The organism is Haloarcula marina, assembly GCF_024218775.1.
Lineage (GTDB): Archaea > Halobacteriota > Halobacteria > Halobacteriales > Haloarculaceae > Haloarcula > Haloarcula marina.
In genome coordinates this window covers 1,811,920-1,919,879 of sequence record NZ_CP100404.1, presented here as the reverse complement: position 1 = coordinate 1,919,879, position 107,960 = coordinate 1,811,920, and the positions used below count along the sequence as shown (strand labels likewise).

The 107,960-nt window shown below is 64.4% G+C and carries 124 protein-coding genes, 2 tRNA genes, 2 pseudogenes and 1 CRISPR repeat array (1 of these 129 running past the window's edge); of the genes and pseudogenes, 71 read left to right on the top strand and 57 right to left on the bottom strand.

Translation table 11 applies throughout. The features are described 5' to 3' along the window. The first annotated feature begins 44 nt into the window (after positions 1-44). Together NJQ44_RS10040 and NJQ44_RS10035 are read left to right on the top strand one after the other, a co-directional pair. Positions 45-713 carry a CDGSH iron-sulfur domain-containing protein gene (locus NJQ44_RS10040; RefSeq protein ID WP_254271212.1) on the top strand — a complete coding sequence of 223 codons (669 nt, stop codon included), beginning with the start codon at positions 45-47 and terminating at the stop codon, positions 711-713. Positions 714-793: 80 nt separating this feature from the next. Beyond that, positions 794-2,146: a RimK family alpha-L-glutamate ligase gene (locus NJQ44_RS10035; RefSeq protein ID WP_254271211.1), complete on the top strand. Its 1,353-nt coding sequence runs from the start codon at positions 794-796 to the stop codon at positions 2,144-2,146. Here the strand turns inward: NJQ44_RS10035 and NJQ44_RS10030 are convergent, their stop codons facing one another. From NJQ44_RS10030 to NJQ44_RS10020, 3 genes are all read right to left on the bottom strand, one after another. Beyond that, positions 2,147-2,755, bottom strand: a complete 609-nt coding sequence (locus tag NJQ44_RS10030; RefSeq protein WP_254271210.1) for a DNA-3-methyladenine glycosylase family protein — start codon at positions 2,753-2,755, stop codon at positions 2,147-2,149. Positions 2,756-2,800: 45 nt separating this feature from the next. Next, positions 2,801-3,364 (bottom strand): serine O-acetyltransferase EpsC, encoded by a 564-nt coding sequence (epsC, locus tag NJQ44_RS10025; RefSeq protein ID WP_254271209.1) that lies wholly within the window; start codon positions 3,362-3,364, stop codon positions 2,801-2,803. 214 nt (positions 3,365-3,578) lie between these two features. After that, the gene (locus tag NJQ44_RS10020; protein ID WP_254271208.1) at positions 3,579-4,019 is read right to left on the bottom strand and encodes an Hsp20/alpha crystallin family protein; all 441 of its coding nucleotides are present in this window, start codon (positions 4,017-4,019) and stop codon (positions 3,579-3,581) included. Between the two features lie 272 nt (positions 4,020-4,291). On the opposite strand from NJQ44_RS10020, the gene NJQ44_RS10015 reads away from it, so the two are divergent. Next, a complete protein-coding gene (locus NJQ44_RS10015; RefSeq protein ID WP_254271207.1) occupies positions 4,292-6,256 on the top strand; it encodes a 3-hydroxyacyl-CoA dehydrogenase/enoyl-CoA hydratase family protein in 1,965 nt (654 codons plus the stop codon). Between the two features lie 186 nt (positions 6,257-6,442). After that, positions 6,443-6,517, top strand: a tRNA-Glu gene (locus tag NJQ44_RS10010). A gap of 54 nt (positions 6,518-6,571) precedes the next feature. Here NJQ44_RS10010 and NJQ44_RS10005 read toward each other — a convergent pair. Beyond that, positions 6,572-7,210 (bottom strand): hypothetical protein, encoded by a 639-nt coding sequence (locus NJQ44_RS10005; protein WP_254271206.1) that lies wholly within the window; start codon positions 7,208-7,210, stop codon positions 6,572-6,574. Between the two features lie 303 nt (positions 7,211-7,513). Here NJQ44_RS10005 and glmU point away from each other — a divergent pair, with 303 nt between their 5' ends. Together glmU and NJQ44_RS09995 are read left to right on the top strand one after the other, a co-directional pair. Then, the gene (gene glmU / locus NJQ44_RS10000; protein WP_254271205.1) at positions 7,514-8,695 is read left to right on the top strand and encodes a bifunctional sugar-1-phosphate nucleotidylyltransferase/acetyltransferase; all 1,182 of its coding nucleotides are present in this window, start codon (positions 7,514-7,516) and stop codon (positions 8,693-8,695) included. A 66-nt stretch (positions 8,696-8,761) separates the two neighbouring features. Continuing rightward, positions 8,762-8,947 (top strand): DUF7576 family protein, encoded by a 186-nt coding sequence (locus NJQ44_RS09995; protein WP_254271204.1) that lies wholly within the window; start codon positions 8,762-8,764, stop codon positions 8,945-8,947. Positions 8,948-8,974: 27 nt separating this feature from the next. Here the strand turns inward: NJQ44_RS09995 and NJQ44_RS09990 are convergent, their stop codons facing one another. The 4 genes from NJQ44_RS09990 to NJQ44_RS09975 form a co-directional block, all read right to left on the bottom strand. Beyond that, positions 8,975-9,529, bottom strand: a complete 555-nt coding sequence (locus tag NJQ44_RS09990) for a DUF21 domain-containing protein (protein WP_254271203.1) — start codon at positions 9,527-9,529, stop codon at positions 8,975-8,977. A gap of 98 nt (positions 9,530-9,627) precedes the next feature. Beyond that, a tRNA-Glu gene (locus NJQ44_RS09985) sits at positions 9,628-9,702 on the bottom strand. Between the two features lie 67 nt (positions 9,703-9,769). Beyond that, entirely contained in the window at positions 9,770-10,948 is a 1,179-nt protein-coding gene (locus tag NJQ44_RS09980; RefSeq protein WP_254271202.1) for a helix-turn-helix transcriptional regulator, read from the bottom strand. Positions 10,949-10,998: 50 nt separating this feature from the next. After that, positions 10,999-14,106 carry an FAD-binding and (Fe-S)-binding domain-containing protein gene (locus NJQ44_RS09975; RefSeq protein ID WP_254271201.1) on the bottom strand — a complete coding sequence of 1,036 codons (3,108 nt, stop codon included), beginning with the start codon at positions 14,104-14,106 and terminating at the stop codon, positions 10,999-11,001. A 129-nt stretch (positions 14,107-14,235) separates the two neighbouring features. On the opposite strand from NJQ44_RS09975, the gene NJQ44_RS09970 reads away from it, so the two are divergent. Genes NJQ44_RS09970 through NJQ44_RS09955 form a run of 4 tightly spaced genes read left to right on the top strand, consistent with a single transcriptional unit; the run spans position 14,236 to position 18,227 of the window. Continuing rightward, positions 14,236-15,348 carry a branched-chain amino acid ABC transporter permease gene (locus NJQ44_RS09970; RefSeq protein ID WP_254271200.1) on the top strand — a complete coding sequence of 371 codons (1,113 nt, stop codon included), beginning with the start codon at positions 14,236-14,238 and terminating at the stop codon, positions 15,346-15,348. Then, a complete protein-coding gene (locus NJQ44_RS09965) occupies positions 15,345-16,628 on the top strand; it encodes a branched-chain amino acid ABC transporter permease (protein ID WP_254271199.1) in 1,284 nt (427 codons plus the stop codon). The genes NJQ44_RS09970 and NJQ44_RS09965 overlap by 4 nt, the downstream gene beginning before the upstream one ends. Next, positions 16,621-17,475: an ABC transporter ATP-binding protein gene (locus NJQ44_RS09960; RefSeq protein WP_254271198.1), complete on the top strand. Its 855-nt coding sequence runs from the start codon at positions 16,621-16,623 to the stop codon at positions 17,473-17,475. The genes NJQ44_RS09965 and NJQ44_RS09960 overlap by 8 nt, the downstream gene beginning before the upstream one ends. Next, positions 17,472-18,227, top strand: coding sequence for an ABC transporter ATP-binding protein (locus NJQ44_RS09955; RefSeq protein WP_254271197.1), 756 nt, complete (start codon positions 17,472-17,474; stop codon positions 18,225-18,227). Before NJQ44_RS09960 ends, NJQ44_RS09955 begins: the two co-directional genes overlap by 4 nt. Positions 18,228-18,254: 27 nt before the next feature. Here NJQ44_RS09955 and NJQ44_RS09950 read toward each other — a convergent pair whose 3' ends face one another. The 4 genes from NJQ44_RS09950 to NJQ44_RS09935 all read right to left on the bottom strand — a co-directional run bounded on the left by NJQ44_RS09950 (position 18,255) and on the right by NJQ44_RS09935 (position 21,773). Next, positions 18,255-19,598, bottom strand: coding sequence for an ABC transporter substrate-binding protein (locus NJQ44_RS09950; RefSeq protein ID WP_254271196.1), 1,344 nt, complete (start codon positions 19,596-19,598; stop codon positions 18,255-18,257). Between the two features lie 110 nt (positions 19,599-19,708). Beyond that, complete coding sequence (gene thyX / locus NJQ44_RS09945; RefSeq protein ID WP_254271195.1) at positions 19,709-20,452, bottom strand: FAD-dependent thymidylate synthase; 744 nt, start codon at positions 20,450-20,452, stop codon at positions 19,709-19,711. A 63-nt stretch (positions 20,453-20,515) separates the two neighbouring features. Beyond that, on the bottom strand, positions 20,516-21,175 hold the full coding sequence (locus NJQ44_RS09940) for an RAD55 family ATPase (protein ID WP_254271194.1): 660 nt from the start codon (positions 21,173-21,175) through the stop codon (positions 20,516-20,518). A gap of 13 nt (positions 21,176-21,188) precedes the next feature. Then, positions 21,189-21,773, bottom strand: coding sequence for a response regulator transcription factor (locus NJQ44_RS09935; RefSeq protein ID WP_254271193.1), 585 nt, complete (start codon positions 21,771-21,773; stop codon positions 21,189-21,191). Positions 21,774-21,893: 120 nt separating this feature from the next. On the opposite strand from NJQ44_RS09935, the gene NJQ44_RS09930 reads away from it, so the two are divergent. Together NJQ44_RS09930 and NJQ44_RS09925 are read left to right on the top strand one after the other, a co-directional pair. Then, a complete protein-coding gene (locus NJQ44_RS09930; protein ID WP_254271192.1) occupies positions 21,894-22,469 on the top strand; it encodes an MBL fold metallo-hydrolase in 576 nt (191 codons plus the stop codon). Between the two features lie 42 nt (positions 22,470-22,511). Continuing rightward, a complete protein-coding gene (locus NJQ44_RS09925; protein ID WP_254271191.1) occupies positions 22,512-22,952 on the top strand; it encodes a DUF302 domain-containing protein in 441 nt (146 codons plus the stop codon). Here the strand turns inward: NJQ44_RS09925 and NJQ44_RS09920 are convergent. Together NJQ44_RS09920 and NJQ44_RS09915 are read right to left on the bottom strand one after the other, a co-directional pair. Beyond that, positions 22,949-23,767, bottom strand: coding sequence for an ATPase (locus NJQ44_RS09920; RefSeq protein WP_254271190.1), 819 nt, complete (start codon positions 23,765-23,767; stop codon positions 22,949-22,951). The two genes, NJQ44_RS09925 and NJQ44_RS09920, sit on opposite strands and share 4 nt — an antisense overlap. After that, on the bottom strand, positions 23,764-24,033 hold the full coding sequence (locus tag NJQ44_RS09915) for a DUF5827 family protein (RefSeq protein ID WP_254271189.1): 270 nt from the start codon (positions 24,031-24,033) through the stop codon (positions 23,764-23,766). Before NJQ44_RS09915 ends, NJQ44_RS09920 begins: the two co-directional genes overlap by 4 nt. A gap of 81 nt (positions 24,034-24,114) precedes the next feature. On the opposite strand from NJQ44_RS09915, the gene NJQ44_RS09910 reads away from it, so the two are divergent. Continuing rightward, positions 24,115-25,779: a histidine kinase N-terminal 7TM domain-containing protein gene (locus tag NJQ44_RS09910; protein WP_254271188.1), complete on the top strand. Its 1,665-nt coding sequence runs from the start codon at positions 24,115-24,117 to the stop codon at positions 25,777-25,779. 61 nt (positions 25,780-25,840) lie between these two features. On the opposite strand, the gene sod is transcribed toward NJQ44_RS09910, so the two are convergent. The 3 genes from sod to NJQ44_RS09895 all read right to left on the bottom strand — a co-directional run bounded on the left by sod (position 25,841) and on the right by NJQ44_RS09895 (position 29,533). Then, on the bottom strand, positions 25,841-26,452 hold the full coding sequence (gene sod, locus NJQ44_RS09905; RefSeq protein ID WP_254271187.1) for a superoxide dismutase [Mn]: 612 nt from the start codon (positions 26,450-26,452) through the stop codon (positions 25,841-25,843). A 75-nt stretch (positions 26,453-26,527) separates the two neighbouring features. Next, on the bottom strand, positions 26,528-27,994 hold the full coding sequence (locus NJQ44_RS09900; protein WP_254271186.1) for a histidine kinase N-terminal 7TM domain-containing protein: 1,467 nt from the start codon (positions 27,992-27,994) through the stop codon (positions 26,528-26,530). Positions 27,995-28,129: 135 nt separating this feature from the next. Beyond that, complete coding sequence (locus NJQ44_RS09895) at positions 28,130-29,533, bottom strand: cryptochrome/photolyase family protein (RefSeq protein WP_254271185.1); 1,404 nt, start codon at positions 29,531-29,533, stop codon at positions 28,130-28,132. A gap of 95 nt (positions 29,534-29,628) precedes the next feature. On the opposite strand from NJQ44_RS09895, the gene NJQ44_RS09890 reads away from it, so the two are divergent. Genes NJQ44_RS09890 through NJQ44_RS09880 form a run of 3 tightly spaced genes read left to right on the top strand, consistent with a single transcriptional unit; the run spans position 29,629 to position 31,943 of the window. After that, positions 29,629-30,423 (top strand): enoyl-CoA hydratase/isomerase family protein, encoded by a 795-nt coding sequence (locus tag NJQ44_RS09890; protein WP_254271184.1) that lies wholly within the window; start codon positions 29,629-29,631, stop codon positions 30,421-30,423. A 58-nt stretch (positions 30,424-30,481) separates the two neighbouring features. Further along, a complete protein-coding gene (locus tag NJQ44_RS09885) occupies positions 30,482-31,381 on the top strand; it encodes a ferritin family protein (protein WP_254271183.1) in 900 nt (299 codons plus the stop codon). Positions 31,382-31,424: 43 nt separating this feature from the next. Continuing rightward, positions 31,425-31,943 (top strand): winged helix-turn-helix domain-containing protein, encoded by a 519-nt coding sequence (locus NJQ44_RS09880; protein ID WP_254271182.1) that lies wholly within the window; start codon positions 31,425-31,427, stop codon positions 31,941-31,943. 31 nt (positions 31,944-31,974) lie between these two features. Here NJQ44_RS09880 and NJQ44_RS09875 read toward each other — a convergent pair whose 3' ends face one another. Together NJQ44_RS09875 and NJQ44_RS09870 are read right to left on the bottom strand one after the other, a co-directional pair. Continuing rightward, a complete protein-coding gene (locus NJQ44_RS09875) occupies positions 31,975-32,256 on the bottom strand; it encodes a UPF0058 family protein (protein ID WP_254271181.1) in 282 nt (93 codons plus the stop codon). A gap of 73 nt (positions 32,257-32,329) precedes the next feature. Beyond that, entirely contained in the window at positions 32,330-32,545 is a 216-nt protein-coding gene (locus tag NJQ44_RS09870; RefSeq protein WP_254271180.1) for a ribbon-helix-helix domain-containing protein, read from the bottom strand. Between the two features lie 214 nt (positions 32,546-32,759). Here NJQ44_RS09870 and NJQ44_RS09865 point away from each other — a divergent pair, with 214 nt between their 5' ends. After that, a complete protein-coding gene (locus NJQ44_RS09865; protein ID WP_254271179.1) occupies positions 32,760-34,097 on the top strand; it encodes an isochorismate synthase in 1,338 nt (445 codons plus the stop codon). Next, positions 34,094-35,884 carry a 2-succinyl-5-enolpyruvyl-6-hydroxy-3-cyclohexene-1-carboxylic-acid synthase gene (gene menD, locus NJQ44_RS09860; protein WP_254271178.1) on the top strand — a complete coding sequence of 597 codons (1,791 nt, stop codon included), beginning with the start codon at positions 34,094-34,096 and terminating at the stop codon, positions 35,882-35,884. The genes NJQ44_RS09865 and menD overlap by 4 nt, the downstream gene beginning before the upstream one ends. Here menD and NJQ44_RS09855 read toward each other — a convergent pair whose 3' ends face one another. Together NJQ44_RS09855 and NJQ44_RS09850 are read right to left on the bottom strand one after the other, a co-directional pair. After that, a complete protein-coding gene (locus NJQ44_RS09855) occupies positions 35,885-36,805 on the bottom strand; it encodes a DnaJ domain-containing protein (protein WP_254271177.1) in 921 nt (306 codons plus the stop codon). Between the two features lie 56 nt (positions 36,806-36,861). Then, entirely contained in the window at positions 36,862-37,167 is a 306-nt protein-coding gene (locus NJQ44_RS09850) for a DUF8066 domain-containing protein (RefSeq protein ID WP_254271176.1), read from the bottom strand. A gap of 80 nt (positions 37,168-37,247) precedes the next feature. Here NJQ44_RS09850 and NJQ44_RS09845 point away from each other — a divergent pair, with 80 nt between their 5' ends. Next, the gene (locus tag NJQ44_RS09845) at positions 37,248-38,150 is read left to right on the top strand and encodes a 1,4-dihydroxy-2-naphthoyl-CoA synthase (protein ID WP_254271175.1); all 903 of its coding nucleotides are present in this window, start codon (positions 37,248-37,250) and stop codon (positions 38,148-38,150) included. Here the strand turns inward: NJQ44_RS09845 and NJQ44_RS09840 are convergent. Continuing rightward, positions 38,144-39,949, bottom strand: a complete 1,806-nt coding sequence (locus NJQ44_RS09840) for a PAS domain S-box protein (protein WP_254271174.1) — start codon at positions 39,947-39,949, stop codon at positions 38,144-38,146. The two genes, NJQ44_RS09845 and NJQ44_RS09840, sit on opposite strands and share 7 nt — an antisense overlap. Positions 39,950-40,316: 367 nt before the next feature. On the opposite strand from NJQ44_RS09840, the gene NJQ44_RS09835 reads away from it, so the two are divergent. From NJQ44_RS09835 to NJQ44_RS09815, 5 genes are read left to right on the top strand one after another with little or no spacing between them, the layout of a single operon-like run. Continuing rightward, positions 40,317-41,276: a 1,4-dihydroxy-2-naphthoate polyprenyltransferase gene (locus NJQ44_RS09835; RefSeq protein WP_254271173.1), complete on the top strand. Its 960-nt coding sequence runs from the start codon at positions 40,317-40,319 to the stop codon at positions 41,274-41,276. Beyond that, entirely contained in the window at positions 41,273-42,325 is a 1,053-nt protein-coding gene (locus NJQ44_RS09830; RefSeq protein ID WP_431357777.1) for a mandelate racemase/muconate lactonizing enzyme family protein, read from the top strand. Before NJQ44_RS09835 ends, NJQ44_RS09830 begins: the two co-directional genes overlap by 4 nt. After that, on the top strand, positions 42,318-43,823 hold the full coding sequence (locus tag NJQ44_RS09825) for a class I adenylate-forming enzyme family protein (protein ID WP_254271172.1): 1,506 nt from the start codon (positions 42,318-42,320) through the stop codon (positions 43,821-43,823). Before NJQ44_RS09830 ends, NJQ44_RS09825 begins: the two co-directional genes overlap by 8 nt. A gap of 45 nt (positions 43,824-43,868) precedes the next feature. After that, the gene (locus tag NJQ44_RS09820; protein WP_254271171.1) at positions 43,869-44,606 is read left to right on the top strand and encodes an NRDE family protein; all 738 of its coding nucleotides are present in this window, start codon (positions 43,869-43,871) and stop codon (positions 44,604-44,606) included. 27 nt (positions 44,607-44,633) lie between these two features. Further along, complete coding sequence (locus NJQ44_RS09815) at positions 44,634-44,984, top strand: helix-turn-helix transcriptional regulator (RefSeq protein ID WP_254271170.1); 351 nt, start codon at positions 44,634-44,636, stop codon at positions 44,982-44,984. A 79-nt stretch (positions 44,985-45,063) separates the two neighbouring features. Here the strand turns inward: NJQ44_RS09815 and NJQ44_RS09810 are convergent, their stop codons facing one another. From NJQ44_RS09810 to NJQ44_RS09795, 4 genes are all read right to left on the bottom strand, one after another. After that, positions 45,064-45,489 (bottom strand): hypothetical protein, encoded by a 426-nt coding sequence (locus NJQ44_RS09810; RefSeq protein WP_254271169.1) that lies wholly within the window; start codon positions 45,487-45,489, stop codon positions 45,064-45,066. A 40-nt stretch (positions 45,490-45,529) separates the two neighbouring features. Next, positions 45,530-45,868, bottom strand: coding sequence for a DUF8060 family membrane protein (locus NJQ44_RS09805; RefSeq protein ID WP_254271168.1), 339 nt, complete (start codon positions 45,866-45,868; stop codon positions 45,530-45,532). Further along, positions 45,865-46,878: a DUF7490 domain-containing protein gene (locus NJQ44_RS09800; RefSeq protein WP_254271167.1), complete on the bottom strand. Its 1,014-nt coding sequence runs from the start codon at positions 46,876-46,878 to the stop codon at positions 45,865-45,867. The genes NJQ44_RS09805 and NJQ44_RS09800 overlap by 4 nt, the downstream gene beginning before the upstream one ends. A 63-nt stretch (positions 46,879-46,941) precedes the next feature. Then, entirely contained in the window at positions 46,942-47,694 is a 753-nt protein-coding gene (locus tag NJQ44_RS09795) for a DUF2797 domain-containing protein (protein ID WP_254271166.1), read from the bottom strand. Between the two features lie 75 nt (positions 47,695-47,769). On the opposite strand from NJQ44_RS09795, the gene NJQ44_RS09790 reads away from it, so the two are divergent. Beyond that, positions 47,770-48,228, top strand: coding sequence for a YbhB/YbcL family Raf kinase inhibitor-like protein (locus NJQ44_RS09790; RefSeq protein ID WP_254271165.1), 459 nt, complete (start codon positions 47,770-47,772; stop codon positions 48,226-48,228). A 2-nt stretch (positions 48,229-48,230) separates the two neighbouring features. On the opposite strand, the gene NJQ44_RS09785 is transcribed toward NJQ44_RS09790, so the two are convergent. After that, the gene (locus tag NJQ44_RS09785; protein ID WP_254271164.1) at positions 48,231-49,157 is read right to left on the bottom strand and encodes an NAD-dependent epimerase/dehydratase family protein; all 927 of its coding nucleotides are present in this window, start codon (positions 49,155-49,157) and stop codon (positions 48,231-48,233) included. A gap of 144 nt (positions 49,158-49,301) precedes the next feature. On the opposite strand from NJQ44_RS09785, the gene NJQ44_RS09780 reads away from it, so the two are divergent. The 7 genes from NJQ44_RS09780 (at position 49,302) to NJQ44_RS09750 (ending at position 55,061) form a co-directional block, all read left to right on the top strand. Further along, positions 49,302-49,850 carry a tRNA (cytidine(56)-2'-O)-methyltransferase gene (locus NJQ44_RS09780; RefSeq protein ID WP_254271163.1) on the top strand — a complete coding sequence of 183 codons (549 nt, stop codon included), beginning with the start codon at positions 49,302-49,304 and terminating at the stop codon, positions 49,848-49,850. A 63-nt stretch (positions 49,851-49,913) separates the two neighbouring features. Next, positions 49,914-50,444, top strand: coding sequence for a transcription factor E (gene tfe / locus NJQ44_RS09775; protein WP_254271162.1), 531 nt, complete (start codon positions 49,914-49,916; stop codon positions 50,442-50,444). Further along, positions 50,444-51,115, top strand: coding sequence for a DUF2110 family protein (locus NJQ44_RS09770; RefSeq protein ID WP_254271161.1), 672 nt, complete (start codon positions 50,444-50,446; stop codon positions 51,113-51,115). The genes tfe and NJQ44_RS09770 overlap by 1 nt, the downstream gene beginning before the upstream one ends. Before the next feature lie 3 nt (positions 51,116-51,118). Then, positions 51,119-51,910 (top strand): DUF5803 family protein, encoded by a 792-nt coding sequence (locus NJQ44_RS09765; protein ID WP_254271160.1) that lies wholly within the window; start codon positions 51,119-51,121, stop codon positions 51,908-51,910. A 45-nt stretch (positions 51,911-51,955) separates the two neighbouring features. Beyond that, on the top strand, positions 51,956-52,651 hold the full coding sequence (locus NJQ44_RS09760) for a competence/damage-inducible protein A (protein WP_254271159.1): 696 nt from the start codon (positions 51,956-51,958) through the stop codon (positions 52,649-52,651). Between the two features lie 199 nt (positions 52,652-52,850). Further along, the gene (locus tag NJQ44_RS09755; protein ID WP_254271158.1) at positions 52,851-53,924 is read left to right on the top strand and encodes an ATP-NAD kinase family protein; all 1,074 of its coding nucleotides are present in this window, start codon (positions 52,851-52,853) and stop codon (positions 53,922-53,924) included. 102 nt (positions 53,925-54,026) lie between these two features. Next, positions 54,027-55,061 carry a phosphate signaling complex PhoU family protein gene (locus NJQ44_RS09750; RefSeq protein WP_254271157.1) on the top strand — a complete coding sequence of 345 codons (1,035 nt, stop codon included), beginning with the start codon at positions 54,027-54,029 and terminating at the stop codon, positions 55,059-55,061. 68 nt (positions 55,062-55,129) lie between these two features. On the opposite strand, the gene NJQ44_RS09745 is transcribed toward NJQ44_RS09750, so the two are convergent. Next, positions 55,130-56,386 (bottom strand): LEA/WHy family protein, encoded by a 1,257-nt coding sequence (locus NJQ44_RS09745; protein ID WP_254271156.1) that lies wholly within the window; start codon positions 56,384-56,386, stop codon positions 55,130-55,132. An 89-nt stretch (positions 56,387-56,475) separates the two neighbouring features. On the opposite strand from NJQ44_RS09745, the gene NJQ44_RS09740 reads away from it, so the two are divergent. The 5 genes from NJQ44_RS09740 to NJQ44_RS09720 all read left to right on the top strand — a co-directional run bounded on the left by NJQ44_RS09740 (position 56,476) and on the right by NJQ44_RS09720 (position 59,361). Then, the gene (locus NJQ44_RS09740) at positions 56,476-56,703 is read left to right on the top strand and encodes a DUF7525 family protein (protein ID WP_254271155.1); all 228 of its coding nucleotides are present in this window, start codon (positions 56,476-56,478) and stop codon (positions 56,701-56,703) included. A 61-nt stretch (positions 56,704-56,764) separates the two neighbouring features. Continuing rightward, complete coding sequence (locus NJQ44_RS09735) at positions 56,765-56,989, top strand: DUF7123 family protein (protein ID WP_254271154.1); 225 nt, start codon at positions 56,765-56,767, stop codon at positions 56,987-56,989. 38 nt (positions 56,990-57,027) lie between these two features. Beyond that, entirely contained in the window at positions 57,028-57,456 is a 429-nt protein-coding gene (locus NJQ44_RS09730) for an SRPBCC family protein (protein ID WP_254271153.1), read from the top strand. Further along, positions 57,453-58,271 carry a carbon-nitrogen family hydrolase gene (locus NJQ44_RS09725; protein WP_254271152.1) on the top strand — a complete coding sequence of 273 codons (819 nt, stop codon included), beginning with the start codon at positions 57,453-57,455 and terminating at the stop codon, positions 58,269-58,271. The genes NJQ44_RS09730 and NJQ44_RS09725 overlap by 4 nt, the downstream gene beginning before the upstream one ends. 79 nt (positions 58,272-58,350) lie before the next feature. Further along, positions 58,351-59,361, top strand: coding sequence for a DUF4349 domain-containing protein (locus tag NJQ44_RS09720; RefSeq protein WP_254271151.1), 1,011 nt, complete (start codon positions 58,351-58,353; stop codon positions 59,359-59,361). A 241-nt stretch (positions 59,362-59,602) separates the two neighbouring features. Here the strand turns inward: NJQ44_RS09720 and NJQ44_RS09715 are convergent, their stop codons facing one another. After that, positions 59,603-61,741, bottom strand: coding sequence for an AAA family ATPase (locus tag NJQ44_RS09715; protein WP_254271150.1), 2,139 nt, complete (start codon positions 61,739-61,741; stop codon positions 59,603-59,605). An 85-nt stretch (positions 61,742-61,826) separates the two neighbouring features. Here NJQ44_RS09715 and NJQ44_RS19470 point away from each other — a divergent pair, with 85 nt between their 5' ends. Beyond that, positions 61,827-61,961, top strand: a complete 135-nt coding sequence (locus NJQ44_RS19470; protein ID WP_256557153.1) for a DUF7128 family protein — start codon at positions 61,827-61,829, stop codon at positions 61,959-61,961. Positions 61,962-62,057: 96 nt separating this feature from the next. On the opposite strand, the gene NJQ44_RS09710 is transcribed toward NJQ44_RS19470, so the two are convergent. Beyond that, on the bottom strand, positions 62,058-62,489 hold the full coding sequence (locus tag NJQ44_RS09710) for a DUF5796 family protein (protein ID WP_254271149.1): 432 nt from the start codon (positions 62,487-62,489) through the stop codon (positions 62,058-62,060). A 93-nt stretch (positions 62,490-62,582) separates the two neighbouring features. Here NJQ44_RS09710 and NJQ44_RS09705 point away from each other — a divergent pair, with 93 nt between their 5' ends. Together NJQ44_RS09705 and NJQ44_RS09700 are read left to right on the top strand one after the other, a co-directional pair. Then, positions 62,583-63,458: a shikimate kinase gene (locus NJQ44_RS09705; protein WP_254274330.1), complete on the top strand. Its 876-nt coding sequence runs from the start codon at positions 62,583-62,585 to the stop codon at positions 63,456-63,458. Then, a complete protein-coding gene (locus NJQ44_RS09700; RefSeq protein WP_254271148.1) occupies positions 63,455-63,748 on the top strand; it encodes a chorismate mutase in 294 nt (97 codons plus the stop codon). Before NJQ44_RS09705 ends, NJQ44_RS09700 begins: the two co-directional genes overlap by 4 nt. 291 nt (positions 63,749-64,039) lie before the next feature. Here the strand turns inward: NJQ44_RS09700 and NJQ44_RS09695 are convergent, their stop codons facing one another. After that, positions 64,040-64,801, bottom strand: coding sequence for a hypothetical protein (locus tag NJQ44_RS09695; protein ID WP_254271147.1), 762 nt, complete (start codon positions 64,799-64,801; stop codon positions 64,040-64,042). Positions 64,802-66,009: 1,208 nt separating this feature from the next. Between NJQ44_RS09695 and NJQ44_RS09690 the strand changes: the two genes are divergently transcribed. After that, entirely contained in the window at positions 66,010-66,468 is a 459-nt protein-coding gene (locus tag NJQ44_RS09690) for an SRPBCC family protein (protein ID WP_254271146.1), read from the top strand. Between the two features lie 392 nt (positions 66,469-66,860). Here the strand turns inward: NJQ44_RS09690 and NJQ44_RS09685 are convergent, their stop codons facing one another. Both NJQ44_RS09685 and NJQ44_RS09680 read right to left on the bottom strand, forming a co-directional pair. Then, positions 66,861-67,055, bottom strand: coding sequence for a hypothetical protein (locus NJQ44_RS09685; RefSeq protein ID WP_254271145.1), 195 nt, complete (start codon positions 67,053-67,055; stop codon positions 66,861-66,863). A 48-nt stretch (positions 67,056-67,103) separates the two neighbouring features. Next, positions 67,104-67,784, bottom strand: coding sequence for a carbonic anhydrase (locus tag NJQ44_RS09680; RefSeq protein ID WP_254271144.1), 681 nt, complete (start codon positions 67,782-67,784; stop codon positions 67,104-67,106). 185 nt (positions 67,785-67,969) lie between these two features. Between NJQ44_RS09680 and NJQ44_RS09675 the strand changes: the two genes are divergently transcribed. After that, positions 67,970-68,857 (top strand): hypothetical protein, encoded by an 888-nt coding sequence (locus NJQ44_RS09675; protein WP_254271143.1) that lies wholly within the window; start codon positions 67,970-67,972, stop codon positions 68,855-68,857. Here the strand turns inward: NJQ44_RS09675 and NJQ44_RS09670 are convergent, their stop codons facing one another. From NJQ44_RS09670 to NJQ44_RS09645, 6 genes are read right to left on the bottom strand one after another with little or no spacing between them, the layout of a single operon-like run. After that, positions 68,858-69,043 (bottom strand): hypothetical protein, encoded by a 186-nt coding sequence (locus NJQ44_RS09670; RefSeq protein WP_254271142.1) that lies wholly within the window; start codon positions 69,041-69,043, stop codon positions 68,858-68,860. It abuts the gene before it with no gap. A gap of 39 nt (positions 69,044-69,082) precedes the next feature. Next, complete coding sequence (locus NJQ44_RS09665; RefSeq protein WP_254271141.1) at positions 69,083-70,021, bottom strand: DMT family transporter; 939 nt, start codon at positions 70,019-70,021, stop codon at positions 69,083-69,085. Between the two features lie 51 nt (positions 70,022-70,072). After that, positions 70,073-71,122 (bottom strand): flippase-like domain-containing protein, encoded by a 1,050-nt coding sequence (locus tag NJQ44_RS09660; protein ID WP_254271140.1) that lies wholly within the window; start codon positions 71,120-71,122, stop codon positions 70,073-70,075. Between the two features lie 32 nt (positions 71,123-71,154). Next, positions 71,155-71,958: a 5'/3'-nucleotidase SurE gene (gene surE, locus NJQ44_RS09655; protein ID WP_254271139.1), complete on the bottom strand. Its 804-nt coding sequence runs from the start codon at positions 71,956-71,958 to the stop codon at positions 71,155-71,157. Between the two features lie 51 nt (positions 71,959-72,009). Continuing rightward, positions 72,010-73,428 carry a small ribosomal subunit Rsm22 family protein gene (locus NJQ44_RS09650; protein WP_254271138.1) on the bottom strand — a complete coding sequence of 473 codons (1,419 nt, stop codon included), beginning with the start codon at positions 73,426-73,428 and terminating at the stop codon, positions 72,010-72,012. Continuing rightward, positions 73,425-74,159 (bottom strand): NAD(P)-binding domain-containing protein, encoded by a 735-nt coding sequence (locus tag NJQ44_RS09645; protein ID WP_254271137.1) that lies wholly within the window; start codon positions 74,157-74,159, stop codon positions 73,425-73,427. Before NJQ44_RS09645 ends, NJQ44_RS09650 begins: the two co-directional genes overlap by 4 nt. 162 nt (positions 74,160-74,321) lie before the next feature. Between NJQ44_RS09645 and NJQ44_RS09640 the strand changes: the two genes are divergently transcribed. Then, positions 74,322-75,095, top strand: a complete 774-nt coding sequence (locus NJQ44_RS09640; protein WP_254271136.1) for a fumarylacetoacetate hydrolase family protein — start codon at positions 74,322-74,324, stop codon at positions 75,093-75,095. Positions 75,096-75,161: 66 nt separating this feature from the next. Then, a complete protein-coding gene (locus NJQ44_RS09635) occupies positions 75,162-76,805 on the top strand; it encodes a GMC family oxidoreductase (protein ID WP_254271135.1) in 1,644 nt (547 codons plus the stop codon). Here the strand turns inward: NJQ44_RS09635 and NJQ44_RS09630 are convergent. Then, positions 76,802-77,257, bottom strand: coding sequence for a transporter (locus tag NJQ44_RS09630; RefSeq protein WP_254271134.1), 456 nt, complete (start codon positions 77,255-77,257; stop codon positions 76,802-76,804). The genes NJQ44_RS09635 and NJQ44_RS09630 overlap by 4 nt on opposite strands. Before the next feature lie 52 nt (positions 77,258-77,309). Further along, positions 77,310-78,008 carry a chemotaxis protein CheC gene (locus NJQ44_RS09625; protein WP_254271133.1) on the bottom strand — a complete coding sequence of 233 codons (699 nt, stop codon included), beginning with the start codon at positions 78,006-78,008 and terminating at the stop codon, positions 77,310-77,312. Between the two features lie 124 nt (positions 78,009-78,132). On the opposite strand from NJQ44_RS09625, the gene hisC reads away from it, so the two are divergent. The 3 genes from hisC to NJQ44_RS09610 are packed head-to-tail and all read left to right on the top strand — an operon-like array spanning position 78,133 to position 80,320. After that, entirely contained in the window at positions 78,133-79,215 is a 1,083-nt protein-coding gene (gene hisC, locus NJQ44_RS09620) for a histidinol-phosphate transaminase (protein ID WP_254271132.1), read from the top strand. After that, positions 79,212-79,718 (top strand): adenylate kinase family protein, encoded by a 507-nt coding sequence (locus NJQ44_RS09615; RefSeq protein WP_254271131.1) that lies wholly within the window; start codon positions 79,212-79,214, stop codon positions 79,716-79,718. The genes hisC and NJQ44_RS09615 overlap by 4 nt, the downstream gene beginning before the upstream one ends. Further along, positions 79,715-80,320 carry a CDP-alcohol phosphatidyltransferase family protein gene (locus NJQ44_RS09610; protein WP_254271130.1) on the top strand — a complete coding sequence of 202 codons (606 nt, stop codon included), beginning with the start codon at positions 79,715-79,717 and terminating at the stop codon, positions 80,318-80,320. Before NJQ44_RS09615 ends, NJQ44_RS09610 begins: the two co-directional genes overlap by 4 nt. Positions 80,321-80,369: 49 nt before the next feature. On the opposite strand, the pseudogene NJQ44_RS19625 reads toward NJQ44_RS09610, so the two are convergent. Further along, positions 80,370-80,429, bottom strand: a pseudogene (locus NJQ44_RS19625) (hypothetical protein); the annotation flags it as partial. Between NJQ44_RS19625 and NJQ44_RS09605 the strand changes: the two are divergent. Then, positions 80,413-80,901 (top strand): multiprotein bridging factor aMBF1, encoded by a 489-nt coding sequence (locus NJQ44_RS09605; RefSeq protein ID WP_489146190.1) that lies wholly within the window; start codon positions 80,413-80,415, stop codon positions 80,899-80,901. The pseudogene NJQ44_RS19625 and the gene NJQ44_RS09605 overlap by 17 nt on opposite strands. On the opposite strand, the gene NJQ44_RS09600 is transcribed toward NJQ44_RS09605, so the two are convergent. Both NJQ44_RS09600 and NJQ44_RS09595 read right to left on the bottom strand, forming a co-directional pair. Then, complete coding sequence (locus tag NJQ44_RS09600; protein ID WP_254271128.1) at positions 80,898-81,461, bottom strand: response regulator transcription factor; 564 nt, start codon at positions 81,459-81,461, stop codon at positions 80,898-80,900. The genes NJQ44_RS09605 and NJQ44_RS09600 overlap by 4 nt on opposite strands. Before the next feature lie 96 nt (positions 81,462-81,557). Further along, on the bottom strand, positions 81,558-82,340 hold the full coding sequence (locus NJQ44_RS09595) for a DUF6498-containing protein (protein ID WP_254271127.1): 783 nt from the start codon (positions 82,338-82,340) through the stop codon (positions 81,558-81,560). An 89-nt stretch (positions 82,341-82,429) separates the two neighbouring features. On the opposite strand from NJQ44_RS09595, the gene tpiA reads away from it, so the two are divergent. Continuing rightward, a complete protein-coding gene (gene tpiA / locus NJQ44_RS09590; RefSeq protein ID WP_254271126.1) occupies positions 82,430-83,077 on the top strand; it encodes a triose-phosphate isomerase in 648 nt (215 codons plus the stop codon). 21 nt (positions 83,078-83,098) lie between these two features. On the opposite strand, the gene NJQ44_RS09585 is transcribed toward tpiA, so the two are convergent. After that, the gene (locus NJQ44_RS09585) at positions 83,099-84,862 is read right to left on the bottom strand and encodes a helicase HerA domain-containing protein (RefSeq protein WP_254271125.1); all 1,764 of its coding nucleotides are present in this window, start codon (positions 84,860-84,862) and stop codon (positions 83,099-83,101) included. 141 nt (positions 84,863-85,003) lie between these two features. Between NJQ44_RS09585 and NJQ44_RS09580 the strand changes: the two genes are divergently transcribed. Next, positions 85,004-85,375 (top strand): hypothetical protein, encoded by a 372-nt coding sequence (locus tag NJQ44_RS09580; RefSeq protein ID WP_254271124.1) that lies wholly within the window; start codon positions 85,004-85,006, stop codon positions 85,373-85,375. Positions 85,376-85,377: 2 nt separating this feature from the next. Here NJQ44_RS09580 and dinB read toward each other — a convergent pair whose 3' ends face one another. The 9 genes from dinB to NJQ44_RS09535 form a co-directional block, all read right to left on the bottom strand. Then, positions 85,378-86,688: a DNA polymerase IV gene (dinB, locus tag NJQ44_RS09575; RefSeq protein WP_254271123.1), complete on the bottom strand. Its 1,311-nt coding sequence runs from the start codon at positions 86,686-86,688 to the stop codon at positions 85,378-85,380. A 40-nt stretch (positions 86,689-86,728) separates the two neighbouring features. Continuing rightward, complete coding sequence (locus NJQ44_RS09570) at positions 86,729-87,256, bottom strand: hypothetical protein (protein ID WP_254271122.1); 528 nt, start codon at positions 87,254-87,256, stop codon at positions 86,729-86,731. A 206-nt stretch (positions 87,257-87,462) separates the two neighbouring features. Further along, the gene (locus tag NJQ44_RS09565; protein ID WP_254271121.1) at positions 87,463-87,774 is read right to left on the bottom strand and encodes a DUF7964 domain-containing protein; all 312 of its coding nucleotides are present in this window, start codon (positions 87,772-87,774) and stop codon (positions 87,463-87,465) included. Positions 87,775-87,816: 42 nt separating this feature from the next. Then, positions 87,817-88,197, bottom strand: coding sequence for a hypothetical protein (locus tag NJQ44_RS09560; protein WP_254271120.1), 381 nt, complete (start codon positions 88,195-88,197; stop codon positions 87,817-87,819). 415 nt (positions 88,198-88,612) lie between these two features. After that, positions 88,613-89,665 (bottom strand): tyrosine-type recombinase/integrase, encoded by a 1,053-nt coding sequence (locus tag NJQ44_RS09555; protein ID WP_254271119.1) that lies wholly within the window; start codon positions 89,663-89,665, stop codon positions 88,613-88,615. Between the two features lie 186 nt (positions 89,666-89,851). Continuing rightward, entirely contained in the window at positions 89,852-90,163 is a 312-nt protein-coding gene (locus tag NJQ44_RS09550; RefSeq protein WP_254271118.1) for a hypothetical protein, read from the bottom strand. Beyond that, entirely contained in the window at positions 90,156-90,734 is a 579-nt protein-coding gene (locus NJQ44_RS09545) for a J domain-containing protein (protein WP_254271117.1), read from the bottom strand. Before NJQ44_RS09545 ends, NJQ44_RS09550 begins: the two co-directional genes overlap by 8 nt. Next, a complete protein-coding gene (locus tag NJQ44_RS09540) occupies positions 90,731-91,537 on the bottom strand; it encodes a hypothetical protein (RefSeq protein ID WP_254271116.1) in 807 nt (268 codons plus the stop codon). Before NJQ44_RS09540 ends, NJQ44_RS09545 begins: the two co-directional genes overlap by 4 nt. Continuing rightward, a complete protein-coding gene (locus NJQ44_RS09535) occupies positions 91,530-91,832 on the bottom strand; it encodes a hypothetical protein (protein ID WP_254271115.1) in 303 nt (100 codons plus the stop codon). The genes NJQ44_RS09540 and NJQ44_RS09535 overlap by 8 nt, the downstream gene beginning before the upstream one ends. A 458-nt stretch (positions 91,833-92,290) precedes the next feature. On the opposite strand from NJQ44_RS09535, the gene NJQ44_RS09530 reads away from it, so the two are divergent. The 3 genes from NJQ44_RS09530 (at position 92,291) to NJQ44_RS09520 (ending at position 93,294) form a co-directional block, all read left to right on the top strand. Next, positions 92,291-92,593, top strand: a complete 303-nt coding sequence (locus tag NJQ44_RS09530; RefSeq protein ID WP_254271114.1) for a hypothetical protein — start codon at positions 92,291-92,293, stop codon at positions 92,591-92,593. A gap of 150 nt (positions 92,594-92,743) precedes the next feature. Then, positions 92,744-93,049, top strand: a complete 306-nt coding sequence (locus tag NJQ44_RS09525) for a hypothetical protein (protein ID WP_254271113.1) — start codon at positions 92,744-92,746, stop codon at positions 93,047-93,049. Then, positions 93,046-93,294, top strand: coding sequence for a hypothetical protein (locus NJQ44_RS09520; protein WP_254271112.1), 249 nt, complete (start codon positions 93,046-93,048; stop codon positions 93,292-93,294). Before NJQ44_RS09525 ends, NJQ44_RS09520 begins: the two co-directional genes overlap by 4 nt. Positions 93,295-93,722: 428 nt before the next feature. Further along, positions 93,723-94,014: direct repeats of the CRISPR family, unit length 30 nt; unit sequence GTTACAGACGAACCCTTGTGGGGTTGAAGC. Positions 94,015-94,088: 74 nt separating this feature from the next. On the opposite strand, the gene NJQ44_RS09515 is transcribed toward NJQ44_RS09520, so the two are convergent. Beyond that, a complete protein-coding gene (locus tag NJQ44_RS09515) occupies positions 94,089-95,087 on the bottom strand; it encodes a Cdc6/Cdc18 family protein (protein WP_254271111.1) in 999 nt (332 codons plus the stop codon). A 125-nt stretch (positions 95,088-95,212) separates the two neighbouring features. Here NJQ44_RS09515 and NJQ44_RS09510 point away from each other — a divergent pair, with 125 nt between their 5' ends. The 7 genes and pseudogenes from NJQ44_RS09510 (at position 95,213) to NJQ44_RS09480 (ending at position 100,700) form a co-directional block, all read left to right on the top strand. After that, complete coding sequence (locus tag NJQ44_RS09510; RefSeq protein ID WP_254271110.1) at positions 95,213-96,010, top strand: hypothetical protein; 798 nt, start codon at positions 95,213-95,215, stop codon at positions 96,008-96,010. 300 nt (positions 96,011-96,310) lie between these two features. Then, positions 96,311-96,769, top strand: coding sequence for a hypothetical protein (locus NJQ44_RS09505; protein ID WP_254271109.1), 459 nt, complete (start codon positions 96,311-96,313; stop codon positions 96,767-96,769). 819 nt (positions 96,770-97,588) lie between these two features. Beyond that, positions 97,589-98,188, top strand: coding sequence for a site-specific integrase (locus NJQ44_RS09500; protein ID WP_254271108.1), 600 nt, complete (start codon positions 97,589-97,591; stop codon positions 98,186-98,188). 109 nt (positions 98,189-98,297) lie between these two features. Continuing rightward, entirely contained in the window at positions 98,298-98,621 is a 324-nt protein-coding gene (locus NJQ44_RS09495; protein WP_254271107.1) for a hypothetical protein, read from the top strand. Further along, positions 98,618-99,024, top strand: a pseudogene (locus tag NJQ44_RS09490) (HVO_A0114 family putative DNA-binding protein). Before NJQ44_RS09495 ends, NJQ44_RS09490 begins: the two are co-directional and overlap by 4 nt. 155 nt (positions 99,025-99,179) lie before the next feature. Beyond that, complete coding sequence (locus tag NJQ44_RS09485) at positions 99,180-99,563, top strand: hypothetical protein (RefSeq protein WP_254271105.1); 384 nt, start codon at positions 99,180-99,182, stop codon at positions 99,561-99,563. Positions 99,564-99,779: 216 nt separating this feature from the next. Then, positions 99,780-100,700: a hypothetical protein gene (locus tag NJQ44_RS09480; protein WP_254271104.1), complete on the top strand. Its 921-nt coding sequence runs from the start codon at positions 99,780-99,782 to the stop codon at positions 100,698-100,700. A 27-nt stretch (positions 100,701-100,727) separates the two neighbouring features. Here NJQ44_RS09480 and NJQ44_RS09475 read toward each other — a convergent pair whose 3' ends face one another. Beyond that, a complete protein-coding gene (locus NJQ44_RS09475; RefSeq protein WP_254271103.1) occupies positions 100,728-100,985 on the bottom strand; it encodes a hypothetical protein in 258 nt (85 codons plus the stop codon). A gap of 361 nt (positions 100,986-101,346) precedes the next feature. Here NJQ44_RS09475 and NJQ44_RS09470 point away from each other — a divergent pair, with 361 nt between their 5' ends. Next, positions 101,347-102,195: a PDDEXK family nuclease gene (locus tag NJQ44_RS09470; protein ID WP_254271102.1), complete on the top strand. Its 849-nt coding sequence runs from the start codon at positions 101,347-101,349 to the stop codon at positions 102,193-102,195. Positions 102,196-102,375: 180 nt separating this feature from the next. On the opposite strand, the gene NJQ44_RS09465 is transcribed toward NJQ44_RS09470, so the two are convergent. Further along, entirely contained in the window at positions 102,376-102,633 is a 258-nt protein-coding gene (locus NJQ44_RS09465; RefSeq protein WP_254271101.1) for a DUF8053 family protein, read from the bottom strand. Positions 102,634-102,787: 154 nt separating this feature from the next. Between NJQ44_RS09465 and NJQ44_RS09460 the strand changes: the two genes are divergently transcribed. From NJQ44_RS09460 to NJQ44_RS09415, 10 genes are all read left to right on the top strand, one after another. Beyond that, positions 102,788-102,994, top strand: coding sequence for a hypothetical protein (locus NJQ44_RS09460; RefSeq protein WP_254271100.1), 207 nt, complete (start codon positions 102,788-102,790; stop codon positions 102,992-102,994). 80 nt (positions 102,995-103,074) lie between these two features. Beyond that, positions 103,075-104,487, top strand: a complete 1,413-nt coding sequence (locus NJQ44_RS09455; RefSeq protein WP_254271099.1) for a hypothetical protein — start codon at positions 103,075-103,077, stop codon at positions 104,485-104,487. Between the two features lie 2 nt (positions 104,488-104,489). Further along, entirely contained in the window at positions 104,490-104,951 is a 462-nt protein-coding gene (locus NJQ44_RS09450) for a hypothetical protein (protein WP_254271098.1), read from the top strand. 1 nt (position 104,952) lies between these two features. Beyond that, on the top strand, positions 104,953-105,297 hold the full coding sequence (locus NJQ44_RS09445; RefSeq protein ID WP_254271097.1) for a hypothetical protein: 345 nt from the start codon (positions 104,953-104,955) through the stop codon (positions 105,295-105,297). Continuing rightward, a complete protein-coding gene (locus NJQ44_RS09440) occupies positions 105,287-105,727 on the top strand; it encodes a hypothetical protein (RefSeq protein ID WP_254271096.1) in 441 nt (146 codons plus the stop codon). Before NJQ44_RS09445 ends, NJQ44_RS09440 begins: the two co-directional genes overlap by 11 nt. Positions 105,728-105,729: 2 nt before the next feature. Beyond that, on the top strand, positions 105,730-106,017 hold the full coding sequence (locus NJQ44_RS09435; RefSeq protein WP_254271095.1) for a hypothetical protein: 288 nt from the start codon (positions 105,730-105,732) through the stop codon (positions 106,015-106,017). A gap of 82 nt (positions 106,018-106,099) precedes the next feature. Next, a complete protein-coding gene (locus NJQ44_RS09430; RefSeq protein WP_254271094.1) occupies positions 106,100-106,489 on the top strand; it encodes a hypothetical protein in 390 nt (129 codons plus the stop codon). Beyond that, positions 106,479-106,958: a hypothetical protein gene (locus NJQ44_RS09425; RefSeq protein ID WP_254271093.1), complete on the top strand. Its 480-nt coding sequence runs from the start codon at positions 106,479-106,481 to the stop codon at positions 106,956-106,958. Before NJQ44_RS09430 ends, NJQ44_RS09425 begins: the two co-directional genes overlap by 11 nt. Next, on the top strand, positions 106,951-107,175 hold the full coding sequence (locus NJQ44_RS09420; protein ID WP_254271092.1) for a hypothetical protein: 225 nt from the start codon (positions 106,951-106,953) through the stop codon (positions 107,173-107,175). The genes NJQ44_RS09425 and NJQ44_RS09420 overlap by 8 nt, the downstream gene beginning before the upstream one ends. After that, on the top strand, positions 107,172-107,960 hold the 5' portion of the coding sequence (locus NJQ44_RS09415; RefSeq protein ID WP_254271091.1) for a hypothetical protein. It continues 897 nt past the right edge of the window; the window shows 789 of its 1,686 coding nt (coding positions 1-789); its start codon is at positions 107,172-107,174; the stop codon falls past the right edge of the window. Before NJQ44_RS09420 ends, NJQ44_RS09415 begins: the two co-directional genes overlap by 4 nt.

Sequence of the window (107,960 nt, the reverse complement as noted above, 5' to 3'; positions counted from 1 at the left end):
GCGGCGGTACAAACACGTAAGTTGTTACCGCGTGACACCACCTCATGGAGGAGGACATCCACCACTACGACGGCGAGGACGTCGACGTGACGTTCGACTCGAACCGCTGTATCCACGTCAGGGAGTGCGTTGAGGGCCTGCCCGCCGTCTTCGACACCTCGAAACGTCCGTGGGTCGACCCCAACGAGGCGTCGCCCGACGCCGTGGCCGACGTGGTCGAGCGCTGTCCCACTGGGGCGCTCCACTACGAACGCGCGGACGGGACACCAGAGCCAGTTCCCGACCGGAACACCGTCACCGCGACGGCGCAGGGTCCCGTGTACGTCCGGGGCGACGCGACGGTGACCGACGAAGAGGGCGAGACGCTGCTCGAAGATACACGGCTTGCGCTGTGTCGGTGCGGCCACTCGATGAACAAACCGCTCTGTGACAACAGTCACGCCCGCGTCTTCGACGCCGTCGGGGTGGAGTGGCGGCCGGACGACGTGAGCGCCGATGACGACGCAGCGACGGCGGCCGCCGGGACCCAAGCCGACGAACTCACCATCACCGCGACGGAAGACGGCCCCTTCCGCTTGGACGGACCCTTCGACCTCGTCTCGGGGAGCGGCCGGGAGTCGAGAACCGAGGCATGGCTTTGTCGCTGTGGCGGTTCGGCGAACAAACCCTTCTGTGACGGCACGCACGCCGAAATCGGATTCGACTCCGAGTGAAGCGGGCCTATCACAGTCACTCTCTCACTCACGGACAATCGACCCATCAGGGTTTTCCTGTCGCCACGTGAATCCCAGGTATGAGCGACGAAGACATCACCGTCGGCGTGTTGAGCCTCCACTCCAGCAAGGAATCGAAGGCGATTCTGAACGCCGCGGAGGAACTTGGCTACGACACGGCGTGGCTCCGCGAGGAGAACACCGCCGTTATGACCGAGGACGGCAAAGTTACCCTCGACCCCGACGTCGACGTTATCGCGAACCGTCTGCTGCTCTCCAGCGACGAGGAACCGATGGAAGGCGCGGGCCTCGCGCTGACCCTCAACCGCGTCGCCCCGATGCTGAACGAACCGACCGCGGCGATGACCGCGCTGCATAAATTCGCCACGGCGGCGGCGCTGGCGAACGCTGGCGTACCGATTCCCGACGCCGTGCTGGCGCTGTCGAACCAGCGCCTCAACAAGGAGCGTGAACGCTTCGGCGAGCGAGCGGTCTACAAGACGGCTATCGGGACACACGGCGGCGGGACGTGGATGGTCGACCTGAACGACCCGGTGAACGCCCAGGTCGGCGAGCGTCACGCCTTCCTCCAAGAGTTCCTCGAACACGACGACCAGCGACACCACGACCTGCGGGTGTACGTCGTCGGCGACCAAGTCGTCGCGGCGATGAACCGCTACGCCCCCGAAGGCGAGTGGCGGACCAACGTCGCTCTCGGCGGGGAAGTCGAAGACATGACCGGCCGCCTGCCCGACCAGGTCCGACAGATGGCCCTCGATTCCGCTGACGCTGTCGGCCTCGACTACGCCGGCGTCGACATCGTGCAGGGCGAGGACGGCTACTACGTTCTCGAAGTCAACCCGACCGCCGGGTTCCGGGGCCTGTTCAAAGCCAGCGGTATCAGCCCCGCGCCCTACATCGTCCAACTGGCCGTCGAACGCGCGGGCGGGAGCGTCGACGACGCCGAAGTCGAACGCCTCTCGGACCGTCTCGACGACTCGCGACCCACCGCGACGCCGCGGAAATCGACGACCGTCCCGCCGGAGAACGTCACCATCGGCTACATCGAGGAAGTCGTCGTCTCGGGGACGCGCGGGCACAAGACGGTCCTGGGGAAGTCAGACACCGGGGCCACCCGAACCAGCATCGACGCGGAACTCGCGGCCGAAATCGGAACCGGCCCGATTCTGGACATCGTGAAGATAAAGTCAGGGAGCGTGAAATCGGGCCGCTCGCGCCCGGTCGTGGACCTCGTCGTCGGTATCGGTGGGACGCAACACACCGTCACCGCGAGCGTCGAAGACCGCTCGCACATGGACTACCCGCTCTTGCTCGGTCGGGACATCCTCAAACACTATCAGGTCGACGTGAACCGCCGCATCGACGACGAGTACGACACGGACGCAGAAGAGGAAGAGCAGGCCGAAGAATAGCTACTCGTCGGCGACTTCATCGACGCTCTCGGCGACGTCCTCCTCGACTCGCCAGAGGTAGAGGCTCGCGTAACTCCGATACGGTCGCCACCGTTCTGCGTATTCCACCATCTCCGCGCGGTTGTAGCCCTCGCCGATGAGGGTAGTGAATCCCTTGCGGATGCCGAGGTCACCGACCGGGAACACGTCCTCGCGGCCGAGCGAGAACATCAGTTGCATATCGGCGGTCCAGTCGCCGACGCCGGTGATGTCGGTCAGGTCGTTTCGCACGGCGTCGTCGTCCATCCCCTCGAAGTAGTCGATGCTGTACCCGTGCTCGTCGAAAGCCGTCGCCACCGCGTTGACGTAGCGGGTCTTCTGACGCGAGAGTCCGGCGTCCCTGAGCACCTCGTCGTCCGCCGCGAGGACGCCCGCGGGCGTCACTTCGACGGCGTCGAACAGGCGCTCGCGAGTCGCGGCGGCCGACGCCATCGACACCTGCTGACGGAGGATGGAGACCACCAACCGCTCGAACAAGTCCTCGGCGGGGTCCAGCGTGAGTTCGCCGTGCCGGTCGACCAGCGGCCCGATGTCCGGGTCCTCGCGAAGCGTCTCGAATGCGGAGTCCATCGTCGTGGTACCGTAGCGGTCCCGGGAGAAAGAGTCTGTCTGTCGTCAGTCCTCGACCGCCGGGGGGTCCTCGGTGGCGGCGGCCTCGTCGCTGGCCTCCTCACCGATGGGCCGGGCGGGGTTGCCGACGACAGTGCTCTCCGGCGGCACGTCGTCGACCACCACCGCACCGGCCCCGACCGTGGCGTTCTCGCCGACGGTTATCGGACCGACGAGCGTCGCGTTCGCGCCGACCGTCACCCCGTCTTCGAGCGTGGGGTGGCGTTTCTCGCGTCGCATCGATGCACCGCCGAGCGTCACGCCGTGGTACAGTAGCACGTCGTCGCCGATATCGGCCGTCTCGCCGATGACGGTTCCCATCCCGTGGTCGATGAACAGTCGCTCGCCCACGTCAGCACCGGGGTGAATCTCGACGCCGGTGAGCAGGCGCGCCAGATGCGAGAGCAGACGGGCGGTGAGGGTGTGGTCCCGCGCTAACAGCGCGCTGGCGAGGCGATACAGCCAGACGGCGTGGAGGCCGGGGTACGTGAGGGCCACTTCGAGGCCGCTGGTCGCGGCGGGGTCTTTGGCGAGTGCGGTACGAACGTCGTCGCTGAGTGTGTCGAACATCGTGCTATCTTGTCGGGGGGTCGGTTACCGATGCCTCTCGGCCGAAAAAGAGCGGCACACTCAACAACAGCGACCGGACGCGGCGACGAGTCGCTGTCCGGTCCGTGCGGCCCAGTAGTCACGAGTGCTCCTGTGGCGCATAGCAGAGACTCCCGGACGAACGGGCATAAAACAGGTGGTAGTTCGTAGGGCGCCGCCGATTCCCCGAACGGCCTCACTCGATGTCGATGCGGTGGCCGTCGGTCGTCGGTTCCGCCTTCGCGATGCGGACGGTAAGGACCCCCTTGTCCATCGACGCCGAAACGTCGTCCTCGTCGACCGGTTCCGGGAGGCGAAGCCGCCGCGATACCGAGCGTTGCGAGCGTTCCCTGTGGATGTAGTTCTCCGATTCTTCGTCTGTCTCGTGGCTGTGTTCGCCCTCGATTATGAGTGTCTGGTCCGTGATGAGCACTTCCAGTTCGTCCTTGTCGAAACCGGGCAGGTCGGCGGTGACGACGAACTCCGTCTCCGCGTCGACGAGGTCGACCTGCGGCAGTTGCCCGTCCGGTGCCCACGTCTCGAACCCGCCGCCCCACCGCTCGGCGGCCTCCTCGAACTGCCGACTCATCTGTTCGAGCCACGACTCCATGTTGTCTAACGGTGATTGTCTCGCCATCGTCGGAACCCACACTCGACCGGCGCTTAGTTAGGACGGCCGTACAGCGGGAAAGCCCGCAGTGTCTCGATTACCGAGCGACTTCGCCGCCGATAAGCCGAGCTTTGACCCGGTCGAAACCCCGTCTACGGGCGAGTTTCGCCCTCGCGTCGGTGGCCCCGTCGGGTCGCGTCGGTGTCCCGGCATTAATGTATATTATCGAATGTAAACTCTGTCGTGGTTTTGTGACGAGAGAAACGTTGAAACGTGGGCCGACAGTGGGGATATATGTCATGGATTTCGAGGACATCGAGACGGTTGCAGTGCTCGGCGCGGGCAACATGGGCCACGGTATCGCCGAAGTGGCCGCCCTCGCGGGCTACGAGGTTCGGATGCGCGACATCAAAGACGAGTTCGTCCAGAGCGGGTACGACAACATCGAGTGGTCGCTGAACAAACTGGCCGAGAAGGACCAACTCACGCAGGATGAGGCCGACGCCGCGCTCGACCGCGTGACCCCGCTCGTGGACGTGGCCGAAGCCGTCGGCGACGTCGACGTGGTCATCGAGGCGGTCCCCGAGAAGATGGAGATAAAGAAGGACGTCTACACCGACGTTGAGGAACACGCCCCGGACGAGGCCATCTTCGCGACGAACACCTCCAGCCTCTCCATCACGGAACTCTCCGAGGTGACAGAGCGGCCCGAGCAGTTCTGCGGCATGCACTTCTTCAACCCGCCGGTGCGGATGCAACTCGTCGAAGTCATCACGGGCGCGCACACGAGTGACGAGACGCTCGACACCATCGAGCAACTCGCCGAGGACTTCGGGAAATCGCCCGTCCGCGTCCGCAAAGACTCGCCGGGATTCATCGTCAACCGCATCCTCGTCCCCCTGATGAACGAGGCGTGCTGGATAGTCCACGACGACGTGGCCTCCATCGCCGAAGTCGACTCGACGACGAAGTTCGACATGGGCCTTCCGATGGGGTCGTTCGAACTCTCCGACCAGGTCGGGAACGACGTTGGCCTCCACGTCTTGGAGTACATGCACGAAGTCCTCGGCGAACCCTACGCCCCGTGTCCGCTCCTCGAACAGAAAGTCGAGGCCGAGGAACTCGGGAAGAAGACCGGCAAAGGCTTCTACGACTACGAGAACGGCGGCGCGGACATCCCGACCGACGCGGGCCGCGAGGACGTGGAACACCGCCTGCTCGCCGTGATGGCGAACGAAGTCGGCAAACTCGTCGAGAACGACGTGGCCCCCGTGGCCGACATCGACGAGGCCGTGATGCTCGGCGGCGGGTTCCCCGAAGGCCCCGCGAAACTGGCCGACAAGGCGGGCCTCGAAACGCTCGTCGAGACGCTCGAAGCAGTCCACGACGAGACCGGCGAGGAACGCTACGAAGTCGCCGACGGCCTCCGCGAGGCCGCCGAATCGGGCGGCTTCTACGGTAGCGACGACGAGGACGCCGCCGAGTTCGAGAACATCACCGTCTCGTACCCCGGCGAGATGGTCGGTCACATCGAACTCGACCGCCCCCACCGGATGAACACCGTCAGCCCGGACCTGCTCGCGGAACTGGGCGAGGCGATAGACCTGCTCAGCGAGGACGACGAGGTGCGCTCGATTCTCCTGACCGGGGCCGGTGACAAGGCGTTCTCGGCCGGGGCCGACGTGCAGTCGATGGCCTCGAACGCGACGCCACTGGAAGCCGTCGAACTCTCGAAGAACGGCCAAGAGACCTTCGGCAAACTCGAGGAGTGCCCGATGCCGGTCGTCGCCGGTATCGACGGCTACGCCCTCGGCGGCGGGATGGAACTGGCGACCTGTGCCGACCTCCGCGTCGCCTCCGAGCGCTCCGAACTCGGCCAACCGGAACATAACCTCGGCCTCCTGCCCGGATGGGGCGGGACCGTCCGCCTCGCCAACATCGTCGGCGAGGGCCGCGCGAAGGAGATAATCTTCACCGCCGAGCGCTACGACGCCGCGGAGATGGCCGACTTCGGCTTCGTCAACGAAGTCGTCGGCAACGACGAACTCGACGACCGCGCGTTCGAACTGGCCGCCGACCTCGCCGCCGGGCCGCCGGTCGCGCAGCGCTACACCAAGCGCGCGATGCACGCTGGCCGCGACGACACGGACGCCGGACTCGAAGTCGAATCCCAAGCGTTCGGCCACCTCATCGGAACGGAGGACGTGATGGAGGGCATCACGGCGTTCATGGGCGATGGGGAACCGAACTTCGAAGGGAAGTAAGCCGGGCGTTTCACCGCTACCGCGGCGGAATCAGTAGATTCTCGGCCGGTATTTTTTCCGATTGCGGCCCGCCGACAGTTCTGCTTGCTGTCGGTTTGTCGGCCGACTGATGGGCGCGTGCCACCGCGGCACAGAGAGGGGCTATTTCGATGGGATTAAATTGATGCACCCGAGACGATAGAATGCGCTCGGTTGGTGTAGTCCGGCCAATCATCTTGGCCTTTCGAGCCGAGGACATGGGTTCAAATCCCATACCGAGCACATTTCTGTCGCGAGCAAGTTCGTGAGCGACTGCTGTGCGGGGGTGTGTCGCAGTCAGTTATCGGGAGTCCTGTCGGTGTCTGGTGTCACAGTCCCGTTCGGCGTTCTGGTGTCGCTTGGCGTGTTGGTCCCGTTCGGCGTTCCGGTGCGGTCCGGGGCATCGTCGGGAGTGCCGTTGTCGTCCGGGGTGCCGTCGTCGGTCGGAGTCCAGTCGTCAGTCGGCGTCTCGGTCTCCCGACAGTCGGTGGTCGGCGCGAACCGGACCCTGAGCCTGTTTCGGTTCGTCCCGCAGGCTTCGGTCGTCGACTCGAACGCGTACCACGCCTCGCGGTCTATCGACGTGACGTAGCTCTCCGGAACGCAGCACGTCGCCCGCGTGCCGTCGCAGTAGCGGATGCTGAAACAGACCACGTCGATCGCCTGGTTCGGGTCGTCGCAGGTGAATCTGGGCGTGAGTCCGGTCGAGTAGCCGAACTGCCAGGGTTGAGACTTCGGCCCGCCGGGGTAGCGGTTCGTGTTGTAGTAGCCGACGGCGGCTTGCTCGTTCTGTGCAGGGGGGCGGTCGGTCTGTGCGGCGGCCCGTTCGCTCAATATCGGTCCAGCGACGGCAAGTGCGCCGCCGATGCCGACGCCACGAGCCAAGACGTCACGTCGCGTCAGTTCACGCTCGTCTCCGGCAGTCGAATCCGTCATCGGTATCACGCTCCTACAGCGGTGCTGTGAGGGCGTTCGTCGCTTCGACGGCGTGGGCCAAGAAGGACCGCGAACGTTCAACCGTTCACGGCGTCCCGTTACCGTCTGTCGGTGGGCTTACTCCGGTGGAGTCGGGCGCTTTCTCGGTTCACGAACCGGCCGAAATGTGGGCGTTCGAACCCACAAACCGGGTATCCTCACATTACTGGCCAGCGCTGTGTCGGCACTCGGACTGATTTCGTGCTGTGTGTTCTCACGTGTCTCGCCGTCAACTATTTTTCCGGGCCGCGAGACCGATACGCCATGCAAGCAGTCCTTCTGACGGCGGGCGAAGGCACCCGGATGCGACCGCTCACGGCGAACACGCCGAAACCGATGCTCCCGGTGGCCGACCGTCCGCTCGTCGCCCATACGGCCGATACAGCCATCTCCGCAGGGGCCGACGAACTGATTTTCGTCGTCGGGTACGAGGCCGACGCCGTCCGCGCGTACTTCGGCGAGGAGTATCGCGGCGTCCCCGTGTCGTTCGCGGTGCAGGAGGAGCAACTCGGGACGGCCGACGCCGTCGACGCGGCGCGCGAGCATCTCGACGGCCCCTTCGCGGTGCTGAACGGCGATAACCTCTACGACGCGTCGAGTCTCTCGGCGCTGTTTGACGCCGCGCCCTCCGTCGCCGCCTACCGCGTCCCCGACCCGTCGAACTACGGCGTCCTCTCGACGGACGGCGACATCGTGACGGAAATCGTCGAGAAACCCGCGGACCCGCCGACCGAACTCGCCAACGCTGGCGCGTACGTCTTCCCCGAGGAAGCGAGCGAGTGGCTGGAAGTCCCGTTGAGCGACCGCGGCGAGCGAGAGATTACCGACGTGGTCGCCCGGGTCATCGAGGAGCGAACCGTCACCGCCGTCGAGGTGGACCGGTGGTTGGACGTGGGCCGCCCGTGGGAACTGCTCGAAGCGAACGAGTGGAAACTCGCCGAGATGGACCGGCGCATCGACGGCGACGTGAGGGGCGACGCCGACCTTCGGGGAACCGTCGTCGTCGAGGACGGGGCGGTCGTGGAACCCGGCGTCGTCGTCGAAGGCCCGGCGCTCCTCCGGTCGGGCGCGCACGTCGGTCCGAACGCGTACGTCCGCGGCGCGACGATGCTCGGTGAGGATTCGCACGTCGGCCACGGCGTCGAAGTGAAGAACAGCGTCGTGATGGCCGACTCGAACGTTCCGCACGTCTCGTACCTCGGCGACAGCGTCCTGAGTACGGACGTGAACCTCGGCGCGGGCACGCAAGTCGCGAATCTCCGCCACGACGGCGCGCCGGTGAAGATGACCGTGAAGGGGGACCGCGTCTCGACGGGCCGACGGAAGTTCGGCATCGTCGCGGGCGACGGCGTCCGGACGGCCATCAACACGAGTCTCAACGCCGGTGTCGTCCTCTCGACGGGGGCGACGACGACGCCCGGCGAAAGTGTCACTCGGGACAGATAGATACACTGTCTCGGGCCAGCGGCGATTATGTGGGATTAAGTATGGTGACTCCGACGCTCAAACAAGATGGTCGACCCCACTTCAGATCACCACGAGGATATCGACGAGGAGGACGCACCGAACTGCGAGGTATGTGGCGCACCCATCGCCAACGAGGTTACACATCGGGTCATCACGTGGATAGCGGACGATAGCGTCCAGACGGCCCACTTCTGCGACGAGGACTGCCGCGCCGAGTGGGACGGGGAGTAACGCGCGCTCTCGCGGACTGTCTGCCGATTACTTGTTCTGCGGTCCGGTCCGCTCTGTCGCCCCGACCGGTGTTTCGTCGTTTTCGTACGGTTGTTCGAGTTGCTGGATGCCACCGATACGCGCGGAGACGGTCCGCGTGAGCGTGTCGAACACGGCGACGATGGGGTAGAGGAGGAGTTCGACGTACCGAAGCGGTTTGACCACGCGCAGCGAGTACGACTGGGCGTGCCCCAAGCCGTAGGACTTCGGAAGTATCTCCCCGCAGACGAGGACGACGGTGCTGGCGACGGCGGTGGTCACTACGACGGCGACGCTGGGGTCGAACCGATCGACGAGCAGTGTCGTCAGGAGGCTCGACATCGCGATGTTGACGACGTTGTTACCGACCAGCACCGTGACGAGTAACCGGTGCGGATTCGACAGCACGTCCGACAGGGCCGCCGCCCGCGGGTCTGTCGCTGCCGCCGTCGCGACCCACTCGCGAGAGACGGCAAAGACCGCCATCTCGCTACTGGAGAAGAACGCGCTACAACAGAGGAGTGCAACGATTGTCGCGAGCGTCGGGAGGACGTGCATCGACATACCGACGGCAAAGCGCGCGACGGTGAAAGTCCTCCGGTGAGCGAACGGGGACCACGGACCAGCGGGTCGTGCGTCGAACAGCGGAAGGAAAGTGGGAGTGCTCCGTCAGGGATTCGAACCCTGGTCATCACCGTGAGAGGGTGATATGATTGGCCGGACTACACCAACAGAGCGTACAGTTACGTCAAGACGAGAGATACGTATAATGATTGCGCTTCAGCCCCGCCCTGTGGGGGTTTCTCACTCCTCTTCGAACGGCGACCCGGCGGCGTCGGGTTCCTGTCCGGCGATGCTGATGATGTTCTCTCGGCCGACGCGGAGTTTGCTTATCTCGCCGTCGTCTTCCATCTCCGAGAGGAGCATGCTGACCTTCGACTTCGACCACCCGGTGGTGTCGACGATGTCGACCTGCTTCATCCGCCCGCCGTTCTCCTCCAAGAGTTGGATGACGCGGTCGTTGTCGCTCAGCAGTTCCTCGTCGGAGACCGCTGGGTCGGCCTCTCGGGCGACGCCTCCGTTGGGGTCGCTGTCCGGTTCTGGCGTCTGTGCCGCGCTACCGCCGCCGGTCGTTCCGCCGTGGATGGCCGTCGCGGCGACGCCGGATCGCCAGATAGCCGCGACGACGACGCCGAGAGCGAGGACGAGCGCGCCAACGAGTATCTGCCAGAGGACGCCGCTGGTATCGTCGTCGGGACCGGCCGCGACGTCGGTCTGTGTCGTCGCCTGCGCTGTCGGCGGCGCGCCCTCGGTGGGCGTGTCGGGGACGACGGCCGACCGGGGGCCGAGTTCGACGTAGGGCCGCCGGTCCGCGAACGACGTTTCGCCGACCCAACTGACGCTCTCGCTGCGGGCCAACGAGTCCGGGCGACTCCGCGAGTCCGGCGGTGGTTGGGCCTGAACGAACGCGAGCGTCGGTCCGCGCTCGACGACGAACGACTGGTCCGGGCCGATGTAGAAGCCGCCCTCGAACACGTCGCTGACGACGACGCGGTCGCCGCGCGTGGTGGCGAACCCCTCCCAGAGGAACGACATCCGGACGGTCCCCGTGTTCTGGACCGGATTCGTCGTCGCGGTGCGCTGGAAGTTCCGGGCCGACATCTCCCGGCCCGTCGTGTTAGTCCCGTACTGGGTCAGCAGACCCGCCTGTTCGACGAAGTTCGTGTAGAGGTCCGTCTCGTTCCGCTCGAACGAATCGGCGAAGGCCTGGAACTGCTGTTCTTCGGACTCGTTTCGGAGGGGCGTCTGGTGCTCGATGGCCCACGTCGCAGAGCCGTTCGCGTACACCGTGACGCGGAACGTCGTCTCTTCGAACCCATCGGGCGTCTGGAGGCTGGCCGTGTCGGTCACGGCCGCGGCCGGACTCACGGCGGGTGCGACCAGCAAGACGACGGCGAGGACGCCGACGACCGGGCGGAACATCTACGTCATATGACCCAAGGACAGCATAAAAGCGCTATGAATAGGGCGACTTACCGCGTCGCCGGGCCGACGGCGTCTGCGAGTTTTTCGATGGGATGTGGCGGTTCTTCGGCGCCTGGTCGGTCGCCCAACTGGGTTCGACAGGATGCACCGGGCGCGACCACGGTGTCGCCGTCGCTCTCGTCGACTTGGTCGTAGAGGATTCTCGCGATGGCCTTGCTCATCGAGTAGTGCTCGCGCTCGTAGCCGAAGCTTCCGGCCATCCCGCAACACCCGGAGTCCAGCGGGTCGACTTCGTAGCCAGCGCGGCGGAGGACGCCGACGGCGTGGTGGTCTTTCTTCGTCGCCTTTTGGTGGCAGTGGCCGTGGTAGGTCAGCGAGTCGGCGGCCCCGTTCCAGTCGACGCTCGCGTCCAGCGCGAACCGGTCGAGGTACTCGCAGACGCCGAATGTGTTAGCCGCGACGGTGGTCGCCGCGTCGTGGTCGTGGCCCAACACGTCGAGGTAATCCGACTGGAACATCACGGCGTCGGACGGTTCGACGACGACCACGTCCCAGCCGTCCCGGACAGACCGTTCGAGGGCTCCGACGTTTGTCGCCGCGCGCTCGCGGGCCGTCTCGATGAACCCCTTCGAGTGTGCTGCCCGGCCCGACGCGGTCACGTCGTCGGGAACGGCGACGTGCACCCCCGCCGCTTCGAGGACGGCGACGGCGGCTTTCAGCACCGCGGGGTGGCTGTAGTTGTTGTAGGTGTCGGGGAACAGCAGGGCGCGGCGCTCGGCCGCCGCTTCGGGGACCTGCGGTCCGCGGTCAGCCCACCAGTCGACGAAGGATTCCCGCCGGAACGTCGGGAGGTCCCGCTCGCGGGCGATGCCGAGCACCGTTTCGGTGACGTAGTCGCTCCCCGGGAGCTTCTGGGCCAAGTTCGAGACGGGCGCGAGAGCGCTTCCGACCCGACTCAGCGTCTCGACGTTGGCGAAAACCTTGTCGCGGAGGCTTGCCCCGTGTTCCTGATGGTGGGCGTGCTCGACTTCCGTCTTCAGTTTCGCCATGTCGACTTCGCTCGGGCAGTCCTTCGCACACCCCTTACAGCCGATACAGAGGTCCATCACCTCTGAGACGAACTCGTCGTCCGTCGGGTCCTCCGGCAGGTCACCGCTCATCGCCTGCCGGAGCATGTTCGCCCGGCCCCGCGTGGCGGTAATCTCCTCGTCGGCCGCTCGATAGGTCGGACACATCACGCCGCCGGTCGTCTCCTGCGGGCCGCGACATCCGCCACACCCGTGACAGAGTTCGACCATCCCCTGCATCCCGTTCTCGTTGTCCCACGAGAGTTCGGGTTCGAAGTCGTACTCGAAGTCGTACTCCGGCGAGAACCGCAGATTCTCGGTCATGTCGACGGTGCGCGCCCGCAGCGGGGCTTCACCGGCCGCTATGGTCGCCTCGTCGACGCCGACGACCTGCCCGGGGTTGAGGAGCCAATCGGGGTCGAACGCCGTCTTCAGGTCCTGAAAGACGCCCCAGACCTCGTCACCGTACAGTTTGTGATTCCACTGCGTGCGTGCGCGCCCGTCACCGTGTTCTCCCGAGACGCTCCCGCCGTACTTCGTGACGAGGTCCGTCGCGCCGTCGGCGATGGCCGCCATCTGCTCGACGCCGTCGACAGTCTTCGTGTTCACGAGCGGACGGATGTGGAGACACCCCGGCCCGGCGTGGGCGTAGAAGGAGGCGAAGGTCCCCGCGTCGTCCAGCACCTCCTGGAAGTCCTCGACGTACTCCGGGAGGTTCTCGGGCGGGACGGCGGCGTCCTCGATGAAACTGATGTGTTTCGCGTCGCTGGTCCGGCCGAGCAGAATCGGCAGGCCGGACTTCCGGAGCTTCCAGAAGCGCGCACGCTTGTCCTCGTCGTGGGCCTCCATGCCGTGGAAGGCACGCCGCGGAGCGTCGGTCAGTCCCTCCGCGTCCGCCTGTGGGACCCCCGTCGTCGTCACGTCGGCGACTCGGTCGGCCAGCAAGTCCGCCACCTTCTGTTTTCCCTGCGGGTCGTTCTCGGCGTAGAACTCCACGAGCAACACCGCGCCGGTCCCCTCGGGGACGATTTCGTCGACCAACTCGCCGAACTCCTCGGTGTCCCCCGCGAGGTCCAACAGCACGTCGTCCAACACCTCGACGGCAGCGGGGTCGTGTTCCAGAATCGGGGCCACGTCCTCCATCGCCGCGACGAGGTCGTCGTAGGTGAGGAGGGCCAGCGCCTTCGTCTCCGGTATCGGTTCGAGCGAGACGGTGGCCTCGGTGACGACGGCCAGCGTCCCCTCGCTGCCCGCGAGCAGTCGGGCGAGATTGACCGTCCCCGCCTCGCCGTACTCGCCGTCGGCCTCCGCGACGAGGCGGTCGAGGTTGTAGCCGGAGACGTTCCGTTTGAGGTCCGGGAACGCCGATTCGACGGCGTCGTGTTCGTCGTCGACGACCCGGGCGACGGCGTCGTAGATACGCGCTTCGAGGGTGCCGTCGGGGTCGCCTTCGTCGCGGAGTGTCTCGACCGATACCTCGCCGAACGTCGTCACCGTGCCGTCAGCGAGGACGACTTCGCACTCCTCGACGTAGTGGTCGGTCTTGCCGTACTGGAGGGAGTGCGCGCCGGTGGAGTTGTTGCCGATTGCGCCGCCGAGCGCGGATTTGTCGCCCCACGCGGGGTCCGGCGCGAACTTCAGGCCGTGCGGTGCGAGTTCGGCGTTCAAGTCGCCGAGCGTAGTGCCCACCTGCGCAGTCGCCAGTGCAGCGTCCGGGTCGACCGACAGGAGCGCGTCCATCCGCTTCGAGAAATCGAGTACGACGGCCTCGTTGACCGTCTGCCCAGCGAGACTCGTCCCGCCGCCGCGCGGCAGGACCGGAATCTCCCGCCGTGCACAGTAGTCGACCACGGCCGCAACGTCCGAAGTCGACTCCGGAAAGACGACGCCAATCGGCGTCACCTCGTAGGCACTGGCGTCGGTGGCGTACAACTGCCGGGAGTAGTCGTCGAACCGTACGTCGCCGTCGATGCTGTCGGCGATGTCCGCGACGAGTGCGGGACGGGCGACGGTTCCGGTCTGGTAGTCGTAATCCGCTCGCTCGTCACCGGCCGGGTCGTCGCTCGGTCCCTTCTCGAGTGCGCCCATACGTTCGACTTCACGCGCCCGACAGTTAACCTGTCGCACACGACGCCGGTCTCCGGCGTTCTTGCCAGCGATTCGACGCGAAAACCATCGGAGAGTTATTTACGTTCCAGCGTCGAAGCAACCCCAAGCATGGGTATCGCCGAAACAGTCTCCGACGGTCGACGGTTCGCGGTCGAACGGCCCGGAACCGGTGTCGTCGCCGTCGTTCTCGTGTATCTTGTAGCCGACCTCGCGACGAAACTGATAGGGACCACCGTGTACGCGTTTGGCTTCCGAATGATAGGCGGGTCACTGACCGTCGGGTCGCTGGCGTCGATGGTCTTAGACGGAATCCTCGTCGGCCTCGCCGTCGGCCTCGCGGGTATCGGTCTCTCGATGACGTACAGCATCCTCGACTTCGCCAACTTCGCACACGGTGACACCGTCACCGTCGGCGCGTTCCTCGGATGGGTGGCCGCCTACGTCGTCGCTGGTCTCGGCACCGCCCCCATCGCGGACCTGTTCCTGTTCAACGGCGGCCCGCAACTGAGCCTCGTCTCGACGTTCGGCCCCGTCCTCCTCGGACTTATCGTGGCGGGCGTCGGCACCGTCGGCGTCGTCTTCCTCGTCGACCGATTCACCTACCGCCCGATGCGGGACTCGGGCAACATCTCCTTGCTCATCGCCTCTATCGGCGTCGCGCTGGCGCTTCGCTATCTCGTCGCGTTCGTCTTCGGGACCCAAACCAGCGGCGTCGCCTCAAGCGGCGCGCGCCTGCAGTTGGCCGCGGGCGTCGCCATCACCGACAACGAACTGACGCTGCTGGTCGTCTCCGTCGTCCTCATGCTCGCCGTCCACGTCCTGCTCCAGCGGACGAAACTGGGCAAGGCGATGCGGGCGATGGCCGACAACGAAGACTTAGCGCGCGTCACGGGGATTCCCACCGAGCGCGTCATCCGCCTGACGTGGATTCTCGGGGGCGCGCTCGCAGGTGTCAGCGGCTATCTCCTCGTTCTCGAAAGCGGCACTATCTCGTTTAACTTCGGCTGGATTCTCCTCTTGCTCATCTTCGCCGCGGTTATCGTCGGCGGCATCGGCTCTATCTACGGCGCGATGGCGGGCGGCGTCCTCATCGGACTGGTCGACAGCCTCGCCCTCATCTGGTTGCCGTCGGGACTGACTCGCGCCGCGGTGTTCGTGGTGCTCATCGTCGTCCTGTTGCTCCGCCCGTCCGGCATCTTCGGGGGGGTGACGACGGCATGAGCGCGATGGACGACGTTCGGACGCGGGTGGACGAACTCCCCGACGCCGCGCTCGTCGGGTTGTTCATCCTCGGTATCTGGGTGCTTCTCGCCGCCTTCGCGTTCAGCGTCGGCGGTGAGCAGGGAGCGAACCTCGCCGCCGGATTCATCGGGAGCGTGACCGTCCTCGTCGGCGCGTACGCCATCCTGACGCTGGCGCTGAACCTCCAGTGGGGGTACACCGGTCTGTTCAACATCGGCGTCGCCGGGTTCATGGCTGTCGGCGCGTACACCACCGCGATTCTGACGGCACCCGCGGACCCCGGGTCCGCTGGCGTTCCGGGCTTCGGCCTCCCCCTGTGGCTCGGCGCACTCGGCGGCATGGTGATGGCCGCCATCGTCGGGGGCATCGCCGCCCTCCCTGCCCTCCGCCTTCGTGCGGACTACCTCGCAATCGTCACCGTCGCCCTCTCGGAGATTATCCGGCTGTTCGTCAACTGGAACGGCGTCGCCGAGGTTGAACTGTTCGGAAAGCGGTTCGGCACCGGCGGGGCGACGGGTATCGCGTTCCCAGCCCCCGACGACATCGTGGCGAACCTCGTCAACGGCCTCGGCGCACCGCTGGTCGCGGCCGCCGAGAGCGTCGGCATCTCCGGACCGAACGTCGTCAACATCGTCTACGGCCTCTGTCTGTTGGTCGTCGTCGCCGGAAGCTACTGGGTTCTCAGCCGACTCGTCAACTCGCCCTTCGGTCGCGTCTTGAAGGCCATCCGCGAGGACGAACAGGTCACGCAGTCGCTGGGCAAGGACACCCGCCTGTTCAAAATCAAGGCGTTCATGATTGGCTGTGCGCTGATGGGGTTGGCGGGCGTCTTGTTCCGCGGGAGCGCGGGCTACATCAGCCCCGCGCAGTTTCGCCCGGCGATAACGTTCTACGTGTTCGCCGCGCTCATCCTCGGTGGCTCCGGGTCCAACACGGGGAGCATCCTCGGCGCGGCCACGTTCGCGGCGCTGTTGTTCTACCTCCCGGCACGACTCGGGGAGTACTTCCCGACGTTCGGGACGAGTTCGCCCGGTAACATCGTCGAGGCCATCGCCGCGCTCGGGTCGCTGGACGTGACGCCCATCGTCGCGTACACGGTGAGCAACGTCAGCACGCTCCGGTTCGTCCTCATCGGCGTCGTGCTCATCTACATCATCCAGCGCCAACCGGACGGCCTGATGGGCCACCGGAACGAACCGGCCGCGAGCGTCGACTTGACGCGGCCGCGCGCCGCTGACGGGGGGTCGGACGATGAGTAACACCAGCGCCGAAGCCGAGGTTGCAGGGACGGAACAGACGCCCGAGTCCGACGTGCCGACGACGAGCGAGGCCGTCGAATCACCGCTACTCGAAGTCGAGGGCCTCCGGAAGGAGTTCGGTGGAGTTACCGCCATCGACGGGGCCTCGTTCAAGGTCCAGCAGGGGTCGTTCACGGGCCTCATCGGCCCGAACGGGGCGGGAAAGTCGACGACGTTCAACTGCATCACGGGTATCCACGAACCCACCGCCGGGACCGTCACCTTCGACGGGCAGGACGTGACCGGATTCGCGCCCTACACGCTGGCCGAACGCGGCCTCGTCCGCACGTTCCAAATCGCCCGCGAACTCTCGGAGATGACCGTCTTGGAGAACGTGATGCTCGCGCCGCCCGGCCAGATGGGAGAGTCGGCGATTCGCTCCGTCGTGCCGGGCCTGCGCGAACAGGTCCAGCAGGACGAGATGGGCGTCGTCGAGGACGCGTGGGAGACGCTGGAGTTCTTCGAAATCGACCACCTCGCCCACGAGAACGCCGGGACGCTCTCCGGAGGGCAGCGCAAACTGCTGGAGATGGCTCGCGTCCTGATGACAGACCCCGAGATGGTCCTGCTTGACGAACCGCTGGCCGGGGTCAACCCAACGTTAGAGGAGAAACTGCTGGACCGCATCGACGAACTGCGCCAGCAGGGGCTGACCTTCCTGCTGGTCGAACACGACATGGACGTCATCATGAACCACTGCGAACACATCATCGTGATGCATCAGGGGAGCGTCCTCGCGGAAGGGGACGCGGCAACGATTCAGTCGGACGAACGCGTTCTCGAGGCGTACCTCGGAGGTGACGTATGAGCCAGCAGGCCCAGCGGTCCGCCGACGTGACGTTGGGAGACCCGTCCGAGAGCCTGCTCGCGGTACGGGACTTAGACGCCGGGTACGGCGACCTGCAAGTGCTCGACGGCGTCGACATGGACGTTGGTGAGAGCGAGTACGTCGTCATCGTCGGCCCGAACGGCGCGGGCAAGTCGACGGTGATGAAGTCCGTCTTCGGTCTGACGACGTACATGGGCGGCGAGGTGGTCTTCGACGGCACGGACATCGCCCAGCGGCGGCCCGACCAAATCATCCACGAGGGCATCGGCTTCGTCCCCCAGAACGACAACGTGTTCGGGTCGCTGAGCGTCCGCGAGAACTTGGAGATGGGGGCGTACATCCTAGACGAAGTTCCCGAAGACCAGATTCGCGCCGTCTACGACCGGTTCCCGATTCTCGAAGAGCGCTCGACCCAGAAAGCGGGCACGCTCTCGGGCGGCCAACAGCAGATGCTGGCGATGGGCCGCGCGCTGATGCTCGACCCGGACCTCCTGTTGCTCGACGAACCGTCCGCGGGGTTGGCCCCGGACCTCGTCGAAGAGATGTTCGACCGCATCGACGGCATCAACGACGACGGGACGGCCGTCCTGATGGTCGAGCAGAACGCGAAGGAGGCGCTGCGGCGCTGTGACCGGGGCTACGTCCTCGTGCAGGGACAGAACCGGTATCAGGACACCGGCGACACCCTCCTCCACGACCAGCAGGTCAGACAGGACTTCCTCGGCGGATAGCGACGAGCGAAAAGCGGATTTCTCGGACTACTGGTTCAGCGCGCTGTTGAGTTGCGAGGTGTACGAGGACTGCTGTGACTCGAAGCCGACCTGTTGGACGATGCTCCCGCCCACATCTTCGAACGCGGTGACGAAGCTCTCCTGGAGGGCTTGGCCGTAGCTGTTGTTGAGGTACAGCGTCGACGCCGTCGACGCGCCGAGTTCTTCGGTCGCCACCTGTGCGAGCACCTGTCCCTGCAGCGCGTCGCTCGGCGGCGTCCGGAACAGGAAGTCGTCGTCGTCCACGTCGGTTATATCGGGCGAGGTGGCCGACGGCGAGCACCCGACGACCTGATTGTCGACGTAGACGTTCCGGGCGGTCTGAATCGTCGCTTCGGAGCCAGCGGGACCCGTAATCGAGGGGAACCCGGCGCTTACCAGCGAGTTCGCGGCGTTGACGGCCGCCTGCGCCGTCGACTGGGTGTCACCGACCTGCGTCTCGATGGTCTGGTCGATGCTGTCGCGGAGTTGAATCGCGGGCAGCAGTGCGCCGTCGCGAATCGCCACGCCGAGCGGACCGAGGTCACCGGTCTCCGGTTGCAGGATGCCGAGTCGGACCGTCCGGTCAGCGCCGCTGCCGCTCCCCTGTGGTTCTGGCTGTGGAATCTCTCCGGAACCACCGAAATCGACGGTATCTCTCGTCTCGACGCCGTCCTCGGAGAAGCCGAACACCTGATACTGCGCGGAGGTAATGTCGCCAGCCTCGTCGAAGTTGACGTTGCTGGAGGCCCCTTCGTACTGGATGTTCTCCCCGGCGGCGGCCGCTTCGGCCGCTTCGGGGAGTTCCGACGGTCCGTAGGCCGTCCCGCCGGGGTTGGCGACGACGCGCATGTGGTCGCGGATGGCCGTGCCGTCGTTCTCCCCGGCCATCAGGTTGGCGAGAATCTGGACCGCCGAAGCGTCGTAGGCTTGGGAAGTGAACACGCCCACTTCCTCGTAGTCGAACTCCTCCAGGAACAGGTCGCCGAAGAAATCGACGCCCGGACCGGCCGCGGACGGCGCTGTCCCCTGCACGTTGGACATGTCGTTGCCCACGTCGCCGGGGAGACTGCCGTCCTGCAACCCGTCCGTGACGAGGATGTCGACGGTGTCGTCGCCGTAATCCGAGTAGAAGTCCTTGAACAGTTGGACACCGCTCTGTGGGTACCCAACGATCATCAGCACGTCCGGCGTCTCGCCGCCACCGCCATCTCCGCCGTCGCCGCCACCGCCATCTCCGCCGTCGCCGCCGTCGCTCGGTTGTGTCGAACAGCCTGAGAGCCCGACGAGGCTGAGGCTGGTGAGCGCGCCGGTGCGCTTGAGGAACGTTCGCCGATTGGTATCAGGTCCCATACTGGTCCACGGTTGGACCCACTAGTAGAAATATGTTGCCCGTAAAGAGACGCTGTACGGCATCGGTGTGGCTGGCTATCGACAATATTGTCCGTCAGTGCGCCGACCTGTCAGGGAGCGAGTCGATTCTTCCGATTCTTCATTTCGGACTCGTAGTAGTCGAAAGTGAGCGGACACCACTCGGCCGCGATGTCGAGTAAGTCCTCGGTCAACTCCCGAATCTCCCACTGGGCGTCGGCCGCGGCGCGCATGTCCGCGACGTGCATCAACATCCGGGCGTTCATCGACATGACCATGTTCACTTCCGTCCCGATGGGGAGGACGAACCGGGCGTCTTCGGGCGGCATTCCGAGGTCCAAGAGGTCCTGATAGGACTGCACCGCGTTCTCGATAGTGTCTCGGAAAATCTCGGCGCGTTCCCCGACCGTCTCCTCGTCGACGGCGTCGGTCTTCTGGTTGCGGCCGACCCAGTCGGGGTCGGTGGCCGACGGCGGGACAACGACCATCTCGCCCTCGCGAACGTCGGCGGGGTCCACGTCGTCGAACGAGACGTATCGCATCGATTGCACGTCGAAGGAGACGTGCCGGTGGCGCGTAATCTGGGCCATACACGACCGGGAGACGCCCTCGACGGCGAACGTAATCTGCGGGTGCTCGAACGGGCCGTAGTGCCCGTGTTTCAGCAGGTGACCGATGAGCGTTTCCTTCTTCTCTTCGAGGGTATCGCCGTCTACGTCTTCCATCGTCGCTTCCAGCGACTGCCCGCCGACGAACTCGGCGCTGTAATCGTTGCGCGCCGCTTTGCAGACGAGGTCCTCGGGGTCCTCCGTCGCCTCCAACAGCGTGACTTCCATACCGGATGGGAACGCCCGACCCTCAAAGTTCTTCCTTCACCGAACGGGGTCGAGAGCTCCGACTTACAATTGCTTCCACGCCGTCGGTTCGCCCGAAAGTCCCAGCACCCGCGCTTCGCGGCCGCCGGTTTCCACGTCGCGCAGTTCGATGAGGCCGTCGAACGCCTGCTTGATGACCTGAATCGTCTGTTCGTCGTGGGCGCTGGAATCGATAGTGAACACGCCGATGTACCCGGCGGAGTCGAGTCGCGAGGAGAGGACGTGACAGAATTTGAACACGGTCTTCTTGTCCGTGTAGGTGAGCATCGTCGACAGCGAGACGAGCGCGAGTCGCCCCCGCTCCCGGCCGGAGTTGTGGAGTCCCTCCAGCGCCTTCGTGATGCCGATACCGATGCCGGTCAGGTCGCCGGGCGAAGACACTTGATGGACGTAGGCTCCGTCTACGGACCCGCTGTCGGTCCCGCCTTCGCCGCGGCAGTCGATGACGCCGAGTTGGGACTCTTCCAGTTCGGGGACGAGGTCACGGAAGTCGCTGACGACGGTCTTGGCCTGGTCGCTGGTGGTCACCACGACGGCCCCGTCACCGTCACGAGCGCCGTCGGCAAGTACGTCGTAGGCGAGGCGTTCCTTGCCGCTCATCGCGGGGCCAGAGATGAGGATGCTGGACCCCGGGCGAACTGACTGTAGTGCGTCGAAGTCGAGGACGGTAGAGAGATCGTACATACTTTCGGCCCCCTCAGTTCTCTTCGCCATTGCTCAATCCACGGAGCGTCGCGATGAAGTCGTCGTCGTCCCCGATACCCCCCAGCGTGTCGGACAACCCCTCGCGCATCTCCTGTATCTCCTTCGTGAGTTCGTCGTACTGTTCGCTCTCGGCCAGTTCCGCCGTCGACTTCGTCGCTTCCAGCGTCGCCTGCTTCTCGACCAGCGCGTAGTACGCCTGCAGGAGCGAGTCGTACTCAGACCGCTCCAGGAGGTTCGTCACCGTGTTGTGGAGTTGCTCGCTGCGAATCGGTTTCGAGAGGTACGCGTCGAACCCCATCTCGAGAATGTCGAAGTCCGGTTCGACGGCGGTCACCATGGCGACCCGACACCCGAGGTCACGTTCGCGGATGCGGGTCAGCACCTCGTCCCCAGAGAGTCCCGGCATCATCCGGTCCAGGAGAACTACGTCGACCGTCTCGTCGAGTAGGTCCAGCCCTTCGTCCCCGTTCTGCGCCATACGGACCTCGTACTCTGCCTGTAGCCACAGTTTGTACGTCTCTGCGACGTCCGGTTCATCTTCGACGATAAGCACGACAGGCGGGTCCGATTCAGACATGCTGTTCTTACTATCCCCGTTTTCGCATCCACATACATAGCCCTGTGGGTGCTGTAATCGACAGCGATATTCGGGGATAGAACGACAGACACATCCCGCTCCCCGGGGAACCTCGCAGGCATGATTCGGAACCTCGCGCAGGGCGTCCAATCGTTTACGAGTAACGTGTTTCTGGTCGACGGCGCGCGGACCGTCCTCGTGGACGTGGGCAACGAGTTCGACGTGACCGAGAAAGTCCGGACTCACGCCGACGGTCTCGACGCCGTCGTCCTCACGCACACCCACTACGACCACGTCGGGAATCTCGATTCGGTAGTCGAGGAATTCGGCGTCGAAGTCTGGGGACACGATACGGACCAAGACGGCGTCGACAACGCCATCGCAGATTCGGAGACGGTTCAACTCGGTGACTCGCAGTACACCGCGCTCCACACGCCGGGCCACAAGAACGACCACCTCTGCTTTTACTCGGCCGCCGAGAGCGTCCTCTTCGCCGGTGACCTCGTCTTCGCCAACGGCAGTTTCGGCCGGACCGACCTCGAAGAGGGCGACCGAGACCTGCTCGTCGAGAGTATCGACCGCGTCCTCGACACCGTCGACGAGGGTCTCGAAGCGATGCACACCGGCCACGGTCCGAGCGTCACCGACGCGCCGTACCGCGACATCGAGTTTGCGTTGCAGGCCGCCCGTTTCTGATTCGGCCAAACACCTTTACTCGAATCGGCCGTCGTCTCGCATATGGCACTGCCAATCGACCCGACTGCGCTCGATAGCGAGGACATCGGCGAGGAGCGAGCCACGCTGGAGATGACCCACGAGGAGGCTGTCGACCACGTCCGCGAGGTGTTCACCGACGCCGGGTTCGGCATCGCCACCGAGTTCTCCCCCTCGGAGTTGCTCAACGAGAAAATCGGTGCCAACCGGGACCCGTACTACGTCCTCGGCGCGTGCAACCCGAACATGGCCGACCGCGCGTTGGACGCCTCCGACAATCGCATCGGCGCGCTGTTCCCCTGTAACGTGGTCGTCTGGCAGGAGGAACCCGGCGTCCAGACGGTGTACCACATCAGCATCATGCGGGCCGCCCGCCTGCTGGGGATGGCCCCCGACGACGAGGTGATGGCCGACATTATCGCCGACACCGGCGAGTTGGTCGACGAGGCGTTCTCGAACCTCTAGTCGAACGCTGTCGCCAACAGCGCATCGTAGGCGTGCGCGTACGCGTCAGCGACCGCCTCGGGGTCGGCCCGTGTCTCACCGTCGAGTGCCGGGAGTCGGACGGCGCTCGTTCGGTCGATGAGGTCCACGACCTTCCCGACCCGTTCCTCTAACTGGCCGTCGTTCGGCCCGCCGGTCGCAATCTCGCAGGCTTTGGTGTACCGCGCCCCGTCGTAGAAACGGGCACGGCCGGGTTCGACGACGGCGACGGCGTCCGGTTCGAACCCCGCGAGCGGTCGCGCCACGTCGCTGTAGGACTCTACAACCGCGCGTTCGGTCATCGCGATATCCTCGGCGAGCGAATCGAGTGCGTCGGCGTGCATCACGCCCATCAGGTCGTTGAAGTCCGGGAGGGAGGTGACACGCGGGGCGTCCTCGACCGGCAGGCGGTCGACCAGGCCCTCGGGCAGGTCGACGGTCCCGTTCCGGACGAACTCGCCGACCCCGTTCAAGTCGCCCACCCGGTCGACGACGAACTGCTGGTCCTCGCGGCCGAGGATGCCGGTCCCGGCACCCGCTGATGGGTGCCACAGGCGGTGAATCGGGTTTATCGACTCGGGGCGCACGTCGCCGGTCGATGCCGCGGCGAGTCGCTTCGCGTCCTTCCCGAACAGACGCCCCTGTTCGGTGGCGTACTGGTAGTCGTCGTGGTCGAACCAGTAGTTGTTGCCCGCTCGGGGCTTGAACCCGCGTGCGCCGGTGTGGGCAAGCAAGCCGACCGAAAACGTCGTCTTCCCGGCGTCGACCCGGTCGCTCCCGGCGACGAGCAGATTCATTCGTCGGCGAGGCCGTACAGACCGACCACGTCGTCGGCCTCCGGTTCGGCGAACACGAGGTCGTCTTGGTTGAAAATCATCCACGGGATGGCCCAGTCGATGAAGACGGACTCGTTGAAGTCGCTCAGTTCCGCGTCGGCGGGCAAGCCCTGCAAGAGGCGCGCGATTTCGGGAATGGTGTACAGTAGCTCCGGGTCGAGTACGTCCGCCGGTTCGTACAACTCGAACGACCGCACGTCGTCGAATTCCGCCTTTTCGGCTGGCATACGCGGGGCTACGCCGAGGGGGCCGGTAAATCCCTCGAACCGTCCAAACGACTATAATACTGGCCGGATTGTTCTCGAAAGATGGTGTCGTTGTACGTCGTCTACGCGATATCCCTGCTGGCGATTGGCGTGTTCGTCGCGGCACTCGCCGCCTTCGTCTGGCAACAGAAGCACCACGACGGCGCGACACCGTTGGCGGTCCTACTGGCCGGACAGTCCATCTGGTGTGCCTGTGCGTTCGCCGCCATCGTGACACGCGGGACGCGGTGGGCGCTGGTCTGGTCCCGTGCGTGGTACGCCGGTATCGTCATCGTCGTGGCTGGTCTGTTCGTCTTCGCGCTGACGTACACCGGACGGGACCGGTATCTGGGCCGCTGGACGTACGCGGCGCTGGCCGTGGAGCCAGTTGTCCTGTTCTGGTTCTCTGTTTTCGACCCGACTGGGCCACTGTATACGGTGGTCGGCCCGTCGTCGACGACGATGCTCGGGTGGGAACTGCAGTCGGGACCCGTGTTCTGGGCACACGCCGCGTACTCGTACCTCCTCGTCGCGGTGGCCAGCGCGCTCATCATCGAGTTCGCACTGACCTCGAACTCGCTCAGACAGCGACAGGTGTACGGGTTGGTCGTCGCCATCTTCGTGCCGTGGTTCGGCAACGGCCTCTACCTGTTCGGCGGCCTCGGTTTCGACCCGACGCCCGTCGCGTTCGCCGTGACCGGCGTCGCGTTGACGTGGTCGGTCGTCAAGGCGGGCCTCCTGGATATCTCGCCGGTCGCGCACCGCGCCGTCGTCGAGTCGCTCAACAGCGGGGTCTTCGTCATCGACACTGACGAGACGATTATCGAGGCAAACGACAGGGCGATGGCCCTGCTCGAGGACGATACCGTCGTCGGCACGTCGGTCGAGACGGCGCTGTCGTCGTGGCCGTCCCTCTACGACCAGTACAGACGACTCACCGATAGCAGCGAACACGAGTGCGTCATGGAACAGAGTGAGCGCTACTTCGACGTCCAGGCCTCGCCGCTGTACGACGACCGGGGGCAACTGCTCGGACGAGTGTTCCTCGTCCACGAGATTACCGACCAGAAGGCCCGACAGCGCGAACTCGAACGGCGGAACAGTCAGCTAGACCAGTTCGCGGGCGTCGTCAGCCACGACCTCAGGAATCCCCTGAACGTCGCCAGCGCGAGCGTCTCGCTGGCCGAGGAGACTGGCGACACAGAACACTTCGATAGACTTCGCAGGGCACACCAACGGATGGAACACCTCATCGACGAGGTGTTGGCACTCGCACGCGACGACGCGGCGCTGGACACCTCACCGCTCTCGCTGTCGGACGTCGCGGAGACGGCGTGGGCAACCGTCGATACCGTAGACGCGAGCCTAACTGTCGAGACAGACCGAAGGGTCGTCGCGGACAGGGACCAACTCCTCCGACTGTTCGAGAACGCGTTCCGGAACAGCGTCGAACACGGGGCCCGCGACGTGTCGGTGACCGTGACGGCGACGGACGGCGGGTTCGGTATCGCCGACGACGGGCCGGGCGTCCCGCCGGACGAACGGGGAACCGTCTTCGACTACGGGTACACCACATCGGACGCCGGTACCGGCCTCGGCCTCGCAATCGTCGACCACGTCGCGGGCAGTCACGGGTGGGACGTGGCGGTCAGTGAGAGCGACGACGGCGGATTCCGTCTAGAGGTGACCGGCGTCGAGACAGTCGCCGTCTCGAGCCCTCGTCAGTGACGGGTGCGAGAGATGCCACTGAGCGGGTCGGCGGCACGAAAAAATCGCTGGTGGGGAGTCGTTACTCGAAGTGACCGACTGCGGTCTGGTACTGGTCGGCGACTTCGTCCCAGTCGACGACTTCGAAGAACGCGGAGATGAAGTCGCCGCGGGCCGGACCGTAGTCGTAGTAGTACGAGTGCTCCCAGACGTCGAGGGCCAGAACGGGGTGAGCGCCCCAGAGCGCACCCTGGTCGTGCTTGTCGACCTTGACGTTGCGAAGTTGCTTCGCGACGGGGTCGTAGACCAGCAGTGCCCAGCCACCGGCGGCCGACGCGGCGGCCTCGAACTCGGCCTTCCAGCCGTCGTACGAACCGAAGTCCTCCTCGATGCGGTCGCGGAGTTCGCCTTCGGGTTCGCCGCCGCCGTTGGGGTCCATGTTCTCCCAGAACAGCGTGTGGAGATAGTGTCCACAGCCGTTGTGGGTGACGCTCCCCAGCGCACCGCCGGTCGAGGAGTGGTCGCCCGACTCGCGGTTCTCCGCGAGTGTCTCCTCGGCCGACGCGAGGCCGTTTACGTAGCCCTGATGGTGGGTGTCGTGGTGCCACGTGAGCACCTGCTCGGAGATATGCGGCTCGAGGGCGTCGTACTCGTACGGCAGCGGTGGTAGCTCGGGTTCGGAATGTTCAGACATGTATTATCGCCTCCACATTAGGCGAAGCGCGGACGACGGTTAAACGTTTAGGAGGCGGTGGGTTTCACGGACCGGTCAGTCGGCGACGGAACCGGGGTCACCGACCCGCAGACTGCTCGTTTCGCCTTGTGTACTGGAGTGCGAAGACGAACCAACCGACCGGGCGGCGGCGTGGCGTAGCGAGACGCGAAACACCGGTTCGAACAACCCGCTACAGTGGGCCCACTCGCCGAGACTCGCTTCCAGCACGAACGTCACGTCTGGCTTCCACTCACGCGCGGCGGCTATCTCCTCGTGGATGATGGGAACGATGTCGGCAGGCGGTTCCTCCTCCGGAGACACCATCGTCGCCAACTCCGCCGCCCGGTCGCTCACGTCCAACGCCACCGAGGCCCGTTCTTTGAGCGTCTCCACGTCGCTGACCGCGTCCTCGCCGTCGTCGGCGACGCGTTGGACGGTGGTCATCTCCTCCTGTATCGTCGCCCGGAGGACTTCGGTGAGTGCGTCCAACCGTTCTTTCCGCTCGCGGCGCTCGGTCACGTCCCGGAGCGTGATTACCTCGCCGAACTCGTGCTCCGCTGTCCCGTCTATCGCCGCGGTCCGAACGTCGTAGTGGGTCGTCTCCGCGTCTGTCTCCCGAGTCAGCGTAGTCTCACCGTCGGTGTCCTCCACGGCGCGAATCAGTTCCACTTCGCCCCTCGTCCGACCCAACAACTCCTCTCGCCCCATCTCGGTAACCGAGAGCGCTGCCGGGTTGCAGTCGACGACGACGCCGCTGGCGTCGACGACGAACACGGGGTCGTCGATGGCCTCGACCGCCGTCTCGGAGGCGAGGTGGCTGGCGACGGGCGCCCTGTCGAGCATGTCGTACTCCAAGATAGCGACCAGCGCGAGCGAACTCGACAGGGCGAACGCGATGGGGGTCGGGTCCACCACCGTCGCCGCGAGGATGTCGGTCGCGAAGGCGTAACTCGCGACCAGTGGCGCGACGGCCGCCCCCATGAGCGAGAGCGCCCGCGCCTGATACAGCGAGCGGCGGTCGACGACGAACTCGAGGAGCAGTATCGCACTCCCGGCGACCAGCAGCCACGTGTACAGCGCGAACAACCACAGGACCGGGCCGAACTCGCCGGTGAGGACGGTCAAGTCGGCGTGCGCTGTCGTGCGGACCGACTGCCTGATGAGGCCGTCGTAGGCCGACAGCGCACTGGCGAGCGTGACCGCCGGGATGACCGAGAGGGCTGCGACCGTCCGCCGAGTCAGATAGGCCCCGCGGCCCGTGTATTCGAGGACGAACGCCGTCCAAGCGACTGGCAGCACGACGACGCCAACCCACTCCACGCGGGCGAGCAGGAACGTCGTCGACGGGGTGGGGGCGAGCATCTCGCCAGCGTACGTGAGTATCCACCAGAGTTCCGCCATCGAGACGGCGAACAGCGGCGTCGCGCCCGGCATCGACCGGTGGCGGGCCGTGAGTACGGCGACCGCTCCGCACGCCAGCGCGGCCACTCCGAGCGCCGTCAGGAACACCACCCCCAGCATCGTCGTCTCGATACCGTTCAGGGACCGACAAAAACGCTCGGGTTCAAGCTAACCGGTTCGTCGGTCGTTCACCCGAACGATTCGCGTCGCTCGACTCTCGCGTCAGTCGTCGCCCGGGCCACGGGTCGCTATCGCTCAGTCGTCGCCCCTCGCTCGCTCGAACATCGCTATCGCCTCCTCACGCCGCTCGCTGTGGTCGACTATCGGGTCGGGATACTCCGGCGCGGCGTTGCGGCGCTGTGTGAGCGACGCCTCGTGCCACCCGTGGATTATCTCGGGGGCGAGGTCTGCGAGTTCCGGGACGTAGCGTTTGATGTACTCGGCGTCGGGGTCGTATCGCTCGCCCTGCGTCATCGGGTTGAAGATGCGGAAGTACGGTTGGGCGTCGGTCCCCGTCGAGGCGGCCCACTGCCACCCACCGTTGTCGTTGGCGGTGTCGTGGTCGACGAGTTTCTCGCGGAACCAGTCGTACCCGTGCCGCCAGTCGAGCAACAGGTCCTTCGTGAGAAACGACGCGACGATCATCCGGACGCGATTGTGCATGAACGCCTCCTCGCGGAGTTGGCGCATCCCGGCGTCGACGATGGGGTATCCCGTCTCGCCGTCTTTCCACGCCTGCAACGCCTCCTCGTCCTCGTTCCACTGGATGTCGTGTTCGTACGCCTTGTAGTTCTCCGTGACGACGTTCTGGTTAGCGAATAGGACCTGGGTGTAGAACTCCCGCCAGGCGAGTTGGGACTGGAACTCCGCGACCGACTCGTCGTCTTCGCCGCCGGGTTCGACGGCGCTCCGGGCTTCGTCGGTGCGCTCGTACACCTCCCGAATGCCGATAGTGCCGAACTTCAGGTGCGCCGAGAGGCGCGACGTACACTCGTCGGCGGGGTAATCGCGACGCTGTTCGTAGCGGTAGATGCCGTCCTCGAGGAAGGCATCGAGGAGTTCCCGCGCCGATTCGGTCCCGGCGGACGGCACGTCGGCCTCCGGGTCGTCGAAACCGAGGTCCGCGAGCGTCGGTAGCGAGTCGCCGTCTACGTCGGCGAGGGCGTCGGCGGCGGGCGGGTCGTAGGGGGCTTCCTTCTCCCGGTCGTGCCACTTCCGGCCGAAGTAGGTGAAGACGCTGTACGGGTCGCCGTCGTTGGTCGTTATCTCGCCTGGTTCGTGGAGGACGGCGTTCTGGACGGCCTCGCGGGCCACGTCGGCCTCGTTCAGCGCCTGTCGAACCGCGGCGTCCCGATGGGTGGCGAGGCCGGAGTAGTCCTTGCCCCACGTCACTTTTTCGGCGTCGTACTCGTCGGCGAGTTCTGGGAGGACTTCCCGCGGGTCGCCGTGGGCGACGACGAGGTCACTCCCGCGGTCTCTGTACCACGACCGCAGTGCGGCCAGCGCGTCGAGCATGAACGCGACGCGGGGCGGCCCCGCGTGTGCAAGCACGTCCCGGTCGAAGACGAACACAGGAACGACCGGGTCCGCTGCCCTCGCTCGGGCCACCCCCGCGTTGTCGGCCGCGCGCAAGTCTCGCCGATGCCAGTGAAGGCGCATACCGTTGGGTGGTCGCCGCGACGCAAAAAGCCGTACCCAACAGAGTTCGGGACGGCGGCGGAAGGGTTATTTCGCGGCGCTCGGTGGTCCACCGTATGTCAGACGATGCCGTCCTCCTGACCATCGAAGACGACGTGGCGAGGGTGACGCTCAATCGACCGGACGTGCGGAACGCCCTCGCCGCCGACACGGCGGAGCGTCTCATCGAACGCTTCGAGACAATCGCCGACAGCGACGCCCGCTGTGTCGTCCTCGAAGGCGCTGGCCCGGCGTTCTGCGCCGGGGGCAACGTGGGCGCGATGATAGAGGGCGTGGCGTCGGAGCAACCGCCCGCCGACCGGGTCGAACTCGTCGTCGACGTCATCCACGGCGCTATCGAGGCCGTCCACGACTGTCGCCTGCCGGTGGTGGCGAAGATAGACGGTGCGACGTTCGGCGCGGGGGCGGGCCTCGCGTTGGCCTGTGACGTCCAACTCGCCAGCCCCGACGCGAAAATCGGGTTCGGGTTCCGCCGCGTCGGACTGGCTATCGACTCCGGCGTCTCGTACTTCCTGCCGCGCATCGTCGGCCCGAACAAGGCGAAGGAACTCGTCTTTACCGGCGAACTGCTCGACGCCGACACCGCCCGGGAACTCGGCATCTTCACGCGCCTGTTCGAAGACGAGTCGTTCGACGACGCCGTCGAGAACGTGGTCGACACAATCGCCGAGGGGCCGACCGTCGCGCTCACGCAGGCGAAGCGCCTCATCGACCGCGGACCGGAGTCGACGTTCGAACAGGCGCTGGACCGCGAGGCGACCGCACAGGGTCTCGCCTTCACCACCGACGACCACGAGGAGGGGGCGACGGCGTTCATGGAGCAACGGGACCCCGAGTTCGAGGGCCGATAGGCCGACTTGGCCGGGACGTATTGTCAACCCTTATTTCGAATGGGGTTGACGGGGGTGTATGGCAGACGATAGGTTTCGATTGGCGGTCGACCGGGAGGAACGGTCGTTCCGCTACTACCGCAACGCTGTCGAACGACACTGGGACCCGGCGGCTATCGACACTGAGGGCGATATACACCCGCTCGTCGACGCCCATCCGAAGACGTTCGACAACTTCCGGGCGACGGTGGCGAAGTTCGGGGCGGGCGAGCGCGCGGTCACGGAGGACCTGGCTCCCCTCGCAGTCGTCATAGAGGACGCGGAGGCCCAGGCCTACCTCAGCACACAACTGTACGAGGAGGCGCGGCACTTGGACTTCTTCGAGCGGTACTGGCGCGACGTGATTCACCCCGTGGAGGACGCCCGCGGAGTGGCGCGCACCTCGCCGACCGACGACCGCTGGATAAACGACGCCTACGACGAACTGCTGGCGCGGACCGACGAGGCGATGCACCGACTGCTGGACGACGACACGCCCGCGAACCGCGCCGTCGCCTACTGCCACTACCACTTGACCATCGAAGGCATCCTCGCTCAGACGGCCTACTGGGGCCTCCAACGCAGTTTCGGACCGGCGGAATCCGACTTGCCGACCCTCCCCGGGTTCACCGAGGGCATCGAGTCGATTCGCAGCGACGAAGGCCGCCACGTCGGCTTCGGGATGTCTCGCTTGAAGCGGTTGGTCGCCGGGGGCGTCGACCCGCAACTGCTCCACGACACCGTCACCGAGTTACTGCCGCTGGTCCAGCGGACGACGACGGACGGTATCAGCGCCGACGCCAGCGACGAGACGTCCGGTCCGTCGGCCGGTGACCTCCAGACGTACGCCGCCGAGAAACACACCGAGCGCATGGCCCAGATAACCGACGACACAGAACCGCTCCCCGACGTAGAGACGCTGGTCGCCATCGAAGAATGATGCTAGGCGGAATCATCAACTATCGCCGCGAGGAATATTCAGTATGGTAACCGAGACACCCGACTGGGACTTCAAACAGCGGGACGTGTACGTCCTGCGGGAACTCGCGGCGGAGCCACAGCGGTCGTCCCGGGAACTCGCCGAGATACTCGACGAGAAGTACGGCATCGACGTCTCGCACGTCACGGTCAGCGAGTCAATCCGCAAGATGCGCGAAGAGGAGGTGTTCCGGGAGGCCATCGTCCCGAACGAGGCGCTGTTCAACTTCGCCCTGTTCGAGTTCAAGTTCAATCCGGAACACTTCGCAGAGGAGTGGCACGACGCGATGGTCGCCATCCGCGACGACGAGCACACGCTGTTTTACTTCCTCTCCGACGGCGAGTACCAGTGGAAGTCGGTGATGATGTTCCCAACGCGGGCCGCCGAGTCGCGGTGGATTCACGAGTTCTACAAGCACCACGGCAACGTCGTCCAGAACGTCCGCAACTCGGTGGTCCACAACGTCCTGAAGTTCCGGACGGACCCGGAGATATTCACAGAGCTAATGGACGACGCAGCGTAGAGAAGAGAGAGTCGAAGTCGGGGACTGCAAGCTACAGTTTGCGCTCTGCGTCCTCGGCGAGTTCCTGCATCCGCTTGCCGACGCGCCCGGCGTCCGAGAATTCGTCCTCGCTCATCGCCGTCGCCAGCGCGTTCCCGAGGACGAAGACGGCGTGTTTGTGCTCGCTCTTGGACTTGTGAACGTCGGACGGGCGAACGTCGAGTCCCTGATACGGGTCGAACAGTTCCGGGTCGACGGTGTCCATCTCGTCACGGAAGAACTCCATAATCGTGACCATCTGCTCGTGTAACTCCAGAAGCTCGTCTTTGTGCATTGTTGTGAGTGCTATGAACGTACACCAGTATAAGAATTGCTTGAGAAACGGTCCCAGACGGCCACGCTCCGAATCAGAAGACGTACTCGTCGTCGTGACCCATCATACCGTCGTCCTCGAAGCCCGGTTCCTCGTCTTCGTCGGTCGGCCCAGATGTCTTGTACGCTTTCAGCCCGGTCGAGAGGAGGTCTTCGATGGCTTCCTCGCGGTTGAGGAACTCGCCCTGCTCGACTAGCTGAGCGATTTGCATCTCCAAGTGTTCCGGGATGTTGATCTCTACCTTTGGCATCGCAACGTTGCCACCTTTGAGTAAGCCGTATTTAAAACTGGCGGGGGTAGCTACGGATTTCGAAAAAATAATTTTTTCTACAGAACATCCTATATTCTCTTTATCACCAGTATAATTCCATCTTCTGGAAACACTCGAACTCGCTCGCCCTAGTGGGCGTCGCGAGTCGCAGGTATAGTCAGGCTCAAAGGGACGGAATCCTAAGACCACGGTGATGGAACCATTGCGTGGCGACGAGACGACGGTGGGGACGACGGGGGTCGTCACACGCGGGTGCCGAATCGAGCGTGGCACGCCGCGGGCTGTCCTCGACGCCGACATCCGTCCGCGATTCGCGTGGGGGACCGACGCCGAGTCGGTCGCCGCTTGTGGCGCGGTGGCGACGGTGACCGCCGACGGAAACTCGCGATTCGCCGACGTGAAACGCGAGGCGACGGCGCTGTTCGACCGCTGTGAGACGCCGGGCACGCTCCCCAGCGCCGCCCGTCCCCGCCTGTTCGGCGGCTTCGCCTTCCACGACGGCGACCACGACGGCGAACACTCGCCGTGGGCGTCGTTTCCGGGTGCGTCCTTCTTCCTGCCCGAAGTGCAGGTCACGGCCACCGAGACTGGGACGTGGCTGACGGTGACGGCGACCGGCGACGACGCAGCGGCGACGGCAGAGCGACGGCTGGAAGCGTGGCGTGAACGCCTGCGCGAGGGCCCGACGCCCGACCGGACCCAGCCGCCGGGCGTCGAATCGCGCGAGCGGACGCCCTCGCAAAAGACGTGGCGAGAGCAGGTGAACGCGGCCGTCGAGAGCGTCGCCCGGGGAAACCTTCAGAAGGTCGTTCTCGCGCAGGCGTTGCGCGTGCGCCTGCGCCGCGAACTCTCGGTCCCGGGCGCGCTGGACCGACTCGCCGAGACGTACCCCAACTGTTATCGATTTATGCTCTCGCCAGCCGACGGCGGCACGTTCTTCGGCGCGACGCCGGAACGCCTCGTCTCCCTCCGAGGCCGAACCGTCAGAACGGAAGCGCTGGCCGGGTCCACCGGCCGCGGCGATACGCCTGCCGAAGACGAGTGGCTGGCCGCCGAACTCCTCGAGAGCGAGAAGGACACCCACGAGCACGAACTGGTCGCCAACGCGATTCGCGACCAACTGGAGCCGTTCGCCTCCTCGGTCCGCATCGGCGACCGAACCGTCCGCCGGTTGGCGACGGTCCAACACCTGCGAACGTCTATCACCGCCGAACTCGCCCGGGACGGACACGTCTTGGACCTCGTGGAGGCCCTGCACCCGACGCCAGCCGTCGGTGGTCTCCCGCCGGACGAAGCCCTCCGAACCATCCGCGAGACGGAGGCGTTCGACCGTGGCTGGTACGCCGCCCCGATCGGTTGGGTCGACGCCGCCGGAAACGGCACGTTCGCGGTGGGCATTCGCTCGGCCGTCGCCGCCGAGCGCACGGCGACGCTGTTCGCCGGGGCTGGCATCGTCGCTGACAGCGACCCCGACCGGGAGTGGGACGAGGTGCAACTCAAGTACCGGCCGATGCTGGACGAACTGGAGTGAACCGCGTGTACCCGAACGTCAACACGCTGTGGGCCGAGACGCTGGTCGAGGAACTCGTCGCAGCGGGCGTCGACGCCGCGTGCCTGTCGCCGGGAAGCCGGTCGACGCCCCTGACCGTCGCCTTCGCCGAACACCCCGACATCGAGGTGTTCTCCCACTTGGACGAGCGGTCCTCGGCGTTCTTCGCGCTCGGTCGGGCACGCCGGACCGGGACGCCGACCCCTCTGGTCTGTACCTCGGGGACGGCGGCGGCGAACTTCCACCCCGCGGTCGTCGAGGCCACTCAGTCGGGCGTCCCGATGCTCTTGCTGACCGCGGACCGACCCCCCGAACTCACCGACAGCGGTGCGAACCAGACCGTCGACCAAGAGAAACTGTACGGCGACGCAGTCCGGTGGTACCGTGACCTGCCGGAACCGGAGGCCGAACCGCGGAAGGTGCGGATGCTCCGGACGACGGCGGCGCGGGCGCTCTCGAAGGCCACCGGGAGCGACTCCGGGCCGGTCCACCTCAACTGTCGATTCCGCAAGCCGCTGGAGCCAACGCCGGTCCCCGAGGACGACCCGGACGGCGTTCCCGAGGACTGGGCCGACGGCGACACGCTGGCGGCAAACGGGAGAGACGGACCGTTCGTCGCTACCTCGCAAGGACTGCCGGAACTCACGGACGACGCTCTCGATGGCGTCGCCGCCGCCGTGGAATCGGCTGACAGGGGACTCCTCGTGACCGGTCCCGCCGATGACGGCCTCAGTGCCGCCGCGCTGGAACCGCTCGCCGAAGCGACGGGGTTCCCAGTGCTCGCGGACCCGCTCTCGGACCTCCGCTTCGGCCCGCACGTCGACCGACTCGACGTGCCCGTCTGCGGTGGCTACGACGCCTACCTCGGGTCGGACGCCACGGCGGCGTGGCCGGACCCCGACGTTGTCCTCCGCTTCGGCGCGTCGCCAACCTCGAAGCCGCTCAGACACTCCCTCCGCGACGCCGACTGTCGGCAGTTCGTCGTCGACCCGTCCGGCGGGTGGACCGAGGCGGAGTTCACGGCCAGCGACCTCCTGGTGGCCGACGAAGACGCTCTCGCAGAAGAACTCGCCGCGCGTGTCGACGGGACGGGCGGCGAGCGATGGGCCGAGCGATTCGCGGCCGCCGAACGCGACCACTGGGAGGGGGTTCGCGGCGGTCGCGAGGAGACCTACTGGGAGGGCGGCGTGCTGTCCGACGTGACCGACGCCGCACCGGACCCGGCGACGGTGTTCGTCTCCAACAGCATGCCGGTCCGCGATTTGGACCGCTTCGGCGAACCGCGGACGGCCGACCTCACGATGCTGGGGAACCGCGGAGCCAGCGGTATCGACGGCATCACGTCGACGGCGCTCGGGGCGGGGAGCGCGACGGACGACCCCCTCGTCCTCGTCACCGGTGACCTCGCGTACTACCACGACATGAACGGCCTGTTGGCGCTCGGACGGTGCGGCGTCGACGCGACTATCGTCCTCGTGAACAACGACGGCGGCGGCATCTTCCACATCCTCCCTATCGAGGACCACGACGCCTTCGAACCGCAGTTCAAGACGCCCCACGGCCTCGATTTCGGGCCGACCGGGGACCTCTACGACCTCGAATTTGCCCGGGTCGACGGCCGCGATGCGTTCCGCGACGCCTTCGATTCGTCCGTCGAACGCGACGGCACGCAAGTCATCGAATTCCAGTTCGACAGCGCGCGGAGCCACGCGGTTCGCGATGACCTGACCGCGCGGACGCGCTCGAAAATCGCCGACGACACCCGGTGACTACAACCGGAGGACGACGGCCGTCAGAATCGAGAAGCCGAACGGGAGCCACGTCCCGCAGAGGGCGACGAAACCGACGAGGGAGAGGAATCCCACACCCAACACGGCGAGGACGAGGGGCGTGAGCAGACTCCACGTCCCGAACACCAACAGTGCGACGCGGGGCATCGACTGGAGATAGCCGACGACGACGACGGCGCAGAAAGCGACGATGAGGTTGAGGTACAGCGGGAACGGCGGCATCAGTGCGCTGAACAACAGCACGGGGTACAGCGCGAAGGTGATGCCCAGCAAGGAGAGTTCTCGACCGCTCGGAACCAGCGAGTCGTAGTCCGGTCCCGTGTGGACTGTCTGCCGGACTCGGTACCCCCGCCCGGACGCCCACGCGGGCGACCTGGCGGTGTTGTGGGTGCCTGTACCCACGGAGACGCGTTCCTCGCCAGTCGCGGTCGTTCGCTCGTTCGCGGCCGACGCCGCCCGCGCGTCGGCGTCCGTCTCCGTTTCCGCGGCCGACTCGCGGGACGCCCGGTCGTCGCGCACCCGTTCGCTCGCTCGCCGTTCTCGCCGGGCGCGGTCGGCAGTGCGCCGTCGGGACCGCGACGCCGAGTGCCCGGTTGCGTCGTCGTCCGCCCTGCGCTCTGCGTCGCCGTAGCCCGCTTCCCGGGCCGCCGAGGCGACCCGACTCCCCGACGATTCGTCGCCGACGTAGGCATCGTGACCGAGGCGGTCGTATCGCGCTCGCTCGTCGGCGTCGACCAACACGTCCCGGGCCTCGATGAGGCGCTTCGTGGCGGCCTCGGCATCGCTCGCGTCGCTGACATCCGGATGCGTCTCCTTGAGACGTTCTCGGTAGGCCGCCTCGATTTCCGAACGCGAGGCGTCGTCGTCGACGCCGAGAACGTCGTAGAACGTCTCAGCCATGGCGCCCGTTCGTGGAACGTTCCGGAAGCGAGAGCATAAATTCTCGCTCCCCAGTATCAGCGCTCGGGTTCGAGGGGTCGCGCCGCCGATTCGGTGCTCGCCCCGTCGGTCCGTTCGCGTCTCTCTGTCCGGTCCTCTTCGAACCCGCCGTCGGCCAGCTCCAGCGCCACACGTTCGAGCGCCGAGGCGATGCGACCGAGGGCGAGGACGAATCGCCAGAACAGGTACACGCCCCAGAGCGCCGCGACGGCGAGCAGACCGAGGAGTATCTGCTGGACGATGATGAGGCTGTACGCCATCGCGAGCACCGAGAGGACGGCGAGTCCCGTCTTGATGCTTCGCTGGTTCGTGGTGGAGGGCATCGTCTCGAATTGGACCGTCTCGAAAGAAAGTGTTGTGCCTGACTGGGAATCTTTTTGCGGCCGCCGCCGTCAGCCACGGTATGGTTTCGGAGCTATTCGACCCCTCGCGGTGGGAGCCAATCGAGCGGTTCGACTTCGCCGACATCACCTACCACCGGTCGACGGAGACGGGCGCGGTCCGCATCGCGTTCGACCGACCGGAGAAACGCAACGCGTTCCGCCCCGAGACGGTCGACGAACTGTCCGCGGCGCTCGACCACGCGAAGCGCCTGACCGACGTTGGCTGTGTCCTCATCACCGGCAACGGTCCGTCGCCGAAAGACGGCGGGTGGGCGTTCTGCTCGGGCGGCGACCAGAGCATCCGAGGCGAGAGCGGCTACGAGTATCGGGCAGACGAAGATATCGGTGACCCGGACGCTCCGGAGAACGTCGGGCGGCTCCACATCCTCGAAGTCCAGCGACAGATTCGCCACATCCCCAAACCGGTCGTCGCCGTCGTCCCCGGATGGGCCGTCGGCGGCGGGCACTCGCTGCACGTCGTCTGTGACCTCACTATCGCCAGTGCGGAACACGCGAAGTTCCTCCAGACCGACCCTGACGTGGGGTCGTTCGACGGCGGGTTCGGGTCGGCGTACCTCGCCCGACAGGTCGGCCAGAAGAAGGCCCGAGAGGTGTTCTTCCTCGGGAAGACCTACGACGGCGAGGAAGCCGCGGAGATGGGGATGGTCAACGAAGTGGTCCCCCACGACGAGTTAGAGGACACCGCTATCGAGTGGGCCGAGCGGATGAACGAGAAGTCGCCGACGGCGATGCGGATGCTGAAGTACGCCTTCAACCTCGATTCGGACGGGATGGTCGGCCAGCAGGTGTTCGCCGGGGAAGCGACGCGACTCGCGTACATGACCGACGAAGCCCAGGAGGGGCGCGACGCGTTCAACGAAGGCCGGAATCCGGACTTCAGCGACGTGCCGTGGCACTACTGACCCGACACTTCCTCTTCGGGCGGGGCCGCGACGGGGAGGCGCAGTTCGACGACGGCCCCCGCCGGGTCGTTGTCGTCGATAGTGAACGACCCGCCGCTGTTGATGGCTAACCATCTGACGAACCAGAGGCCCAGACCGGACGTGTGCTGGAGGTCCGACTCGACGCCCGAGGTGAGCGCGTCTTTCTCCACGTCGGGAATCCCCGGGCCGTCGTCCGCGACCGTGACCACCACGGTTTCGTCGTCGCCGGTCGTTTCGAGCGTCACTGCGACCTCCACGCCGTCGCCGCCGTAGGTCGCGGCGTTGTCGAGAATCTCGCTCATCGCGAGTTCGAAGGCGTTGTGGGTCCGCGCCCAGAGGGTCCCCGGGATGTCTGTCACGAACGCCGCGTCCTCGTAGCTGAGACGCGCTTCGTCGACGACGTGGCGAGTGTGGGTAGCCACGTCGACGGCGCTGACTTCCTCGCCCCACCGGGGGTCGAGCGTATCGTGAAAGGCGCGGGCCGTCTCGCCGAGGTTCAGTAGCTCTTCGGCCGCGCGTTCGATTGTCGTCGTGGCGTTCCGTATCGCTTCGTCGTCGGTCTGCTCTCGGGCCAACTCGGCCTGTGCCAGCACTACGTGGAGTTTGTTTCGGAGGTTGTGTCTGAGGACGCGGTCGAGGACCGAGAGGCGGTACTCCCGCTCCCTGTGCTCTGTCACGTCGCGGCTGACGCAGACGACGCCGTCGAACTCGTCGGCGGGCATCACCGCCAGTGCGGTCTGGTACCGCCGCTTTCGCCCCTTCGCGTCGGTGACGGCCGTCTCTATCGTCGTCCCCATCTGGTCGTCGTTGGCGAGCGAGAGGAGGGCGTCGGCCAACTGCGCCGCGTGTGGCGCGCCGAACACTTCGCGGACGTGTCGACCCACGAGGTCCGCCTGGTCCGTCTCGCTGAACCGCGCTGTCGCCTCGTTCAACAGCGTGACCCGGAGGTCCGCGTCGAGCGAATAGATGGGGTCCCCGGCCGCACGGACGATTTCCTCGTATCGGTTTAGTTCTCGACTCCGTTCGATTCGGTCGGTCACGTCCTGCTGAAACCCGAGGTAGTGGGTTAGGTCGCCGTTTTCGAACACCGGGGTGACGCTGAGGTGGTTCCAGAACTCGGAGCCGTCTTTTCGGTAGTTCAGAATCTCGACTTCGACGGATGTTCCCGAATCGAGGGCCGCCCGTATCTCCTCGACCGTCGACCGGTCGGTGTCCGGTCCCTGCAGGAACCGACAGTTCCGGCCGAGCACTTCCTCGCGCTCGTAGCCGGTCGTTTCGAGGAACGCGTCGTTCGCGTAGACGAGTTTCTCGTCGTCCCCGGCGTCCGCGATAGTGATACCGTTGACCGCTTTGTCCATCGCCCGCCTGAACAGCGACGAGTGCTTGGACTGCCGACGTGCCTGCAGGTGCGCCCGGATACGACCGAGAAGCAACCGCTCGGTGGTCGGAAGTGTGAGGAAATCGTCGATGTCGTCGACCAACTCCCGCGCACGCGTTTCCGAGACCCCCGGTTCGAGGACGAGCAACACCGGAAGCAAGACCGGGTCAGCGTCGGCTTTCCGCCGTCGCAGTTGCTCGCCGACTGCCGGGTAGCTCTCGGTGTCGACGATACAGACGTCGAAGGCGGGCAGCGTCGAGGTGTCGTCGCTGACGACGGTGATATCTGCCTCGGAGAGTTGGTCGGCCAGCGTAGCCCTGTGCTCGTCGTCGACGAGGAGGAGCACGACATCGGGCGACTGGTCGATAGCCCTGACGACCGAGTGTGTCTGGTCGTCCATCAGCGTGACTTGTTCGGTCCGGTCGTCAGGCACGGTGACGCGGCGAGTTGGTCCCCCGTCAAGGCGGTGGTCGACCCCGACAACGCGTGTCGGCTGACACCGTCGAGAATCGGGTGAAAGAATCCCGAAACGCCGCGTACGTGGCGGAACGGCCCACGTGTTGTCTCGTGGCGTTCCGGACCGCCCGGCGGCAGACGGCGTCTACAAGCAAAGACCATGCAGGTTCAAACGCGCATGAACGTAAATATGTGCTGGCTGTGGGGCTCGTCGCTGTATTGCGGTTTGTGTGGTTCCGGCGGCCGAAGTGAGGAAACCGTGGCCCCGTGAACCACAGTCGCTTTGAGAGTGGCGGCCCGAGCAACGACCAATGAGTACAGCGACGGCCGACGTTTCGAAGCGGGAAGCGTGGGTGATGGCCGCCCGGCCGCAGACGCTCCCCGCGGGGGCCGCTCCCGTCGTCGTCGGGACTGGGCTGGCAGTACACGCTGGCGTGTTCGAACTCCTCCCGGCGGTGGCGGCCCTCTTGGGGGCGCTCTTACTACAGGTCGGGACGAACTTCGCGAACGACTACTACGACGCCGTGAAGGGCGCGGACACGGACGAACGCGAGGGGTTCACCCGCGTCACGGCGGGCGGACTCATCGACCCGTCCTCGGTCAGACGGGCGATGGTGTTGACCTACGCCCTCGCCGTCGTCGTCGGCGTCTACCTCGTCGCCATCGGTGGCCTCCCCATCGTCGTGGTCGGTCTGACCGGTATCGCCGCGGGAGTCCTCTACACCGGCGGCCCCCTGCCCTACGGCTATCGGGGCCTCGGCGACCTGTTCGTGTTCGTCTACTTCGGCGTCGTCGCCGTCACCGGAACGTACTACGTCCAAGCCGTCGCCAACATGCCCGCCGTCGGGACGTTCCCGACCACGCTCCCGCCGGAGAGCCTCCCCGTCGCCGTCGTCGTCGGGAGCCTAACCGCCGCTGGCCTCTCGACGGCCATCCTCGTCGTCAACAACGTCCGCGACCGCGAGACGGACATGGCCGCCGGGAAGAAGACGCTGGCCGTCTACCTCGGGTATCGCTGGAGCCGCGTCGAGTACGTCCTCCTCGTGGGCATGGCCTACGTGGTCCCTGTGCTGTTCGCGCTGGACCCGGCATACAGCCCGTGGGCGCTCGCACCGTGGCTCACGCTCCCGCTCGCTGGGCAGACGACACGAACCGTCTTCACGCGAACGGACGGCGAGGCGCTGAACCCGACGCTCGAACGCGTCGGCAAACTTCTCTTCGCCCACTCGCTCCTCTTCGCCGCCGGACTCGCGCTCCCGCAGGTGCTATGACGATACGCACGACGCCGTTCTCGCTCCCGCTGTCGAGTCCGCTGTCGACGGCCGCCGGACGCATCGAGGAGCGCTCCGGGTTCGTCGTTCGCTACGACCACCGCGGCGAGACCGGTCTCGGCGAAGCAACCCCGCTTCCCGGGTGGACCGAATCGCTCGACGGTTGTGAAGAGGCGCTCGCTCGCGCCGCAGACGCCGAAGCCGACGGCGGCCACACCGGGGCGATGCTGGCGCTCGACGCTGGCGAAGTCCCGGCCGCGCGGCACGGCGTGGCGACGGCCCTCCTGGATGCCGACGCCCGCGCCGAGGGTGTCCCGCTGTACCAGTGGTTCGACGCCGACGTACACTGCGAGTCGGTCCCAGTCAACGCCACCGTCGGCGACGGCGACCCGGCGACGACGGCGACAGCGGTCGCCGAAGCCGTCGACGCGGGCTTCGAGTGCTGTAAACTGAAGGTCGGCGCGCGCTCGGTCGACGACGACGCCGACCGCCTCCGCGCGGTGCGAGTGCGCGTCGGCGACGATGTCACGCTCCGTGCGGACGCGAACGGCGCGTGGTCCCGAGAAGACGCGCGCGACGCTCTCGAACGGTTCGCCGAGTTCGGCGTGGAGTACGTCGAGCAACCCCTCTCGGCCGACGACCTCGACGGCCACGCCGCTCTCCGCGGCGGCCCGGTCGACGTGGCACTCGACGAGTCAGTGGCCCACCGCCGCGTCGATTCCGTCCTCGCCGCGGACGCCGCCGACGTGCTGATACTGAAGCCGATGGTCCTCGGCGGTCCCGGTAACGCTCACACGCTGGCGATGCGCGCTCGCGAGCAGGGGGTCGAACCGGTCGTGACGACGACCATCGACGGCGTCCTCGGTCGACTCGCCGCGCTCCACGTCGCCGCGGCGATACCGAACGTTCGCCCCTGCGGCCTCGCCACGGGCGACCGACTGTCGACCGACCTCGCGCCGGACCCGGCGACAGTAGCGGGTGGGCGAATGACAGTTCCGCACTCGGACGGCCTCGGCGTGGACCCTCGGGAGGTGAGGGCAGATGCGTGAGTCTCTGGAGTGGCCCACCCGGGACCTCCTGTCACACCGCGCCGCGGCGACGCCCGAGAGGACTGCGCTCGTCGACGCCGACGACGGGTCTTCACTGACCTACCGCGAGTACGACGCGGCGGCCGACGAGATAGCCGCCGGAGTCCGGCCGCACCTGTCCGACGACGGTGCGCGCGTCGCGACGCTCGTTAACACGCGGCCGGAAGTCGGTAGTCTGCTGTTCGGCGCTATGCGGTGCGGTGCCACGCTGGCCCCGTTGAACGTGGACCTCGAGGCGGACGCGCTCGCCCGGCAACTCGCGGCGCTCGACGCGGACCTCCTCGTCTGTGAATCTGACACCGAGTCGCTGGCAACCCGCATCGCCGACTGTTCTGTCGTGTCCGTCGACGACCCGGCGAGGGACGGGGTGGCATCGCTGAGGCCTCCCGAATCGCCGTCGTCGGTCGAACCGGTCGAACTAGCGCGCGACGAGACGGCCGTCGTCCTGTTCACGTCGGGGACGACGAGCCGTCCGAAGGGCGTCCGCCTGACCGTCGGCAACCTCGTCGCCAGCGCGACGGCGTCCGCGTTCAGGCTGGGCGTCTCGCCGGGCGACCGCTGGCTCGTCTGTCTGCCGACGTACCACATGGGCGGCCTGGCGCCGTTCGTTCGGACCGCGCTCTACGGAGCCAGCGTCGTCGTCCAGCGGCAGTTCGACACCGCCGCGACGGGCGGGGTGCTGGCCGATTACGGCGTGACCGGCGTCTCGCTCGTGCCGACGATGCTCGGCCGGATGCTCGATTCGGGGTGGACCCCCGACGAGGCGCTCCGGTTCGTGCTGTTGGGCGGCGGCCCCGCCAGTCCGGACCTCGTCGACCGCTGCCGCGAGCGCGGCGTCCCAGTCTGTCCGACCTACGGCATGACCGAAGCGGCCTCGCAGATTACGACGGCGCGGCCCGACACGGCGTTCGAACACCGCGGGACCGTCGGTCAACCGCTCGTCTGTACGGTCGTGACTATCCTCTCCGAGGACGGCCCCGCAGTCGCGGGAACGCGGGGCGAAATCGTCGTCGACGGACCGACGGTCACGCCGGGCTACCTCGACGACGCACGCACCGCCGAGGCGTTCGGTCCGCACGGCTTCCACACCGGCGACGTGGGGTTTCGCGACGAGGACGGCCGGTTGTGGGTGGTCGGCCGCGTCGACGACCGCATCGTGACCGGCGGCGAGAACGTCGACGCGGGGGCAGTCGCGGCCGCTATCGAGGGACTTCCCGGGGTAAGGGACGCCGCCGTGGTAGGCCTCCCCGACGAGGAGTGGGGCGAGCGCGTGGCGGCCGCCGTCGTCGGCGATATCGACCCGGCGACAGTCCGAGACCACTGCCGAGCGGACCTCGCGCCCTACGAGGTTCCGAAAACGGTTCGGGTGGTCGAGGCGCTGCCGCGGACGGCGTCGGGGACCGTCGACCGTAACGCGGTCCGTGAGTTGCTGGCCGTAGGTGGCGACAGCGCGGCGTGACGCCCGGGCACAGTCGTTTTCTACGCGCGGCGTCTACGAACGCCCGTGTGTACCATCGTCCTCGCGTGGCAGGTGTTCGACGACGCGCCGATAGCGTTCGCCGCGAACCGTGACGAACGGGTCGACCGACCGTCGGAACCCCCGGCGGTGCGCCACTGGGGCGCGCGCGTGGTCGCCCCGGCCGACGCTGAAGCCAGCGGCACGTGGCTGGGCTACAACGAACACGGCGTTCTCGCTGCCGTCACGAACCGCTGGGTCGACGCCGAACTCGCCGCCGAGCGCTCGCGAGGTCTGTTGGTCCGTGACTGCCTCGGTCACGAGACGGCGGAAGACGCGGCCCGCGCCGTCGAGCAGGCGGCCCGGGAGGCCGAGTACGACGGCTTCAACCTCCTCTTGGTCGACGAGAACGCAGCCATCCTCCTGGAGTGGGACGGCCTGCTGGCCGCCCGCAATCTCGAACCCGGCGTCCACGTCGTCGTCAACGTCGGCGCTGACGGCGACTACCGCATCCCGAGCCACCGCCCCGACGTGGGCGAACGGCAGGCCGAAAACGCTGACCGACTGCGCGAGGCGATGCAGGTCGAACCCGGCGAGCAGGTGGACGCGTGGCTGGACCGCGCGGGAGAGACCATCGCCGACCACGACTACGGCGTCTGCATCCACGGCGACGGCTTCGGCACGCGCTCGTCGTCGCTCGTCGCCCTCGGCGAGCGCCAGCGGTACGACTTCGCGGCCGGACCACCCTGCACGACCGAGTACCGCCCGGTCGAAAGTCAGATTTAAGCGGCCGACCGTCGCTAGGCAATGTATATGAGCTCGGCAGCGTCGGAGGCGGACCTCTCTGAGGACGAGTACGCCGGACTGGAACTCATCCGCGAGTCCGGCGGCATCCATCAGAGCGATTTCTGGAAGGAGTTAGATGTCTCCTCCCGGAAGGGCAGTCGCATCGTCGAGTCCCTGTTCGAGAAGGACCTCATCCAGCGCGAGGAGACGGTCTACGAGGGACACAACACATACTACCTGACGCCAGCCGCCCGCGACCTCGATTTCTCGCTGCTGATGGCGGGCGACCAGCTATCGCCGTTCATCGGCGACGAGGAAGTCGACCCGCACGACGACACCTTCTCGCAGTGGGTCATGAACCTCGCGTACCAGAACTGAGCGCGCGTCGCCGTCCGGTTCTCGACGGCGTGACTCCTGACTGTCGAAAAACGACGTAAAAACGGCAGTCGCGACGCCGTCAGTCTTCGAGGGCGTCGGCGATGCGGTCCAGCGCGCGCCGCACGTCGTGGACTTCGTCGCGGAGTTTCCGCATCTCGCGGGTGAGTTCCTCGTTGTCGCTCCCGCTCTCTTCTTCGGGGCCGCGGCCGGGCGGACCGCCGCCCATGCCGCCGGGACCGCCGGGGCCGCCGCCCATCATGCCGCCCATCATCTGCGCGAAGGGGTTGCCGCCGCCGCCGCCCATGCCGCCGGGACCGCCGGGGCCGCCGCCCATCATCTCTTCCATTCGTTCTTCGCGGCTCATCTCGCCTTCTTCGCCTTCCTCGCGCTCTTCGGCGCGCTTCTGTCGAATCTCTTCGACGCGTTCGCGGAAGGATTTCTCGTCGTCGCCGTTCTCGCTCGATTCCGACGCCTCGTCGGTGGTTTCGGGTTCGTCGTCTGCCATACCACCCGATTCGGTTGGCCCGCGGAAAAGGATTGTCGTGTCAGGACAGGCGGCGGACCACGGCGGAGATGCCGATACCGCAGGCGAGGAGCACGACGAGGTTGAACCCGGCCATGAACAGCGACCGGTAGCGGTAGGTGACGAACGTCTCCACCGTCGCCGACACCGCAAAGTAAAAGCGGAAGGTGGCGAACACCGCGACGATAGCGAGGACGGCCAGCGCCCCCCACTGGAGGTACTCGACGACGGAGCGGCCGTCGTCGCTGTCGCCGTCGTCACCGTTGTTCCCGACGGGTCGGTCAGCGGTATCGGTCACCGTCACTGGCTGTTCGTCCGCGGCGTCGGTCTGGTCGCTGTCGTCGGTGTCTGTCTCTGTCATAGCTTCCTCCGTGCGAGTCCGCCCACCGCGAGGAGGAGCGCGGCGAGCGCCGCCAGCGCAGTGAATCCCGGGCCGCTTCCTTCGACGGTAGTCGGTTCTTCGGTCGGTTCCTCCATCGGTGCCTCGGTGGCTTCCTCGAAGTCGCCCGACTGGAAGCCCACGTCTCGGGTCGTCTCGTTTTCCGTCAGGGTCTCCTGCGGGTCGAGGTTGGCCGGGGCGCTCTCCGTCGCGACGATGACGCCGTCGGACTGGAGGATGCCGTCAAGCCAGTAGTTGTAGTCGTCGGGAACGGTCAACTGCGTGTTGACCGTCTGCGTCCTGCCGGGCCGTATCTGGCCGATGCGGAGCGTCGATTCGTCGGCGATGACGTTCGACTCGGCCTGTCTGGCACGCATCCGGAGGGCGAGGCCACCCGCTGGGTCGTCACCGCTGTTGGTGAGATAGGCCGTCACGTTCAGGGTCGTCTCGTTGTCCTCGACGGCGACGATGCGGTAGGAAATGGCCCGCAGAGGCGTGTTCGTGTTCTCGAACCGGTGGAACGAGACGGTCGAGGTGGCGTAAGCGGGGGTGAGTGCGCCGACGTTCCGGACGGTCCGGCGCTGCCCGGTCCGCACTCGTCCGTCGGCGTACACCGTCGTCTCGATGTGGTAGTCACCGTCTCGCGCGACGGTGACGTTCGCCGTGAACGGCACGTCTCGGTCGCCGCTGACGTTGCCGAGGGACTGTTGTTCTGTCGTCTTTACGAGACCGGTGTCGGCGTCGATTGCCCGCGTCACCACCGTGACGTTCTCGGCCGTCCCGCCGCGGTGTTGGAGGCGGGATGACAGCGAGAGCGTCACCGTCTCGCCGGTGACGTTGCGGGCGTCGACGTAGGACTCTCGGACGTCCAACCGACTCGGACGAACGTCCTCAGTCGGTTCCGAGAGGACTCCGGGGACCGCTGTGGCGCTGACGACCATCGCCACGGCGAGGGCGGCGATGCCGACAGCGAGGAGGGCTTCGCGTCGCACGTCTCTGTGCGCGCGACCGTTCGGTAAATGTTTTGTGTGCGACCGGTCGGCGGCGGATTCAAGTCAGAACGCGCCGAGACTGGACTGTAACTGCCGGTCGGTGCCCCCGTCGGTAAGTTCGTAGCCGACGAGGTTCCGGAGGTCCACGGCGTAGGTACTGCCGTTATTGTCGAGGACGGCGACGCGTCCTTTCGTACCGCGCACGGTTCCCGTCGCGAGCGTTTCGGCCATCGGTCGACTCGCCAACTCGAATCCGTAGTCGAAGTCGAACGTCGAAAGCGGGTCGTACTCGTCGAGGAGCGCCGACCACGTCGAGTCGTCTACCGCGTCGGCGAACCCCGAAATCTTCCTCGGGACTCGAACTCTGTCCCGGAGGTGGGCGGCGATGTCGGCCTCGATTTGCCGCGCGATGCGACCGTCGGCGACGGTTCGGATGTGGGCCGCGCGGTCTGCGCCCTGCTCTCTGAGTCGCGTCTCCAAGCGCCACGACCGGGTGACGCCGACTTTCACGGTGTCGGGTGCGAACGCCGCGAGGTAGATGGCGTGTTCCTCGTCGCAGGAGTCTAACGGCTTGTCGCAGTCGCCCGTACAGCGGGCACACGGCCAACGACTCGTGTGTTCTGGGCAGTACGGCGCGGGGTCGTTCGCGCAGGCGAAGTGGTCCTCGCCGTCGACGGCCCCCGCGCAGTGTCGCTCGCCCAGCGTGTAGGAGAGGTCGGTCCCCGGGTCCAGTCGCTCGACGCTGACCGCTCCCTCGTCCGCGAGGAGGAGGGCGGCGTTCGATTCGACGCGAGCGCGGTACCCGACGACCTGCACGCTCGGCGGTAGTCGACGGACGGCAAAAGGGGTACCGGGACGAGGTTTTTGTCGATACGGTGTCAACTGCTAGCTATGGCCGACCTCGAACTCACCAGTCCAGCGTTCGACGACGGCGAGCGTATCCCCCACGAACACGGCTATCAGGCGGGGAACACGAGTCCGCCGCTCCGGATTCGGAACGTTCCCGAGGCCACAAAGTCGCTAGTCCTCGTCGTGGACGACCCGGACGCCGAGAAGCCAGCCGGGAAAATCTGGGACCACTGGGTCGTCTGGAACATCGACCCCGAGACGGCGGAGATTCCGGCGGGGACTGTTCCGGAAGGGGCGACGGAGGGACACAACGACTTCGGCGAAGTCGGGTGGGGCGGCCCGAACCCACCGGACCGCGAACACACTTATCGGTTCCTGCTGTACGCGCTGGACGAGCGGTTGGACCTGCCGCGCGGTGCGAGCAAGGAGGACGTGTACGACGCCGCGAGCGGGCACATGGTCGGGAAGGCGGAACTGACCGGGACCTATCCCCGGAACTGACCTCAGAGTTCGTCGATAAGTTCGCGGGCAGACTGGCGCACGGCGTCGTCGCTCGACTGGTCGGGTTCCCACCCGACGGCGGCGAGTTTGTCGATGGAGAGGCGCATCCGCGGCACGTCGCCGGTCCAGCCCCGGTCCCCGCCGGTGTACTCGTACTCGGGGTCGATGCCCATCTCGTCGGCGACGATGTCGGCGATGCGGTCGACGGAGGTGGTGGTCCGCGTCCCGAGGTTGAACACGTTGTGGTCGGCGTCAGCGTTCTCGACGGCGTAGACCATCGCGTCGACGCACTCCGAGACGTGCATGTAGGACTTCTGCTGGCGGCCGTCGCCGAGAATCGTCAGCGACTCCGGGTTCTCGCGCAGTTTCTCGACGAAGTCGGGGATGACCGCGCCGCGGAGTCGCGGGCCGACGATGTTGGCGAAGCGGAACACCCACGACTGCAAGTCGTGGCTGTGGGCGTACGTCGAGACGAGCGACTCTTCGGCGAGTTTGGTCGCACCGTAGACGCTGATGGGTTCTAGCGGCGCGTAGTCTTCCGGCGTCGGCCGGGGGGCCTCGCCGTACACGGTGGACGACGACGTAAACACGAGATTTTCGACGCCGACTTCGTCCATTCGTTCGAGGAGGTTGTACGTGATGGCGCTGTTGTCCGAGAACTGTTTCCGCGGCGTGTCGGTGTCGACGAGTTTCGACGCGGCGAGGTGGACGACGAGGTCCACGTCCTCGGTGACTACGTCGGCGACCACCGACTCGTCGGTCAGGTCGCCCTCGACGAAGGCCGCATCGTCGTGGACCCATTCGGCGTTCCCGTTCGAGCAGTCGTCGACGACGAGGATGTCGTTGTCCGCGACCAGTCTGTCGACGAGGTGCGTGCCGATGAAGCCCGCACCGCCGGTGACGACGATTCGCTTCCCGTGGAGGTTCATACGGCTACTGGACGGCGGTTCTCAAATAGCGTTCCGATACGGGGATGACAACGCCGTTTTATAGCTCCGTGGGCGACGGTAGGGTACGAATCCGGTGTGGCCTGGCGAACCGAGCGGCCGACCCCACACCGTCCGGAGATACGCATGCAAGGAGACAACCACGTGACCGTCCTCAGATTGGGGCACCGCCCGGGCCGCGACGAGCGAATGACCACCCACGTCGGCCTGACCGCCCGCGCCCTCGGGGCCGACCGAGTCGTGATGGCGGGGTCGGCCAGCAGTCGGACCGACACCGTCGTCGACATCACCGACCGCTTCGGCGGGCCGTTCGAGGTGGAGTCGACCGAGGAACCGAAGCGCCTCATCCGCGACTTTGAGGGGACCGTCGTCCACCTGACGATGTACGGCGAGCAGATACAGGACGTGGAGGCGGACATCCGGGCGGCCCACGCCGAGGGGCCGCTGCTCGTCGTCGTCGGCGCGGAGAAAGTCCCGTTCGAGGTGTACGAGCGTGCGGACTACAACGTCGGCGTAACGAGCCAACCCCACTCGGAGGTGGCGTCGTTGGCCGTCTTCTTGGACCGCCTCTACGAGGGGCGAGAACTCGACCGGGAATGGGAGGACCCGGACCGCGTCGTCGTGCCGATGGAGACGGGAAAGAAAGTCGTCGACCCGAACGACCGAGAGGAGTAGCGCGCTGCGGAACACCGCACGGGTCCGGTGGGTTTAAACGCTTCACGGCCCGAATCACAGCCAATGGCTTTTGAGGACCTCTTGGAGGACCCCGTGATACAGAAGTACCTCCACGAACTGGTCGGACCGAAAGGGATGCCGGTCGCCGCCGCGCCGCCGGACGGCGAAGTGACCGACGAAGAGTTGGCGGAGGAACTCGGCCTCGAACTCAACGACGTTCGTCGCGCACTCTTTATTCTCTACGAGAACGACCTCGCGTCGTACCGCCGCCTCCGCGACGAGGACTCCGGGTGGCTCACGTACCTCTGGACCTTCGAGTACGAGGAGATTCCCGAGCAACTGGAATCGGAGATGTACCGCCTCCTCGAAGGACTCGAAGAGCGCCGCGAGTACGAGATGGACAACGAGTTCTACCTCTGTGAGCACTGCGGCATCCGATTCGAGTTCGGCGAGGCAATGGAGTTCGGGTTCGAGTGCCCCCAGTGCGGGAATCAGGTCGAGGCGATGGAGAACACACGCCTCGTCACCGCCATGGAGGAGCGACTCGCGGAACTCCGTGACGAACTGAACGTCGACACCAACGCCGAGGCCTGATGGTCGTTCTCGGTTCCAAGGTTTACGTCACGGGCGACGCCCGTGACCGCGCCTTAGACGGCCTGCGGTCGCTCGTTGCGAACGAACTCGGCGAACTCGACGTGGAGTTCGACGTCGGCCACCGCGAAGACGACTTCCCGGCGGTCACCGTCGACGGCCCGGACGCCACCGTCGCGCGTAACCTCCTGCGCGAGGAGTTCGGCGAGATGGTGACGACCCACGAGGACGGCGAGACGTACGTCGGCACGCTCGATAGCTGGGACGACGACGGATTCGTCCTCGACGTTGGCTTCGGACAGACCGTACGAGTCCCCGCATCCGGCCTCAATCTCGGGCAGGGGTCGCCCGCCCAGATTCGCAAGCGATTCGGCCTCGTCCAGCACCTCCCCCTGCGTTTCGTCGCCGGTGACGAACCGCGACTCGCCGACGAGGAGGTCGACCGCCTGTACGAGTGGTCCCGTGGCAACGGCCGCGTCAACGCCAACAGCGTCACGCGCTCGAACGCCCGCGCGACGGTCAACCGCGCCGGGCACGCACAGGACATCGTCACCGTCGAGCGACTCGGCCTCCTCGAACAGAGTATCGTTTGCAACCCAGACACCGACGCTCCGGGTCTGCTGGCTGACATCGGGAAATACATGGCCTCGGAGTTGCTCGCCGTCGTCCCCTGAGCGATGTCCCGCCGCTACCTCGCTCTGCTCGGCGTCGTCGCGCTCCTCGCGCTGTCGGGGTGTACCGGCCTGTTCGGTCCGCAGGAGGCCGACCCTGGTCGTCTCAACGAAAACGCCAGTTACGACTGGGACAGCGACGCCGACGCGTCTATCGTCCTCGACCGCTCCTCGTACCGCGCCGTCTACGACATCCGGAACAACTCGACCTTCGTGGTGTACGACCGCGACGGCCTCGGCCGCGAGCAGAACGTCCCGATCCGCGCGCTCCGGTTCCGGTACGAGAACGGGACGGTCATCAGCGCCGCCAACTCCTCGCTGACGGCGACGCAGGGCGGCAGTCAGACGACCATCGTGTTCCCCGACAACGTCACCGGACAGGTGGCTTACAGCGCGCCCCGCAACGGGAAGTCCTACGCGACGCCCGCCCATCTCGGTGACGCCACCTACACCGTCACGCTTCCGCCCGGCGCTCGCGTCGGTATCCCCCTGCTCTCGCAGGTGAGTCCCGGGAGCTACGAGACTAGCGTCGACGACTCGACGAACCGCATGACCGTCCGGTGGAGCGAACCGGTGACCGCCCGGCAGATACAGGTCCGCTACTACCTCGAACGCGACCTGCTCATCTTCGGCGGTCTCGTCCTCGTCGCCGTCCTCGTCGGCGGGGGCGGGTCGCTGTACTACTACCGCCAACTGCAGGCGGTCAAGCGCAAGCGCAAGGAAGCGGGCATCGACTTGGAGGAGGAGGACGCCGACGACGACCCCAGAGACCGCGGCCCGCCGCCGGGGATGCGCTGACTGGCGGACCGACAGTATTTGTATCGGCGCGCCGTACGGCAGTCCATGCGCGTCGCGGTGGTCACCGTCGGAGACGAACTGCTCGCCGGAGAGACGGTCAACACGAACGCCGCGTGGCTCGGTCGACAGTTGGCCGACCGGGGCGTGACCGTCGAACGAACGACGGTCGTTCCCGACCGGACCGCCGACATCGCACGGGTCGTCAACGAGTACCACGCCGACTACGACGCCGTCATCGTCACCGGCGGCCTCGGCCCGACTCACGACGACGTGACTATCGACGGCGTCGCCGCCGCGTTCGGCCGACAGGTCGTCGAGAGCGAGGACGCAATCGCGTGGCTCGAAGAACACGGCGGCTACACGCGCGACGACCTGACCGAGGGGACGGGTCACGTTCCGGAGGGAAGCCGCGTGCTCCCGAACCACGAGGGCGTCGCGCCGGGATGCGTCGTCGAGGACTGTTACGTGTTCCCGGGCGTTCCGGGCGAGATGAAGCGGATGTTCGAGGAAGTGGCCGACGAGTTCAGCGGCGAGCGACGACATGTCGTCACGGTCGACGCCGCGGAACCCGAGTCGGCGCTGCTCGACAGGCTTGCGGAGGTGCAAGACCGATTCCCGGTCAAGGTCGGGAGCTACCCCGGCGAGTACGTCACAGTGCGATTCGAGAGCGCGGACGAGTCGGTCGCCGAAGACGCGGCCGCGTGGCTCCGCGAACGCGTCGAACGGCCGGACGAGGGCTGACGGACTCAGCGATAGAGATACTGAAGCCAGACGAAGGTCAGCAGGAGGCCGCCGATGGTGATGACCGCGCCAGCGGCGCTGATGACACCGGGTTGGACGTTCGTCGCGAGTAGTGGGAGCATGGGCGGGTGTTTCGCGGGCGGTGGCTTGAAAGACACGCTCCCGGGTGCCTTTTGCCGCCGGGTGCGTTAGCGGAGGTATGCGACGAATCGCTGTCGTGGTCAACCCCATCGCAGGGATGGGCGGCCGCGTCGGCCTGAAGGGAACCGACGGCAAGGTGGCGGAGGCGCGGGAGCGCGGCGCAGAACCGCGCGCGCCGGACCGGGCGCGGGAAGCCCTCGACTCGCTGGCGGGCGTCGGTCGGGATATCGAACTGCTCACCTACGGTGACCCGATGGGCGAGTCGCTGGCCCGAGACGCCGGATTCGACCCCGTCGTCGTCGGTGTACCCGAGGACGCCGAGGCGACGACGAGCGACGATACGCGGGCGGCGGTGCGGGCGTTCGTCGACCACGAGGCGGACGCGGTACTGTTCGTCGGCGGAGACGGGACGGCAGTCGACGTGGCGGAGACGCTCGACGAACTCGACGACGGGACGCCGATTCTCGGCGTCCCGGCGGGCGTGAAAGTGTACTCCTCGGTGTTCGGCGTCTCGCCACGGGCCGCGGGCCGCATCGCCGCGACGTTCTCGGAGACGGAAGCCGCCGAGGTGAACGACATCGACGAGGACGCGTTCCGCGGCGGCGAAGTCGTCACCGAGTTGCGCGCCGTCGCCACCGTCCCCGTCGCGGACCAGCGACAGTCCGCGAAACAGTTGGGCGGCGGAACCGTCGAAACGCTCGCGGAGGGCGTCGCAGAGGGCGTCCGACCGGGCGTCACCTACGTGCTCGGCCCCGGAAGCACCGTCGGCGCAATCAAGCGTCGACTCGGCTTCGAAGGCACGACGCTCGGCGTCGACGTGTGGCGCGACGGCGAACTCCTCGTCGAAGACGGCGCGGAGTCCGACATCCTCGACGCCCTGGGCGAGGAGAACGTCGTCGTCGTCTCGCCTATCGGCGGGCAGGGCTTCGTCTTCGGGCGCGGTAACCAGCAGATTTCGCCCGCAGTAATTCGTCGGTGTGACGTGGAAGTCGTCGCCTCGCGGCGGAAACTCGACGACATCGGGACGCTCCGCGTCGACACCGGCGACCCCGAACTCGACGCCGAACTCGCCGGGTGGATACAGGTCCGCGTCGGCCGCTACGAACGGCGACTGGTCGAAATCGTCACCTGACCGTTCAGGTCGCTAACCACCCAACCATGTGATTGTATTCGATTGTACGAATTAATGGCTGTATAGTGAAGATTAAGGTCAGTCGTATCCAACCAAGGCAATATGGAAACGCGGAAAGTGCAGCGGTTGGGTCCGTCGACGCTCGCGATGACGCTCCCGGCGGAGTGGGCGTCGGCCCACGACGTGGAGAAGGGCGACGAGGTGTCGCTCCGAATGGGCGGTAAAGGCACGCTGACGGTCATGCCCGAATCGGTCCAGACGGAGGAATCGGAGGCCATCATCCACGCCGAGAACCTGAACGCCGACGCGGTCGAACGGGCCATCGTCGCCCAGTACGTCCTCGGACGGCGCATCATCCACGTCGAAGCGCCCGACGGGCAGACCCTCGATTCGGCGCACATCAACGCCGTCTACAACGCCGAGACGCAGTTGATGGGTCTCGGCGTCATCGAGGAGACGCCCCGTCGAATCACCATTCGCTGTTCGGTCGACCCGGAGGACTTCACGCTCGACAACCTACTCGAACGCCTCGAATCGACGGGGTCGACGATGCGAAACGAGGCGGTGAAAGCGCTCGCTCACGGCAACCCTGATCTCGCACAGCGTGCGCTGAACCGAGAGCGACAGGCTAACAAGATATTCGTCCTCCTCCTGCGCCTCATCTTCACCTCCTACCAGAACCCCAACCTCGCACGGGCGGTCGGTCTCGAAGACGGCTTCCCGCTCATCGGCTACCGCTCCATCGCGAAGAATCTCGAACTGACCGCCGACAACGCCGAGGACATCGCCGAAATCGCCCTCGAAGCGCCCGAACACTCGCTCGACGTGGACAGTTCCACGATGCGTCGTATCCGCGACTTCACCGACGAGGTCAACGAGATTACCGCCCTCGCGGTGCAGGCCGCCGTCGAACGGGACTACGACACCGCGATTCAGGTCCGGGAAGGGTACTCCGACATCGGCGATAAGGAACACGACATCCTGAACGACCTCCCGGAGATGGACAATCAGAGCCTCCTGCAGGTCCGTGAAGTGTTGGTCAGTCTCCAGCAAACCGCCGAGTACGCGGTCAGAAATGCCGAGATTGCGACGAACCTCGCGCTGGACGAGGAATCGGAACACACGACGATTCAGTAACGTCGCGGTCACCTTTTTCAGACCCAGAGGCGGAGTGAGCGAGGCGGTCACGCCTCCCCGCGCCCTGACTACAACCCGATGCCGAGGAGGCCGTCGTCGGTGGCCGTCTCCGTCGGGGTTTGCGTCGGCGTCCCGCTCTGGTCGTCGGTGGCTGTCTCGGTCGGCGCACTACCGGTGTCCGTCTCCGTTTCCGTCTGGTCGCCGAGGATGCCGTCACCGGTCGACGTTTCAGACGTTTGCGTGCCGCCATCGGTGGTGGTCGTATCGTCGAAGAGACCGCCGTCGTCGGTCGATTCGGTCTCGGCGGGCGTCGCCGTGGACTCGGAGGTGTCAGACCCGCCGTCGGCTTCGGTTCCGTCGCTCTCGGTTCCGGTCGGATACGTCGCCTTGTTGCCGAAGATGTCCGTCTCGATGGTCTTCGCGTAGTCGATAGCGTCCAGGTCGATGCGGAACTGCTCGCCGCCGCCCTCCACGATGAAGTAGAAGTCGATGTAGAGGTCGGTCACTTGATTCCGCTGGAGATGGGTGACCCACCAGTCGTCCAAGTTCTCGTTTTGGATGGCGGCGTTCGCTTCGATGGTCTCCGTCTCGCCGGGCGAGAGCGTGTAGCCGCGGTCGGTTTCACCCTCGCCGACGGTGACGTTGTTCATCGACACCGTGTAGCCGATTTTCGAGACGGCGTAGGGGTACGGCTTCGGGTTGTAGACGGTGAAGTCCAGGCCCAGCGGCGTCGTCGACCGCGTGAGGTTGCCCCGGTCCCACGACCCGCGTGTCTCGTTGATGTAGAGGACGGGGTCGGAAACGAGCGGTTGGTTCGCGTTGACCGGTCGCGTCTCCGTCGAGTTGAACTGGCTGATGATGTCCGTCTCGACGGTCTGGTCTTGACTCAACGAGAACGAGCGACCGCCCAGCAGCGAGGAGGTGACTGTCGCGTCGATGCTCACCTGCGTCGTCTCGCCGTTCTCGATGTGCGTGTACCACCACGGGGGAATCTGCCCGTTCTGCATCTGCGTCGAGAACGGTATCGTGGAGTTGCCTGTCGCCAATGAGAGGCCCTCTTTCTGCCCGCTGGCGATGTCGACGCCGTTCATGTCGACGGTGTAGTTGACCGTCGTCCCACCGAGTTGTACCCCGATGGGGTTCGGGTTGTTCACCGTGAGGTTGGTGTTGACCGTCGTCGTCATCTCGCCAACCCCGGCGAAGTGATTGTCTACTGACTCGACGCTCGGCGTACCGAGTACTCCCAGTGCGACTGCGCCGCCTGCGGCGGCCCCGACGAGGACGACAAGGGCGACGATGATTTTTAGCCGACCGAACCCTACCATTGCCACCCAATCGACGCGCCGGTGATAAATGTCCTCTGCCCCGACCCCGCCCCGAATGAACTAAGTACGCCACACGGAAACGAACGCGCATGGCTACGGAGTCGCAAACTGACATGGGTGTCGGCCTCGGTCTGCTGTTCGGAATCGTCGCCGTGGGCGCGGCGATGCTGGCGGCGGTCAACAGCTACAACTACGCGATTCGAGAAGCACAGCAACTCGACACGGCGGGACTCTTACTCAACAGCGGTATCGGGTTCGGCGTGGCGATGCTCGCGGCCGGTCTCGCACTGGTCGCCATCCACGTCTACGACGCCTGAACGGCCTGCCGTAACTGCTGGTGAAAGGAACCGTTAAAAACGCTCGGCACGTACTTCTGTTATGGTCGATTTCAGCGAGGAAGACCGGCGCATTCTGGATTACCTCCGGGAAAGCGTGTCGCGCGGGGAGGGGTACTTCCGCGCGAAGCACATCGCGTCGCAAATCGGCCTCTCGGCCAAGCAGGTCGGCGCGCGACTGCCGAAACTGGCCGAAGAAGCCGACGAAGTGGAGATAGAGAAGTGGGGGCGGGCGCGGTCGACGACGTGGCGCGTCACGACGAGCTAGTCGGTGGATTCATTCACGAGGGGCACGCAGCCTATCGTATGACTGTCCGGGTCGAGCGAACGATGACCGTGTCGGCACCCCCGGAGCGAGTGTGGGCGTTCATCACCGACCCAGACCAGCGGGCGCGCCCCATAAGCGTCGTCGAGGACTGGGACGTACACGACGAGCGACAGGCGACGTGGTACATCTCCCTGCCGATACCGCTTCTCGACCGAACCATCAGCGTCGAGACCCGGGACGTTGAACGCCGCGAACCGGAGTACGTCCGGTTCGTCGGCCGGTCGAAGATTATGCAGGTACAGGGCGAACACGAACTCGAAGAGACCGACGAGGGGACGCGTCTGACCAACCGCTTCGTCGTCGACGGCAAACTCCCGGGCGTCGAGCGGTTCTTCAAACGGAACCTCGACGGCGAGATGCAGAACTTAGAGCAGGCCCTCCGGGACCATCTCGAAGTCGAAGTATGAGGCTCGCACTCGCACAGCTACACGTCGAACCGTCCAACGTGAGCGGCAACGTCGAGCGAGCGGTCGACGCCATCGAACGGGCCGCCGCCGAGGACGCGGACCTGGTCGTTCTCCCCGAGTTGTTCAGCGTCGGCTACTTCGCGTTCGATAGCTACGCCCGCTCAGCGGAAAGTGTCACCGGCGAGACGCTGACTCGAATCGGCGAGACGGCAGACAGGAACGACGTGGCCGTCCTCGCGGGGAGTATCGTGGAGGAACTCGAAGCGAGCGCCGCGGCGGGCGTCGACGTGCCCGCGCCCGAGGGCCTCGCGAATACGGCAGTGTTCTTCGACCGAGACGGGCACCGGCGCGCCGTCTACCGCAAGCACCACCTGTTCGGCTACGGGTCCGCCGAAACGGAGCTACTGGAACCGGGCGAACGGATTCCGACCGTCGAGTTCGGTGGGTTCACTATCGGCGTCACCACCTGCTACGACCTCCGATTTCCCGAACTGTTCAGACAACTCGTGGACGACGGCGTGACCCTTACGCTCGTTCCCAGCGCGTGGCCGTACCCTCGCGTCGAGCACTGGAAACTGTTCGGCCGTATCCGGGCCGTCGAGAACCAGATGTACGTCGCAGCGACCAACGGCGTGGGGCAGTTCGCCGACGCGGAACTGCTCGGTCGGTCGACCGTCTACGACCCGTGGGGGACGACGCTCGCCAGTTCCGCCGACGAACCGGCGCTCGTCACGGCCGACGTAACGCCCGACCGAGTCGAACGGGTCCGCGAGGAGTTCCCGGCGCTGGCCGACCGCCGGACGACGCTCCGATAACACCAGTCGCTCTTTCACAAAAAGGCCGTTTTGAGCGTCCGTCGCAACTATACCCCAACGGTGAGGAGTATCCGTCGTCATGTCCTCCAGAAAACTCGCCCTCGCGTCGGTGGTCCTCCTCTTGCTCGCCGGGTGTACCGGTATGGGTGGGGCCGGTGGCAGCGACGGGTCACAGATGTCGGCCGGGAGCGGCGGTGACGGCGGACAGCAATCGGCCGCCGCCGAGCAACAGCGCGCGAACTCTGGCGACGGCGCGTCGAGCGTGCAGGCAGACAGCGTCGTCCAGCAGCGGGCGATAATCAGGACCGGGCGGATGGTCGTCGAAATCGAGAACTTCTCGCAGAGCCGGTCAGCTATCGTCTCGCGGGCCCGCCAGCGCGGCGGCTACGTCGGCGAGTCGGACCAGCGACTCCATCGGAGCGGAAATGCGACGTGGCGGAGCGGCTACGTCGTCCTCCGAGTGCCCGCGGAGGACTACGAACCGATGCAGGAAGACGTGGCCCGAGAGGGCGTCGTCGTGACCGAGGAGACGCAGATTCAGGACGTGTCCGACCAACTGGTCGACCTCGAAGCGCGACTGGAGAACCTCCGCCAGCGCCGCGACAGACTGCGCACGTTCTACGAGCAGGCCAACAGCACGGAGGAACTCCTGCGCATCGAGGAGCAACTGTCCGAGGTGCAGGGCGAGATTGAGCGCCTCGAAGCCCAGAAGCGCTCGCTCGAACAGCGCGTGGCGTATTCGACGCTCCGCGTGGAGCTCCGGGAACCGGACCCCGGTATCGACCAGATTCGGACCCAGTACCACCAGCAGTCGCTGACGGCGGTGTTCCTGCGCTCTGTGAACGACGTGTACGTCTTCGGCCGGGCCTCGCTGGTGACGCTGGTGGCGGTCGCGCCGTGGGTGGGCGTCCTCGCGATTCCGGCGCTCGGCGTCAGGCGACTCCTGCGAGGCCGACGGTTCCCGCGTCCGTGGTCGAGCGGAGACGATGACGGCGTCCCCGAGGCCGAGACGGGTGCTGAACCCATCGCTGCGGACGACGAAGCCACCGCTGAAACCGACGAAACCGACCGGGGAGAGCGCGAGGAGTAACCGGCCGACACCGGGCCTTTTTTAACGGTGGCTACAAAAGTAATGATTGCTGGCAAGGCGCTTTTCACGTCGATGCCAGCGACTAAGCCCGTCTCGCTGCTCGGCCACACGGCGTCGCTCGTCCGCCGAAGGCTGTCCGGACAGCCTTCTTCCACTCCTCGTCGGCGACGCCATCTCTACCCGTTCCTTACGTCCTTCGTTCCCGCAACCGTGTGTCGAGTGATACCGACGGCGGGCCGCCTCAGCGCTCGGCTTCCCGGTCGAGCGCCCGTTGGAAGTGCGCGGCGGTAATAGTAACCTCGTCGGCCCGGTCGTTCGCCGTCTCGGGACCCATCTCGTCGGCCGCTTCGCGAATCGCGAGCATCGACGCTTCGCGGACGACTGCCTCCAGTTCCGCGCCGGAGAACCCGTCGGTTTCGGCCGCGAGGTCGGGAAGCGAAACGTCGTCGGCGAGCGGTTTCCCCTCGGTGTGGACGCGGAGAATCTCCGCTCTCGCCTCCAAGTCCGGGTTGGGTACTTCGACGTGTTGTTCGAGGCGGCCCGGTCGGAGCAAGGCGTCGTCTATCATGTCCCGACGGTTCGTCGCCGCGAGGACGACGAGGTTCGGGTTCTCGGTGATGCCGTCGAGTTCCGCGAGCAGTTGCGAGACGACGCGCTCTGTCACCTCGTTGCCCTGCCCCCGGTGGCTGGCGATGGCGTCGATTTCGTCGAGGAAGATGATGCTCGGGGCGGTCTGTCGCGCCCGTTCGAACAGTTCGCGGACCGCCTCCTCGCTCTCGCCGACGTAGCGGTCCATTATCTCTGGTCCGGCGACGTGGATGAAGTTCACGTCGCTCTCTCCGGCGACGGCGCGAGCGAGCAGGGTCTTCCCGGTCCCCGGCGGGCCGTAGAGGAGGATACCGCTCGGCGGGTCCGTCTTGGTCGCGGTGAACAGGTCGCCGTATTCCAGGGGCCACTCGATGGCCTCGGTGAGCGTCTGTTTGACCTCCTCGAGGCCACCGACGTTCTCGAAGGTGACGGCGGGCGACTCGGCGACGTACTCCCGCATCGCGCTGGGTTCGACCGTCGCGAGGGCGGCGTCGAAGTCCGCCTGTGTGACTTCGGCGTCCTCCCGGTCGGCCCGAAGTGCCGACATCGCCGCCTCCGTCGTCAGCGAGGCGAGGTCGGCCCCGACGAACCCGTGGGTCTGTGCGGCGATGCGGTCGGCGTCCACGTCGTCGCTGACGGGCATCTCGCGGGTGTGTACGTCCAGAATCTCGCGGCGGCCCGCTTCCCCGGGCACGCCTATCTCTATCTCGCGGTCGAAGCGGCCGCCACGACGGAGTGCCGGGTCGACGGCGTCGACGCGGTTGGTCGCCCCGATGACGACCACCCGGCCCCGGTCTTCGAGGCCGTCCATCAGCGTCAGGAGTTGGGCGACGACGCGGTTCTCCATGTCGGCGTCTTCGTCGCGCGACCCGGCGATGGAGTCGATTTCGTCGACGAAGAGGATGGCCGGTGAGTTCTCCTCGGCGCGTTCGAACGCCTCGCGGAGTCGTTCCTCGCTCTCGCCTTTGTACTTCGAGACGATTTCCGGGCCGGAGATGGTGTCGAAGTACGCGTCGACTTCGTTGGCGACGGCGCGGGCGATGAGCGTCTTCCCGGTCCCCGGCGGCCCGTGCAGGAGGACGCCGCTCGGCGGGTCGATACCCAACCGTCGGAAGGTTTCGGGTTCCGACAGCGGCATCTCTATCATCTCGCGGATGCGGTCGAGTTCCTCGTCCAACCCGCCGATATCCTCGTAGCTAACGCCCGTCTCCGTCTCGGCGGGCGGGGTGTTCGCCGTCTCGGCCGCCCCGGTCAGGTCGCTCGTCCCGCCGGTCGACCGCTGTCGTCGGCCGGTGTCGACGGGGCGCTGTCGAATCGTCACGTCGGTATCGTCGGTCACGCGAACCGGGCCGTCCGGTTCCGTCGACCGGACGACGAACGTCCCGAGACCATCGACGTGCGTTCGCTCGTCGACCTGCACCATCTGGTCGACCAACCGCGTCCGCACCATGTGGGCGTACTCGTCGGTTCCAGGCAGGGGATCCAGTGGCTCGATGGTGATGGCGTCGGCGGCCGTGACCGACCCCGCACGGACCCTGACGGTGTCGCCGATGTTGACCCCGGCGTTGGCGCGCGTGTCGGAATCGATGCGAACCGACGAGCCGTCCCCGTCGTCGCCGGGCCACACCTTCACCACGGTCATCCGGTCGCCCTCGATGATGACGGGCGACCCACTGAGGACGCCGAGTTCGCTCCGGACTGACTCGGGAAGTCGCGCGATACCGCGTCCCGCGTCGCGCTTGTGCGCCCCGGCAACCGTGAGTTCGATACCGTCGTCGCTGGACCCGCTCATGGAGTCCGCTAGCCGTCCGGCCCTCTTGAGGGTTCCCGTCGTGTCGCGGGAAAACAATATACGCACGGCCGTCGGACTAAGGGATATGGTGGTCTCTACCGAGCGCGACGAGATGACTTGGTACAAGTGCGAGACCTGTGGGCTGATGTTCGACGACCAGAACGACGCGCGACAGCACGAGCAGAACTGCGACGACGAGGACCCCTCGTACATCCAGTGAGGCGACGTTCGCGGCGCGAGTCGGTGGGCCTTGCTTTTCCGGCGCCCAGCGGGCTGTGCGGACGAGGGTAGAGGCGAGTTCGGATAGCGGTGCGTCTCAGTCCTCGCTGGGAACGATTTCGTAGCTCCGCTCGCCCATCTCGTCCTCCTCGAAGACGAACACGCGGCCGTCGGTCACCGCGAAGTCCACGTCGACGACGACGCGCATCTGCTTGTCCCGGACGGTGACGCCGGGGAACAACTCGTCTTCCTCGCCGTCGTCTAAGATGACCCGCCCGACGCCGCTGGACTCGATGATGTCGTCGTGGGTCCGCAGGTCGTTGACGTAGACGAGGACGCCCGTCGTCTCCGTCGCGTCGGTGATGAGGACGTGCGTGTCCTTCCCCGGCGCAGTCGTCACGCGTGCTTCGGTTTTCGCCGGGACGCCGTGGTAGAAGGCCGTCCGGCCGTCGAGGTACTCGACGGCCACGCCGTCCTCGGTGAGTTCGACGGAGAGGGTGTCCGGTGCGATGTCCGACCGATTGCTCATACCCGCGCTTCCGGCCGCGTCGGGAAAAGCGACGCGTTGTCGGCGTGGCCGGTTCCGCAGATGGTAAATACTCCGGGCCGGGAGATTCGTGCGATGGAAGGGACGGCAGCAGCACCGGCCGCCGGGACGGTTCTGAACGCCCTCGCGACGGGCCACGGGTCTGCGTTCGCTATCGACGAGTACACCACCGCGACGGTCGAGTTGTTCACGGACGAAGCGGGCTACACGGGCGAGGTGGACGGCGCGCCCGACGCCGACACGCGCCTCGTCGAGCGATGTATCGAGTACGTTGTCGACGCCCACGGCTCGAAAGTGGTCGGCGAACCGCCGGTCGTCGGCGGCCACGTCCGCACCGAGAGTGAGGTTCCGATGGCTTCAGGGCTGAAGAGTTCCAGCGCGGCCGCCAACGCGACGGTGATGGCGTCGCTCGATGCACTGGACGCGACCGACCGAATGACTCGCGAGGACATGGCCCGCCTCGGCGTGATGGCCGCCCGCGACGTGGGCGTCACGATTACGGGGGCGTTCGACGACGCTTCGGCCTCGATGCTCGGCGGCGTCACGGTTACCGACAACGACGCCGACAAAGTCCTCAGCCGCGAGGCCGTCGACTGGGACGTACTGGTCTGGACGCCGCCCGAACAGTCCTTCTCCGCCGACGCGGACGTGGACCGCTGTAAGCGCATCGCGCCGATGGCGCACCTCGTCGAAGACCTCGCGCTCGACGGCGAGTACGGCCGCGCGATGACCGTCAACGGCCTCGCGTTCTGCGCCGCCCTCGACTTCGACACGGACCCCATCGTCGAGGCGATGGACCGCGTGTACGGCGTCTCACTGTCGGGCACCGGCCCCTCGTTTACCGCCGTCGGCGACCGCGAGACGCTCGAAGCAATCCGGGACCAGTGGGACGAACGACCCGGGACGACACTGCTGACCACCACCCAAACAGAGGGAACACACACAGTATGAGTACGAACCCGAACCCCGAAGACATGTCTCTGGACGAACTGCGCGACGAAATTCGGACGATTGACGAGGAAATCGTCGAGAAAATCGCTCAACGGACCTACGTGGCCGACACCATCGCGCGGGTCAAAGATGAGAAGGGCCTGCCGACCACCGACGAGGAACAGGAGCAGGCCGTGATGGACCGCGCTGGCGAGAACGCCGAGCGGTTCGACGTCGACGCCAATCTCGTGAAGGCGACTTTTCGCCTGCTCATCGAGTTGAACAAAGTTGAACAACGAGAGAGCCGGTGACCAATAACGGGCTTCTCAGGCTGTTTACTGCTAGTCGAAGGTCGATTTCTTCTTCCGTTAGCTGCTCTGCGGATTCCCGGTGGATAAATGCCGTTATACTTCGCTGTCGAGAGATTTTTTGTACTCTCCCTACGTTCGACCGAACCAAATAGGACATCTCACTCGGCAGAGTGCCTCACCAGTTCGATGACAGTCTGAGTGATTTGCTCAGGTACAGTAGTCACACCGTGGCCCTGTTCTGTCAGTACGGTGTCGGTCGATTTTCGGATGCCATTGTCGTGTTCGCAGGAGTTATTCAGTGTCTGATTCGACTGTCGCCGTTGAAGAGGACGCTACCGACCGCTGAGCTTGCTCTCGCGTTTGCCTGTATTCTTCGGGATCTGTCGTTTCCATGTGTACCTGCCCGAGTACGAAGGTCGACCTGGTCGGTAACGGAACACCCCCGATGGTCGGGTTCGTCTCCAGTTGAACCGGGTCACCGAGAGAGCGACCGTTCAATTCGGCGTTTGATTCTTCGATGAAAAACACCTCCTCCGGCATGATGATGGTGTCCTGACCGCTCGGCATGGTGAACGAGAAGTCGATATCGCCCATGCCGAGCAAGCGTTTGGCCATCCACTCCCGCCCCCACCGCAAGAGACCGGGTTTCCACGACCAGAGCGGAAGCTTCGAACTCACCGCATTCAGGGCCCGCAGAAATAGTGGGGCGGAGATCGTCATCGTCCACACGAAGTGTGGCTCTCCCATCTCGACGCGTAACTCGTTGGGCCCAGTCCACGTGACGTCGATGTTGGTAAGACTCGCTTGCTGAATGGCCGGGTTCCAATACCGCGAGCACGTCGTCTCCAAAGACAGACCATCGCTGTATATCGACCAATCGCCATCGGGTGTTCGGTGCCAGACGGAAACATATGGACCGAAGTCGCTCTGGGGCCAGACTCGAAGCCCGAGCAGGTCGCCCGAGGAGAACGGTGCTACCATAACCGAGTAGCCGCGGACGTACTCGTGATCCTCCCACGGGGAGCTGCCGATCCGGGGCTCGATTTCACTCACTCGTTTTGATAGATTCATCGGTATGCATACTTTCTCGGTTCGACATCGTGGTTGAATCGGGGCTGGTTCTCGAGGTCTCAGTTGTTTTTGCCCTTGACCACTCCATCGAAGTTCTCGCGGTAGGCGGCTTGTTGTTGCTCGCTTCCTCGGGGACGAAGTGGCCTCCGCCGGTCGAGCAGGGAGCCCTCTCTTCGTGCATTTCGCGTGCCCACCCGATACACTCCCTGTCCCGCTCGGACTCCTCCCACCGGCTGTGGAGCGTTTCTATCTTGGGTGGCAACATCGGCATACTCTCCCTTAGAACGGGTAGACATTTGAACTCTCTGAATATGTATAATAGACGTTATTTCTATGAATCCGAGCCGTGAGCGGATAGGGTAGGGTAGTTCATTAGTTCCTACTTCGACCGCAAGTACATCCCTCCTCTGTGTGGATATTCGAGTCATGAACGGGACTATCGATGCCAAATAAGTGCGACCGTCCGTTGGTACCCCATGGACGAAGGAAAGTACCTTGACGACGAACCAGTCCAACACTCTTGGCCAGATCTCACGTGTTATGGGTGCGGCCCGGCGAACGACGAAGGACTCCAACTGAAGAGTTATCTCGGGGATGATGCCGAAACACTCGTTGCGTCCGTTGATCCCAACGAGATGTTCACCTCCGGTGCTCCGAATGTCATGTACGGAGGCCATATTGCGTCATTGATCGATTGCCACTCCATCTGGACTGCGATCACGTTTGCCTACCGTGCAGAAGAACGTCCGCTGGGTAGTGCACCGCGGATCGCATTTGTGACCCGGGATTTGTGCGTCGACTACCGCAAGCCCACGCCGCTTGATCAACCAGTTCACCTTACCGCCTGGGTCGAAGGTGACGTAGGCCGAAAGACAACCATCCAAAGTAAACTCGGAACGGAGGGAGAACCGACCGCAACAGGGGAGGTACTCGCTGTCAGGGTCAGTCCACCCGACATCGCGGGCCACCACCAAGCGTCGGAACTGCCACTCGATCTGGATGATCTTTAGTGAATGGCAGTGTAATTCCAACTCTCCGTATACGACTCTTTTGCCAGGTACTCTCCGCGGACAATATATGGAGGTCATCCAGTTCTTTCTGCCGAAGTCGCTATCAAATAGTCGAGATAGAGATATACGACATGCTCGAACAAACGGTTAAGCTATTGGAAGACGATTTTCGATATTGATATGTTATTAGAGGAAACCACGAGAATACACGCGAGTCCCGAAGATATCTACCGCTTCTTCGAGAAAATGGATGCAAATTACGAGCAGTGGCATCCGGATCACATCGAGTTTAGTTGGATCGACGGAGACGGGTTGGAAGAGGGAGCAAAAGCCTACTTCGAGGAACGAATTGCGGGAAAGAGGCAGCAGAAGACCGTGCGGTTCACGGAGATCGAGCCCGACAGATATATCGAGTTTCGACCGACATCACGGCTGGTTGGGCTTCTCATGCCGTCGATTAGCTTTACTATCGATCCTCACCGGGACGGCTGTATCCTTACTCAGCGCATCAAAATCCGCACCGGGCCCATCGGTGCTCGGCTCAATCGTCGTGAATTCGATGCAGTCCGAACACACATGAAAGAGGAAGGTGAGAATTTGAAGTCCATCCTCGAAGCTGAAGCCGTCAGTACTTCCTGAAGTGTGACAGTCACCTTCACAGATATTCTACTTCGTAGGCCAGTCGGGCCGAGTCGCTCTGAGAGATGAGCGCAGTGTATGCACTATGGCTTCTGAAACAGACCACCGAGTTATGGTTTCAACAAGGCATCATATCCACCACCGTAGTTACTTTATATGCGGTTGCGGTTCAAGCGATGTGGCGGCTGATATCGACACCCTTGAACCTGAAATATCCTCTATTTTCACGAGAATCCATCATGGATTTCAGCTACCTGAACAAGGTAGAGCAGCGGGAAAGCCGGTAACTCGAAGTTGGCCGATGGCGGTGTAACGTCCGGTTCGTTTCCGGGAATTTCTACGAAGGGCCTTCGACGAAATCCGTCCGGATTCGGTCTCCGACGAGCGATGAGTTAGTCGACCAAGTAACGGGTCACGGCCTGAAGGAGGACGATACCCACGCCGACACCCACGGCGACGGTCACTCCGATTCTGAGTCCCCCCGCTATCGACCCCTGCTGAAAGTACCCGACGACGGTGCCCAAGACGGCGACGGCGAGGACCGTCCCGAGGGCGCGCCCCACGTCCAACGACTGCTCGGAACTCATATCCACACCTCGTCGACGGCCGACTTCAGCCCTGCGACTTCGCTGTCTCTAGTACTCCCAGAGTCGCTCGATACGGTCCGCAATCTCCGAGTGCTCGTCTTCGAGAGCGGCGACGCTCGTCTCGCCGTCGACGTTGACGATGTGGACTTGGCCGCGGCGGCCCGAATACACGTCTTGGAAGTCGTAGACGGCGCCGACGACAGTCGTCTCGTCCGGCACGTCCTCGCTCTCGCTCAGGAACGCGACCTGTTGGTCCACGTTGTACTCGACGAGGCGATTGATAGCGCCCGTGCGGTCCACGTCGTCCGGGAGCGCCTCGACGCCCGCTTCGAGGTGGGGGGCGAGGATGTCGATGCAGTGTTCGATGCCCGGCGCGTCCGAGAGGCCGTCGGTCAGCGCGTCGTACGTCGCCGTCACCGCGCCGCATCCGGTGTGGCCGACGACGACGGCGGTGTCAGTACCGGTGTGCGCGATGGGGTAGAGCACGTCGCCGGAAACGACTTCACCGGCCTCCGTGTGCTGGATGACGCGGTTGCCGATGTTCCCGCACGTGAAGATGCTCCCCGGTTCGTCGTTGCCCCACATCTGGTCCTGCAGGACCCGGGAGTCAGAGCAACAGATAGTAACGACGCCGGGGTGCTGGGCGTCCTGTACGTCGTCGAACAGCGACTCGAATTCGTCGACGTGATCGAGATTCCGTGCCAACAGATCGACGACGAGTTCATGCATAGGTTCGAATCCACACGGCCCAAATAAATAGAACTATCTGAAATGTCGTCGAGAAAAGGGTGTTTCCGGAGGTTCGAGCACACTGCAGTCGCGGCGGATCCAGCCCACGAGACGCTCGACAGTATGAGCGCCACCCCGTCTCGGTATTAACAAGCCCTAAAACGCTCGTTTGCGATTGGTCCGACGTGTTTCACACGGAGACGACTGGCCTGTTACTTGGGGCAATCGCACTGGGCGCGGTCCACGGCGTCGAGCCCGGTCACGGGTGGCCGGTCGCCGCATCGTACGCCCTCGAACGGACGAACAAGTGGGTGTACGGACTGGCAGCGAGTTTCATCATCGGCGTCGGTCACCTCGTCAGTAGTATCGCGATGGTCGCCGTGTTCTTCTACGCGAAGGCGTACTTCGACCTCACGCAGGTGAACGACCCGCTCACGATAGCGCCGGGGGTCGAGATAGGCGGCCCGGTGAGCGTCGTCGCGGGCGTCGTACTGCTACTGCTGGGCGTTCGAGAGTACCGGCACGGTCACAGCCACGCCCACTCCTACGGAGACGAAGCGACCGACGACCACGGTCACGGCGACGCCGTCTCGAAGTTCGACCACGGCGAGGGGCATACTCACGAACACGAAAGCGGCCACATTCACGACCACGACGACGGCCACACGCACGACGGCCACGGCCACGTCCACGGCGACGACGGGAACAGCGTCGTCGCCCGAATCCGCGCGGTGCTAACGTTCGGCGGCGGGCACTCTCACGAGACACACAACTTCGAAGACGCCGCCGACCGCGGGATGTGGGGTATCGCGTGGTTCGCGTTTCTGCTGGGGTTCGCCCACGAGGAGGAGTTCGAGATAATCGCACTGTGTGCCGGGTCGAACCACTGTCTAGAGTTGATGACCGCCTACGCGCTGACGGTCATCGTCGGCATCGTCGGCCTGACGCTCCTGTTGCTCGCGGGGTATACACACTTCGAGGAGACGGTCGAGCAGTACACCCCCTACCTCCCGCTGTTTTCGGCCGTCGTTCTCGTCGGGATGGGTATCGGGTTCGTCCTCGGCGTGTTCTGACTACGCCGTCGCGAAGCGGTAGGTGTCGTACCCGGCGTAGGAGACGAGGAGGACGCTCAGCGCGATGCCCGCGAGTCCGACCACCAGTCCGAGCCGCCAGTACGTCCAGATTCCGGCACCCAAGAGCGCTCCGGCGACGAGAAAGACGGCGGCGAGGCGAACCATGTAGACAACGTCGGCGTTCATGGACGCGCTTGACCCCCTGCCGACAAATACGTTGGGCGGTCAGCGACCGGTGAACAACCCGCTGAGACGGTCGACGACGGGCGAGAGTTCCGCCGCCAGCGCGTGTCGCTTGAGCAAGACGAACCCCGCGAAGATGACGACGAATCCGGCCGCGTCGTACAGTTCCAGCGTCTCTTCGAGCGCCAGCCATCCCGCGACGGCGGCGAATATCGGCGCGGCGTAGGAGACGAGGTTTATCTCGATAGCGCCGAGGCGGGCCAGGAGGTCGAAGTAGACGACGTAGCCGATAGCGCTCGCGAAGACGGCGAGGTAGACGAGGGCCGCGATACCGCGGACCGAGAGGGTCACGTCGGCGACGGATTCACCGGGCAGTCCGAAACTGATGGCGTGGAGCAAGAGCGCACCGATGGCGTTGGACCACGCGACCATCCCCGCAGAGGAGATGCCGCCGTCGAGTCGCTGGACGAGAACGCTCCCGAGGGCGACACACGCGGCGGCCAGCAACACGAACGCGGCGGCGAGCGTGTCGTCGCCGAGCAGGTTTGCGGTGTCGGGCCGCGCGACGAGGAGCACGCCGACGAACCCCAGCAATAGGCCGAGCGTGCCGATAAGCGTCAATCGCTCATCGGGGAGGAACGCGCGGGAGAACACCGTCGAGAGAATCGGACTCATCCCGATGAGGATGGCGGCGACGGCGCTGGTCACGTCCTGTTCCCCGACGAAGAGGAAGGCGTTGTACAGGGCGATGATGAGCGTCGCTTCGACGGCGAGGGTGAGCCAGTCTGCCCTCGTTCGCGGCACCCAGTAGTCGCTCGTCGTCGCGGCGTACCCCAACATCAGGGCACCGGCGATGTCGTACCGCACCGCGGCGAACAGGACCGGCGGAAAGTCGGCGAGTCCGGCCTTGATGGCCATGAAGGCCGTGCCCCAGACGGCGGCCAGCAGGACGAACAGTCCCGCGGCCCGACGGTCGCTCATATCGGACCAAGCGGTGGCGGGCCGATAACCCTGCTCATCGCCGGTGGACGGTCAGTCGAGGGCGTGCCAGACGGTCACCGAGAGGTACACCGACGCCATCGCACCGACGGAGACGACGACCCAGTACGTCGCGACGCGGTAGACCAGGACGCCAGCGGCGGCCACCTCCGGCGGGACGCCGGTGAGGAACGCGAGAAACGCGGTGAGGCCGACTTCCGTCGTGCCGAGTCCGCCCGGCGTCGGCACGAACGTCGCGACGCCGCTGGCGGGCGCGAGAAACAGCGCGAGGCCGACGGCGAGCGAGACGTCGACGGCCGCGAAACCGAACAGGAGCGCGAAGGCGAAGGCAAGCCAGCCGAGGACGGCGGCCGTCGCCCCGAAGACGAGTCGCCGAGTGTCGCCGGTCGCCGCGCCGAACGCGGACAGAAACGAGTCGATGCCCGCCTCGACGCGCCGCGGTGCGAGCAGTCGGCCGACGCGCGTCGAGAGTCGCCCGACGGTCAACCGGACGAGCGACGCCATAGAGGCGACCAGGGTGGCGATGTACCGGCGGCGGTACGCGAGGACCGCACCGCCAGCGACGAGGAGGAAGACGACCGACGCGAGCAGGGCGAGGACGAGCGGCCCGTCGAAGCCCGAGACCGGGTCGACCAACAGCGCGACCAATCCGAGGACGGCCACGCCGAGCGACCCCGAGAACACGAGCAGTTCGCTCGCCGTGACCGCGGCGAACACGTCCCGAAATCGGTGGTTCAGGTCCTCCGAGATGACGTAGGCGAGGATGGCAGACCCGCCGACGTTGCCGAGGGGGAGGACTTGCTTACCGAACGTTCCAGAGAGGTACCCCAACTGGATTCGACGGCGGGGGAGCGACCCGTCGATGCCGTCGACGAGGGCCACCGTCGTCAGGCTCCAGCAGAGCTGAGCGAACAGCGAGCAGCAGACGGCGAGCGCGACGAACCACGGATTCGCACCGATCAGTTCCGTGGCCGTCGTGCGAACGTCGAGCGAGAGAACGAGCGCGGCGAACAGCGCCACTGCGAGGCCAGCGCCGAAGAGAAACCGTCTGGACCCGCCGGGACGATGTACAGCAGTCGCCATTGTCTGTCTGTCGAGCGGCGACGGGTATCAACCTACGGGCCGCTCTCGGGGTCGTACGTCTCCGCGAGGGCGTCCAACGACTCGTGATGTTCGGTGGTGTGCGGGGCCGTCAGCGGCGAGACGCTGACGTTTCCGTCGACGACCGCCCGACGGTCGGTTCCCTCCGGGTCTGGAATGTCGCCGTCGGCCATGCGCTCCCAGATGCGGTCGTGGAGCGTCACGGCGTCGCCGTTCCGGACCGCGTCCATCTCGTACAGTCGGGAAGGTTTCGTGACTTCGAGTGGCGCTGGCCCCCATTCGGCGACGGGCGCGTTGACGTTGAGGTAGTCGCACTGCTCGAAGACGCCCGCGCCGAGGGAGTGGTCGGCCAGGTACGCCGTCGCGCGTGCGGCCTCGGCGTAGCTGTCGGCGTCGGCCTCGATGTCGGCGAACGCGGCGTCCTCCCGGACCGGGATGTACATCGAGACGGCGATGGCTGGCACGTCGAAAAAGGTGGCCTCGACGGCGGCGCTCACGGTTCCGGACCGCCCGAGGACGTACGCGCCGAGGTTCGCGCCGCGGTTACAGCCCGCGACCACGAGGTCGGTTTCGGGGACGAGCGCTTCCAGTCCGGCGACGACGCAGTCCGCGGGCGTTCCGTCGACGACGTACCCCATCTCGTGCTCTCGCACGTCGACTTCGTGCGAGAGGGCGCGGCCGACGGCGCTCTGGTCCTCCGCGGGTGCGACGGTGGTCACGTCGCCGACTCGCGAGAGACTGTGGTAAATCGCCCGCAACCCGACGCTGTCGATGCCGTCGTCGTTCGTCAGCAGAATCGTCGGCTCGTCGTCGTTCATATCCCGTCTGGGGTCGTGTGCGAGAAAAACCCACTGCCTGTTCCGCGCTCGTCACCGCGCCCGGTCGACGGTCGTCTCGCCGTCGACGACGACGTTGTACGCTTCCTCGTCGTCGTTCCACAGCACCAGCGCGTTCTGTATCGAGAGCAGGTCGCCGTAGTCGGCCTGCCGCAGGTCGTCGTTCAACAGGGAGGGGTCGGTGACGACGGCGAAGTGGTCGACCTGCTGGCTTCCGTCGCCGAGCAGATACAGCGAGTTCGACCCCTCTTCGGAGAGGTCGTGACTGAGCTTTATCGCGACCAGATTGACTCGGTCCGTGACGTAAGACTCGGCGTCGGCCATCGGTGCGTGGGTCCCCCGGTCCGGCGTCATCTCGATTGCTCGCCCGCCGTCCAGTCGGAGGACGCTGTAGGCGTACTGTACGTCGACGTTGACGAACTCACCGTCGTCGCCGCCCGCGGCGTCGAGTCGGCGCTGCGTGGGCGTGACCTCGATGTCCGGTTTCCGGTCGAACGACCACGATTCGCTCGTCGGCGACTGGTGGGGCCACAGGCGGACCGTCGGCGCGTACACCGTCGCCGGGCCGTCGTCGGCGACCGCTCGCTCCACCTCGCGCAGGCCGAGGGCGGTGTTGCGGTCGGCGGGTTCGAGGGCGACGAGAGTGCCGTCGTCGGCCAGGCCGCCCAGATACCGCTCGACGACGGCCGACGGGTCTCCCAACTCGTTCAGGACGTTGCTGAACAGGACGAGGTCGAAGGGACCGCCCCCGGCGACGACGCCGTCGAGGTCGAACTCCTCCGCTCGCTCCCGGTGGACGGTCACACTGACGTTCGCCCCCGGGTCCTCGAGCAGTTCTGCGAGTACGTCGGCGGCCGCGCTCGGTTCGACGGCGTGGTAGTCGAGCAGGGCATCGTCGGGGAGCAAGTCGAGGAGCGCGAGCGCGGGGCCGCCGACCCCAGCACCCACGTCGAGGACGCGGAGTTGGTTGGGGAGCAGGCCGTCCGCAATCAGGTCGCCGAGGACGTACTGGGCCGTCGCGTAGTACCCCGGTAAGTGGTAGATGGCGTACCCGTGTGCGGTCAGTTCGTCGTACTTCACCTCGTCCTGCCGGAGGTACTGTTCCTTGAACGCCCGGATGCGCTCGCGGAGTCTGTCGCCGCTCTCGCCGCGCGCCCAGTCGTCGCCGTAGGCCTCGGCCAGTATCTCGTCCAGTCGCTCGTCGTACTCGTCGGGGAATCGCTCGACGCCGTGGAACGGGACCGAGAGTGCCCCCTCAGGCGCGGGAACGAAGGTTCCGTCGTCGCGCTCGACGATGCCGAGTTCCACGGCCTCCTCGCGGAGAATCTGCCTCACGACAGCGGGATGTGGTCGCCCCTCGACGTACTCGTGAATCTCCTCGGGGTCCAGCGGGCGCACGTTACGGAGGTACTGGGCGTTCTCGCGAACCTGTTGACGGGTTTCGGCGTTCATCGGAGGTCCTCGTATAGTTCGGTGAAGGCCTCGCGGTCGGCGTCGGCGATTCGCTGGGCGGCGTCGGCGACCCGGTCGGCCCCGTCGAACGTCTCCTGAATGTCGGCGTAGACGTGGGCGTCCCCCGAGGCGACCTGTTCGGCCAGGTCCCCGAGGACCGCAGAGACGGGCGTCTGGAACCGGTCGGGGACGCCCTCGAAGGCCGTAGCGTAGGCGAGGACGGCCGCGTGTGCGCCCGCTTGGACCGTCTCCATCGCCTCGTCGTGTTCGGCGGCGGTCGTTTCGAAGGTGTCGTTTCCGGCGGCGGAGAGCGCCCCCATGACGGTGTCGAGGAGGTCGCCACCGGCGGCGGTCACGACCGGGAGGTTACCGGGCGCGTTCTCCGGGGCGAACAGCGGGTGGAGACTCGCTCGTTGGAGTTCCGGGGCGGCCGCTTCCATCGCGGCCAGCGGGTCGGTCATGCTCCCGCTGACATCGACGAGGGCACCCGTCGCGCGGTCGGCGTACGACTCGATAGCCGCCTCGGCGACGGGCATCGGAACCGCGAGACAGACCACGTCGAAGCGCTCGTCAGTGTCTGTCGGAACGGCACGGCCGTCGACGGCGTCGGCCGCTTCGGCGGCGGCGTCGCTGTCGACATCGGCGAAAGCGAGTGTCGCGTCGGTGTGGGCGCGGAGCGTCCGTGCGAACCAGCGCCCCATCGACCCGGCACCGACGACGAGAACGTTCATGCGACGAGCGTAGCCCGGCGCATTTGAAAAGCCGTTCGGTCACCCGTAGCGGCCGTGAGTCAGACAACTGCCGACGGCACCGTAGACGGTCGTCGAAATCGCCCAGCGGCGGCGGGACCCGCCTCCTAAACGCTTATCCGTCGTCCCCGAGTCGTCATTTTCATGAAGCGAGTCCGATTCCGCGATTCTGCGGGGAACGTCCGCGGCGGTCGGTGGACCGTCGAAGACGGTGAACCGGTCGTCACGGCCGCGGCGGGTCCTTACGGCCGTATCGCCTTCGGCGACGAGACGTACTCTCCCGACGAGGTGGACATTCTGCCGCCGTGTGAACCGACGAAAATCGTCTGCGTGGGGCGCAACTACGCCGACCACGCGGCCGAGATGGACTCGGACCTCCCGGACCGGCCGATGCTGTTCCTCAAAGCGCCGAATTCGGTGGCCTCCCACGGGAACACCCTCACGCTCCCCTCGGGGAAAGAGCGCATCGACTTCGAGGCCGAACTCGGCGTCGTCATCGGTGAGCAGTGCAAGAACGTCAGCGAGAAGGGCGCGATGGACGTTGTGGCGGGCTACACTTGCCTCAACGACATCTCGAACCGCGACGACCAGAACAAGGAACAGAACTGGGTCCGCGGCAAGGCGTTCGACAACTCCTGTCCCATCGGCCCCCTCGTGGCGACGCCCGAACACGTTCCCGAGGACGCCACCATCGAGAGTCGTGTCAACGGCGAAGTGCGACAGTCTTCTTCCCGCGACCACCTCATCTTCTCCGTCGAAGAACTCATCGCGGAGATTACGGAGTACATGACCCTGGAACCCGGCGACGTCATCGCCACCGGCACCCCAGAGGGCGTCGGCCCTCTCGAAGACGGCGACGAAGTGGAGATAGAGATAGAGGGTCTCGGCACGCTCAAACACTCCGTCAAGATTCCCTGAACGGCGGAGATTCTTTTCGACAGCGATGGCAACGCCTAAGTTTAGGTTTGCCTAATCGCTGGTGAGATGCAGGTCGACCGCACGCCTGCCCCTCGTGCCGACGTGTGTATCGTCGGCGCGGGTCCCGCGGGGGCGCTCGTCGCTAGCCGACTGGCGAGCGACGGCCACGACGTGGTCGTGTTGGAGGCCGGGCCGCGCTTCGACTTCGCCGACAGGCCCGACCAGATGGAAGCGGCAATTCGGCCCGATTCGGACGTCTCCGTCTGGGGAATGGGCGGCGAGCGAGACGACTTCTCTGCGAGCGGCGACCGATACTACCCGCTGAACGTCTCCCGCGTGAAGGGCATCGGCGGGTCGACCCTTCACTGGCAGGGGATGGTGATGCGCCTCCACCCCACCGATTTCGAGGGCAGTCACGACAACGACGACCCGGCGTGGCCCATCGACTACGACGACCTGCGGCCGTACTACGCCGACGCCGAACGAGCGCTGGGCGTCGCGGGGGATGCCGACAACCCCTTCGCACCGGCGCGGGACGGCCCCTATCCCCTCCCGGGCTTTCCGCCGTCGTACAGCGACTCCTTGTTCGCCGAGGCCTGCGATTCGCTCGGCGTGGCGATGCACTCGGTCCCGAACGCTCGCAACTCCGAGGCATACGACGGCCGGGGTCCCTGCGTCGGGTACGGGACCTGTCAGCCCGTGTGTCCCTCCGGCGCGAAGTACGACGCCAGCGTCCACGTCGAGGACGCCGAGAAAGCGGGGGCGACCGTACTGGACAGGGTTCCCGTCCAGCGCCTCGAAACCGACCGCGACGGACGGGTGACCGCCGCCGTCTACGCGACGCCGGACGGCACGGAACACCGACAGACTGCCCGCGAGTTCGTCCTCGCGGCCGGTGGCGTCGAGATTCCACGGCTCCTCCTCCTCTCTCGCTCCGAACAGTTCCCCGACGGCCTCGCCAACTCGTCGGGACTGGTCGGTCGGTACTTCATGGAACACCTCTTCGCCGGTGCTGGCGGCACTATCGACGAGCGAACCCGGCAGAACCACGTCGGCTTCATCACCAGCGAGTGCCACCAGTTCTACGATGACCCGGGTCAAGCCGTCGAACGCGTCGCGGACGGCGAGACGGTGGTCCCCGAATCCGATGCGCCTCTCTCGCCGATCAAACTGGAGTTCCTCAACTACGCCGGGCCGTCGCCAGTCGAACTGGCGCTCTCGGCCGACGAGTGGGGGGATACCCTTCTGGAAAGCCTCCGCGAGGCATACGGCCACAGCATCGCCATGGGCGGCCTCGTCGGCCAACCGCCGCGGAAGGAGAACCGCATCGCCCTCGATACGTCACAGACCGACGATCACGGGAACCCCGTTCCGGATATCCAGTGGTCGTGGGGCGACAGAGTCGAACGGTCGCTCCGGCGGGCGACCGACATTCAGCAGTCGATACTGGACGAGTTGGGCGTCGACATCTCGTGGACCGCCGGACCGGACGGCGGCGGGACCGGCCCGGCGTATCACCACATGGGGACGACGCGAATGGGGTCCGACCCGGCGACGAGCGTCGTCGACCCGCAGTTACGGACCCACGACGTGGGAAACCTCTCGGTGGCGTCGTCGTCAGTGTTCGTCACCGCCGGGTCGATGAACCCGACGCTGACGATAGCGGCGTTGGCGCTGAAGTGTGCCGACCACGTGGCCGAGCGCCTCTAGTAGTAGAAGCCGAGAATCGCACCGGCGTTGACGAGGAGCAACACCGCGACCAGCGACGCGCCGAGGAGGAAGGGGCGGGCGTCGCGGGCCGGTTCGCGGACCTTCTTCTGATCGAAGCCGTCGGAGAGTTTCGACGTGGCGACTTCCACGAGTCCCGCCAGGACGAACCACAGCAGTATCATCGTGAGGACGAGGTAGCCGCGGCCGCTCCCGGTCAGCGATTCGGTGGTGTATCGCGTGGCGGCGAGGTGTCCGCCGGTCAAGAACAGGAGCAGGGCGCTGGCCCGCGATACCGTCGTGAGTTTCCCGGTTATCGCCGAGAGCGGCCCCGCTCGGGTGTCGCCGTTCAGCGCCGTCGGTAGGACGGCGTAGGTTGTGAACAGAACGCTCCCGGACCAGAGGCCAGCGAACAGGAGGTGCGTCGCGAAAACGGCCGCGTCGACTGCAGTCATAGTCCGACGTTAGCTGGCAGGCCCTTCAACGTCGGGAAATCGGCAGGCTACGTCAGTCCTCACCGAAGGCGTCCTCGAACGCCTGCACGTCGCCAGACATGTCCAATTCCTCCACGTCGGCGGTGTCGGCGTTCGTCGGCTTCCCGCTCTCCACGTCTCGGTCGAGTTGGTCGATGAGGTGGACGAACGATCCCGGGTCCGGGACGAGGAAGATTCGCAGGGAGAACGCCACGTCCGTCTCCTTGATGTCGACGAGCGAATCGAGGACGATGGTCAGCGAGTCCCGGCGGACGTGCGAGAGCGCGGCGTCGGTCACCGCCGTCGTCTCGGCCTGTTCGACCGTCGGGGTCCCCATGTCGATGGTCGCCTCCAGCGTGTTCGCGATGCCGTCGATGAACCCGGAGGTGAGGATGTTGCACATCTCCTGTAAGGCGGACTCCTGCAACTGGGTGAATCCGTCGTCGACTTCCGTACCGGTCATCAACTCCGCGATTTCGGCGGCCGTCGCTGTCGAGAACGTCATCAGGAACACGCCGTAGGGCGGTTCCGTCAATCTGACGCGCGCGCTGTATATCTCCCCGGTCCCCATCTCCGCGGCGATATCGTCCGGTTGGACGAAGGAGAGGCTCTTTATCTCCACCGACGCGTCGACGCCCGCGAGAGCGGCCAGCGACCCCGCGACTTCCTCCGCGCCGTCCTGTATGAGTTCGGTGATGAGCGTCAGTTTCCGAACGTCGATGAGAAGCGGCATTGGGCCGACCCACACGCCATCGGGAGTTACCGTTTTCGGTCCCTAGGGGGCCAGACGGCCAGCACGGGCCACCGCAGACTCACAGGTGGGCACGCTTAAGCCGCCCGACCCGTTTGGCACAGTCATGGACACACGGGACCTCTCTACGCATACGGTCTATCGCGCGGGTCGCGGTATCGAGGAAGTCGCCCGTGAACTCGGCCTCGACCCAGACGAGATGGTGAAACTCGCGTCGAACGAGAACATGTTCGGCCCGAGTCCGATGGCGGTCGACGCCATCCGCGGCGCCGCCGAACGGATGCACTCCTATCCGAAGTCGTCCCACGCCGACCTCGTCGAGGAACTCGCCTCGCTGTGGGAGACGACCCCGGAACAGGTGTGGTTGTCGAACGGCGGCGACGGCGCGCTGGACTGCCTCGCCAGGGCGATGCTCGAACCCGGCGACGAAGTCCTCGTTCCGACGCCCGGGTTCGCTTACTACGCGATGAGCGCCCGCTACCACCACGGCGAGGTGAACGAGTTCTCGATTTCGAAATCCGAGGACTTCGCGCAGACCGCTGACACCGTGTTGAAAGACTACGACGGCGAGCGAATCGTCTACCTCACCAGCCCGCACAATCCGACCGGCGCGGAGTTCACGACCGAAGCGGTCCGAACCATCGCCGAGGAAACCGACGAGCAGACGCTCGTCCTCGTCGACGAAGCCTACGGCGAGTTCACCGACTCGCCGAGCAAACGCCCCCTGCTGGACGAACGCGACGACGTGGCGATACTGCGGACCTTCTCGAAAGCGTACGGTCTCGCGGGCGTCCGCCTCGGGTACGCGCTGGTCCCCGAAGAGTGGGCCGACGCGTACGCCCGAATCAACACGCCGTTCTCGGCCAGCGAACTGGCCTGCCGGGCCGGACTCGCCGCGCTGTCCGACGACGACCACGTCGAACGCTCCATCGAGACGGCGGCGTGGGCGCGCGAGTACATCTACGACGAACTCGCCGCCGACACGTGGGAGAGCGCCGGGAACTTCGTCCTCGCGGAAGTCGGCGACGCCTCGGCCGTCGCCACGGCCGCCCAAGAGGAAGGCGTCATCGTCCGAGACTGCTCCTCGTTCGGTCTCCCGGAGTGCATCCGCATCACCTGCGGCACCGAGGAGGACACCCGACGGGCCGTCTCGGTCCTGAACGAAGTCATCGAGGTGGTCGAGGCGTGAGAGTCGCCGTGACCGGCACGCCCGGGACGGGCAAGACGACGGCGACGGACCGACTGGACACCGACATCCCTGTCGTCCACCTCAACGAGGTCATCAAGTCCGAGGAGTTCGCCACCGGCGTGGACGAGGAACGTGGTAGTCTCGTCGCGGACATGGACGCCGTCGCCGAGTGGCTGGACGGCCGCGACGACGTGCTGTTCGAGTCCCATCTCGCACACAACTTCGATGCCGACCGCGTAGTCGTCTTGCGCGCGCACCCCGACAGTATCGTCGAGCGCCTGCGAGAGCGCGGCGACTCGGACTCGAAAGCCTACGAGAACGCCGAGTCCGAGGCGCTCGACGTGGTCCTCTCGGAAGCCGTCTCCCGTCACGGTACCGAGAGCGTCTACGAGATTGACACGACCGACCGCGGCCCCGACGAGGTGGCCGCCGAAATCGAGCGCGTGGTCGCCGGAGAGCGCGAACCGAGCGCCGGGACCGTCTCCTACCTCGACTGGCTATGACGCTCGACCAGTTCCGCTCGGTCGCCGACCGGGCGCTCGGACCGTTCGTCGGGGCCGCGCAAGTGGTCGGCCTCTCGCCGAACGGCGTCAGCGTCCTCGCGTTCCTCCTGGCGGTGGCCGCCGGCGGCGTCTACGCCGTCGCCGCATCCGACCCCCTGCTGTACCTCGTCGGGGCCGTCCTCGTCTTCCTGAACGGCTGGCTGGACCTCGTGGACGGGGCGCTCGCCCGCGAGATGGACGTGGCCTCGGCGGGCGGTGACCTCTTGGACCACGTCCTCGACCGCTACGCCGACATCGTCATCATCGTGGGTCTCGCGGCCGGTGTGGAGCGCTGGATACTCGGCATCGCCGCCGTCACCGGCGTCCTCATGACCTCGTACCTCGGGACGCAGGCCCAAGCCGTGGGCCTCGACCGCGTGTACGGCGGTCTCCTCGGTAGGGCCGACCGGCTCGCCCTCGTGGGAATCGTCACGGGAATCGTCGCGTTCGTCCAACCGGCGGTCGGTGGCTTCGGACTGGTGGGCCTTCTATTGGCCGTGTTCGCCGTCGTGGGCCACGTGACCGCGGCCCAACGCTTCTACTACTCGATGCGGGCGCTGTAGTTTCCAGCGCACCATTTATACGGTGGCCCGTCCAATTCCGGGACATGGTTCAGTGCGAGATGTGCGGCAAGGAGGTTTCGTCTCCGAACCGCGTGAAAATCGAGGGGGCCGAACTCGACGTCTGCGACGAGTGTACCGACTTCGGTACGGAGGTCAAAACTCAGGACGCCTCGTCGTCCACCTCGACGAAGTACTCCACCTCGTCGAGCGGGTCTAGCTCCAGCAGTTCCTCTTCGGGGTCCAGCGGGTCCTCCGGGTCGTCGTCCGGGGGTTCCCGCCGCCGGGACATGTTCGACGAGATGGACGAGATTGCGCAGGATTTCGACGACCAGATTCGGAAGGCCCGCGAATCCCGCGGCCTGAGTCAGAAGGACCTGGCCCAGCAACTCAACGAGAAGGCCAGCCTCATCCGCAAACTGGAGCAGGGGAACTCGCTCCCGAGCGACGACGTGCGAAAGAAACTGGAGCGCGCGCTCGACATCGACCTGAGCGCGGGCGGCAGTTCGGACGACACCGAGTGGTCCGGCGGCAACAGCAGCGGCGGCTACACCCTCGGCGACGTAGTCAAGCGGAAGGACTAGAGGCGCAAGTCTTCTTTCTCGACGTCTAACTCCGCGGCTAGCGCGTCGACGTTCTTCTCGATGTCGGCGATTTCCGACTGCAAGCGCCGATAGCGCTCGCTGGATTCGAGTTCCGCCTGCGTCTTCTCGACCTGCAGGACGTTCCGTTTGAGCTTTTGCGAGGTGAGTTCTTGCAGTTGCTCGTTGTAGGCGGCGATTTTGTGGAGTCGTTCGACGACTTCCCGCAGGTCCTCGCGGGTCACCGGCTTGACGAGATAGTCGTCGACGCGCATCTCGATGATGTCGAAGTCGGGATTCACCGCTGTCACCATCGCCACCCGACAGGGGTAGCCCTGCTCTTCGATTTCGGCGAGCACCTCGTTGCCCGAGACGACCGGCATCCGACGGTCCAGCAGTACCACGTCGACGTCCGGCGAGAGCATCGCGATGCCCTCCTCGCCGCTGTAAGCCGTCTCCACGCGGTACCGGTCGGCGAGGTAGTCCGTGTAGAGGTCGGCGAGGTGCTGTTCGTCTTCGACGACGAGTACTGTCGGTGTTCCGTTCGCGTCCCCAAGTGTCACAACGTCTCTGCGGACAGTTGTTCACCCACCGTCTTAATGGTCACTCTCGGCCGCCGTCGGTGGCAGAATCCATTCGGGGAACGCTCACCGCCACCCTCACTCCCGCGGGTCCTCCGGCAGGAACCACGTCGCGAACCCGGATGGCTCTGCCTCGGTCTCTGCTCGGAACCGCGACCACTCGACGGCGACCTTTCCCACCACTATCGTCGCCGCGAAGAGGTCCGCCAACTCGAACGCCGGAACGACGATGCCCATCTCTCGAAGGAGGAATATGCCGAAAACGAGCGAGAGCAGACCGATTGACCCCAAGAGAAGTACGTAGGCGACCGCGAAAAAGAGGAATCGGCCGGGTATCTCCAGCACCATGTGCGCGGATAGCTCCTCGTAGCGGTTCTCGCTGAAGAACTCGCGAGAAAGGTGTTGCCAGTCAGAGAGAACCATCCCGGCCGCCGCTAGCCCGAGCCACGGCGAACGCAGACTCTCCACGACGCCCGGCGATGCCGCGAGAAAGAAACCCAGAAAGCCGAATCCCGTGACGAGCGTCAGGAAGACAAGTCTGCCGTTTCGCGGGTACACCGGTGGGAGCGACCACGGGAGGTCGAGGGGGCGAGGGTCGCGCTCCCACTTCTCGGCGCGGTCGGCCTCGGGGCTCACGCCCGGGAGGTAGAACTGTCGACCGTCGAGTACCACCGGTCGACGCGCGAACAGCGCGGCGACGCCGTAGGAGACCAGCGCGACGCCGATTTCCACCCAGTAGACCGCCAGCAATTCCGCGACACGCCACTCGAAGACGGCGATGCCAACGAGGGGAAACAGGTTCGCGGCGAGCGTCGGGAGGAACGACACCGGAGCTGCGTTCTCGCGGGTTCGTGAGGGCACTATTCGGAAGCATCCGAGGGGCGGTGATAAGGACGCGGTTCGATACCGTCCTCGCAACCTATTTGCCGAAGGCCTACGGTGAGGGAGATATGTTCGTCCTCGTCAACCTGAAGGCGTATCCGTGCGACCCGATCGAAGTAGCGACCGCCGCCGCCGACGTGAGCGACGATTCCGGCGTCCGCGTTGCCGTCGCTCCGCAGGCCGCCCACATCGACGCTGTCGCCGAGACGGGCGTCGAGACGTGGGCGCAACACGTCAGCCCCAACGAGTACGGGAGTCACACCGGCAGTACGCTCGCCGAGGCCGTCGCCGACGCGGGCGCGGTCGGCACGCTCTTGAACCACTCCGAGAACCGCATGAAACTCGCGGACATCGATGCCAGCCTCGACGCGGCCGACCGGGCCGACCTCGAAACAATCGTCTGTGCCAACAACCCCGAGCAAATCGGCGCGGCCGCGGCCCTCGGCCCCGACGCCGTCGCCGTCGAGCCACCGGAACTCATCGGGACCGGGACGCCCGTGAGCAAGGCCGACCCGGACATCGTCACCGGCGCTGTCGACGCCGCCGCCCGCGTGGACGGCGACGTGGACGTGCTCTGCGGCGCGGGCATCTCCACCGGCGAAGACCTCGTCTCGGCCAGCGACCTCGGCGCGACGGGCGTCCTGCTGGCGAGCGGCGTCGCGAAGGCCGACGACCCTCGGGCGGCGCTCGAAGACCTCGTCGAACCGCTGAACTAAACAGAAGTCGTCAGCGGGCGGTTACTGCGACGTGGAATGTCCGTCGACCGCTTCGCGTTCGATGCGCGAGGCCAGTTCCTCTCGTTCGTCCTCGTCTAGCCGCGCGTCCGATTCCTCGTCGACGAGGTCACGGAGTCGATAGTCGTACTTCCCGCGGCCGACGTGTTCGATGAGGCCGCGCAGGCGTAGCGTCCGGTTGCGGGCGTACGCCGACGTGCGGTCGCCGGACCCGCCAGCGGAGAAGTGGGCGTTGAGGGGCGTTCCCGGTCCCTGCGCCCGGTAGTAGGAGAGCATCCGGCGGGTCTTCTCCGCCATCGCGTCGATGTCGGCGACGATGTCGGTGACGACCGGATTCGCCTCGTCGTCCGGTTCGACCTCGTCCACGTCCGGGGAGGTATTCTGCTCCGTCGCATCGTCCTCGACGGCCGCAATCGCGGCCGCGAGCGCTTCGTCGGGGTCGCCTCCAGAACCGTTCGTCGTCGACCCGTTCGCAGACGCGTCCGACTCGTCGGGACTGCCGCCGTTCATCGCCGCCCCGCCGGCGGCGAAGGCGCTGAACGCGTCCCCGAACCCGCCGCCGGACGTGGCGTCCGCAGGTTCGCCTCCCTCGTCGCTGTTTTCGTCCGCCTTGGAATCCGAGTCCCCGTCGTGGCGGGCGTCGGGGGCGTCGCCGTTGGTCACGAACCGTTCGCGGTGACGCCGCATCTCCTCTTGTGCGGTTCGTCCGGGGTTGTACCCCTCGACGTGACCGACGAGGGCGTCGGTGAACTGCTCGGCCATCCGCTGGAGGTCGCGAGCGTCCTGTAGTTCTGTCTCCAGTTCGGCGATGCGCGAGTTCTTCTTGTCCAGTTCCTCGCGGAGGTCTTTGATTCGGTTCTCGGTTGCCTGCTTCTCCTCGCTAATCGTTTCGAGTTCGGAGACGAGGTCGTCGCTGACGGACTTCAGTTCCGGCCGTTCGAAGTCGTCGAGGCCGGGCGTCGCGCCCGCGTCGAACGTCTGCTTGCGGTGGAACTGGACGCGGCGGACGGACTCGGCCCAGTCGGTCATCATGAACGCTTCGCCGTCGTTCAGGTCCTCGACGGCGTCTGCGTAGTTGGTGTCGAGGATACGACCGACCACTTTCGTGTCGTTGTTCCACGTCAGTCGGTGCCACACCAGCCAGTCGCATTGGGTGATGTAGTCCTTCTTCACGTCGGCCGGTCGCTGACTGATGCCGACGATTCCGAGGCCGTGTTTCCGCCCGCGCTTGCCGATTTTGATGAGCATCTTCCCGACTTCGCCCATCCCGCCCTTCTCCGGAATCCACTCGTGACACTCCTCGACGAGCAAGAGAAACGGCTGTTTCTGCTTTTTCGCCTTGGCGAACAGTTGTTTGGCGACTTCGGTCAACAGCGTCTCGGCCTCCGATTCGTCCAAGAACGACGAGACGTCGAGGATGATGGGGACGTTCTGCTCCAAGGCGAGCGAGGCGATTTTGCCCGCGTGCTCCTCCGTGACCTGGATGTCACACTCCTCGTCGCCGCCGACGTGCAGAATCTCGTACTCCTCTTTTAGGCCGTAGTACTCGCCGTCGATGTCGACGATGAGGAGGCCGAAGCCGTTGTCGAGCAGTTTCTCGGCGACGACGCTGGCCGTGTTGGACTTCCCCGACCCGGACTTGCCGGTGATGAATCCGCGGCCCGTCAGCAGTTCGACCACCGGCACGTCGACGGACTGGCCCGGTTCCTCGGCGCCGCCGGGCCCCGAACTCGTGTCCGCGACAGTGATGTGTTCAGTCTCTGCCATGCGTTCTTACCCACAAGAGCAGGCCACACCCCATAACTCTCCGTCAGACGCTAGTCAGATACTCGATGGGTCGATGTTGACTCGGTAGCAACTGCTATTGTGATTCGTGCCCTCATGTGACACAGTCGGCGTGATGTGGGGATGAAACGCTACGATACTTTCGTCGAGGACGGGACAGTGTGCGTCGGGAGCGACGACGGTCCGCTGGAAGTCGCACCGCTCGACGACGTGGTCGACGCCGTCGGCGGTCCCGCGTGGACGATTCGGTACACCGACGCCGAACGGCGCCGCTATCCCGACATGGACACGGACGACGAGGGGATGGTCGTCGACGTCGTCGACATGCTCAACGCGATGACGCACAGCCAGCGATTCGTCGAGACGCTGGCGGCCCACCCCACGACGGTCCCAGAAACCGACACCGACACCAGCACCGAACGCGACACCCTCTCGCCGCGCGCGGGCCTGTTTGTCGGGAAGTTACTCGAAAACCTCGAAAACGGCGTCGCGTAGCGTCAGCGGAAGTCGCGTAGCGAGGCCTGTCCGTCGGCGGGCGGGCCACCGTCCTCGGTGACCTCTGCGGTTTCGGTCGTGTCTTCGAAAGCCGCGAGGCTTGCCTGTCCGTTCCGTCCGTCGTCGTCTCCGTGGTCGCCCCTGCCCGTGGCCGCTCCGCCACCGTCGCCCTCGAACCCAGCGAGGCTCGCCTGTTCGCCGACAGAGAAGTCGAGGTTCGAGACGCGAACGCCGATTTTGCGGACCGCGGCGTCGGTAAACTCGTCCAAGAGGTCCAGCGCCACCGACTCCACGAGGTCGGCGTCGGCCACCGGTCCCGGCAGCGACCGGGCGCGCGTGTTCACGTCGAAGGGCGGTTCGACCACCTTGATACCGATGGTCTGATACCGCGCGCCGCGTCGCTGTGCCCGGTCGGCGACTGCGGCGGCGAGCGTCCGGACCTTCCGTTCTTTCTCGGCCGTTTCCTCGACGGCCTCGGTGAACGCCGACTCGCGAGAGAGGCTCTTCGGGTCCCCGCGCGGCGTCACCGTTCGCGTGTCCTCGCCGCGGGCGTACCGGCGAATCTCTCGCCCACGCTCGCCGAACTTCGCGTCCAGCGTCTCCGGGTCCGCCTCTGCGAGGTCACCCGCCGTCTCGACGCCGATTTCGGCGAGTTCGCGCACGGTCACCGGCCCGACCCCGTGGACTTCCTCGACGGGGAGCGGCGCGAAAAACGACCGTACTTCTCCGGGTTCGACGACGACCAAGCCGTCGGGTTTGTCGTGGTCGCTCGCGACTTTCGCGGCGCTCATCGTCGGCGCGACGCCGACGCTGGCGACGACTTCCACTGAGTCCTCGATGGCTGCCTTGAGGTCGGCGGCCCACGCTTCGGCGTCGTCCCAGCCCACCTCGTCGGTCACGTCCAGGTACGCCTCGTCGATGCTCACCTCGCGGACCACGTCGGCCGTCTCGTGGAGAATCTTATTCACCTCGGCCGCGACGGCCTCGTAGTGGTCCAAATCCACCTGTCGGTAGAATCCCGCGTCGTCCACTGACAGGTCCGGGTCCGCTGCCGCCTCAACCTTCCGCGGCAAGCGCTCTAACGCCTCGGAGATAGCCATCGCAGATTCGACGCCGTACTCCCGCGCCTCGTAACTCGCTGTCGCGACGGCCCCGTGTGTCGTCCCGCTCTCGTAGCCCATGCCGACGACGAGGGGTTCGCCGTCGAGGGCGGGTTCTCGGCGGCGTTCGCAGGCTGCGTAGAAGCAGTCCATGTCGACGTGTGCGACCACTTGCTCGCGCTGGTTCGTTCCCGGGAGCCGACCCGCGTCCATACGTGTCGCTACGTCGCCGACGCCAAAACTGCTCCGCCCGCTACGGCGTCTCGTCGCCGTCGGCTTCCGTGAACACGCGCGTCGACCCACGAATCCGGTCGAGGTTCGCTCGGAGTGCGGTCCGCTGGTCCGCCGTCGCCCCGGGCGTCAGCGTGAGCGATACCTCGCCCTCGAACGGGTGCGCTTCGAGTTGGCTCCGGGCTTCGAAGAGACGCCCGTACCCGTCGCTTCCCCACTCGACGTCCGTCGAGAACACCATCGCGGTGAAGTCGCGCCCGTAGTTCGCCTCGGCCTTCGTGGAGAGCGTATCGAGTCGCTGGGCGATGGCGGAGAGCGCGCGACACTCGGGGACTGCCAGCAGGAGGTCCGTGACCGGAAACGCCGGTGACTCGGAGAAGGCAGGCGCGTACGTACCCGAGAGGCGAACGAGTCGTGGCCCGTCGTCGACTCGGTAGCCGACGAACCGCGGGAGACCACCGCCGTAAAGGTGCGCCTCGAACCGCGGGCGCATTCCGGCCCCTATCGGCGGCGTCTCACCTACCCGGAGCACGGCAACTAGAACACTCATCGTAGTGTCTCGATTACTGGCGGAGAACACGAACCGAACCGCCGTCGACGGGGTGGCCATGCCCCGCCGACGATGTTCGACCGGCGATGCCAATCCCTGAAGCTACGGCGGTGGTTCCCGCCGGGAACTCGGGGGTTCCATGTTAACGATAGGCACACAGGTACTTCAATATTTCTCAGTCGAGATGACACGAACGTCGACCGCTATCAGCCTCGGTTCTCCTCGGCCAGTTCTTCGTCCCAGTCGTCGCCGACCCAGGACCGGAGGCGTTCGGTGACCGCGGAGAAGTCGTCCCCGTCCTCGAACGACTCGACGACCACCCACTGCTCCGCGTCTGTGTCGAAGCCGAGACTGTGACCCCGTTCGCCGCCCACGATGACGACGAACGCGACGACGATGTCCCGGTCGGGCGCAAAGCCCACCGGCGCGACGCCGTACGCGTCGCGCTGGGCTTCCAGGGCGTGTATCTCACTCGACGACAGCGGCCGGTCCGGGAGCGACTCGGTGATTGGGCTCATCGGTACACCGTCGCGGAGAAATCGCCTAAGAGATTTCGGGATTCAGTGGAGGAGTCGCTCGGCCTCTTCGACCGACTTCGCGGTCTTCCCCTCGTACCCGGCCGCTCGCGACCGGCGCTGGAACGCGTTTTCCGTAACCGTGCTCGTCTCCTCGTCGACGATTCGGACGACATCGCCGACGCCCATCTCTTTCAACTCGGCCTGTGCCCGCTTGATGGGCTTTGCGGCTTCCGGTGACGGTGGTCTGAACTTCGAGATGTCGGTTATCACACTGAACCCCTCGCTGAGGTGCTTCGCCGACGTGATTGTCTCAGCCGCCGCCGTCTTTATCGTCGGCCCGTCCAGTGTTCCGGCCAGTTCAATATACAGCGTGTTCGTCCCGCGGTCGGCCCGGATGTCGTATTGTGCCTGCGTCGTCGCCATACTCTGATTACCCCACAGTACAGCATGCACGTGATACCTAACTGGTGAGGAATACGTGGGTGGTGTCGTTAACGGGGCTTCCGCCAGCCCCGTCCACGACACGCCATCCCACGAAAGCTATATCTGTCATTCTACCTAACACTATGCCGATGGAACACGTTCGCTACAACTGTGCGGTGTGCGGCTCTGAACTGAACTACCAGACGACCAAACACAACGGCTGCGTAAACTGTGGTCATCTCCCGGCTCACAGCGCTGACTGACCCAACGGTTACGCCGCGACCAGCGTCAGATGAATGCAGAGATACTGTTCGCTACGTCAATTTTCGGTAACTGAGAGAATGGGGTCGGAGGGACATCAGCAAATCGCTTGGCTGCATGGTTATTTTCGGTTCGCCTATCGGTGGTAGTATCGTTAGCTATCATCGGATTCGAAGTTGAGTTTCTCGACGAAGGCACGCCGTCGCTGTTCGAGCTTCTCGACATCGCTGGCCTTGTCGTAGTAACGGCGGAGCGTGTCGGGGTCGGAGTTGACGCGCGTGCCGACGGCCTCGAAAGAGAGGCCGGTGTTCAGTTGCCACGTAATCGACCCGGTCCGCACCTGGTGCGGTGACCGCGACGACGGGCATTGACTCGCTTTGCTGCGCTCGGTCCACTCACAGGAACGTGGGTCCTTCCCGTGTGGACACGAGGAAGCGACACAGGGGAGCGTCGCCTGATAGATCCAGTTCTGGATGGTGGAGACGGACGGCCGCCCCTGTCGCGAACAGAGGAGCGGGCGGCGACCGTCGCCGTCGCGTTTGTCCGGACGCACCGACTTAATCCAGACATCCAGGACCTCACAGGTCTCCGGTGGGAGGCCGACAGGGCGTTCCCCGTCGACTTTCTTCTTCAGCGGCGTCGAGTCCGGGTGATGTCGGAACCAGATGAGCTGGTCCGCTGACTGGTAGTCGCCCACGTCGAGCGAGCGAAGCGCGCCGAGGCGCGCGCCGGTGAACCACGCGAGTTCGAGGGCGACGTGTCGCTCCGTCGCGTACTCGACCTGTGATTCCCGGTAGTGCTCGATTAGCGCCTTCGCGTCGTCGGCCTCCAGGAGCGTGTCGTCGGTCTCCTCCGTCTGGGTGAGCGTCGGGACGTTGACCTTGTAGGGCAACATGTCGTCGACGGCCTCGATGTCGGCCGCATAATCAAGCCAGACTTTCAACGCCGTCATCTGGCCCTTCATCGTGGTCGGCGCGAGGTCCTGGCCCTGCCGGTAGGGTTTGAACTGCTCCAGTTGCCAGCCAGTGATGTCGCCCATCCGCTCGATTTCGTTGCCGTCTTCGGCCCACTCGACGAATTGGCGGAGTCGCGTCTCGTAGTCCCGAAGCGTCTCCTCGGTGTAGTCGAGTTGCTTCGCGTCGAGGAACATCTCGTACATCTCCCGAACCGACAGGTCACTGGGGTCCTCGACGGGTGGCGGGCTCACCGCAAGCCAACACCTCCGGGTGGACGGGCGAAACAACCAACACGCGGGTCTGTGTGCGTTTGCATGGGTCTGTGTGTGACAGCGAGCGCGGGTAGGGTTCCAAGCTAACACGCGCTCGCTGTCGAGGGACCCATCCGGAATCGAACCGGAGTCGCCAGTGGGTCCGGGCCGCAGTTCAGTTTGTTCTCAGTACGGCTCCGCACAGAGCGTGCGGAGCATCTCTCGAAGCATCGCCGTGTCCGCATCGTTTGCGGCATGGAGCACTCGGCGAACCAGCCGGTCGTGTTCGTCTTGCTCGTGGGTCGCTTCGGGCCACGGCACGCCCCGAACCTCACTCCAGAGGTCGTACATCGCTCGCTCGTCGACGAGTATCTCGACTCGGCCCGCATCAGTCGAAAACGACAGGACGTAGCCGTCCCCGTCGACGTGGGCGGACGGCCCGTAGGAAACGACCGAGCGGCCGGTCACCGTCGTCCGGTAGCTGGTGGCGTTACGCATCGAGCATCGCCTCCTTGGCGGCCTTCAGCTGTCGAAACGCCTCGGTACTCCCGCCGTGGTCCGGGTGGACCTCTTTCGCTTTCTCGCGAAAGGCGGCTTCCACTGCGTCGTCGGGCGCGTCGGGTGCGACGTCGAGCACAGTGTGGGGCGGCGGCGACGCGACGACCGTCTCGTCGTCCTCGCTCGGCAGCCGCGCCGCGGCAAATTCGCTTTCGCCAGTGACGACCGCCCGGTTCGCGCGCATCCGGGTTTCGTGAACCCACAAGCAGACCTCGCGGGCGTTGTCTCGCAAGCGGGAGTAGGCGTCACACGCCACCGCGAACTGTTGCCCATCCTTCGTCCAGCGGAGGACGAATCCGGGGTCCTCTGGGTTCGCGTTATGGAGCGGGAGCGTGTTCGACTTCGTGTGGCTGTTGCCGATTGAGGCCCGCCACTCGTCCGGGTTGAGGCGGTTCATCTCCGTCGCGAGGTCTTCCGTCACCTGCCCCATCCGCACCTCGAAGTTGCGGTTCGGTTCACGGCGACGCTGGGGAGTTCGCTCGAAGCCCGCAGGCCAGTTGATGCCGGTCATCCGAAGAACACCCAAACCCCGTTAAACACGAACTCGTGTGGATTCCCACACTCCGGGCACTCCACGGGTCGCCCTGGAACGTGGATGTTCCCGTTTCCGTCGACGTACGCCGGGTCATCGAGCGTGACGGTCTCGGGTTCGTGATCGCAGAACTCCGGGTTTGGATGGTCGAACTGGTCGTTCGCGGCGACCGCACATTGAAACTCGACGTTCGCCTCACCGACGAGGTGTTTCTCTGCTGGCGTCTCGAACTGTGGGCCGCCATCGGTCCGAATCTCTGGTTCGGTCTCGACTTCAAACTCGACGGATTCACCGCCTTGTGGCGTGATGCGCAGACCATTCGGTGCGAGGTCGGGATTCTTCGGGTCGGGCATCTCCGCAACGTCGCCGAAGTCGTCGGCGTCGATGAGGCCGTAGTAGGCCGCAAGCGCCTGACTCCCGAAGTGCTGAATCGTACAGCGCGGCGTCCGAAAGACGACCTGCCCCTCGAACTCCCGGAGGTCTGCCGGAATGTAGAGGCCCGCGTCGCCGATGTGTGTCTTGCGACGGCCGCCGTCGGTCACCAGTCGCCCGTCACCGTCGCCGACCTCCTCGGGGTCCATCCGGGCAAGCTTCCCGGCGAGACCCTGCAGGCCGGACTCTTCGTAACGTTCACGCTCGACGAGGTCGTAGGCGTCCAATTCGGCCGTGCAGTTCCGACAGTAGTAGTCGTGGTCGGTGGTGTCTCGAACCGTCGTCGAGAGGCCCGTGCTGTCGCATTCGGGGCACGCCTTCACGCAGTCGGTATCGTCTTCGCTACGCATCGTCATCCTCCCGGAGGTCGTCGACGCGGAGACTGTCGCCCCGTTCGAGGGTTGCGACGCGCTCACACCACAGCGGGTGGTCGGCGTCGACCACTGTCAGGTCGAATGTGTCGACGGTCTCGCGCTGAAACCACCGAATCTCTCGATAGGTCTGCCGGGCGTTCACGAGCTCGTCGTGATTCGTGATGTGGCCCGCCTCATCGTGTTCGAGGGAAGCCTCGTCTTCGTAGGTCTGGAAGACGGCTCGGACAGCCTCGTTGTCGGTACTTTCGTCGGTGGTCGTGGTTTCAGTCATGGATGCTCGAAAAGTGCCGTCAGCGTCGTCTCGGCGGCGCTATGGCCACAGGGCGAGACGGTCGCCCGGGCGTCGGCGTTGAACCCGTTGACCGGGCCGCCGCAGGTTGGACAGCGACCCGTAGCCGATGCGTACGGTGCAGAAGCGTCTCGGTTACTGCGCGTTTCCTCATTGGACTTTGCGGGTCGTTTTTCAACCCGCGTTGCGTGTCGTGACATGCGGTCCTGCGTGGACCGACGCGACGCCCGTGGTGATGACACGGCGTCGCACCCGTTTTCACGAGCGTATGACCCCCGAGGGAGCATCGCGTCGGCCTCAGCTAACCTGTGAATTGCGCAAGCACTTAGTGTTTTGCGTAGACAAGTGCAGTTATAGTGCAACAACCCCACAAATGCATTAGTTTCACTTATCCCAGCATATTCGGAGGAAATAACCGCTATCTCTCCGACGGTGGGGACATGCCTCCAGAGGCTCGCCGCGAGATGGTGCTGGAGTTTGTTGCCCAGCAAGACATACCGCTCCCACCTCTGGCGATTTGGGCGGGACTTAATCGGCACTTTAGAGTCACTTTCTCCTACCGGACTATGCAGAACATCCTGAATGATCTCGTAGAGGATGGTGACTTGTTTCGGGTGGACACTCAGAAACTCCGGGAAGGTGAAATAACCCCGATTGAAGGAGACAGTTCTTCGCGGAGAGCGTATTACTTCATCACAGATGCTGGACTTGAACGAGTTGAGAAGGAAATAAAAGATTCCTAAGTGCACTTTTTCGTAGATAGGCGCAAGTTCTAAGTGCCCCCAAGTCGTTACGTTAGAGTAGGAACACACGCGCCGCTGGTCGATTTTCCTCAAAGACGGAGAATCGCCCCGGTGTCCTACCACCGAGGCGCGTCGGTTCCGCCAAAACGCATGACGAAATCCGACCCCCATCCTGAAGAACGTATCGCCCGCCAGATGCTCACCCAGAACCGCCCGCTCTTTCTCGGCGTCGACGGCCACGATTGCGCCCACTACTGGGACAGCTACGAGTTCGCCGCGGTCGTCGTCCCGCGCAACGCCGAGACGACCACTGACGCCGAGAAATACGTCCTCGACGACACGCCGCTCGCCACCCTTCGCGAGTGGGCCGAACACGTCCGCATCCAACGCGGCTGGGACACCGGCCCGCGCGTCGGCGGTTCGTTCGTCGACGACCTCCAGGAGGCAATGGCGTGACCTGCACCGTCGAAGCCCGCGCCCGGGTCGAACGCGCGGCCCGGTCGCTCCGTGACACCGCGCCGACCATCGCCGTCGAGGTGCTCGACCCGGCCGACAGCCCACACGACCGCTGGACACTCGACGCCGCGATTCGGACCGCAGGCGTGCCGCCGACAGTCCTGCGAGAACTCGCACTGGCCGGGCTAACCCTCCTCCCGACGCCAGCACAGGGCGAGTTCGCGACCGTCGTCGCGACGGTCTAACCACCCCGCGCCGTTTTCGGTCGTCTCTCGAAACAGGTCGTCGGTCGACCACCCCCATCCCGGGTTGTCCGGGGGTTCGTCGCGAATTTCTGTCACCAGCCATACGCCGAGCGATGCTCTGCCCTGTAAAGGCGCTGGGGCGTGCGGGTGGGCGAAAGATGAATTTCGGACACGAGACGTAGAAATCGGATGCTTCAGTGTGTTCAGACGGCCACAGAACAGCGGGCGTAAACGTGGGCGTTAGTGGGCGTTAGTGCTGCCGTCCGGCGGTTCGGTGATGGGTGTTACTCGTCGTCGTTCGGTGGAGGGATAGTAGTGTCGACGGCGGGTGTCGTCGACCCCCGGGGGTTCAGAGGCTATTGGGGGTCGACGGAAACGACTTTGTGAGAACGTGCTCTATATCGCCTATGGCCCGTGATTGGGGCATGGTTACAGACGAACCCTTGTGGGGTTGAAGCGTTCCGACGCCGTTTACCTACGCGAGTATTCCGGCGTTACAGACGAACCCTTGTGGGGTTGAAGCCTCGAGGAGCCGATACCCCTCTATCGGAGTGTTTCGGTTACAGACGAACCCTTGTGGGGTTGAAGCGCGCGTCGCCTCGAACGCGAGCGATTCGAGGTCGTGTTACAGACGAACCCTTGTGGGGTTGAAGCGGTCTGGTAGTCGACGACTCCGCCATCAGTCGCACGGTTTCAGACGGACCCTTGTGGGGAAGAAGTATTGTGGTAGCGGAGATGGGTCGGCCGGACTGGACGTTTCAGACGGACTCTCATGCGGTTAAGATACCGAATCCTCAACTCCTACGAACAGCCCGATACATCGTCCCTCGTTTCTGCCCGAAGCGCTCGATGAGGTCGTACTGCTGCAGGAGTTGAAGATACCGCTTGCGCGAACTATCCGATTTCGGCCGGTCGGCCTCGCGCTCGTAGCGCTCGCGAAGCGTCCCACCGTCGACCTCGCCCGCATCCTCGACGATCCGCAACAGCAACCGATGATGTGTCCCCAGCGAGCGCACCCGCCGCGACCGGATGTCCTGTTCCACGCCGTCGGCAGTCTCGTCGATAATGTCGGCCGTCAGTCGCTCGGTGTCGCTCTCCTGGACATGGGTCACGCCACGACGGAGTAACGCGATACCGCGACGAGCGTCCCCGGCCGCAAGGTCGGCCACGTACGGAACCACATCGTCGTCGACGTGCGACGTCATGAGCCCGTGGCTCACGCGAGCGTTGAGGATATCGACCAACTCGGCGTGACTGTACTTGTCCAGGAGGACCGTCGCCGCCGACCGCATACGAGAGGTCGCCTGCCCAGACAGTGTCGAGAACCAGTGGTCCTCATAGGTCGTGATACACACGAGCGACACGTTCGAGATCTCGTGCAGCGCCAGTAGCGGTTCTTCGTCGAGGACACTCACCTCGTCCAGGATGACGACGATTTGGTCGTCATACTCACGGAGGCGACGCAGTGGTTCCGAGCGTGGCGTGCCTTCCCGACGGAGGTCTGCGCCGAGGTCGGCGTTCCGGGCGGCGGCGTGGAGGATACCCGTCGCGGACTCCGAGAGACAGGAGACGTACGCCCAGCGGATCCCGAGACGTTCACGTTCGAGCTGGCCGAGGGTGTACTTCGCGACGGTCGTCTTACCGACGCCCGGCGGTCCGAAGATACACACGTTCTCGGCGTAGGACAGTTGCGACGGTGCGAGGACAGACGAAAGGTGGTCAATCTGTCCCTCGCGATGTTGGAGGTCTCGGGGTACATACTCAGGGCGGAGCGCTCGGGCGTCGGTAATCATCGCATTCCGGATAGTTGCCAGATAGGGTCTAAAAGACGACCCGTCCGGAGTGGAAGTGAAAATGATACCGCTATATCTCACACTCTTTTGTTTAATCGCAGAGTTGGCATCGGCAGAGCTAGTCAATGACTCCTCTCCAAGCCATAATTCAATTACTACTAACCCTTGTTTTTGGCCTTTTTGTCGCCTTTGTCATCGGGGCATTCCTGTACTCTCTTCTGACAAAAGTCAACCGTGGATTCAACGCAGTCGTTTCATCCCTATTCTCAGATGTGGATGATGCCGATTTGGCTAAGCCGGTCCGGATGGCTATAATTAGTGGCGTTGTTGGTGGCATCGCTTTCGCAGCGATGGGGCCAGCATTTGCACCGTTCATCTACGATACTCAAGTCGCGACCGGTATTGTATCAGAACCAACCCCAGAGGTAGGTGTGTACCAGGTAGGAGATCCCCCGGAAGAAGATCTCGAAAGAGCGAGCCTTCCCGTAAACGACACGTACTCAAGATACATTCTAAATATTAGCCACAGTGGAGCACGATCTATCGACAGCTATAGCTTGAATATCCGATTCAATGGCTGTGTCGACAGTGCATCGCTGGGTATCTCCAATTTCGATACTGCTGTAATGTCGTCACAATCAGAATCGGTGCAGGTTGGCGAGTTCGCGAAGCGCCCAGCAAATACGACATGCTACGGTGCTATTCAGATAGACGATTTCTTACCCAGTCATAGTGCTATTGTTGTATTTACTGTAGATCACACACCAGAACCTCCGTCTCAAGATCTATACCCTAATCCGGAGAGGACCGGGACTGTCCTTATCACCGACTCCTACTCTTGGGAGTATAGTGGTCGACTGTACTATAATAAAGCGAATTTACAGATACATGAGATGAACTCAACTTCCTCTGTTGCAGAGTGATGGTGTGACACTCACCATCATGACATATATGAAATTTTTTGCAGTTTGAACAATGCTGTCAGCGGTCTCTCTTCAATTACAAATGCTTGGAATAGCGTTTCATCCATCTCCAGATATGAATGAGGGTTGACCTCAGTAGGCTGCCTGTGCGTGAGGGCCGCTATTTTTTGCAGACAGCCGAGTAAATATATTGTCAGACAAACCTCTGGCACTTGCTCTAACTGGCCCCTGAATTCCAAGGAAAAGTGAGCGTAAACAACTCATGTTAAATTATTAATAATATTGGTGTGAAATAGGAGTATGGCCCGATATTCAGCGAATTTGAGCGAGGTAAAGGGAAGTGAGGCTTATATCTTGGAAATAGCGTTTGACGGTGGGAAGCATCCGCTAACCTCGTTAGGGTTGGAAGACATCGGGGTAGAGATGGGCCGGGACCAACTGTATGTGCGGACCGGGGACGTTGCGGGAATGCAGGAGGTGATCTCCAAGTTAGAAGAGCACATTGATATGGGGCGGTTGCCAGTGTTGTTGCTGCTAAGTGAACGACCGTCGGAGGCGGAGAGTGCAGCGGTAGTTTATTGTGATGGTGTGGATTCGGAGACTGAGGCACGGGAACTGGTTCGAGAGATTGTGCAGAAGCTGCATGATCCGGAATTTATGGACTCTCATTCTAGCTGGGAGGAGCGGGTAAAGAAGTTACCATCAGCCCTATCAATCAGCGGAAGTGCGATTACCGTGATTGAGTTCTTACCGTTTTAGCACGGGAATGCTTTGATAGAGAACTCGGATTATTGTTTGCAACTAGCAGGTGCTTCAGCGCTATACTCGCCGGTCTACCTGAACGGCTCATCATCGAATCCAAGTTTAAAATAACTTCACGAGTATCGACTTTTCCAATAAGCCACAGTGGTAGAACTTGGCGGGAGCGCGACGAGGGCGATGATGGTGGCGGGTAGATGATTCACACAAACGTTTTCAATGCGTAACCAGTATTCTCACACGGTCACCAGAGAGGCCTGTGACCACCAAAGCGAACCGCCGCGGCAACGGCGGTGTAGCCAACCCACTGCAGACTGCCCGCTCAAGGGCATCGCAGACTATACACCTTTGCTCAGAAACCCACCAGAGGCGGGACCAACTGGCTTGCGCCAGCGGTTACTTGTTCACATAGGCCCACGTCACCAGTCCGCCAGCCAGAAAGACAAGCGCGGTGGCGTGGAACCCTGCGAACGCCAGTGCTCCACTGCAGACAATCGCAATCCCGGGTGCGGCAACACCCGAGACCGAAACAATCGCAGACATTTCTATACACCTTCGGTGCGGTCATATCCCGCACCGTGGCCGGGATCTCCGACCAGATATTAGGTGGGCCAGATGCATTAAAAAGTCCCTCATTAATTTTCCGCGCGTGCACGTATCCTGCAACAGCTATCTCTCCAACGGGGAACGCCAATAAGGAATAACGACTTGTCCCAAAAGTCGTAACAGACACATCAGCTTTCACTCGAAATACGGTATGAATCCGGGCTGACCGCGCTGTCCGCAATACCTTTCCTAGCGGAAACTCAATTAATCGTAATGCGAATTGAGGCCACCCGGGGTACGGAACACAAGGTCTGGCTGACCGACAGTGAAATCGATGACCTCCGACGGGCGACGAACAGCCAGCGCGACGACCTGATTATCCAGCTAGGTGCGCTCGTCGGCCTACGTGCCTTCGAAATCCCACAGGTCAGCCCTGTCGACGTGAAAGAGAGCGAGCGCGGGCAGTACCGCCTCCGCGTCCGGGCAGGCAAGGACACGAGCGGTAACGGCGGAAAGCCTCGCGATGCCTACCTCCCCGACAGCGTCGAGCGGGATCTCCAGCGCTACCAGAACGAACACAACATCGCGCCGAAGGACTCATACATCGACCTCTCGCAACCCGGCGTCCGTGCGGTCGTCCGACGGACGGCGAGTCGAGCCGCCAAGGCGACTGGTGACGAAGATTTCGAGAAGGTTAGTACTCACGACCTCCGTCGACGGTTCGCTCAGCGCCTCCTGGTCGACGAGCAGGTAAATCCGCGGGTCGTAATGGCTGTCGGGGGATGGGACAGTTTCGCTGCTATCGAACCCTACCTAAACGCACCCAGTGAGGAAGTCATCGACGACGCGTTTGCTGAGATAGGTCATGATTGACCGCATAATCGGTTGCTGAACGCTTCTGCTGGTGTGAAAGGTATGAATCGTATTATGTTAGTATTCACTCTAACACTCATGATGTTAGGATTAAAACTAACAGTTAGCGATGGCCGATGACGTCGCAGTGCTGGAAGATGAGATTCAGGCCTACGACGACGGAACTGTCGCTCGGATACGCATCCTCGATATCCCAGAGTCTGACCAGTATCCAGAAGAGATCAAATACGCCTTCCACTATGGTGAGGCCGGAGCCAACGACCAATCATCCGCTATGACAACCATCACGGCCCACACGAACTCCATATCGCAGGACAAGCATTCGAGATCAAATTCGACGGACTTCAGTCACACTATCAGGCCTGGCGTGTTGCACTCCCGCCCGAGAAACGTATCGAATGGTAGCAGACTGCACTCCCACACCAATCCATGACTCAAACGCTCCAAATCACGATCGGTACGCGTCCAGACCGCAAAGGTAAGAGGATACCCTTGTGGCTATTGACGCCGGAGAAGATATCGAATCCAAACCGTCCCGACTCAGTATCGAGAGTTTGGCGACGTTCGGCCGCCTCTTCCGGCCGACTAATCTGGAACTCCTAGAGGCGATTGTTGAACATGAACCAGACAGCATCCGCGAACTCGCTCGCCTTGTCGATCGGCATCCACCCGAAGTGACCGAAAACGTCCACGAACTCACCGACTACGGATTGATCGAGCTCGAAGATGTCGGGCGGGCCAAACGGCCTACTGTCTGGTACGACGAATTTGAATTCTCTGGTGATGTGCCACACCGCGGACTCAATACCGACCGCGACACTCCGATTGCACCGTAGCTCTCTATAAGTACTAACCGGTATCATTGTGACTAACTCAATCTCTCGACTGGCCATTTCGTTTCAGGGCTGAACGGGTGAATACGCTGCTCAGTAGATGTGCGTACTACCAACCGGTGAGAAGGCTTTTCCAGATCCCAACTGGAATTTTATGCGTGAAACGACGTGCCCTCCTCTCCACCGCTCTTGGGTGCAGTCTCACAATAACTGGTTGCCTCGACCTTGACGGAGAGCGGAGTGGAGAAGGAACGACCGTCGAAATCATCCCGAGGAACCACACTGATCAACAGGTCTCGCTTTCTGTAGCCGTCTACGCGAGAGATGGCTCCCTGTTACTCGATCACTCGTACTCGTTGCCAGCGGGACACGGTAACGAATCAAAGGGTGTCGAAAATCGCGTTGACCATCTCGTTGTCTCACGAGATGGTGGAGACGAGCTAAGACACGAATACGAACCTGCCGGGGATGACCTTCTCTGTTCGCACGACGGGGAAGACGTTCAAATCTTAGTTGAACCAGAAGACATCAGATTCACGTAATTGTGTTAACTCTCTCCTCTCCACAGCCCAAACCTTAGTCCACTGATTACCACGACAACCAAGAACCAAGAAATCCTCCGTCAATGCTGGGGTTTGGTCCTGTCAAATCGAATTATCACCTTCTAACAAAGGCGTTGTAATCCAGAGCAAGGTACGATGCATAGCTGGAACTCGATTCAAGAACGCCATGATTGGCAGAAATAATCACGTGATATTATGTATCGTCAGGGCCATCTTGGAGTTACCCTCGGTATCGCTAGCGCGGGGACTGCCTATCTGCTTCATAGACGATTCGATCAACAGAAGCAAAGGAAGACAGAAACCTTCGAAAAAAGACTCGCCAATCGAAGCCCTGTTGTCCTGAAAGGAATAGCTGCTGTCGCTACTGCAGGGCTTGTTTCAGGTATTGTCGATTACGACTTGTCGCTGGGACTGGGGCATCGCACTGTTACACATTCGTTGGCTACGGCGGAAGGCCTCAGACACTCCGTACCACGCATTGGCAAGCGAGTGGCCGATACATTAGACACAATATCAAAGCAATGGAATATCCCGTTTCTACGGGAATACGTCGCTCCGAGCATTAGAGAAAATGCTTCTCTCTTTGGAACTGCCATCACTTCGGGTATTGGTCTTCACGGTTTGGGAGATATTCCGACCCACGGTGTTGGTGGGTCAGCATTACAATTGCTCTGGCCGATTTCTTCCCATTCATTCACGCTTGGCCTTGTTTCATCGGTATCTCCACAATTGAATCTTTTATTATACCAGGTTGGCGTGGCTGTCGCAGTGGTGTCATGGGCTACGGTGCTCGGTCGTCTCATTTTCTCTAACGATGACTGGCAGAAAATCCGCCAGCCAGTCACCGATATTGCAGGCCGAGTAAAGGGTACCTTCTCGATAGCGAAATCAGAGTTGACTGAGATAATCGAAGCACTTAGAGCCCAGAAAGACGTGCTCATGCAGAGAGCGGGGACAAATACGCGTCCGAGGGGAAATCTTGGAAAAGGCCAGGCTCTAATAACAGACAAGTCAAAGTGGCGACATAGAAAGAGACAATCGCTGGCGAATGCGCCATCCCCTGCGAACGGACGTCGAGATATGATTCTGAATCGAGAATCACCGCCTCATTTTTGAAGTTGTAGCCGTGTTAGCATTGGTAGGTCACTCGTTCCCACCAAAGAGCTTCTTAGACATTTCCTCGTTGAAATTCGCACGTTCGCTCTCAATCTCTTCATCTGTCTTTATCGATTCCCAGTACCGCCAATTGTACGTGACATACCCCTCTTGCGTTTCTATGTGGAGATTCCCTTGTTCATCAAGCCTAAACTTGCCATCGCGGAATACCATATTTCGGCGCCCACTCTGACCATCATGCTGACCGAATACCTGCGCTTTCGCGAACTCTGTCGCTTCAGACATACTTGTTATCCGAAAGCAAGCTCAAAAAGTAAAGAGTGAGTAACGACTCACTCACCGACGTTGGGGGAACTACCGGTGTCTGCAGATGCTGTGCCTACAGTATTGCAAACTACATCAGGACCGGCAGCGGCCGACAGTGTACTGTAAGCGTCCCAACCATTCCTATCGGTGTTAGGATTTTATGGATAAGAAGGAGACACAAAGCTACGCTATTGGGGGTAAGTCGGCTCTGTTGAAACCTTCATCCGCTGATATTTTGTTGAAGGTGTGCTGGGCGCATTCCCCACTGGCACAGAGGTACAGGCGAGACCATTATGCTGTTTGAAATATTGATTTAAACCCACGCCCAGATTCGATTTGCATGAAAGGCAAGGTTCTGGAACAAATCGTCCAGAAGATACTCCTCAATCAAGGCTACGACCGGCTTAATCGAGATGACCCGAAGTTTGACCCGAGTACAGGCAAATTCGAGGGTCGTGGGGCGGACCACGAATTAGATGCGTTCGGTCAATACAAGCACTCAATCCCGTTTGTAAATCCGATTCGGCTGTTCGGCGAAGCAAAATGCTACAAACCAAACTACTCTGTCGGAGTTGATATCATTCGCGAGGCGATCACAGTCCGAAAGGACATCGACGAAAATTATGAGAGTCAATCAGGAGATCCAGCAGGTGACCGACGAGTGGAGTGTTTTGCCGTCTTTTCGACCTCAGGATTTTCATCTAGTGCCATCAAATTGGCGCGTGCCCACGGTATCTATCTGGTTCCGCTCGGACATCTCCGTCCTGTTGTAGATGAAATACTTAGACAGCATAATCCACAGACCCATAAAGAAGCTGAAAACGCCGTCAACACGTACTTTTCGGAAATTCAAAGAAATAGGTGGCATTTCGCGAGCATTACAACCAGCTACCCAGTCGCCCTGCGCGGGACGCTCCCCGAGGAAATGTTGTCGAATACTGACTCATTATTTGCTTCTGCAACGCTCACAGATAGTGAGGTATCGAATGCGACTCAGTTCCATATAGAGGACAATAAAACAGATTCACAGTGGAAGTTGACAACTGAGGTCCCGACTTGGATGCTTGAGTATGCTATCGATTGGTCTGAGGACGGATATTTATCACTGGTTATTCCGACGGTACTCAATGAACTTACCCGGCAGATTCGGGTTGAGCTTATTTCTGAAGATTTGGAATCTGTTTTGTAATTGATTTAGCTATGAGTCGGTGATGCTGCAATTATTTTTGATGTGCACGTGCTGAACAAAGAGTGGATTTGGGCACCGAGTGATTTGTTGACCTAATTGATAAAAGATTCATTACTGAAACGCGGAATGGACGATCCTCGCTTGCTGAATGTACCGTACTGACTACCTATCAACCTGTCCTCACTCACCCTGCCGACGTCCAAATACGTCCTCGTCTAGCATCCGTTCAGCAGCGATTCGTTGAATCTCCTCACACTCAGACAATTCTGGAATGTCGCCGTCACAAACCCGCACCACATAGGCGCGCTCCCCGAGGCGCTCGACCATGAGATGCGACTCATCGGGCTCGCCATCCTCATCTAGGAGGCCGTCACGGTCGAGGAACGATTTCGGAACCGTCACCACACCGGATCCGTTCCGGTTCTGAAGTTTCTGCATAGAGGAAGGGACATATCTGGACTATTAAACTTAGCTTCCATGGCGACGTTGGTGCACCAGCGGCGCATGTTCTGTACGCTCAGCGGGGAGTATATGGCTTAAGCCGTGGGTGAGCGGGCAACCCGCTGGGAAACAGCGGGCTAGTACCTCTACCATGCCTGACCACGAGTCTGGCGGCGACGAACCGCCGGATAACGCGGCTGACTCCGCACCAGGGCCGTTCCGAACAGAGTGGCGAAACATCGACGAGCGAGAGCGCGCCCGAATCCGTCACGAGGCGGGTGGCGCGAGTCGCGACCTCGACGCCGAACAGTATCACGAAACCACGGGTAGCGACCGGAACCGCCCCGAAACCGCATGAGAAAACCGATACTGGCCGTATTCCTCGCGCTGACCCTCATCGCATCGCCCGCTCTTGGGACCGCCTCGGCGGCCCCCGGAGTGAACTTCACTTCAGAGAAAGCACCGAACCCGACGTTCGTCGAGGACGAACTCACAATCGTCACCCACGACCGGGGCGAGATGGACGACCCACTGGAGTACTACAACGACTCCGGCGAAATCGCTCGTCTCCCGGCGACGGTGAACCAATCGCAGGACACACCCGTTGGCGTCCGCTTCGACAAGGTTGACGCTGACCGGTACACGCTGTTCCCACGCATCGACGGCGAAGTGGAGAACTCCGCAAACTGGACCGTCGCCTCCGACTGGACCACCTCCTCGGGTGCGTCCTCGTCGATGTCCATCACTGACGCCGACGCTGACGGCGTCGACAAACTCCAGTTCGCCGCCATGGTCGCCAGCACGGAGACCGCGACGGCCACCCTCTCGGACAACGTCAGCATCACCACCGACGCGAACAAGCGCGTCATGACCGGCGTCCTGAACGTCGACACCCTCGACGGTACGGCCGAACTCCGCGCCGTCGACGCTGACGGTGACTACCGCTACGCCGAACTCAACTCTTCGCGAGACGCCTCGAACGAGGCCGTCGTCGCGAACAGCACGGGCAACGGCATCGTTTTCCAACAGCGGATGTCGGACCTCCCGATGGGCGGGAGCGGTGACGGCACGTTCGACGGCATCCAGAAAGTCGAAATCGTCGGGCTCGACAACGACGTGACTGTCACAGTCGCGGGCCTCGACCTCGGCACGAAGAGCACGGACACGCTCGGCGAAATCCAGCGTGACACCGACAACGACGGCGACCTCGAAACGACGAGCGTCACGGACTACTACGAGGGCGGCGTCGCGAAGCTGACCGGCCTCGACACGATGGGGTCGGCCTTCGACAACGCCGTCATCACTGACCTCAAGGTCTACGATGTTCACTACCAGTTCGCCGACCTGACCGACAGCGACGAGTACTGGACGGAGTTCTCGTCGGCTGACGACTACAACTACCCACAGAAACTCGAACTGTACGGGGACATGGAGGTCCCGTCGGCTATCGACATCATCCACGGGACCATCTCGCTGGAGTTCGAGCAGGGCCTCGTCGAGTCCCGTTACGTGGTCGCCGAGGTCGCGACCGGTGCGGACACCGACGAGGAGTTCGGCAACCTCACCGACGAGGACGGTGCGTACTCCAGCGTCACGAGTTCGTTCGGTTCGCAGGGGTCGACGGCGACGTTCATCGCCGACGCCAGCGCGGACACGAACCACCGCGTCCACATGGTCGTCCTCCTCCAGAACGAGGAGGCCGACACGCTCCAAGACACGAGCATGACGGGCGGCCCGACTGACACCAGTAGCGGCGGGTTCTTCTCCAACATTTGGGGCCAGATTACCGGCGTTGTGGCCGCAATCGCGGGCGCTGTCGGCCTGAGCCGCCTCGTGGGCGGAGGGTCGTAACTGTGTCCGCGTCCGGCGCGGGCGGGAAACGTATCCGCCGTCTGTTCGACCGGGCCGCCGCGGCCGACAGCCTCGCCGGTATCATCCTCCAGGGCATCGGCGCGGTGTTCTTCGCCGCCGGGTCGGCCCTCGCGAGCGGCATCTTCACCGTCGCCGACGTGATTATCGTCCCGTTGTCGACGCTGACCGGTGCGGTCGGCGACCTCATCAACGCGATTTTCGGCGGGTCGGCGACGATTATCCAGTTCGGCGCACTGGGCACGGCGACCTCAATCGGGCCGGGCGGGATGTTCAACGTCGGGCCGCTGACGTTCGCGCTTGGAATCGGCGCGGTCCTGCTGGCGCTGTTGCTTGTCAATGCCTACATCTCAAGGCCTGAGACAGGGAACTTCGCTGTTGGACTGCCGTTCGACGTTCCCACGCCGTTTTTCCAAGGTCCCGAAGAGGACAACGAGGAAGAATAGCATGGTCCGAATCAGCGACTACATCGCCGCAGACGGCGTCTCCATCAAATGGCGCGAACTCGGAATCGTCCTGTTCGGCGCTGGCATCTTCGCCTACGTCCGCGGGTTCGTCACGGCGTTCCTGTCGCTGGTCGACATCCCGATAGGCCTGCTGTCGGGCTACACCGACTTTCTCGCGCAGGCCGTCGGCATCGTCTACGGCCTCCCGAGCGTCATCATTGAGCAAGGGTTTGCGGAAGCACTGCCGTTCGTCCTCGACGCCGGGTTCGCGGGCTACTTCGTCGCGCTCGGTATCGTGCTGGTGACGCTGTTCCCTATCGCGTGGGTGGTGTCTCGTGTCCGGTAGCAGTGACGAGACGCTGTTCACCCTTCGAGTGCCGGAGAACGTCGCCAAGACGCTATTTGCGTTCGCTCGGAACCCTGTCACGTACGTCGGCGCGATTATCTCCGGCTACATCGTCAGGTCGGTCCTGAACCTCGGCGCGTTCGGTGTCAATTCGGTCCTATCGGCGTTCGGCATAGTCGCCGGATTCTTCGACGGGATTCGCGTGACGCTCGTCAGAGCCTTCGGGAGCATCGGTATCGACCTTCTCGCGGCCTACCTGTCGGTACAACAGGTGATAGGGAGCGCTGTTCGGGTCGCCGGACCGGGCGGACCGTTTCTCGCTATCGGATTCACGGCAGTCACGCTGTACCTCGGCTACCGCGTAGCCGTCGCGCTCCTCGGCGAAATCCCGGTCGGGAGTAGCATCGTCGACCTGCTGGGGCTGAGATAGCCATGCAACGACTGAAACAACTCATTTCCCACCCGCTGACGGCTGGCGCACTCGGTCTGAGTGCCGTCGGGCAACTCGGGTTCGGGCTGTTCGAACCGCTCTGGAGCCTCGTCTCGACGACCTCGGGGATGTGGTTCCCGGCAGTTGCGGTGACGGCCGGAACAATCGCCCCGGAAATCGGATTCGCCGACCTCGGGACGAAGGTGCTCCTCGCGGCGGCAATCCTGTTTGTCGGCGTGCAACTGGACCGTCTCGCCAGCCGTGCGAAAACGTGGTACAACGAACGATGAAACGAACCAACCACTCGAAACAGACGGACAGAATCCCCTCACGGAGAGGGCGCATCACTCGCCGACCGGAAGGTGAGCGATAGTGCCGTACGGCCTCGACCTGTTGGCTGGCGCGGGCGCTGTTGCCGCCGTTCTCGGTCTCGTGTTCCTCGCGCGGTTCGGCGTCGCCTACGCCCGGTCGGAGGACCTCGAAATCGCGTGGGACAGGACGACAAAATGGGCGATGACGCTGGCGATGGGTCTCGGAGCGGCGGTCTCGGTGGGCCTCATCGAACTCGGGGCTGTCGTCTCCGGCGGCTTCGAGTTCATCGTCGGGCATCCGTTCGTTGTCTCGAACCTCGGCGTAACCGGCCTCGGCGCTGGCGCGCTGTCGGGACTGTTCACGCTCTCGACGGGCCAGTTCATCGGACTCGCGTTGATGCTCATCGGTGTCGTGTTCGTCTTCGGGAGGGTCGACGAGTATGTCGGGTAGGTTCCTCTCCGTCGACAGCGTCCGGCTGTCAGACCTCTCGCTACTCGGTTGGGGCGGAGTCTGGTTGTCGGTGGCGGGCATCAGCTACACTGTCCGCGAGGTCGTCCTCGCGAGCGTTTGGGGCGGACCGTGGATTGAGCCTATCGTCATCGGCGGCTTAATCGCGCTTCTCGGCGGAATCGGCGCTTACGAAAACGCTAGACCAGAGTGCCAATCGACGTGCGACCACTGCGGCGAGATAGTGCGCTCGCATTCTAGTCGTGACGCGACCGACGAGTTCGTCGAAGTTCACGCATCGGGAACGCCCCGTCGCGCCCGCCTCGGCCCGCTCTCGCTCGTCGTCGAGCGCCAGCAGAGCACGTTCGTCTACTGTTCGGGCGAGTGTGCCACCGCCGATGCGGAGTCCCGCGTCTTCATCGAGAGCATCGGCCACGACACCGGTATCACTGCGGAGGTCGCCGATGACTGAGCCGTATCCACTCCGGACACTGACCCATCCGGCGGTCGTCGACGATGCCGTAATCGGATTCGCGGCGCTCGGGGCCGGTGCATTCGCAGCCGGGTCGGCGACCGCGTCGGGGAGCGTCGGAGTGGTCGCCCCGTCGGTACTCCTACTCCTCGGAGGGCTGGTCCTCCTGAAACGCGTTGACGAATCCGCCCGAGAGGTGGCGCGACAGAACCGATGAAACGCGCGTCCATCGTGCTGGTCGCGCTGGCCGCTCTCCTCGTCGCCGCTCCCGTCGTCGGCGTCGTCGGTCTCGCCGACGCCCAACAGACGACCGGGAACGCGACGAGCAACGCCAGCGCCGACAACGGTCTCACGCTCGACGACCTCACAGAGACCGGGCCGCGGCAAGCGAACTCGCCTCCGAGCGTCCGGATGGGCGAGGAACAGTTCTTTTGGGCGGTCTACTGGCCAGCGAACAACCCGTTCGCGAACGTCGGTGCGACCGACGGCGGCGAGTACCTACCGCCGGGCCACACCGTCGGTCGGAACTCGGTGTATCTCCGGACGTGGACCTACGAGGACCAGCAGGAGACCGTTCACGTCGCCTACTGGCAGAAGGGTCAGAAGGTCGTCCAAGAGGGTAACACGACGACCACAGTCCCGGTCGCTCGGAACGTCACCCACGTCACCCACAACGTCACCTTCGAGCGCGGTCGGCCGACCGTCGAGATTCCACTCCGTCAGCACGACGACGAAGTTCGCGTGACGATGTGGATAGAGGGCAAAGAGTACGCACGATGGGCCAACTTCGGCCACCAGAGCATCGCTACCACGCAGTCCGTGGACATCAACAGCGCTGGTGACTACATCGCGAGCGTCATCGTCGACTTCCTCCTCATCATCGTCATCGGCGGGTTCGCCGTCGGGTTGGTCTGTAAGCGAGCACTCGACAGGGCGGGGAGAGGGCCGGGATACGGCTACTTCCCGTGGATACTGGCGCTCTCAATAGGGACCGGTCTCGGC

Coding starts and splice junctions, on each gene's coding strand:
- NJQ44_RS10015 (WP_254271207.1), top strand. CDS start 4,292: ATGGATTTCGAGGACATCGAGACGGTTGCAGTGCTCGGCGCGGGCAAC.
- NJQ44_RS09645 (WP_254271137.1), bottom strand. CDS start 74,159: ATGAACGTTCTCGTCGTCGGTGCCGGGTCGATGGGGCGCTGGTTCGCA.
- NJQ44_RS10020 (WP_254271208.1), bottom strand. CDS start 4,019: ATGGCGAGACAATCACCGTTAGACAACATGGAGTCGTGGCTCGAACAG.
- NJQ44_RS09970 (WP_254271200.1), top strand. CDS start 14,236: ATGGGTATCGCCGAAACAGTCTCCGACGGTCGACGGTTCGCGGTCGAA.
- NJQ44_RS09550 (WP_254271118.1), bottom strand. CDS start 90,163: ATGCGTAACGCCACCAGCTACCGGACGACGGTGACCGGCCGCTCGGTC.
- NJQ44_RS09810 (WP_254271169.1), bottom strand. CDS start 45,489: ATGGCAGACGACGAACCCGAAACCACCGACGAGGCGTCGGAATCGAGC.
- NJQ44_RS09475 (WP_254271103.1), bottom strand. CDS start 100,985: ATGTCTGAAGCGACAGAGTTCGCGAAAGCGCAGGTATTCGGTCAGCAT.
- NJQ44_RS09865 (WP_254271179.1), top strand. CDS start 32,760: ATGGAACCATTGCGTGGCGACGAGACGACGGTGGGGACGACGGGGGTC.
- NJQ44_RS09915 (WP_254271189.1), bottom strand. CDS start 24,033: ATGCCAGCCGAAAAGGCGGAATTCGACGACGTGCGGTCGTTCGAGTTG.
- NJQ44_RS09460 (WP_254271100.1), top strand. CDS start 102,788: ATGCCTGACCACGAGTCTGGCGGCGACGAACCGCCGGATAACGCGGCT.
- NJQ44_RS09850 (WP_254271176.1), bottom strand. CDS start 37,167: ATGCCCTCCACCACGAACCAGCGAAGCATCAAGACGGGACTCGCCGTC.
- NJQ44_RS09580 (WP_254271124.1), top strand. CDS start 85,004: ATGAAACGCTACGATACTTTCGTCGAGGACGGGACAGTGTGCGTCGGG.
- NJQ44_RS09935 (WP_254271193.1), bottom strand. CDS start 21,773: ATGTCTGAATCGGACCCGCCTGTCGTGCTTATCGTCGAAGATGAACCG.
- epsC (WP_254271209.1), bottom strand. CDS start 3,364: ATGTTCGACACACTCAGCGACGACGTTCGTACCGCACTCGCCAAAGAC.
- NJQ44_RS09510 (WP_254271110.1), top strand. CDS start 95,213: ATGACTCCTCTCCAAGCCATAATTCAATTACTACTAACCCTTGTTTTT.
- NJQ44_RS09830 (WP_431357777.1), top strand. CDS start 41,273: ATGACGATACGCACGACGCCGTTCTCGCTCCCGCTGTCGAGTCCGCTG.
- NJQ44_RS09685 (WP_254271145.1), bottom strand. CDS start 67,055: ATGAGTTCCGAGCAGTCGTTGGACGTGGGGCGCGCCCTCGGGACGGTC.
- NJQ44_RS09960 (WP_254271198.1), top strand. CDS start 16,621: ATGAGTAACACCAGCGCCGAAGCCGAGGTTGCAGGGACGGAACAGACG.
- NJQ44_RS09890 (WP_254271184.1), top strand. CDS start 29,629: ATGTCAGACGATGCCGTCCTCCTGACCATCGAAGACGACGTGGCGAGG.
- NJQ44_RS09750 (WP_254271157.1), top strand. CDS start 54,027: ATGGAAACGCGGAAAGTGCAGCGGTTGGGTCCGTCGACGCTCGCGATG.
- NJQ44_RS09480 (WP_254271104.1), top strand. CDS start 99,780: ATGTATCGTCAGGGCCATCTTGGAGTTACCCTCGGTATCGCTAGCGCG.
- NJQ44_RS09880 (WP_254271182.1), top strand. CDS start 31,425: ATGGTAACCGAGACACCCGACTGGGACTTCAAACAGCGGGACGTGTAC.
- NJQ44_RS09840 (WP_254271174.1), bottom strand. CDS start 39,949: ATGGACGACCAGACACACTCGGTCGTCAGGGCTATCGACCAGTCGCCC.
- NJQ44_RS09660 (WP_254271140.1), bottom strand. CDS start 71,122: ATGGCGACTGCTGTACATCGTCCCGGCGGGTCCAGACGGTTTCTCTTC.
- NJQ44_RS09805 (WP_254271168.1), bottom strand. CDS start 45,868: ATGACAGAGACAGACACCGACGACAGCGACCAGACCGACGCCGCGGAC.
- NJQ44_RS09870 (WP_254271180.1), bottom strand. CDS start 32,545: ATGCCAAAGGTAGAGATCAACATCCCGGAACACTTGGAGATGCAAATC.
- NJQ44_RS09930 (WP_254271192.1), top strand. CDS start 21,894: ATGATTCGGAACCTCGCGCAGGGCGTCCAATCGTTTACGAGTAACGTG.
- NJQ44_RS09855 (WP_254271177.1), bottom strand. CDS start 36,805: ATGGCTGAGACGTTCTACGACGTTCTCGGCGTCGACGACGACGCCTCG.
- hisC (WP_254271132.1), top strand. CDS start 78,133: ATGGACACACGGGACCTCTCTACGCATACGGTCTATCGCGCGGGTCGC.
- NJQ44_RS09835 (WP_254271173.1), top strand. CDS start 40,317: ATGAGTACAGCGACGGCCGACGTTTCGAAGCGGGAAGCGTGGGTGATG.
- NJQ44_RS09900 (WP_254271186.1), bottom strand. CDS start 27,994: ATGCTGGGGGTGGTGTTCCTGACGGCGCTCGGAGTGGCCGCGCTGGCG.
- NJQ44_RS09885 (WP_254271183.1), top strand. CDS start 30,482: ATGGCAGACGATAGGTTTCGATTGGCGGTCGACCGGGAGGAACGGTCG.
- NJQ44_RS09465 (WP_254271101.1), bottom strand. CDS start 102,633: ATGCAGAAACTTCAGAACCGGAACGGATCCGGTGTGGTGACGGTTCCG.
- NJQ44_RS09625 (WP_254271133.1), bottom strand. CDS start 78,008: ATGCCGCTTCTCATCGACGTTCGGAAACTGACGCTCATCACCGAACTC.
- NJQ44_RS10030 (WP_254271210.1), bottom strand. CDS start 2,755: ATGGACTCCGCATTCGAGACGCTTCGCGAGGACCCGGACATCGGGCCG.
- NJQ44_RS09825 (WP_254271172.1), top strand. CDS start 42,318: ATGCGTGAGTCTCTGGAGTGGCCCACCCGGGACCTCCTGTCACACCGC.
- NJQ44_RS09640 (WP_254271136.1), top strand. CDS start 74,322: ATGAAGCGAGTCCGATTCCGCGATTCTGCGGGGAACGTCCGCGGCGGT.
- NJQ44_RS09735 (WP_254271154.1), top strand. CDS start 56,765: ATGGTCGATTTCAGCGAGGAAGACCGGCGCATTCTGGATTACCTCCGG.
- thyX (WP_254271195.1), bottom strand. CDS start 20,452: ATGGAAGTCACGCTGTTGGAGGCGACGGAGGACCCCGAGGACCTCGTC.
- NJQ44_RS09560 (WP_254271120.1), bottom strand. CDS start 88,197: ATGGCGACGACGCAGGCACAATACGACATCCGGGCCGACCGCGGGACG.
- NJQ44_RS09535 (WP_254271115.1), bottom strand. CDS start 91,832: ATGACTGAAACCACGACCACCGACGAAAGTACCGACAACGAGGCTGTC.
- NJQ44_RS09705 (WP_254274330.1), top strand. CDS start 62,583: ATGGAAGGGACGGCAGCAGCACCGGCCGCCGGGACGGTTCTGAACGCC.
- NJQ44_RS09585 (WP_254271125.1), bottom strand. CDS start 84,862: ATGGCAGAGACTGAACACATCACTGTCGCGGACACGAGTTCGGGGCCC.
- NJQ44_RS09950 (WP_254271196.1), bottom strand. CDS start 19,598: ATGGGACCTGATACCAATCGGCGAACGTTCCTCAAGCGCACCGGCGCG.
- NJQ44_RS10035 (WP_254271211.1), top strand. CDS start 794: ATGAGCGACGAAGACATCACCGTCGGCGTGTTGAGCCTCCACTCCAGC.
- NJQ44_RS09910 (WP_254271188.1), top strand. CDS start 24,115: ATGGTGTCGTTGTACGTCGTCTACGCGATATCCCTGCTGGCGATTGGC.
- NJQ44_RS09955 (WP_254271197.1), top strand. CDS start 17,472: ATGAGCCAGCAGGCCCAGCGGTCCGCCGACGTGACGTTGGGAGACCCG.
- NJQ44_RS09780 (WP_254271163.1), top strand. CDS start 49,302: ATGCAAGGAGACAACCACGTGACCGTCCTCAGATTGGGGCACCGCCCG.
- NJQ44_RS09495 (WP_254271107.1), top strand. CDS start 98,298: ATGGCCGATGACGTCGCAGTGCTGGAAGATGAGATTCAGGCCTACGAC.
- NJQ44_RS09895 (WP_254271185.1), bottom strand. CDS start 29,533: ATGCGCCTTCACTGGCATCGGCGAGACTTGCGCGCGGCCGACAACGCG.
- NJQ44_RS09445 (WP_254271097.1), top strand. CDS start 104,953: ATGGTCCGAATCAGCGACTACATCGCCGCAGACGGCGTCTCCATCAAA.
- NJQ44_RS09975 (WP_254271201.1), bottom strand. CDS start 14,106: ATGGGCGCACTCGAGAAGGGACCGAGCGACGACCCGGCCGGTGACGAG.
- NJQ44_RS09725 (WP_254271152.1), top strand. CDS start 57,453: ATGAGGCTCGCACTCGCACAGCTACACGTCGAACCGTCCAACGTGAGC.
- NJQ44_RS09925 (WP_254271191.1), top strand. CDS start 22,512: ATGGCACTGCCAATCGACCCGACTGCGCTCGATAGCGAGGACATCGGC.
- NJQ44_RS09990 (WP_254271203.1), bottom strand. CDS start 9,529: ATGTCGATGCACGTCCTCCCGACGCTCGCGACAATCGTTGCACTCCTC.
- NJQ44_RS09710 (WP_254271149.1), bottom strand. CDS start 62,489: ATGAGCAATCGGTCGGACATCGCACCGGACACCCTCTCCGTCGAACTC.
- NJQ44_RS09940 (WP_254271194.1), bottom strand. CDS start 21,175: ATGTACGATCTCTCTACCGTCCTCGACTTCGACGCACTACAGTCAGTT.
- NJQ44_RS09530 (WP_254271114.1), top strand. CDS start 92,291: ATGCCTCCAGAGGCTCGCCGCGAGATGGTGCTGGAGTTTGTTGCCCAG.
- NJQ44_RS09770 (WP_254271161.1), top strand. CDS start 50,444: ATGGTCGTTCTCGGTTCCAAGGTTTACGTCACGGGCGACGCCCGTGAC.
- NJQ44_RS09665 (WP_254271141.1), bottom strand. CDS start 70,021: ATGAGCGACCGTCGGGCCGCGGGACTGTTCGTCCTGCTGGCCGCCGTC.
- sod (WP_254271187.1), bottom strand. CDS start 26,452: ATGTCTGAACATTCCGAACCCGAGCTACCACCGCTGCCGTACGAGTAC.
- NJQ44_RS09765 (WP_254271160.1), top strand. CDS start 51,119: ATGTCCCGCCGCTACCTCGCTCTGCTCGGCGTCGTCGCGCTCCTCGCG.
- NJQ44_RS09680 (WP_254271144.1), bottom strand. CDS start 67,784: ATGCATGAACTCGTCGTCGATCTGTTGGCACGGAATCTCGATCACGTC.
- NJQ44_RS09745 (WP_254271156.1), bottom strand. CDS start 56,386: ATGGTAGGGTTCGGTCGGCTAAAAATCATCGTCGCCCTTGTCGTCCTC.
- NJQ44_RS09715 (WP_254271150.1), bottom strand. CDS start 61,741: ATGAGCGGGTCCAGCGACGACGGTATCGAACTCACGGTTGCCGGGGCG.
- NJQ44_RS09920 (WP_254271190.1), bottom strand. CDS start 23,767: ATGAATCTGCTCGTCGCCGGGAGCGACCGGGTCGACGCCGGGAAGACG.
- NJQ44_RS09845 (WP_254271175.1), top strand. CDS start 37,248: ATGGTTTCGGAGCTATTCGACCCCTCGCGGTGGGAGCCAATCGAGCGG.
- NJQ44_RS09630 (WP_254271134.1), bottom strand. CDS start 77,257: ATGACTGCAGTCGACGCGGCCGTTTTCGCGACGCACCTCCTGTTCGCT.
- NJQ44_RS09635 (WP_254271135.1), top strand. CDS start 75,162: ATGCAGGTCGACCGCACGCCTGCCCCTCGTGCCGACGTGTGTATCGTC.
- NJQ44_RS09740 (WP_254271155.1), top strand. CDS start 56,476: ATGGCTACGGAGTCGCAAACTGACATGGGTGTCGGCCTCGGTCTGCTG.
- NJQ44_RS09875 (WP_254271181.1), bottom strand. CDS start 32,256: ATGCACAAAGACGAGCTTCTGGAGTTACACGAGCAGATGGTCACGATT.
- NJQ44_RS09500 (WP_254271108.1), top strand. CDS start 97,589: ATGCGAATTGAGGCCACCCGGGGTACGGAACACAAGGTCTGGCTGACC.
- NJQ44_RS09670 (WP_254271142.1), bottom strand. CDS start 69,043: ATGAACGCCGACGTTGTCTACATGGTTCGCCTCGCCGCCGTCTTTCTC.
- NJQ44_RS09505 (WP_254271109.1), top strand. CDS start 96,311: ATGGCCCGATATTCAGCGAATTTGAGCGAGGTAAAGGGAAGTGAGGCT.
- NJQ44_RS09995 (WP_254271204.1), top strand. CDS start 8,762: ATGGTCGACCCCACTTCAGATCACCACGAGGATATCGACGAGGAGGAC.
- NJQ44_RS09515 (WP_254271111.1), bottom strand. CDS start 95,087: ATGATTACCGACGCCCGAGCGCTCCGCCCTGAGTATGTACCCCGAGAC.
- NJQ44_RS09420 (WP_254271092.1), top strand. CDS start 106,951: ATGACTGAGCCGTATCCACTCCGGACACTGACCCATCCGGCGGTCGTC.
- NJQ44_RS09470 (WP_254271102.1), top strand. CDS start 101,347: ATGAAAGGCAAGGTTCTGGAACAAATCGTCCAGAAGATACTCCTCAAT.
- NJQ44_RS09545 (WP_254271117.1), bottom strand. CDS start 90,734: ATGACCGGCATCAACTGGCCTGCGGGCTTCGAGCGAACTCCCCAGCGT.
- NJQ44_RS09965 (WP_254271199.1), top strand. CDS start 15,345: ATGAGCGCGATGGACGACGTTCGGACGCGGGTGGACGAACTCCCCGAC.
- NJQ44_RS09815 (WP_254271170.1), top strand. CDS start 44,634: ATGAGCTCGGCAGCGTCGGAGGCGGACCTCTCTGAGGACGAGTACGCC.
- NJQ44_RS09790 (WP_254271165.1), top strand. CDS start 47,770: ATGGCCGACCTCGAACTCACCAGTCCAGCGTTCGACGACGGCGAGCGT.
- surE (WP_254271139.1), bottom strand. CDS start 71,958: ATGAACGACGACGAGCCGACGATTCTGCTGACGAACGACGACGGCATC.
- NJQ44_RS09650 (WP_254271138.1), bottom strand. CDS start 73,428: ATGAACGCCGAAACCCGTCAACAGGTTCGCGAGAACGCCCAGTACCTC.
- NJQ44_RS09435 (WP_254271095.1), top strand. CDS start 105,730: ATGCAACGACTGAAACAACTCATTTCCCACCCGCTGACGGCTGGCGCA.
- NJQ44_RS09730 (WP_254271153.1), top strand. CDS start 57,028: ATGACTGTCCGGGTCGAGCGAACGATGACCGTGTCGGCACCCCCGGAG.
- NJQ44_RS10005 (WP_254271206.1), bottom strand. CDS start 7,210: ATGACGGATTCGACTGCCGGAGACGAGCGTGAACTGACGCGACGTGAC.
- NJQ44_RS09690 (WP_254271146.1), top strand. CDS start 66,010: ATGTTATTAGAGGAAACCACGAGAATACACGCGAGTCCCGAAGATATC.
- NJQ44_RS09785 (WP_254271164.1), bottom strand. CDS start 49,157: ATGAACCTCCACGGGAAGCGAATCGTCGTCACCGGCGGTGCGGGCTTC.
- dinB (WP_254271123.1), bottom strand. CDS start 86,688: ATGGACGCGGGTCGGCTCCCGGGAACGAACCAGCGCGAGCAAGTGGTC.
- NJQ44_RS09540 (WP_254271116.1), bottom strand. CDS start 91,537: ATGCGTAGCGAAGACGATACCGACTGCGTGAAGGCGTGCCCCGAATGC.
- NJQ44_RS09565 (WP_254271121.1), bottom strand. CDS start 87,774: ATGAGCCCAATCACCGAGTCGCTCCCGGACCGGCCGCTGTCGTCGAGT.
- tpiA (WP_254271126.1), top strand. CDS start 82,430: ATGTTCGTCCTCGTCAACCTGAAGGCGTATCCGTGCGACCCGATCGAA.
- NJQ44_RS09425 (WP_254271093.1), top strand. CDS start 106,479: ATGTCGGGTAGGTTCCTCTCCGTCGACAGCGTCCGGCTGTCAGACCTC.
- NJQ44_RS09525 (WP_254271113.1), top strand. CDS start 92,744: ATGACGAAATCCGACCCCCATCCTGAAGAACGTATCGCCCGCCAGATG.
- NJQ44_RS19470 (WP_256557153.1), top strand. CDS start 61,827: ATGGTGGTCTCTACCGAGCGCGACGAGATGACTTGGTACAAGTGCGAG.
- NJQ44_RS09700 (WP_254271148.1), top strand. CDS start 63,455: ATGAGTACGAACCCGAACCCCGAAGACATGTCTCTGGACGAACTGCGC.
- NJQ44_RS09570 (WP_254271122.1), bottom strand. CDS start 87,256: ATGAGTGTTCTAGTTGCCGTGCTCCGGGTAGGTGAGACGCCGCCGATA.
- tfe (WP_254271162.1), top strand. CDS start 49,914: ATGGCTTTTGAGGACCTCTTGGAGGACCCCGTGATACAGAAGTACCTC.
- NJQ44_RS10040 (WP_254271212.1), top strand. CDS start 45: ATGGAGGAGGACATCCACCACTACGACGGCGAGGACGTCGACGTGACG.
- NJQ44_RS09755 (WP_254271158.1), top strand. CDS start 52,851: ATGCGACGAATCGCTGTCGTGGTCAACCCCATCGCAGGGATGGGCGGC.
- NJQ44_RS09720 (WP_254271151.1), top strand. CDS start 58,351: ATGTCCTCCAGAAAACTCGCCCTCGCGTCGGTGGTCCTCCTCTTGCTC.
- NJQ44_RS09760 (WP_254271159.1), top strand. CDS start 51,956: ATGCGCGTCGCGGTGGTCACCGTCGGAGACGAACTGCTCGCCGGAGAG.
- NJQ44_RS09980 (WP_254271202.1), bottom strand. CDS start 10,948: ATGTTCCGCCCGGTCGTCGGCGTCCTCGCCGTCGTCTTGCTGGTCGCA.
- glmU (WP_254271205.1), top strand. CDS start 7,514: ATGCAAGCAGTCCTTCTGACGGCGGGCGAAGGCACCCGGATGCGACCG.
- NJQ44_RS09610 (WP_254271130.1), top strand. CDS start 79,715: ATGACGCTCGACCAGTTCCGCTCGGTCGCCGACCGGGCGCTCGGACCG.